This window comes from Umezawaea tangerina (genome assembly GCF_003002815.1).
Lineage (GTDB): Bacteria > Actinomycetota > Actinomycetes > Mycobacteriales > Pseudonocardiaceae > Umezawaea > Umezawaea tangerina.
On the sequence record NZ_PVTF01000015.1, the window covers coordinates 55,382 to 170,724 of the forward strand.

Sequence of the window (115,343 nt, forward strand, 5' to 3'; positions counted from 1 at the left end):
GGGGGGCTTGCGGCAAGACCGGGGGTGTACCGCACAATCTGCGGCCGAAGCCAGTACCTGCGGAAACGAGGGGGGATTCACGATCTGGCGCGGGTTGTCGACGGCGGGTTCCGGAAACGGGTCCCAGGCGTCGGCACGCGTGGTGGACGTGGAGCGGCTGGCGGGAAATGCACCTTGTCGAATGCGGGGGTCCATGTTTGACGTGATCATCGCCGGTGGCGGGCCCACCGGTGTGATGTTGGCGGGCGAGCTGCGGTTGCGCGGCGTCGGCGTGCTGGTGCTGGAGCGGGACCTGGAGCCGACGAGGATCGTGCGGTCGCTCGGGTTGCACGCGCGCAGCATCGAGGTGATGGACCAGCGCGGTCTGCTGGAGCGGTTCCTGGAGCTGGGCACGCGGTACCCGGTGGGCGGGTTCTTCGCGGGGATCGCGAAGCCCGCGCCGGAACGGCTGGACACGGCGCACGCGTACACGCTCGGCATCATGCAGCCGGTCACCGACCGGCTGCTGACCGAGCACGCGGTCGAGGTGGGGGTGGAGATCCGGCGGGGGCAGGAGGTCGTCGGGCTCGACCAGGACGACGAGGGGGTGGACGTCGAACTGGCCGACGGGACGCGGTTGCGGGCGCGGTACCTGGTCGGCTGCGACGGCGGGCGGAGCACGGTGCGCAAGCTGCTCGGGGTCGGCTTCCCCGGTGAGCCGAGCCGGGTCGACACGCTGCTGGGCGAGGTGGAGCTGACGGAGGCGCCGGACAAGGTGGCCGCCGTGATGACCGAGATCCGCAAGACGCAGCTGCGGTTCGGGATCGGGCCGATCGGGGACGGCGTGTACCGGCTCGTGGTACCCGCGGACGGGGTGGCCGACGACCGGTCGGTGCCGCCGACGCTGGAGGAGGTGAAGCGGCAGCTGGTGGCGACCGCGGGCACCGACTTCGGGGTGCACTCGCCGCGCTGGCTGTCCCGCTTCGGCGACTCCACCCGGCTGGCCGAGCGGTTCCGGGTCGGCCGGGTGCTGCTGGCGGGCGACGCGGCGCACACCCACCCGCCGGTGGGCGGGCAGGGGCTCAACCTGGGTGTCCAGGACGCGTTCAACCTGGGCTGGAAGCTCGCCGCCGAGGTCGACGGCTGGGCGCCCGACGGGCTGCTGGACAGCTACCACGACGAGCGGCACCCGGTGGCCGCCGCCGTGCTGGACAACACCCGCGCGCAGATGCACCTGATGTCGCTGGACCCCGGCGCGCGGGCGGTGCGCAGGCTGGTGTCGGACCTGATGGACTTCGACGGCGTGAGCCGGTACCTGACCGAGATGATCCACGCGATCGGGATCCGGTACGACTTCGGCGACGGCCACGAGCTGGTCGGCAAGCGGCTCAAGGACGTGGTGCTCAAGCACGGGCGCCTCTTCGAGCTGATGCGCGGCGGTCGCGGGCTGCTGCTCGACCAGACCGGCGCGCTCTCGGTGCAGGGGTGGGCGGACCGCGTGGACCACGTGGTCGACGTCAGCGAGGAGCTCGACGTCCCCGCGGTGCTGCTGCGGCCGGACGGCCACGTGGCGTGGGTCGGTGAGGACCAGCGGGACCTGGTCGAGCACCTCCCCCGGTGGTTCGGCGCCGCGAGCTGAGCGGGGTGGGGCCCGGTGCGCCGGGCCCCACCCGTCATACCGTGAAGCCCAGCTTGCTCGGGGTGCCGGTGCGGACGTTCTCGCGGTGGGCGTGGAAGTTCATCGAGTCGAACAGGCTCGTGCCCTCGGCGAGCCGCGCCAGCACGGCCTCCTCGCGCCGGTCGATCGCCTCGGCGGCGTCGAGGACGGCGGCGAGCTGGTCGGCCGTGGCGACGAGCACGCCGTCGTCGTCGCCCAGGACGAGCGCGCCGGGCGTGATGTCGACGCCGCCGCAGCGGATCGGGAGCTGGGTGCGCGGGACGGCGACGGCCGGGCCGGAGCGGGGGCAGGTGCCGCGGGCGTAGACGGTGAACCCCAACGGGCGCAACGTCTCCAGGTCGCGGACCAGGCCGTCGACGACGATCGCGGACAGTCCCCTGCGGCGGGCCTCGGTGGCGAACAGGCCGCCCGCGACGGCGACACCGGGGTTCGCCGACGCGTCGACCACGAGCACGTCACCGGGCTGGGCGATCTCCAGGCCCTCCATCACCGGCAGCAGGTCGCCGTCGGACCGGACGGTCACCGCGCGACCGGCGATCGTGCCCCCGCCCGCGAGGCGGCGGATGCCGTGGTCGAGGGTCGGGAGGCTCTTGTCCGCGTCGCTGACCACCGACACCGGCAGCAGGCGGGCGCGGGTCAGGAGGCTGTCGTGTTCCATGGCCGCACCCTAGGGCGTGTATCGAAGTCCGTGTTCGCGGTAGCCGGGCCTGAGGCGGCCCCTGGGGGCACGGCCGACTGGCCCGCATACAACAGCGGTATGCGGGCCAGTCGGCCGCACCGCCAGGAACCACCTCAGGCGCGACTCCCATCGAACGAGACTTCGACACACGCCCTAGGAGCCCCGACCGCGGCCGCGCGGCACGCGCCGTAGCCCTCGGCGCGGCGGACGACGCGGCCCGACTCGACGCGGATCGCGGCCTCGGTGTCGTCGTCCGCGGTCGGCACGCCCGCCGCGGCGGCGAGGAACCCGCGGTCGTCGCACACGACCCGCAGCCGCGGCCACGCCGACCTCGGCACGGCCTGGCGCAGGCACGCGCGCAGCTCCGCGACGGTCAGCCGGGCCAACGGCGCCAGCTCGTCGGGGTGCGCGGTGACCAGGACCGCCGTCACGTCCGAGCCCGCGCGCACGGCCTGCTCGACGGCGGCGAGCCGGTGCAGGCCGACGACGGCGACCACCCCGTCACCGGTCAGCGGCGCGGGCGCGCCGGTCAGCAGGTCGGTCGGGGTCGTCGGCGGGGCCCACGGCTCGTCGACGGACGCCGGCACGAGGTCGATCATCGACTCCGGCCAGTGGTCCCCGGTGTCCAGGTCGGCGAGCTGTTCGCACGCGCCGACCACGTGGAAGATCTCGCCGAAGCCGGGCGCGGCGGTGGCCAGCGCGGTCGCCCCGTGCAACGTGGTCAGCGCGGCCTCGGCGACCCGCACGAGTCGTCCCGCGGCCGGGTCCAGCCGTTCCAGGGCGAGTCCGAGCAGGATGGCGTCCAGCGCCATGAGCTGCGCGAACGGTCGCCTGGTCAGCTCGTCGGCGGCGACCTCGGGGATCAGGTCGACACCCAGCCCGCGCCGGTCCCCGGTGGCCATCGGGAGCCGGGCGACCCACGCGCGGGCGAACACGCCGAGCGCCTCGCGGACCGTGAGGCCGGGCTCCACCTCCGGGGTCGGCTCGTGCTCGGCGGCGTCCGCGAGGACGGTGAAGTAGAGGGCGCGCTTGCCGGGGAAGTTGGAGTACACGGCGCCGCGGGTCAGCTCGGCGCGGTCGGCGATGCGGTCGATCCTGGCCTCGCGGAACCCGTGCTCGGCGAACTCGGCCCTGGCCGCGACCAGCACCTTCGCGCGGTTGCGCTCCTGCGCCTCCGCTCTGGTGAGCCGGGCCATGGACGGTCCTCCTACCGGCGTCGGGGCGACCAAGATACCGCGACCACGCGCATGCCCACGTCATCCGGAAATTCCCCCGCGCCGGGTTGTCGATCCGGGAGGGCGGTGTTCGTGTAAGCGGTGACAAGCCGGAACGAGGAGGAGATCCCGTGAAGCAGTACCTGCTCAGCATCTACCAGCCCGACGGTCCCACCCCCAGCCCCGAGTTCCTCGCGCCGATCATGGCCGACCTCGCGGTGTGGAACGACGACCTGCGGGCGGCCGACGCGTGGGTGTTCGGCGCGGGGCTGTTCCCGCCGAGCACCGCGACCGTCGTGCGCGCCGACGCCGACGGGGTGCTGACCACCGACGGCCCGTTCGTCGAGGCCAAGGAGCACATCGGCGGGTTCACCGTGGTCCGCGCGCCCGACCTGGACGCCGCCCTGGAGTGGGGTCGGCGGCTGTCGCTGGCGACCACCCTGCCCGTCGAGGTCCGGCCCATGCAGGACAACGGCTGATGTCCGACGTCGCGCGGATCTTCACCGAGGAGTACGGCCGCGCGGTGTCCGTCCTGGTCCGGGTGTTCGGCGACATCGACGTCGCCGAGGAGGCGGTGCAGGAGGCGTTCGCCGCGGCCGTGCTCCGGTGGCCGGTCGACGGCCCGCCGCCGAGCCCGGCCGGGTGGATCATCACGACCGCCCGCAACCGGGCGGTCGACCGGCTGCGCCGGGAGGCCGCCCGTGCCGACAAGCACTCCCAGGCCGTCCTGCTGCACGCCCGCGACGACGTGGTGGAGGAGGGTCCGGTGCGCGACGACCGGTTGAGGCTGATCTTCACCTGCTGCCACCCCGCGCTCGGGCAGGCCGCACGGGTCGCGCTGACCCTGCGCCTGCTCGGCGGGCTGGGCACCGCGGAGATCGCGCGGGCGTTCCTGGTGCCCGAGGCGACCATGGCGCAACGGCTGGTGCGGGCCAAGGGGAAGATCCGCGACGCGGGCATCCCCTACCGGGTGCCCGCCGAGGCCGAGCTGCCCGAACGGCTGCGGGCCGTGCTGGCGGTGGTGTACCTGGTGTTCAACGAGGGCTACTCCGACGTGCAGCGCGACGACCTGTGCGTGGAGGCGATCCGGCTGGGGCGGCTGCTGGTCGAGCTGATGCCGGACGAGCCCGAGGCGGTGGGGCTGCTCGCGCTGATGCTGCTGGTGCGGTCGCGGCAGGGCGCTCGGGTCACGCCGTCCGGCGACCTGGTGCTGCTGGCGGACCAGGACCGCGGGCTGTGGGACGCGGGGCTGGTGGCCGAGGGGCGCGCACTGGTGCGGGAATGCCTGCGTCGGGGACGGCCGGGGGCCTACCAGATCCAGGCGGCGATCAACGCGGTGCACAGCGAGGAGCCGACCGACTGGTGGCAGGTGGTGGCGCTGTACGACCAGCTGATGCTGGTGGCGCCCAGTCCGGTGGTGGCGCTGAACCGGGCGGTGGCCGTGGCGGAGGTGGAGGGTCCCGGTGCGGCGCTCGGGCTCGTGGACGGGTTGGATCTGGGCGGGTACTACCTGTTCCACGCCGTCCGAGGCGACCTGTTGCGGCGGCTGGGGAAGGTCGAGGAGGCCGACGCGGCCTACGGGAGGGCGTCGGAGGGCGGGGCGAGTCGGGGCGAGCGGGAGCTGCTGGCGAGGAAGCGCTCAGCCCTCCGCCAGATCCAGCCCCAACGCGGCCAGGTCGCGGCGGATCGGGCCCAGGGCCTTGGGGCCGAAGCCGTGCAGGGCCAGCAGTTCGCGCCGGGTGGCCGAGGCCAGCTGTTCGACGGTGGTGTAGCCGGCGCCGACCAGGGCGCGGCGGGCAGGAGCGGAGAGGTCGGCCGGTAGGTCCATGGGAGTCCTCGGTGGGCTGGTGGGACGAAGCGGGTGTCGGGGTCCGCGTTACCGGCGAGTGCCGGAGCCACGAGGCCGGTCCCGTTCCCGGCCGGGCTGTCGCGGTCGTCGGACCGCGGCGGGTCGTGGTCGGGGCGCCGTTCTCCGGGACACGCGGCCATCGTGGCACGGCCCGTCAGCCGACCAGCGCCTCCACCCTCCGGATCAGCGCGGCGGGTGACGGCATGGCGGCCATCTCGGCTCGCACCTCGGCCGCCGCGACGCGCAACCGGTGGTCGCCGATCAGGTGCCGGACGACACCCGCGTCCACGTCGTCCGGGGAGCACGCGAGGCCGATGCCGCGGGTGACGACCGCGGCGGCGTTGATCGGCCGGTCGGTGGCGCCCTCGTTGGGCAGCAGCAGCTGGGGGATGCCCGCGTCGATGGCCGCGCACATCGTGCCGGAGCCGCCGTGGTGCACGACGGCGGCGCACGTGGGCAGCAGCGAGCTGAGCGGCAGCCAGTGCCCGCCGCGCACGTTCGGCGGCAGGTCGCCGAGCTTCGCCCGGTCGTGGGAGTCCACGGCGAGCACGAACTCGGCGTCGACCTTGCGCGCGAGCGCGATGATCCGTTCGACGACGCCCATCCCCTGGAGCTTCCCGACCAGCGTGCCGACGGTGACGGCGACGCGAGGCCGGTCGGTGGGCGCGACCAGCCAGTCCGGGAGCACCGCGCCGCCGTTGTAGGGCACGGGGCGCATGGGCCAGCCGTCGCGGTCCGCGGGCGCGAGGCTGGGCGGCACGATGTCGATCCACGGCGAGTCGTCCACCAGCCCCGGCACGCCGTGGCGGGCCAGCGCGGGGGCCATGTGCCGGAGCTGCCCGGCGAGCGCGCCGGGTTCGATGCCGAGGTCGTGGCGCACGCACGGCACGCCGAGCGCACCGGCGACGAGCCTGCCGAACGGCGCCATCCGCTCGTGCACCACGACGTCGGGCCGCCACGACCGGGCGTGGGCGACCGCGCTGTCGGCCAGCCACTCGCCCCAGATCCCGAACCGCGCGCCCTCCATGTACTCCGAGTCGTCGCCCGCCTCCATCCGCGCGACCAGGTCCGGGTGCCCGGCCACGAAGTCGACGAACAGGCTGCGCCCGGTGCGGTCCGGGGCGATGTCGACCACCGGCAGACCGGCCCGCGTCGCGTCCTTGCCCTCGCCGAACGTGGCCACCAGCACCTCGTGGCCCGCGGCTCTGGCGGCCCAGGCGATCGGGATCAGCGGGTACAGGTGGCCGATGTATGGCAGGGTCGCGAACAGCACGCGCACGCGGGGCTCCGTTCAGCGGGCCAGCAACGTCATCGTCACGCCCGGCGCGAGCTGTCGCGTCCCGGTCGGCAGGAACCCGCGGCTCCGGTACAGCTCCATGGCGGGCAGGTTCGCGGTGCCGGTGGAGACGACGGTCCGGTCGGACGGTTCGAGCGTATCGAGGGCGTCGAGCAGAGCGCGCGCGATCCCGGACCGGTGGTGGGCCGGGTGCACGACCAGTCGGCAGATGTCGAGCACGCCGTCGTCCAGCCGCACCCACGACACCGCGCCGGTCAGCCCCTCGGTGCCCAGGAACGACTCCCCGCACGCGCGCAGCTCGTCGGGGGTCTCGTGCAGCGGCGGGATCGCGTCGAACCCGATCAGCCGCGCCTCCACCGCGTAGGCCGCGCGTTGCAGCTCCCACAGGCCGCGCAGGGTGTCGTCGTCGGACAGGTCGAGCCGGTGGATCGGAGGTGTCGCCACGGGGCGAACCTAGTGCGGCGCGCCCGGTTCCCGCCGGGATTCTCCGCTCGGGACAAGGGAACCACCCGCCGTTCGGCCCAAGCGGCTCGACGACCTTGGTGATTGCCGCCCACCGGGGCCGCCGATACGCTCCGGGATGCCGGTGGCGGACCCGTCCCGCCACCGTCGACCTGGGGGGATCCACTCGTGAAAGCCTTTTCCCGGCTCAGCCGCGCCCTTTTCGCCCTCACCCTCGGCCTGTCGTTCACGGCGGTCGCCACGGGGACCGCGGGCGCCGACCCCGAGCTGTCCACCGCCGAGGGCGACAACGCGCCGCTGCGGGCCGCCGCCGTGTGCCCGCGGCCGGGGCAGCGGGTGAAGACGTCCACCGCGCCGAACGTCTACCTCGTCAACCCGGAGCGCAGGCTCCTCCTGCTCCCGGACGAGGCGACGTACTTCGCGCTGTGGGACAGCTGGGAGGGGATCGTCGTCGACGACCGGGTCGCCGACTGCTACTCGCACTACGACATCTTCGACGGCCCGCACCTGGTCCGGCAGAACGGCGGCGTGAACGTCTACATCTGGGACAACTCCCCCGGCTCCTACCGGCTGATCCCGTCGCTCGAGGTGTTCGAGCAGTACGGCTTCGCCTGGAGCCGGGTCAAGGCGACGCCGTACAACGAGATCCACCCCGTCTCCTACCGCGACTGGGCGAACTACCCGTAGCTCACGCGGGCGTCCCGACGTCGGAGACGTGGTCGAAGCCGAGCCCGCGGTTGAGCCTGCCGACCAGTGAGGTCGTGGTGCGCCGCGGGAGCAGCCTGGGCACCAGGGTGCCGACGCGGTTGACCACCCGACCGGGGTAGGAGACGTGCCTGCCGCGGGCGAAGTCGTCCAGCGTCCGCGCGGCGACCCGCTCCGGGGTGTCGGCGGCGCGCGGGTCGATGGTGGCGGTCGTGCCGTCGAAGAACCCGGTGGCGACGGCACCGGGGTGGGCGGCCATCACGGTGACCCCGGACCCGCGCAGCTCCGCGGCCAGCGCCTCGCTGAAGGACAGCACGAACGCCTTCGAGGCCGCGTAGGACGACTGGTAGGGCATGGGCTGGAACGCGGCCGTCGAGGCCACGTTGACGATCCCGCCGCTGCCGCGGGTGAGCATCCGGCCGCCGAGCAGGTGGGTGAGCGCGAGCAGCCCGTTCACGTTGACGTCCACCGAGAGCAGGTGCCCCGCCAGCGGCCGGTCGAAGAACGGGCCCACGCTGCCCAGGCCCGCGTTGTTGAGCAGCAGGTCGATCGCGATCCCGCGCTCGTCCAGCCCGGCCACGACGTGCGCCGGGCCGTCGGCGGCGCCGAGGTCGGCCGGGATCACGGCCACCTCGACCCCGTGCGCCTCCCGGAGCCGCACGGCCAGGTCCTCCAACGCATCGCGGGAGCGGGCGACCAGGACGAGGTTCGCTCCCCTGCGGGCCAGTTCGGTGGCGTAGGCGACGCCGAGGCCTTTCGACGCGCCGGTGACGAGCGCGGTGCTTCCCTGGAACGACTTCACGGTCGGACCGGCCTTCCCTCAGTGGATACTTCGACCCTCGAAGCACATCGCCTACCCTAAACAGCTTCGACCCTCGAAGCAACCTGGTCGCATCGTTCTTAATAAGTACCTGTTTAACGTTCATATGAGGTAGTTTGCGGAATATGTCAGGGGAGTTGTTGTCCGTCGAACAGGTCGCCGACCAGCTCGGTCTGCACGTCCGCACGGTGCGCGGGTACGTGCGCGACGGCCGGTTGAAGGCCGTCCGGATCGGCAAGCAGTACCGGATCGCCCGCGAGGACCTCGCGGCGCTGACCGGGCGGCCGTCCGCGCCACCGCGGCCGCGGCACGTGGAGGTGTCGAGCATCGTGCAGGTCGACGGCATCGACGCCACCGACGCCGGGAGGCTCAGCAACCTGCTGATGACCGCAACGGCGGGCCCCCGCGAGGGCGACGGCCCGTTGCGCGTGGAGACGGTGCACGACGCCGACCGGGCCACCATGAAGATCATCCTGCTGGGCAGCGTCGAGACCACGGCCGAACTGCTCGGGCTCATCGCCGTGATCACCGAGGAGGAAGGCCGATGACCACCGTCTACCGGTCGGAGGCGGGCGGGCGGACCGTCCGCGAGCAGTACCGCGCCCTGCTGGAGCACTGGCCGGTCGAGGCGGAGCGGCGGACCGTGCCGACCCGTGCGGGAGACACGTTCGTCGTGGTCAGCGGCCCCGTCGACGCACCACCGGTGGTCGCGCTGCACGGCTCCGGCGGCAACTCCGCCACGTGGCTGGCCGACATCGCCACCTGGGCCCCGCACCTGCGGGTGCACGCGGTGGACGTGATCGGCGAACCCGGTCTGAGCGCTCCCGCCCGGCCGCCGCTGGGGTCGCCGGAGTACGCGGAATGGCTCGACGACGTCCTGGACGGGCTCGGTCTGACGTCGGCCGCGGTGGTCGGCATGTCGCTGGGTGGGTGGCTCGCGCTCGACTACGCCTCCCGCAGGCCCGAGCGGGTCACCGGGCTGGTCCTGCTCGGTCCCAGCGGGATCGGCCGCCGCAAGGTCGGCTGGCTGCTGCGGGCGCTGCCGTTCTTCGCGCTGGGCCAGTGGGGGCGGCGGCGGATCGTCCGGATCGTCGCGGGCGCCGACGTCGGCGAGTACCGCGAGGTCGTCGCCTCGACGTTCCGGCACTTCAAGCCGAGGGTGGAGTTCCCGGTGTTCGACGACGCGGTGCTGCGCGGGCTGGAGATGCCGATGCTGGTCGTCGTGGGCGGCCGGGACGCGATGCTGGACTCGCGCGGGACCGCGCGGCGGCTGGCGGCGACCGCGCCGCACGCCGACGTGCGGGTGCTGCCCGCCGCGGGCCACTTCATCCCCGGCCAGGCCGACGCGGTGCTGGACTTCCTCCGATGACCGGCGTGCTGGTGCTCCCCGCGGACGGGCCGAGGCTGCGCACCGAACAGGACGCCCTGGACGTCATCGGCGAGGTGTGGTCGCAGGACGCGCACACCGCCGTCGTCCCGGTCGACCGGCTCGACGAGGGGTTCTGGACGCTGAGCACCCGGATCGCGGGCGGCATCATCGGCAGGTTCACCGTCTACCGGGTGCGGCTGGTGGTCGTGGGCGACATCTCCGCGCGGCTCGCGGCCAGCGAGACGCTGAGCGCGTTCGTGCGCGAGCTCAACCGCGGCCACGAGGTGTCATTCGTGACCGCGCTCGACTGAGCCGGGGGCGCGGGTCGTGCCCGCGCCCCCGGACGTCACACCCGGAACAGGTCGCCCGTGATGGCCCTGGTCCGCCCGTGGTGGTCCTTCACCACCGGCGGCACCGGGGGCGCGACCGGCACCGCGGGAGACGCGACGAAGGCAACCTGCGGCGGAACCGCCGCGGGAGCCGCAACCACCGGGACCACAGGCGCCGGAACCACAGGCGCCGGGGCCGCTGCCGCCGGAACCGCCGCTAGCGGGACCGCTGCCGCTGGCGATGCCAGCGCGGTGAGCAGGGCGGTGCGGTCGACCTCCTTGGTCCGCTCCGGCCACGCGGTCCGGTCCGACTCGACCACCGTGATGCCGTGCGCGGCGGCGAAGGCGTCGATCCGCGCCCGCACGGCCGGGTCGAGCCCCGTGCGGGGCACCGACACCTCCGCCACGTCGCGGCCGAACACCACACCGCCGTAGACGTGCGTCTCCAGCAGCAGGTTCGTCTGCGGGACCATCCCCGGCAGCCCCATGGCGTTCTGCACGATGCCGTTGACGTAGTCCGTGCGCCCCTGCTCGAACATGTCGTGCATCAGGTCCACGACGTTGCCGCGCTCGGGCCCCTTGGCGCCGAAGGTGTAGTAGGACCGCTGCCGCACCCGCGGGTCGAGCAGCAGGTGGGTCTCGCCGTAGTAGTCGCTGCCCTCGAAGCCCTTCGTCCGGTCGTAGTTCACGTTGACCGCGCCGAACACCGCCGCCTCGTGCGGGCCGAAACCGCGCCTGCCGGACTCGATGTCGTCCTTCTCCCGGCGCCACCGCGTGTAGTTGTCGCCACGCGCGGCGTTGACCTCGTTGGACAGCGTCCAGAAGGCGAAGTCCGGGTCCTCGGCGAGCAGCCCCTCCAGGTAGCGGACCTGCCTCGGCATCCTGGCCGCGTCCAGCTCGGCGGCCGCCAGCATCGTCTTGGCGCGCTGGTGCTGGGACTGGAGCTCCCGGAACTCCTGGCTGCGGTCGAACGGGTTCTCCGTCCTGCCCCGCGTCTCCAGCTCGCCCAGCAGCCGCTGGACCTCGGCGCGGCGCGCGTTGACGTCGGCCTGCTTGGTCCGCAGCATCCCCAGCGTCGACGAGTCGACGACCCGCAGGCCGATCTCCGCGGCCGTCAGGTAGTGCGCGTCCGCCTGCGCCAGCGCGGCGGCGCCCTGGTCGGTGCCGAAGACGGTCCCGCCCTTGAGCGAGATCGTGATCGGCGCGGTGGCGAACCAGGTCTCGGCCTCCGCGAGCACCCGCTCGGCGGCGGCGGCGTCGGGCACCCCGAGCTTCTCGACGAGGTTCTGCCGCACCGACTCCCGGCGGGCCGCCGCCGCCGGGTCGACCCGACCGCCCTCGACCCGGTTGGTCCGGATGTCGCGCAGGTGCTCGTACTGGCGCTGGGTCAACGACCCCGCGTGGTCCGAGCCCGGCAGCGGCACCGACGTGGTGGCCGTGGACGGGGTCAGCCCGGTGCGGCCGGTGGCCAGGTCGGCGGCCGTGAACGGCAGCGGCCCCGGCGCGTCCGGGTGCCCGACCACCGGCGCGGCGACGGACGTCGGGGGCACCCAGGCGGCCTGCGGCGCCGACACCGGTGCCAGCGCCGCCCGCAGGCTGTCCAGGTGGTCGGACGCGGACTTGGTGAGGACCAGGTCCTTGTTGTTCCACTCGGGCGCGCCCGGCTTGTCCCGCTTGAAGGCGTCGAAGACGCGCTGCGAGGTGGTCTTGCGCAGCTCGACCGCGCGCCGGTAGTAGCCGGGGGCGATCTCGCCCGGCAGGTCGGCCAGGACGAAGTTGCCGTTCGCGTCCGCGTCGCGGTCCAGCTCGCCCTCGTGGATCTCGGACAGCGTGTAGGACAGCATCTCGGCCTCGTAGCGCCTGCGCAGCAGGTCGAACGTCGTCCGCGGGTCCAGCCCGGCCCGCTCGGCGATCGCCTCGACCCTGGCCGCCACGGCGGGCAGCTCGACGTCCCCGCGCATGAACGAGGTCAGCGGGTCGTCGGAGACCAGCGCGCTCGCGAGCCGCACCGCCTCCGGGGACATCGACGAGGACGCCTCGCCGTCCCAGCGGAGCCGGTCGGCCTGCGACTCGATGACCTTCCGGGCGAACACCGGCTTGAGCAGCGGGTCGTTGAACGCCTCGGACATGTCCCTGGCCACGTTGTCCACGACGGAGGCCAACGCGATGGCGTCGTTCCTCGTCGCGGCCTCCGGCCCCTGCGCGGTCACCTCGGTGATCATGGGCAGGACCCGGACGAGGCCCGGCAGCGAACGCGGCGTCGGGCGGCCGAGGACCTCCAGCACCCGCCGCACGTGCTCGTGCGTGCTCTGGCCCTGGCGGATCCTGGCCTCGGGGTCGGTCATCGCCAGGTCGACCAGCGGCATCCGGCGGGCCCAGTCGAGGACGTCGGCCGGACGGCCGGGCGTCGCGGCGGGCTGTGCCGGGGCGGCGGACGCCGTCGCCACGGCGGGCTGCGGGGTACCCGCGGCCGCCTGCTGCTCGGCGAGCACCTCGGCGGCCTCCCGGACCGCGTCCGCCTGCCGCTGGGCGTGCTCGACGACGGTGGCGCGGTCCTCGATCGCCGTCTGGAACTCCTCCGCCAGCTTCAGCCGGCGCTGGTCGTCCTGGCTGGTGAACAGCGCCTCCGCGCGGTGGTCGACCTCGCGGTCGGCCCGCACGGTCGCCTGGCGCGCCCGCGCCTCCGCCCGCCGTGCGTCGGCCAGCAGCGCCTCCGCGTCCGCGACCGACGTGACGGCCGGGGCGTTCGGCGGTGCGACGTCCGACTCGAAGGCGGTCGGCGGCAGCAGGTTCGGCGAGGCCAGCGCGTGAGACCTGGTCTCGATCAGCCAGAGGTTGCGCGGCTTGATCTCCATGGTCGGCGAGTCGATCCCCGCGGTCATCGGGCCGTTGTCGGCGACGACCCGGCCCTTGCCGTCCTGGTGCTGGAAGACCGGCTTGGCGTGGCCGGGCTCCACGTACTCGTCCTGGAGCCCGAGGAAGTGCCCGACCTCGTGCGCGAGCCGCCGCGAGTCGGTGTCGACCGGCCAGCTGAGCTGGTTCGCCCGACCGTTCGCCCCGGTGACCGCGATGTGGCCGTGCGCCTCGGCCGGGTTGTCGGTGAACTCCACCGTGACGTGCAGCTGCTCGCCGCTGGGCAGGCGGTGGCCCCGGTTGAACAGCGCCTCCACCCCCTCCAGCGTGCGGGCCTTCAGCGCGTCCACGTCGGGACCGGTCGCGTCCAGGTGCACCTTGACGGTGTAGTCCTGCACCTTGACGCCGTCGACGTCGAGCGTGCGCTTGTCGTAGGCGATCGGACCGCGCCACGCCTTGAGGTCCACGCTGCCGGGGGCGACGGTGCTGGTGGTCAGCACTCCCCCGTCCTCGGACCGCACGGTGCTGATCGGCGCGGTGGCTCGGGCCGCCCGGATGTCCTGCGAGGACACCGGGTTGCTCGGCCGCGACCACTCCGCGCTGGACGCGTCGCTGTGCCGCCACGACTCGTCCGACAGGATCGGATGCGGAGCCTGCGGAGCCTCCGACGTGATCACCGTGTCGGTCACCTTCACCGACTTCGGCGCCTCCGGCGGCAGGAAACCCTCGGGGCGCTTGAGGTCCCAGTCGACGGTCACGTCGGCACCGTCGGGACGGCCGCCCTCGGCGATCGTCACGTCGAGGACGCCGTCGAGCCTGGCGTCCAGCGCGGCCTTGACCTCCGGGGCGTTCACGCCCGAGACCTCGACCACCGGCGGCAGGAAGCCGCGGTCGGCGCGCTTGGCGACCGACTCGACCAGGTCCGCGGCCAGCACGTCGACCTCGGCGGACTGCGCGTCGGTCAACGACGTGCTGCCCGGCTCGAAGGCGAACGACCGCTCCGGCGCGGGACCCCGTGGCACCGCGGGTCGCGGCGCGGCGGGCGCCGACTCCGCGTCCGCGGTGACCGCCGTGCCGGGCACGGGCGGCGCGGCGGGCGGGAGCGGAACCGACCGGGTGGGCGCGGGCGGAGGCGGAACGGGACGGGTCGGGGCGGGCGGGGGCGGGACGGGCCTGGTGGGCGCGGGCGGGGCCGCGTTCACCGAGTTGTAGGTCGCGATCCCGTGGTCGACGGCGGTCTTCGCCCGCCACCACGCCTGCTGGCTGGTGTCGACGGCGGTCCGCGCCTGTTCGAGATCGGCCTCGGCGGCGGCCATCTCGTCCACCACCGCCTGGTGCCGGGCCGCCGCGGCCTCGTGGCGCTCGACGGCGGCTTCCCGCGCCTCGGCCAGCCGGGCGGCGTTGCGCCGGGCGGTCTCCAGGTCGGTGTCCGCCTTCGCCGCGGCGGCCTCGGCCGCGGCCAGCCTGGCCTCGGCGTCGGCGTGCGCGGTCGTCGCCTCGGCGAGGCGGTCGGCGGCGGTGCGGCGCCCGGCCTCCGTGGCCGTCTGGTCAGCGTCGGCCGCCTGCGCGTCCCGCTGCCGCTGCTCGACCGCGGCCGCCAGGTCGCCGACCTCGGCGCGCACGGCCGCCTCGGTGTCGACGGCGGTGTCGCGCAGGCCGGTCAGGGTGGTGACCCTGGTGTCGGCGGTGGTCGCGACCCTCGTCGCGACGGCCAGCTCGCCCTGGCGGACCGCGGCGGCCTTGGCCAGCCCCGCCGCCACCGGCGCGAGCCGGTTGAGCGTCACCTCGGTGGCGTGCCGGACGGTGTCGGAGTCGACCTCCGCGTCGCGCCAGGCCTTGGCCGCGTCCTTCACCTGCGTCTGCGCGGTGTCGAGGGTGGCGGGCAGCGCCGTGCCGAGCGCCGTCTCGGCCTCGGCCACCGGCATCCGGACCTGCGCCGAGCCGGGCGCGTCCAGCCTGACCACCGAGGTCCGGCCGCCGCCGAGGTCGGCGACGACCCGGTACTCGACGTCGTAGGACACCAGGCCCGACCGGCCGACCGGCTTGAGGTTGTTGACCTTGTTGTTCGTCGCGCCGCCGGAGGTCGCGGCGCTGTCCTCGGCGGCGTGCCGGAGCTCGACGCCGCCGGTGGAGAAGCCGACGTCGGGCTTCTTGGAGGACACGCCACCGCTGGCCGCGCCGAGGGAGGCGTCGCCGGTCTCGGTGCGCTTGGACTCGCTGGACGTGGTGGTGACGGTGGTCTTCGGGTTCTCCAGGTTGACCCCGTCGCTCAAGCCCTCGAGCCGCGGGTTGACCAGCTTCGCGTACACCTTCACGTTCGCGTGCTGGCTCACCGTCAGCGCGGCCTCGTGCAGACCGGGAACGTCCAGCGCGCCCTTGAGCATGCCGGGCAGGTTGGGCTGCAACGACTCCGAGCTCAACCCCGACTGCAGGGCGTTCATCGACCCGGTGCCCTTGCCCGTGATGCCCTGGTTCGCACCGGCCGTGGTCAGCGCGAGCACCGCGGCCTGCCGCAGCTGCGCGGCACCCCGGAAGCTCTCGACCGACGCGGTGGGCGGCAGGTCCACGCGGCCGTTCCGCTGCCAGGCCTCCGCGGTCGCCGGCGTAGCGCCGTCGTCCACCGCGGGTGCCGGTGCGAACGCCGTCGGCGCCGCCGCGGTACCCGTGGCGACCTTGTGGTTGTCGGCGAGCAGCCGCACGTCCACGTCCTGCGCCGGGCCGCTGGTGACGGCGCCGACGACCCTGTTCCCCTTCTCCACCACCAGCTCGAACACGACCGGGACGCTGTACTTCACGGCGGGACCGCTGCCCGCGCGCAGGTGGCCGACCTGCTCGGTGGTCGAGGTCGTCGTGGAGTGCGACTCCGCCTGGCCGACGGAGGTGCTGGCGACGACACCGGCGGACCCGGAGATGTTCGGGTTGCCGGTCGCGGGCAGACCGGTGCCGGGGACCTTGAGGCCGAGACCCCAGGCCGTGCCCCTGCCCTCACCGCGGCTGATCTTGCCGGTGCCCGAGGTGGTGTGCTCCATGTCGACGCCGTCGTTGACGACGCCGGTGAACTTCGGCGCGCCCGCGACCGTGGCCCGCAGGGTCACCTGGTAGGTGTCCTTGCCGAACACACCGGGGTCGTGCACCAGCAGCGGCACGCCGCCGTCGAGCGCGCTGTCCATGAGCGCCTTGACGCCGGCGTTCGACGTGAGGTCGGTGAGGCGCTGGAGGTTGTTCATCGAGTCGTTGAGCACCGACGTGGGCATGAGGTCCGTCCCCAGCCCGCCGAGCTCGGTCCGCAGTCGCGGCACCAGGTCCGACAGGTCCGGGGCGTTCTCCACCAGGCCGAGGCCCAGCGAGCCCGAGTCGTCCTGGGTCAGCGTCGCGGGCGGGGCCATCGTGCCCATCGCGGGCGTGACGTGCTTGTCCGCCAGCGGGGGCAGCGCGCCGATGCCACGGGCGACGTCCTCGGTCACCCGGACGAACACGCCGCCCGGCAGCGTGACGGTCTTGCCCGCCACCACGGGCGTGCCCTTGTAGAGCGTGTTGCCCGAACGGCTCTCCGCGACGATCGTGGCCTGGGCGTCGTACCGCACGAGCACGGTGCGGCCGCCCGCCGGGGTGACCCGGTTGCGGTCGACGCTGCCGCCGATCTCGGTGCCCTCGGTCGTGGACTTCGACCACGGCGTCCACTTCGCCGTGGCGCCGATCGCGCCCGACCCGGTGGCGTCCTTGTCGGTGGGCTTCATCGGCGTGTTCAGACCGGCGGTGACGTCCACCGACCGCGAGCCGGTGACGCTCTCCCCCGCCTTGAACCCGCCGGTGCTGCCGTTCTCGGTGGCCGTGTCGTCGGAGATGGACACCAGCGTCGGCGTGGTCAGCGAGATCGACATGCCGAGCGCGCCGGTCCGGTCGGTGACCCGGCGGCCGTACCTCAGGCCGCCCTCGGTCATGCCCTTGTCGACCAGGGTGCGCAGGTTGGCCTTGATGCTCTCCGGGGCGAACAGCTTGTCCACCCGGTTGCGCGAGTCGGTGCCCGCCAGGCCGAGCGATGTGTCGCCGTGCGCCGCGTCGTCCAGCGCGGCGATGGCCGCGTCGCGCAGCGCCTCGGCGCCGGTGAACGCCTCGACGTGCAGCCACGGGTCGACGGCGGGCTTCGGCGTGGTGAGCAGCCCCTGGATGGAGGGCGGGCTCACCGCGTCGGCGGTGGTCGTGGCGCCCGGCAGGAACGGTGTCGGGTCGGCCGTCATGGCCGAGCTGTCGGACACCCACAGGTTCACCTTGCCGTTGATCTCCGGCAGGATCGTCGTGTTCGCGGGCGCGGGCGCCGTCGCGTCCTCCGTCCTCGCGACCGTGCGGACCTCGGGCACCTGGAGGAACGGCGAGCCGGGCGTGACCCGCTTGACCCACGACCTGTTGCGGGTGAAGGTCTCGATCTTCACCTCGAAGGCCACGTCGTGCTCGAACAGCTGGGCGTTCGGGCTGCCCACGTTCAGCGCGGTGCTGCTGACGGTGGGCCCGGCGGCGGTCTTGGTCGACGTCGAGCTGGTGTACCTCGCGCCCAGCGTCGGGGTCGGGGTGGCCTTCGTGCCCCCGGACGTGCTGGGGATGACGACCTTGCCCTCGACGCCCGCGTTCCAGCCCTTCTGGGTGGTCGTCGCGCTGTCCAGCTTGGGCGCGGTGGAGGACGCGCCGCGCACGTTGCGGGCGTCGGCCTGGCCCTGGTGCACCGGGTTGGTCACCTTGGCCGTGACGGTGATGTTGACGTACTCGTTGGTCGCCAGGCCCTGCTTCTTGAGCTGGATCTGCACACCGGCGCCCAGCAGGCTGTCCATCTGGGACTTGAGCGCGGTCGGCGACAGCTCCGTCGCGAGCTTGCGCTGGTTGGCCATCCGGTCGGCCAGGTCCGCGGCGTTGCGGCCGATGCCCTGGGCGTCGCTGGTGGGGTCGGCGAAGGTCGGCAGGAAGCCCGCGAAGCCCGGCAGGCCGCGCAGGGCGTCCTCGACCTGGCCCTGCACCCGGTTGGCGGGCTCGAACGCGCCGACCTTGACGTTGCCCGCGGCCGCCGCCGAGGCGAGGTACGGCGGGACGAAGCGCGGGGCGAGCGTCGGGGTGGCCAGGGTGGTCCTGGTGCCGGGCGGCACCGGCAGGCCCGCGCTCGCGGCCTCGGGCAGACCGACCCGCAGGTAGCCGGTGGCGGGCACGGTGATCGTCGTCCCGTGCGGGGTCTCGATCTCCAGGTTCATCGTGACCTTGTAGAGGCCCGTGTCGCCCTTGACCTGGATGCCCGCCTTGGACGTGGTGCTGGTGCCGGACGCGGAGGACTCGGCCGTCCTGGCGGAGTAGCCCGCGACGACACCGGCGGTGCCGCCGACCTCGTTGGGCGTGACCGCGCCGCCGCCGACGCCCACGTTGACGTCGAAGCCGCTCTTCGTGGTCGACGACAGGCCGGTGGTGGTGGCGGTGGACTCGTGCAGGCGCAGGACCGTGGACGCGTTGGTGCTGACCAGCTCCGCGGTGACCGGCGTGGCCTTCATCCGGACCACGCCCGCGCGGCTGCCGTGCGGGCTGAGCAGGTCCGGCGACACGACCCAGCCGTGGAGCGCCGCGCCGAGGTTGTCGCGCACGGTGGTGGGGTCGAGGAACGTCCGCAGGGCCTCCCGGCCGGGCGCGCCCAGCTTGGTGATGGAGGTGTGCAGATCACTGGCGACCGCGGCGAACGCCGCGTCGGTGTCGATGTCGACGACCGCTTCCGGGGCGGGGTGCTCCAGCGCGGCGCCCCACCCGTCCGGCGGCGTCTTCTCGGTCAGGCCGGGGTGCGGCACGCCTGCCTGCTGGAAGTCCTCCGCGATGTGCAGCGTGACGTCCACGGCGCCGTCGTCGTCGGTGCGGACCGCGGTCGGTGCGCCGACCACGTGGCCGCGGGCGTCGGTGAGCGTGACGGTGTAGGTCACCGGGACGACGGCCTCGACCGAGCCCTCGCCGGAGCGGATGGCCCGCTGGTCGGTGGTCGACGTGCCGGAGTTGGCCGACACCGCGGGCCTGGCCAGCGGTGCCTTGACCGACGCCGAGCCGTAGGCGCCGACGCCCGCGGAGATCACGCCGCCGAGGCCGACGTCGCCCGAGGTGGCGATGGTGGTCGTGCCCGAGGTGGCGTTGCCGCTCTGCGCGGTCATGTCGACCTTGGTCTTGGGCGACGTCGTGCTGACGGCGGCGTCCCCGTCCACCGGGGTGGTCATGGTGGCCTTGACGGTCGCCTCGAACCAGTCGCCGCCGACCTTGACCTGGAACTTGCGCCCCGTGTCCAGGAACGACTCGAAGTTCTGCGCCAGCGCGGTCCCGATCTTGTCGAGGCCGACCGGGGTGACCCCGGCGCGGGCGGGCAGCAGGTCGTTCACCGCGGCGGTGACCTTGGCGCCGCCGTTGACGTCGGTCGCCGCGACCGTGCCGAGCGCCTTGCTCTCCTGGAAGAACGCCGGGAGGGTCCGGTTGGGCAGCACGTCCGCGGGCGCGGGGGTCACGTCCGCCAACTGGTGGCCGTTCGCGTTCGGGTCCGCCGCCGGGGCGGGCGTCGACCGGAACAAGTTGCGGAACACCTCGCGCATCGGCGCGGACGGCGGGAGCGCCGAGGACTCGAAGACCGCGGGCGGCGCGGCGTGCGGTGACGCCAGCGCGTTGGCGCGGTTCTCGATCAGCCACAGGTTGCGCGGCTTGATCTCGACGGTCGGCGAGTCGATCCCGGCGGTCATCGGACCGTTGTCCGCCACCACGCGGCCCTTGCCGGGCTGGTGCTGGAAGACCGGCTTGGCCGCGCTCCGCTCGAAGTACTCGTCCTGCAGCCCCAGGAAGTGCCCGACCTCGTGCGCGAGGCGCCGCGAGTCGGTGTCGACCGGCCAGGTGAGCTGGTTCGCCCGACCGCCCTCGGCCTTGAGGGTGATGTGGCCGTGGGCGTCGGCGGGGTTGTCGGTGAACTCGACCGTGACGTGCAGCTGGTCACCGCCGGGCAGCCGGTGGCCCTGGTTGAACATGGCCTCGACGCCCTCGGCCGTGCGCGCCTTGACCGCGTCGACCTCGGCGGCCGAGGCGGTGCCCGCGGGGTCGAGGAACACCTTGACGGTGTAGTCCTGCACGCCCTTGCCGTCGACGTCGAGAGTGCGCTTGTCGTAGGCGATCGGGCCGCGCCACGCCTTCAGGTCCACGCTGCCGGGGCTGACCGTGCTGCTGGTCAGCACTCCACCGTCCTCCGACCGGACCGTGCTGACCGGGGCGCCCTCGCGGGCGGCCCGGATGTCCTGCGAGGACACCGGGTTGCTCGGCCGCGACCACTCCGCGCTCGGCACGTCGCTGTGCCGCCACGACTCGTCCGACAGGATCGGATGCGGAGCCTGCGGAGCCTCCGACGTGATCACCGTGTCGGTCACCTTCACCGACTTCGGCGCCTCCGGCGGCACGAAACCCTCAGGACGCTTGAGCTCCCAGTCGACCTTCACGTCGGCACCGTCGGGACGGCCGCCCTCGGCGATGCCGACCTCGACCGAACCACCCAGCTCAGCCGTGAGGACGTCCTTGACGGCCTGGGCGTTCGCGCCCGAGACCTCGACCACGGGCGGGAGGTAGCCGAGGCGGGCGCGCGTGGCGACAGCCTCGTTCAGCTCGCCGACCAGGGAGTCCACCGCGGCGGAGTGCTCGGCGCCCAGCGCGGTGCTGCCCGGCGCGAAGGCGAACGACCGCTCCGGTGCCGGTCCCCGGCGGACGGGGGCGTCGGACGGGGGTGCCGTCCACGGCGACGGCGTGCCCGCGGAGGGTGCCGGGGCATTGGGCGGCTCGACGGTCGGGTCGGCGGAGCCGCCGGGCTTCCAGCCCGCCACGAGGCCGTCGAGGAACGCGAACCGCTGCGGCGCCTGCGCCCGCAACCGGTCGGGGTCGAGGAAGTAGACCATCGCGGCCTCGGACAGGTCCTCGTCCGGGTTGGTCGCGCCGTAGTTGGTGATGGGCGGCTCGGCGGCGAAGTTGGGCTTGCCGTCGGGCGCCCAGGCGCCGACCTCGGCGCTGAACGCGGGCAGGTCCGCGGCGAGGGCCTTGGCGATGCGCTTGGCCCTCACCTCGGCCAGCTCGACGCCCTGCCGCTGGAAGACGTTCGGGTTCCGGGCCTCCAGGTCGGCGATGGCGGCGGCGTGCTTGGGCGCCGTCTCGGCGAAGCTCGCGGTGCCCAGGAGGTGCGACTTGATGGACTCCTTGAAGTCCTCGGCCGCGTCCTTGGTGTTCTTGTACGGCGGCTCGGCGCCGTCGGCGAGCACCGGCTTGCCCTCGGCGTCCCAGGTGCCGAACTTCGTCGTGTACTCCGGGAGAGCGTACTTGAGCAGGCCGTGCGCCAGCTCGTGGGTCGCCGTGGCCTCGACCTCCTTGGCACCGCCGCCGAAGGCGTTGCCGACCATGGCCATCGGGTAGATGTTGAACGTGTTGTGCGAGGCGATGTACTCGCCGGTGGCCAGCAGGAACGGCGACGTGCCCTTGATGGCGCGGCTGACCGCGCCGACGTTGGTCAGCTCCTGCGGGTGGCCCGCGCGGGTCGAGCCCTCCCGCGCCGCGCCGAGGATCGGCTCGTAGTGGGTGAGGGCGTCCTGGAGCCCCTTGAGCTCCTTGGGGTCCCACTTGCGGGCGGCGACCTTGTCCAGGTTGGCCTGGGTGGCACCGGGGTGGCTCTCCTTGACGGCGGTGGCGCTCGCGGTGGAGTCGACCTCGATGCCGTACTTCCCGGTGATGTCCGCCATCACCTGGCGGGCCTCGGTCGTCACCACCTCCGGGTCGGCGTCCTTGGGGACGGCGACCTGCTCGGTGGCGGGCGCGCTGGGCGGCTGCGGGTAGGAGTCGACGTCCGCGCGGGCGGGCGCGTTCGGCTGGGTCACCTCGTGGCCGGTGATGCGCGCGTAGTGCTCGGCCACGGTGGCCGGGTCGGCGAACATCGCGGCCAGGTCGCGCATCTTCTGCGCCACCTCGTGGTTCCCGGAGTACTCGAAGTGCCGCTTGTCGCCGGTCAGCCCGATGCCGTCGGGCCCCTTGTGGAACCGGTCGGTGAAGGCGTTCGGGCCGTTCCTGGTGACGCCCTCCCGGTCGACGTAGGTGCTGTCGGGCGTGTAGGACGAGAAGTCCGCCTGGTAGTACTGGTGGAACTCGTCGAACAGCTTCCCCGGGTTGTCCGGGTTGGTGTTGTCGATCTTGCCCGCGAGGTCGTGGATAAACGTGAACGCCTCGTCCGCGGTGATCTTGTTGCGCAGGTAGAAGCCGAACGGGTCGGAGTCCACGATCGCCCTGGCGGCGGCGAACTCCTTGGCTCCCGCGTCCGGGTTCCGCTGGTCGCCCCACAGGCCGCGGTAGCGGTCCATCATCTCGACGGCGAGCTTGTGCTCGGGCTCGCGGTCGTGCCTGCCCTGGCCGTCGCCGAACTGGTTCTTGGCGTTGTTCTTCTCGATGTCGTGGAACAGGATCGCCTTGGCCAGCGCGTCGACCGGGATGAGCCGGGTGTCCGCGTTCTCGTTGGCGGTGAGCTTGAAGTACTGCCCCAGCACCATCTGCGAGTGCTCGTAGAAGGTGAACGGGGTGGTCGCGCCGGGCGCGCGGCCGGGCTTGAGCTGCGGAGCGGTGGCGACCTCGTCGAACTTCGGGTTCAGCTCGGCGAACCGGGTGATCAGCTGGTCGACGACGGCGTGCGGGTCCCGGTCGGGCGAGTTGATGCTCTCGCTGAGCTCGGCACCCGCCACCTGCTGGTCGGCGAAGACCTGGCCGCGCTCGGCGTTCCACTGGTGGTAGGAGTTGAGGAACGGGTCGGCGCCCTCGGTCCTGGTGTTGAAGTCCATCGCGACGCGGTCGGAGTCGGCGGAGATGAGCGCGCCGATCTCCGCCTGCGTGGCGATCTCCGGCACCTTGGCCATGAGCGCGTCGACGTCGGCCGGGTCGACCCGCTGGAACGTGAACCTGGCCAGTTCCATGTCCGCGCGGGCGTGGGCGTTGCCCGCCACCTTGTCGGCCATGGTGTCGCGGAAGGACTGGTCGGCCAGCGCCAGCGCCGGGTTCTCGCGCAGCGCGGTCCTGATGTCGTCGGACAGCTTGGGCAGCACCCCGTTGGACACCACCGCCTTCAGGGCGTCGGGGCTGGTGTTGACTAGGTCCTGGGAGGTGAAGGCGTCCAGCGCGCCGGTGACGACGGGGGCGAGGACCTTGTTCGCCGCCACGTCCGACAGCAGGGCGCGGTCGATGGCGGGCGGTGGTGACGTCACGAACGGCGTGGGTGTGCGGGTGGCCAGGTTCGCGGTCACCCGGTCGGCGAACGCGATGGCACGGGGACCGCTGAGCCAGCCGCCCTTCTTGCCGCCCTTGTCCTTCCCGTCCAGCTCAGGGGCGAGGTTGCGGAGCTCCGCCTCGACGGCCGCCTTCATGTCGGCCTTCAGGCCGTCGGCGATCCGCTCGCGGCTGGCGACGTCGAGCAGGGCGAGGCTCGGGTGCGCCTTGACCTTGTCGGCGAAGTTGTCCGCGATCTCGGTGGAGACCTCGTCGGTGAAGCCCCGCACGGGTCCGGACTTCGGCTTGAACCCGTCGCGGACCAGCTTCTCCAGGTCCTGCTTCGACGCGACCGGCCCCTTGATCTGCTTGATCGCGGCGTCGATGGCCTTCGCCGCGTCCTTCGCGGCGCCAGGGATGGCCTGGTTGTGCAGGGCGTCCTGGAGGGCGGCGGCGTCGACGGGCGGCGGGGTGCTGATGCCCGCGAGGTGGACGTCCAGAGCGGCGGGGGCGGTGGACAGGACCTCGTTCGTGATCCTCTCGACGTTGACCGCCGCGGGCCCGACCTCGTTGAGGAACTGGTTGAGGCGCTGGACGCGGGCGTCGAAACCGAGGTCCTTCGGCCCGGTGGCCTGCGTGCCGGGGCGGGGGTTGGGGAGGGACTCGTGGTCGGGCTCGATCCGCGCGTCCTCGACGCGGTTCGCGGGGTCCTGCTTGAGCTGCTGCCAGGTGACGTCGTGCTCGCGCAGCCGGGTGGCGATGTCGTGCAGCCCGTGCGCGTCGTTGCGGAAGCCGTCGAACTTCCACGTGCCGTCGGCCTGCTTCTCCCAGGTGAACCAGGGGTCGTACGCCTTGCCCGCGGCGTCGCTGCGGAAGTCCGGGCTCAGGCCGATCTTGCCGTTCATCTCGGTGAGGGGCGTGACGCGGCCAGCCTGGTCCTGGTGGGCGAACCCGGCCGTCGGGTTGGCCGGGTAGCTGGTCAGCGAGCCGGGCTCGGCGCTCTTGACCAGCTCGGTGAGGTGGTCGCCGCCGATGCCGAACTGGTTGGGCTCACCGCGCTGGTCGACGTTCGCGGTCGCTCCGGGGACGCCCTCGATCTTCGACTCGGTGGTGATCTTGTTGAACGTGTCCAGCGGGACCAGGAACGACCGGAGCACGGGACGCTTGATGTCCGCGTTCGGCTTGTTCTTGTCGAGCGGCTTGCCGCCGTCGGTGTGCTCGTACTTCGTCAGCCACTGCAACGCCCGCTGCGGACGTCCCGCGCCCGCCCACAGCGGACCGTCGCCCTTGCCGGTGGAGAAGGTCAGGTCGCCGGTGGCGGGGTCCTGCTGGATGTCCTTGTACTGCGACGTCGGCTTGCCGGTGGCGTCCGGGGTGATCGTCTGGGGGTTGACGATCGCCGTGTAGATCCGGACGTGGTGGCGGCCCGCGATCGTCTCGATCTCGAACTCGCCGCGGTTGACCGTCTTGAGCACGCCGTCGTGCCTGATCGTGGTCGGGCCGGGGTAGGACACACCTGGCCGTCCGATGTGGACGTTCTCCTTGGTCGCGTGGTAGCGCGCGCCGTCGCCGGGGACGCCGTTCTCGACCACGTGCACCGGGACACCGGTGACGGGTCCGTGCGAGGTGAACTTGCCGTCCGCGCCCAGCACGTGTACCCGCACGTCGGCGGCCGCGGCCACCTCGGCGAGCGTCGCTGACGACGTCGCCGCGGCGTTGACCTTGTCCACCGTCGCCCGCTGCTTGTCCGGGGAGTCCGGGTTCAGCGTGGCCGCGATCGAGTTGACCAGGCTGGTGTGCGTGTCGACGGCCGGGACGGCGTCGGCGTAGGCGCCCTGCACGTCGAGCGCCGTCTGCTGGTCGGAGGTGACCGGCGGCTGCGTGGCGGGCGGCGGCGCGTTGGGCGGCGACAAGGGCGACACCGGCGCCGACGGCGGCGCGGCGTTGGGCGAGGCCAGCGCGTCGGCGCGGGTCTCGATCAGCCAGAGGTTGCGCGGCTTGAGCTCCATGGTCGGCGAGTCGATGCCCGCGGTCATGGGGCCGTTGTCAGCGACGACGCGGCCCTTGCCGTCCTGGTGCTGGAAGATCGGCTTGGCGGTGCCGGTCTCGTGGTACTCGTCCTGCAGACCAAGGAAGTGACCGACCTCGTGCGCGAGCCGCCGCGAGTCGGTGTCCACGGGCCAGTTGAGCTGGTTGGCCCGGCCGTCGGGCTCGGTGATGGCGATGTGGCCGTGGGCGTCCGCGGGGTTGGCCGTGAACTCGACCGTGACGTGCAGCTGGTCACCGCTGGGCAGCCGGTGGCCCTGGTTGAACATGCCCTCGACGCCCTCGACCGTGCGCGCCTTGACCGCGTCCACCTGGGCGGGCGTCGCCTTGGTCGACGGGTCCAGGAACACCTTGACGGTGTAGTCCTGCACCTTGACGCCGTCGACGTCGAGCGTGCGCTTGTCGTAGGCGATCGGACCGCGCCAGGCCTTCAGGTCCACCTTGCCGGGGGCGACCGTGCTGGTGCTCAGCAGGCCGCCGTCCTCGGACCGCACGGTGCTGACCGGTGCGGTATCGCGGGCGGCGCGGATGTCCTGCGAGGACACCGGGTTGTTCGGTCGCGACCACTCCGCGCTGGGCGCGTCGCTGTGCCGCCACGACTGGTCGGACAGGATCGGGTGCGGGGCCTGGGGACCACTCGCGGTGATGACCGTGTCGGTGACCTTGACCGACTTCGGCGCCTCCGGCGGCACGTAGCCCTCGGGGCGCTTGAGCTCCCAGTCGACGTTCACGTCGGCACCGTCGGGGCGGCCGCCCTCGGCGATCTTCACGTCGACCGCACCGTCGAGCTTGGCGTCCAGCGCGGCCTTGACCTCCGGGGCGTTCACGCCCGAGACCTCGACCACCGGCGGCAGGAAGCCGCGGTCGGCTCGCTTGCCGACGGACTCGCTCAGCTCGGCGGCGAGCGCGTCGACCTCGGCGGACTGCGGACCGGTCAGCGACGTGCTGCCCGGTTCGAAGGCGAACGACCGCTCCGGCGAAGGGCCGCGCGGGGCGGGTGCCGGAGCCGTGGACGGCGACGGGGTCGTGGTGGACGCGGGCGGCACGTCACCCGACGGCGGCGCGGGCGGCGCCGTCGAGGAGGTGGCCACCGGTGGCGTCGCGACGGCGGGCGCGGGCGGGGCGTTGAAGGCGTCGACCTGCTGGTCGACGGCGGTCTTCGCGTTCCACCACGCCTGCTGCCGGGCGTCGGCGGCGTTCCTGGCCTGCTCCAGGTCCTGCTCGGCACGGGTGATCTCGTCGGCGATGGCCCGCTGGTCGTCGACCGCCGTGTCGAGGTCGGTGTTGGCCTGGTCGAGCAGGCCCTGCAGCCGCTGGGCCTCGTTGCGCGCGGCGTCCAGCCTGCCGTTGCTGGCGTCGAGCTCGCGCTGCGCGGTGTCGAGGTCCGCCACGGCCTTGGCGTGGTCGGTGTCGGCCTTCGCGACGGCGTCGGCCGCGGCGTTCACCTCGGCGACGGCGAGGCCCTGGTCGATCATGGCCTGGTCCAGCTTGCCCTGCGCCTCGGTCAACCGGGTGTCGAGGCCGTCGAGCCGTCCCTGCTCGGTGGTCAGGTCGCTCTTGGCGTCCGCGAGGTCGTCGGCCAGCTTCGGGCCGACGACGTCGGGCTGGGCGGTCTGCCCCTCCACCGGGGCGGGCGGCGGGGTCGCCCGGTGCACGTCGAGCGCGGCCTGGGCGGCGTCGACCTTGGCGTTCGCCGCGTCCACCTTGGCACGCGCGTCGTCGACCTCGGCGGTGAGGTCGTTCACCGCGGTGGTGTTCGTGGCCACGGCCTGGTCCGCGGCGGCCTTGGCGTCGGCGGCGAGGTCCGCGCGGACGGCCGCGTCGTTCTGCGCCTTGACCTGGTTGTCGATCTCGGTGTTGGCGTCCGCGACGCCCCGCGCCGCGGTGTCCACGTCGTTCCGCAGGCCGGGGAGCGTGTCGGTGACGGCGGTGACGTTGTCGTCGGCCGTGGTGACGTCGCCCTGCCGGTCGGCGACGGCGGTGTTGGCCGCCGCCAGGTCGGGAGCGAGCCGGTTGATCGTGTCGTCGGTGGTGTGCCGGACGGTGTCGGAGGCGACCTCCGCGTCGCGCCAGGCCTTGGCCGCGTCCTTGACGCCGGTCTGCGCGGCGCCCAGCTCGGGCGTCAGCGGCTTGCCGAGCGCGGTCTCCACCTCGGGCGCGGGCATGCGCACCTGGGCGGCGCCGGGCACCTCGAGGTCGACCACGCCGACCCGGCCGCCGCCGAGATCGGCGACCACCCGGTACTCGACGTCGTAGGTGACCAGGCCGGAGCGGCCCTGCGGCTTGAGGTTGTCGACCTTGTTGTTCGTCGCGCCACCGGAGGTGGCCGCGCTGTCCTCGCTGGCGTGCTTGCCCTCGATGCCGCCGGTGGAGAAGCCGACGTCGGGGTTCTTCGACGTCACGCCACCGGTGGCCGCGCCGATCGAGAAGTCGCCGGTCTCGGTGTGCTTGGACTCGCTGGACGTGGTGGTGACGGTGGTCTTGGGGTTCTCCAGGTTCACGCCGTCGCTCAGGCCTTCGAGCCTGGGGTTGACCAGCTTCGCGTACACCTTCACGTTCGCGTGCTGGCTCACCGTCAGCGCGGCCTCGTGCAGACCGGGAACGTCCAGCGCGCCCTTGAGCATGCCGGGCAGGTTGGGCTGCAACGACTCCGAGCTCAACCCCGACTGCAGGGCGTTCATCGACCCGGTGCCCTTGCCCGTGATGCCCTGGTTGGCGCCCGCGGCGGCCAGCGCGGCGACCGCGGCGTCCTGCAACGCCTGCGCGCCGCGCAGGTTCTCCACCGACGCGGTCGGCGGCAGCACGGCGGGCGCGGCCGTCGGGTTGGCCGGGCTGGGGTTGGCCTGCCAGAAGTTCGCGGCGGCCGGGTTGCCCTGCGTGGGCAGGCGCGGGGAGGCGGTCGGGGCGAACGCCGTGGTGTTCGCGGGCGTGGCACCCGCGATCTTCTGGTTGTCCGCCAGCACCCGCACGGACATGTCCTGCGGCGGGCCGCTGGTGGCCCGGCCGACGACCTGGTCGCCCTTCTCCACCACCAGCTCGAAGGTGACCGGCACGTTGTACTTCACGGCGGGGCCGCTGCCCGCGTGCAGGTGGCCGACCTGCTCGGTGGTCGAGTCGGTGGTCGAGTTCGAGTGCGCCTGGCCGATGTTCGCGGCGACGGCGGCACCCGCGGAACCGGAGATGTTCGGGTTGCCGGTCGCGGGCAGACCGGTGCCGGGGACCTTGACCCCGACGCCCCAGGCGGTGCCCTTGCCCTGGCCCTGGGAGATCTTGGCGGTGCCCGTGGTCGTGTGCTCCATGTCGACGCCGTCGTTGACGACGCCGTCGAACTTGGGCGTGCCCAGGGTGGCCTTGAGGGTCACCTGGTAGGTGTCCTTGCCGAACACACCGGGGTCGTGCACCAGCAGCGGCACACCACCGTCGAGCGCGCTGTCCACCAACGCCTTGACGCTGGCCTCCGACGTGAGGTCGGTCAGGCGCTGGAGGTTGTTCATCGAGTCCTTGAGGACCGACGGCGGCATCAGGTCGGCGCCCAGGGCACCGAGGTTGGTCCGCAGCTCGGGCACCAGGCCCGAGAGGTTCGGCACCTTCTCGACCAGGCCGAGGCCCAGCGCGCCGGGCTCACCGGGCTTGAGCGTCGAGGGCGGGTTCATGGCGCCCATCGGGGGCGTGGTGTGGGCGGGCAGCGGGGGCAGCAGGCCCATGCCGCGCGCGGTGTCCTCGCTGACCCGGACGAACACACCGCCCGGCAGCGTGACGACGGAGGCGGCGCTGCGTGGCGTGCCGCCGTAGAGGGTGTTGCCCGAGCGGCTCTCCCCCACCACGGTGATGTCGGCGTCGAGCTGCACGAGCACGGTGCGGCCACCAGCCGGGGTGACCCGGTTGCGGTCGACGCTGCCGCCGATCTCGTTCGCCTCGGTCGAGGACTTCGACCACGGCGTCCACTTCGCGCTGGCGCCGATCGCGCCCGACCCGGTGGCGCCGCTGGAGGGCTTCATGGGCGTGTTGATGCCCACCGTGAGGTCCACGGACTGGGCGCCGGTCTTGCTGTCGCCCGCCTTGAAGCCGCCGGTGCTGGCGTTCTCCGTGGCGGTGTCGTCCGAGATGGACACCAGCTTCGGGCTGTTCAGCGCCACCGACATGCCGACGGCACCGGTGCGGTCGGTCACGCGGCGGCCGTACTTCATGCCGCCCTCGGTCACGCCCTTGTCGACCAGGGTGCGCAGGTTGGCCTTGATGCTCTCCGGGCTGAACAGCTTGTCGATCCGGTTGCGGGCGTCGGTGCCCGGCACGCTCAGCGCCGAGTCGCCGTTGGCCGCCCGGTTGAGCGCCGCGATGGCCTCGGCCCGCACGGCCTCGGTGTTGGCGACCGCCTCGACGTGCAGCCACGGCTCGACCGCGGGCTTCGGCGAGGTGAGCATCGTGCTGATGGTGGTGTTCGGCGCCACGGCCACGGTGGCCGCGCCCGGCGCGAACACGGTCGGGTCGGACTTCATCGCCGAGCTGTCGGACACCCAGAGGTTGACCTTGCCGCTGATCTCCGGCAACCGCACCGCGGCCGCGGGGGCGGGCTGCGCGGTGGTGCCGGTCTTCGCGACGGTCGCGGGCTCGGGGACCTTGAGGAACGGCGAGCCCGGCGTGACCCGCTTGACCCACGACCGGTTCTGGGTGAACGTCGTGACCTCGATGTCGAACGCGACGTCGTGCTGGAACAGCTGGGAGTTCGGGCTGCCCACGTTCAGCGCGGTGCTGTTGACCGTCGGTCCCGCGGCGTTCTTGGTCGAGGTCGAGCTGTTGTACTTCGCGCCCGCGGTGGGCGCCGGGCTGGCGCTGGTGTTCCCGGTGGTCGACGGGATGACCACCTTGCCCTCGACGCCCGCGCTCCAGCCCTTCTGCGTGGTGGTGGAGCTGTCGAGCTTGGGGCCGGTGGACGCGGCGCCGCGGACGTTGCGGGCGTCGGCCTGGCCGAGGTGGACCGGGTTGGTGACCCTGGCCTTCACCGTGATGTTGACGTACTCGTTGGTCGCCAGGCCCTGCTTCTTCAGCTGGATCTGCACACCGGGCCCGAGCAGGCTGTCCATCTGGGACTTCAGCGCGGTCGGCGACAGCTCCGTCGTCAGCTTGCGCTGGTTGGCCATCTGGTCGGCCAGGTCGGAGGCGTTCTTGCCGATGTCGCGCGGGTTGCTGTTCGGGTCGGCGAAGCTGGGCAGGAAGTTGCCGAAGCCCGGCAGGCCGCGCAGCGCGGTCTCCACCTGGCCCTGCACCTGGTTGGCTGGCGCGAACTCGCCCACCTTGACGTTGCCCGCCGCGGCGGCCGCGGCCAGGTACGGCGGGGCGAAGCGCGGTGTGGGCGTCGGGGTGGCCAGGTTCGGCGAGGTGCCGGCCGGCACCTGCAGGCCCGCGCTGCTCGCCTCGGGCATGCCCAGGCGCATGTAGCTGGTGGCGGGCACGGTGATCGTCGCCCCGTGCGGGGTCTGGATCTCCAGGTTCATCGTGACCTTGTAGAGACCGGTGTCGCCCTTGATCTGGACACCGGTCTTCACCGACGAGCTGGTGCCCGCGTTCGACGACTCCGTCGTCTTGGCCGAGTACCCCGCGGTGACACCCGCGGTGCCGCCCGTCTGGTTGGGCGCGACCGCGCCGCCGCCGACACCGACGTTGAAGTCGAACCCGCTCTTGGTGGACGCGCCGACACCGGTGTTCGTCGCGGTCGACTCGTGCAGGCGCAGCACCGTGGACGGGTTGGTGCCGACCAGCTCGGCGCTGACCGGCGTCGCCTTCATCCGCACCACACCCGCGCGGCTGCCGTGCGGGCTGACCAGGTCCGGCGACACGACCCAGCCGTTGAGGGCGGGGCCGAGGTTGTCGCGGATGGTGGTGGGGTCGAGGAAGTTCTGCAGGGCGGTGCGACCGGGCGCGCCGAGCCGGGTGATGGACGGGTGCAGCTGCGCCGAGATGGAGGCGAACGCCGCGTTGGTGTCGAGGTCGACCACGGCCTCGGGAGCCGGGTGCTCCAGTGCCGCACCCCAGCCGTTGGCCGGGACGACCGGGGCCGGGGCCACGGCGGGGGGCGTGATGTTGGAGAGGTCGTCGGGGATGTGCAGCGTCACGTCCACGTCGGCACCGGGCGCCGAGGTGACCGTGACGGGAGCGCCGACCGGCCGGTTCTGCGCGTCGGTCAGCGACACGGTGTAGGTCACCGGGACGACGGCGTCCACCGAGCCCTCACCGGAGCGGATGGCCCGCTGGTCGGTGGTCGACGTGCCGGTGTTCGCGGTCTCGACCGGACGGCCGAGCGGGACGCTGACCGCGGCCGACCCGTACGGGCCGACACCCGCGGAGATCACGCCGCCGACGCCGACCGTGGCCGACGTGCCGACCGTGCCCGCGTGAGCGGTCGCGTTGCCGCTGTTCACGGTCATGTCGACCTTGGTCTTCGGGTCCGGCGTCGTGACCGCGGCGTTCGGGTCGACCGGCGGGTCCAGGGTCGCCTTGACCGTGGCCTCGTACCAGTTGTTGCCGACCTTGATCGGGAACTTGCGGCCGTTGTCGAGGAACGACTCGAAGTTCTGGTTGAGCGCGGTCTCGATGTTGTCCACACCGACCGGCGTCACCCCCGCGCGCGGCGGCAGCAGCCCGTTCACCGCCGCCGTCACCTGCGCCCCGCCGTTGACGTCCGAGGTCGCGATCGTGCCGAGGGCCTGGTTCTGCTGGAAGAACGCCGGGAGGTTGGCGCGCGACGGCAGCACCGGCGCCGGGCCGGGCGGCGGGACCGGGCCGGGTGCCGGGGTGGTCGTGGTCGCGTTCGGCGTCGTGTTCGGGTTCGGGTTCGGGTTCGCCGCGGGGTTCGTCGTCGCGTTGGGGTTCGGGTTGGCGTTCGGGGTCGCCGTGGGGTTGGTGGTGGTGTTCGGGGTCGGCGTCACCACCAGCATCGGGATGACCTGCGGGTTCGCGCCGGCCGCCGGGTTCGGCGCGGCGTGCGACCCCAGGAGGTTCTGGAGGAACTTCGGCGCGTTCGGCGGGGTCGCCGCGTTCGGGTCCGAGGTGCGGTGGTGCGCGGTGTCGTCGACCGCGGTCGACGGGCCGCTCAGCTTCGGCGCCGGGGCGGGCTGGGCGCCGGGGTTCGGGGACGCGGTGTTGGGGGACGCGGTGTTGGGGTTGGGCTGGGTGCCGACCGGTGGGGTGTTCGGGGACGGCTGGGTGGTGGCGGCCGCCGGGGCGTTGACCGGTGGGTTGACCGGGGTGTTGGTGGGGACGTTGGTCGCCGGGGCGGGCTGGGCGCCGACGGGGGTGGCCGGGGCCGGGGCGGGCTTCGGCGACTGGGTGTCGGGGGCGTTGGTCGCCGCGGCGGGCGCGGGCTGGGTGGCGGGCGCCGGGTTCGCGGGTGCGGGGTTGGCCGGGGCGGGGTTGGCCGGGGCCGGGGCGGGTGCTGCCGCGGGCTGGGTGCTGACCGGCGCGGCGGGTGCGGGAGCCGGGTTGGCGGGTGCCGGGGCCGGAGCTGCCGGAGGTGGCGTGGCCGCCGCGGGTGCCGGCTTCGGGGCCTGCGACTCGACCGTCGCGGCGGGCTGCGGGTTCACCGGGGCCGGGGAAGGCTGGGTGGTGACCGGAGCAGGAGCCGCCTTCGGCGCTGGGGCGTCGACGGGGGCGGGCTGGGTGTTGACCGACGCCGGGGGTGCCGCTGGTTTCGGCGACTGCGTCTCGACGGACGGCGAGGGGCTGTTGACCGCGGGTGCGGGCGACGGCGACGCGACGGCCGGAGCAGCCTTCGGCGCCGGGGTGTCGACCGGGGCGGGCGCCGCTTGGGCGCTGACCGGTGCCGGGGACGCGGGCGAGGGCGTGCTGACGGCCGGGGCGGGCTGGGCGCTGACCGGCGGGATGATCGGCTTCGGCGCGGCCGACGGCTGAGCAGCGGCCTGCGCGGCAGGCGACTGGGCGGCAGGCGCCGGGGACGGGGCGGCCTTAGGCGACTCGACGGACGGCGCCGGGGCGTTGGCCGTCGGAGCGGGCGATGGCTGGGCGCTGACCGGCGACGGTGCACTGGGCTGCGGGCCCACCGCACCACCCAAGCCACCCGGCTTCGGCGCGGCCGCAGGCTGAGCACCCGCAGGCTGGGCACCGGGCTGCGCGGCGGGGTTCTGCGCGGCCGGAGCGGGTGCGTTGGTCGCCGGGGCGGCCGACGGCTGGACGTTCACCGGAGGCGTCACACCGGGCTGCGGACCGACCGCACCACCGAGGCCACCCGGCTTCGGAGTAGCAGCGGGCTGAGCACCCGCCTGCGCGGCAGGGTTCTGCGCTGCGGGAGCCTGGGCAGCAGGAGTCTGGGCAGCCGGGGTCTGGGCGGCAGGCGCGTTGGTCGCCGGGGTGGGCGACGGTTGGGCGCTGACCGGCGGAGCCGCGGCTGGCTGCGGACCCACCGCACCACCAAGACCACCCGGCTTCGGCGCGGCAGCAGGCTGAGCACCCGCAGGCTGCGCACCAGCGGGCTGGGCACCGGGAGGCTGGGCGGCAGGCGACGAGCCGGGTGCGGTGGTCGTGGGAGTACCCGTCGGCTGGGCGCCGACCGGCGACGGTGCGCTGGGCTGCGGGCCCACCGCACCGCCGAGGCCGCCCGGCTTCGGGGCGGCCGGCTGAGCGCCGGGCTGGGCGGACGGAGACTGCGAGCCGGGTGCGGTGCCCGCCGGAGGTGCCGAGGGCTGGGAACTGGTCGATGGCGTCGCACCGGGCTGCGGACCCACCGCACCGCCGAGACCACCGGGCTTCGGCGTGGCGGCGGGCTGGTTGCCCGTAGGCGCGGTGGAGCCAGGGGTCGGGGTGGGCTGGGATCCGGCCGGGGTCTGGACGCCGGGGGCGGACACCGGTGGCGTGGCGCCGGGCTGGGGGCCGAAGGAGCCGCCGAGGCCGCCGGGCTTCGGGGCGGTCGGGGTCGGGGCGGCCGGGGCCGCGGACGAGACGGGTGGCGTGGTGCCGGGCCTGCCCGGCTGCGAGCCGGGGACGCCGGGCTTGTCGACCGGGGCCTTGGAGACGGTGCCGTCACCGGTGGGGCTGGTGGCGAGGTCGAACGCGCCCTTGGACGCGCCGGGCGTGCTGAACTTGCTGCTGCGGTCGATCGACTGGCCACCGGGCGCGGCCGCGCCGCCACCGGGGGCCATCGGGGCACCGCCGGGCTGGGCGCCCGACTGGGCACCGGTGGTGGGGGCGGCGGATCCGGGCGTGGTCACGTCGGGACGCGGGCCCGCCTGCGTTCCGGGGGCCGCCGGGGGCGCGCCGACCGGGGACGACGTGCTCGGCGGGGCTCCCACGGAGGCCGGGGGCGTGGCGGTGGGCGGGGTGAAGCCGGCCGGTCCGCCGGTCTTCGGCGCGGTCGGCGTCTGGACGCCACCCGCCGAGGCGGAGACCGGTGGCGTGGGAGTGGGCCGGGGACCGGGCACGCTGCCCGGCGTGCCGACGGGCGCCTTGGAGATGGTGCCGTCACCGGTCGGGCTCTTGGGCATGTCGAACGCACCCTTGGCCGCGCCGCCGGGCGCGCCGAACTTGCTGCTCCGGTCCGTCAACTGGCCACCGGCACCGGCCGCGCCGCCACCGGGGGCCATCGGGGCACCGCCGGGCTGGCCGCCCGCGTTCGGGGAGGCCGATCCGGGGGACGTCAGGCCGGGCGGCGACTGCACGCCCGCCGAGGCGGTCGGCACGGACGGCATGGTCGGCTTCGGTCCGGTCGGCGAGGACGCGCCGCCGAGCCCGGAGGAGACCGGTGGCGTCGTGCTCGGCTTCGGCATCGACGCGCCGCCCGGAGCGGCGGAGGTGGGCACGCTCGGGTTGGCGACGGGCGCCTTGGAGATGCTGCCGTTGCCCGTGGGGGCCTTGGGGGCCTCGAACGCGCCCTTCGACGCGCCGGGGGTGGTGAACTTGCTGCTCCGGTCGGCCGACTGGCCACCGGGCGACGCGCCGCCGCCGGGGGCCATCGGTCCGCCGCCTGCCTGGCCGGTCTGGCCGGGGTTCAGCGCGCTGGAGATGTTCTTCGGGCCCGCGCCGGTGCCGCCGGTCGGCAGGGTGGCGCTGCCGCCCTTGCCGCCGGGGACGGTGGGCGAGGTGCCGACCGGTCCCCCACCGGGAACGGCCGACTTGCCGCCGCCACCACCGGGCGTGGAGGTCGCGCCGGGGATGTTCGGGATGCCGCCGGGCTTGCCGCCCGCGACGGCCCCGCCGCCCTTGCCGCCGGGCGCGCTGTTCGCCCCACCGGGGATCGTCGGCGTCGCACCGACGCCCTTGCCGCCGAGACCGCCCGCCTTGCTGCCGGGGGTGGTGTTGGCGCCACCGGGGATCGTGGGCGTCGCACCGATCCCCTTGCCGCCCAGGCCGCCCGCCTTGCTGCCGGGCGTGGTGTTGGCACCGCCGGGGATCGTCGGCGCAGCGCCGATGTTCCCGCCGCCGAGACCGCCCGCCTTGCCACCCGGCACGGTGTTCGCGCCACCGGGGATCGTCGGCGCGGCACCGACGTTCCCGCCGCCGAGACCACCGGCCTTGCCACCGGGGGTCGTGACCCCGCCGCCGGGGATCGTGGGCGCCTTGCCGACGTTCGCACCACCGGGGCCGCCGGCGTTGGTGCGCGCACCGGTGTTCGCGCCCGCGCCGGGCACGTTCGGCCCGGTCGACACCGCGGGGCCGCCCGCCGTGCGGGAGGGCGCGGGTGCCGACGCCGAGGCGCCCGGCACGTTCGGCTTCTGCGAGACCGGCGGTCCACCCGCCGTCTTGGTGGGCGGCGGTGCCGAGGCGGCCGCACCGGGGACGTTGGGCTTCTGCGAGACCTGCGCCCCGCCCTGCTTGGGCGGCGGGGCGATGGAGTTGGCCGCCCCCGGCACGTTCTTGAAGCTGTTGTTCGGGTCGATCCCGCGGAAGGCGGAGGCGTTGTTCGTGTCGGTGGAGACGGTCACCTGCTGGGTGGCCTTCAACCCCTGCTGGACGTCGCCGAACGCCTTGGAGCCGCGCTCGGCCTGCGCCACCGCGTGGTCGTTGGAGTTGTTCAGCGCGGGCACCGCGAACAGCCCGATCGGGCCGAGCGCGGTCGGGCCGAGGTTGAGCCCGCGCAGCCCGCTGGAGATGCTGCTCAGCCGGGCCTGCATGTCGCCCGCCTTGCCCTGCAGGCCCGACATCGTCGACTCGCTCTGGGAGAAACCGGAGTTCCCCGTCGGTCCGGACCCGAACCCCGTGGGCGGAGCCGGTGGCGGCGGCGCGGGGTTCGTGTTGACCGACGGGTTGGCGTTCGGGTTGACGTTGGGACTACCCGAGTTGACAGCCATGACCGGTTCTCTCCAAGTGGTGCGCTGAGCGGCGGACTGGCTGGACTAGACCTGCACGGTGGGACCGTTCGCGGTCGTCTTCGACGGGTCGCTGGCACCGCCGAAGAAGGCGTCGCCCTTGCCCGCGTCGGTGACGCTGGTGCTCGCGTTGACGTCCCTGGCGTGCTGCAACGGGTCCGCGGGCGCCTGGGTCGGCGCGGGCGTGCCGGACGAGTAGTTCTTCTGGTACTCGTCGTAGCTCGTCTTGGCGGCCTCACCGGTGGACTTGGCCTGGTTGGCCGCGGTCTCCACCTTGTCGCCCGCCGCGCTCGCGGCGTTGCTCGCCTGCTCGGCGGCCTTGATGTCGGCCTCCGACCCGCTCTGGTACGCCTTGGCGTTCGCCTCCGCCGCGGCGGCGTTCTTGGCCGCGAAGTCGGCGTTCGCCTTCTCGTAGGACTCGTTCGCCGCCTTGGCCGCGTCGTTCTTGGTGCTGAGGTCGGTCTCCGCCGCGGTCTGCGCCGGGTTCACCTTGCTCGGGTCGGTCGGGTTGTTCGCCTTGTACTCGTCGTAGGCGGCCTTGGCGGCGTCCTCCGACGGCTTCGCGGCCTGCAGCGCGTCGTAGCTCGACTTGGCCGCGTCGCTCACGTCGCGGGCCTCCTTGGCCGCGTTGGTCGCGGCACTGGCGGCCTCGGTCCTCGCGGCGTCGGCCTCGACCTTCGCGGCGTCGTACTTGGCCTTGGCGGCGTCGTACTGGGCCTGGTCGCCGGACGCGGCCGCGGCGTTCACCGCGTCGGCCGCCGAGCTGAGCTTGTCGTTGGCCGCGGAGTACTTGTCCGAGGCGCTGCTCAGCTTGTCGTTGGCGGCCTTGGCCTCGTCGGCCTGCTTGGTCTCGTTGGCCTTGGCCTCCTCGTACTTGGCGGCGGCCTCCTTGGCCTTGTCGTTGGCCGCGGTGACCTTGTCGTTGGCCGCGTCGTCCTTGACGCCCTTGTCGATGGCGTCGTCGACGTCGTCGGAGGCCTTGTAGCCCTCGTAGCTGATCTCGGCGACGTCGGCCGCGTTGTCGAAGCGGTCCCAGCCCTTGCTGACCTTCGCCACCACGTCGTCGAGGTTGCCGATCTTGCCCACGAGCCTGCTCAGCGACGCGACCACGCGCGCGATGCGGGCCGCGATGTTGGTGCCGAGCGCGACGGCCTTGCCGACGGCGAAGCCGATGAAGGCGACGATCGAGGCGCCGAAGGTGATCCACGCCGACGCCACCGCGATGAGCGCGCCCGCGATCAGGGAGCCCAGCAGCTGGGAGATCAGGTCGCGGATGATGTCGCGCAGGACCGTGACCAGCATGCCGGTGATGCCGACGATCTTGGCCTTGGTCTCGACCGCGTTGGCCAGCTGGTCGAGCTCGGCGCCCATCTGGTCCATGCTGGCCTTGAAGTTCTCCGACGACTTGCCGGTCCACCCGTCGAAGGTCGCCAGGCCCTTGCGGTGGTCCTCGGCCAGCACGCGCAGGTCCACGGCCTTGGCCTTGGTCGCCTCGACGTTGGCCTGGATCTCCTCGGGGTTGCCCATCACCTGGTTGAGGGCGTCGCGCAGGAAGCTGACGTGCTCGATCAGCCAGCCGATCCCGGCGCCGATCAGCGACCCGAGCGGGTCCATGGCGAACATCACCATCGACGCGGCCGCGCCGATGGCGTTGAACGTGATGTCGAGGGCCTTCTCGGTCTCGGACTCGGCGTCCTTGCTGATCCCGTCGATCAGGCTGCCGAAGGCCTCGATGAACAGCGAGCCCTTGAGCTTGTTCTCCTCGGTGATGTGCATACCGGGAGGGGAGTCGATCGGCGTCTCGGCCATGTTCGGTGCCTACTTCCTGTCGAGACCGGTGCCGGTCACCACGGCTGGTTGTCGTCGTCTTCGTCGTCGGCCGCGGGGCGCGGCCTCGCGGGTGGGCGCGGCGCGGTCGGCGCCGGGGGTGCGGGCCGGTGGACCGGGGGCGGCGGCGCGACCGGCTCCTCGACCTCGTCGACCTCGTCCTCGTCCAGGTCGACGTCGTCGGCGGGGATCGCGTCGCTGACCATCGACATCGCCTCGGTGCCCTCGCCGAGCGGCTGGAAGACCTCGAGCACCTTCTCGGCGGCCTGGCGCTGGGCGAGCGCGGCCGTCTGGAGGATGGCCCCGGTCAGCTGGGCCGCGCTCATCTCCATCGCGCGGCGGCCGAGCTGGAGGTTCTGCAGGCCGCCGTTGGGGCCGACCGTGACGGTGACCGAGCCGTCCTTGCTCGTGACCGTCGCCGTCGACGCGGTGAAGTTCTCCTGGAGGTCCTCGGACTTCTTCTTCAGGTCGGCCAGCTTGGCCTCGTACTCGTCTAGCCATTGCTGGGGATTCACGAAGGCCTCCTGTAGCGGCACCGGTGCACTGTCTTGATTGGCATTGTCGGGCCGCTCCTGCCCTCGGGATATCCGGACGCGCCCACGTCACCACTCCTAGCGAATTCGCCGCTGACCACTGCTTCCGGCGGCGATGGGGATGCTAGCCGAACGATCATCCTGCTAGGTGACCCGGTGAGGTCGAACAGGTACACGTGCGGTCGCCGTGGCCGGTTCACCGCGTTCGGCACCCCAGGCCGGGTCGCGTGACCTTGTTCACTACCCGTGACCACCGGTTTGCCGACCACCGGGCCCGTCGCCCCGGCGGTGGTGGCTTTGTCCGGAATGAGGTGGATCGACGCCATGCCCACCCCCTCGTGCACGGTGGCTCCCAATGGACAGCCGAGTTCCCCGGTCGACGACGCGCCGGGTCGCCGACATCCGCAGTGGAGTCTTCGCTCGAGCGAATTTCTCGCCTTTTCCGATCCGGCATGACCGATCGGACATCGAAAGGTGCCCGAAGGCACGCCGGGGTCCGCGGAACTCCTCCAGTGGGGTGTTCCACCCACCAAGGGGTAGCTGCGGTCGCGGCGAGTGCGAAATGATCGCGGGTCGACAGGACGGGGGGACGGTGTGGAGCGCGGCGACCTGGTGGAGCTCGCACGAGCCGGGACCGGGCGGGGGCTGGCGGCGGTGACGCGGCTGCCGGGAGGCACGAGCAAGGGGGTGTACCGCCTGCACCTCGACGACGGCACGACCGCGGTGGCCTACCTCTGGCACCCGGCGGAGAACTACTGGCCCGACGGCGGGGACGGGCCCGAGGGCGTCGACGCGTTCGAGGCCGCCGTGGAGCGGTTCGCCGCCATCGGCGTGCGCACCCCGCGGGTGCTGCTGCTGGACCGGGGCCGCTCGCGGTACCCGGCGGACGCGGCCGTGGTCGAGGACGTGACCGGTGGTCCGCTGAGCGAGGTGTTCGACCGGGTGCCCCGGCGCACGCTGGAGCGGCTCGGCGAGGCCGTGCTGGCGATGGCCGGGACGACGGGACCGGCGCCGGAGCGGCCGTGCGAGGTCACCGTGCTGGAGCGGGCCTACGACGACCTCGGCGAGGCCGCGAAGCGGGTGGAGCGGATCGGGGCCGTCCGCGACGAGGTCGACGACGTGCTGCGCGAGCTGGTCGCGGCCGTGCGGCCCCGGAGGCGGCACGGTTTCGTGCACGGCGAGCTGGGCCCGGAGCACGTGCTGGTGACCGCCGAGGGCGAGCCGGTGGTGATCGACGTCGAGGGCGCGTCGTTCTTCGACGTCGAGTGGGAGCACGCCTACCTGTCGTTCCGGTTCGGACGGCACTACCGGTGGCTGGAGGTGGACGGCCTGGACGAGGCGCGGCTGCGGTTCTACCGGCTGGCGCTGCACCTGTCGCTGGTGGCCGGGCCGCTGCGGCTGCTCGAGGGGGACTTCCCCGACCGGGACGGGATGCTGGGGATCGTGGAGTCGAACATGGGGCACGTCCTGGGGGCGCTGCGATGAGGGTGCTGTTCAGCTTCGTCGGCGGCAACGGGCACTTCCAGCCGATGGTGCCGGTCGCGCAGGCCGTGCGGGCCGCCGGGCACACCGTCGCCTGCACGGGCGCGCCGTCGATGGCGCCGACGATCGAGGCCGCGGGCTTCACCCCGTTCCCGTCCGGCCCGGACATGGGCGCCTCGATGGAACGGCTGCCGCTGCTCCCCCTCGACCGCGCGCGGGAGGAGAGCGACCTGCGCGAGGGGTTCGCCCGACGGGTGGCGCCGCGGCGGGCCGACGACCTGCTCGACCTGTGCGAGCGGTGGCTGCCGGACGTGCTCGTGTGCGACGAGGTGGACTTCGGCGCGATGGTCGTCGCCGAACGGCTCGACATCCCGTACGCGTCGGTCGTGGTGATCGCCTCGGGGGCGTTCCTGCGCCCGGAGATCGTCGCCCAGCCGCTGCACCTGCTGCGCGCGGTCCACCGCCTGCGCCCGGACGTCAACCTGTCGATGCTCACCCGGCACCTGGTGCTCTCCCCGTTCCCGCCGTCCTACCGGCACCCGGAGTTCCCGCTGCCCGACACCGGGTTCTCCTTCCGGCCCGTCCCGGACGGCCCGGCACCGACGCCGATCGCCGTGCCGCAGGACGTGCCCACCGTGTACTTCACCCTCGGCACGATCTTCAACACCGAGTCCGGCGACCTGTTCGGCCGCGTCCTGGCCGGACTGCGCGAACTGCCGGTCAACCTGGTCGTCACGGTCGGCCGCCGCGTCGACCCCGCGGAGCTCGGCCCGCAGCCGTCGCACGTGCGGATCGAGCGGTACCTGCCGCAGGACACGGTCCTCCCCCGCGCCTCGGTGGTCGTCTCCCACGGCGGCTCCGGCACGGTCATGGGGTCGCTGGTGCACGGCGTGCCGTCGGTGCTGCTGCCGATGGGCGCCGACCAGCCCGACAACGCCGCCCGGTGCGTCGCCCTCGGCGTCGGCGTGCGGCTCGACGCGCTCACGGCGACCCCGGCGCAGGTCCGCGACGCCGTGGCCGGGGTGCTGGCCGACCCGACCTACCGGTACGCCGCCGAACGGCTGCGCGACGAGATCGCGGTGATGCCGGACCAGTCGCACGTGGTGCCGTTGTTGGAGAAGCTGGCCGGGGTGGTGTGACGCGGGTCCACCGGTGTGTGCGGCGGGGTGGTGGGTCAGGATCTGGGGATGACATTTCCGATCGGGCCGGTGGAGTTGACCGCCGGGGAGCTGCTGTTGAGGCCGCCTGACGAGCGGGACGCCGTCGAGGCGTTGGCGATGGTGAGGGACCCGGACTCGATGCTGTGGAACCCGGCGGCGTCGGTGGTGGACGTGGCGAGTGCGCGGGACTGGTGCAAGAGCCTGGGTGACTGGTCGCCGGGGGATCACGCGACGTTCTCGGTGGTGGACGTCGGGAGCGGGCGGCTGGTGGGGAACGTGTCGTTGCACAAGATCGACGCGGAGCAGCTGACGGCGGAGATGGGGTACCGGGTCGGGGCCTGGGCGCGGGGGCGAGGGGTGGCCACGGCGGCGGTGCGGGCGGTGACGGAGTGGGGGTTCGAGGAGCTGGGGCTGCAGAGGGTGCAGCTGTTCCACGCGGTGGGGAACGTGGCGTCGTGCCGGGTGGCGGTGAAGTGCGGGTACCGGGACGAGGGGACGTTGAGGTCGGCTTCGGTGTACGGGGATGGGGTGCGGTACGACGAGCACCTGCATGCCCGGTTGGCCGGGGATGGGGTTTAAGGGCCGGTTTGGTTGTGGGTCACCCTCGGTGAAGCCCGGCCCCCGGCGCGCGATTGTCTCAATGCTTGATCTTGCTTGTCAAGACGATAGAGCTGTCTTGACAAGCAAGATCAAGCAGGAGGGCGCTGTGGATCGGGGGCAGAGGGGGAGTCTGGCTTCGCCAGCATCGAGCTGCGCTCGACACCGCATCCTCGGCTTCGCCGTCGGACCAGGCATCCTCGCTGCGCGTCGGACAGGGCATCGGGCTTCGCCCGACAGGGCATCGGCTGGCGCCGACGAGGCCCCAGGCGCTCCGCGCCGGATGCGCGTTGGCGGGCTTCGCCCGTGGGGAGGGGATCCTCGCTCCGCGTCGGAAGGGAAGGCGTCCTCGCTGTGCGTCGGACCAAGGGGCGGTGTGGGGTTGGTGGTGCTCAAGGGGTGGAAAAAGGCGTCGTCGGAGGGGGTGGGGGCGCCATAATCGGGGGTATGGGAAAGACCTACGAGCGGATCGATGGTCGGTTGCGGGCGTTCATCGAGGAGCAGCCGGTGTTCTTCACCGGTACGGCGCCGCTGGACGGGGAGCACGTGAACATCTCTCCCAAAGGTCGGTCGGGGTCGTTGCGGGTGCTGGACGAGCGGACGGTGGCCTACCTGGATTTCGGGGGTAGTCACGCGGAGACGATCGCGCATCTGCGGGAGAACGGGCGGATCACGTTGATGTGGTGCGCGTTCAGCGGGCCGCCGAACATCGTGCGGGTGCACGGGACGGGGGTGCCGGTGTTCCGGGACGATCCGCGGTTCGCGGAGCTGGTGGGCGGGTTCGGGGACGCGGACGCGCCGGGGGTGCGGGCGGTGGTCGTGGTGACGGCGAAGCTGATCAGCGACACCTGCGGGTTCGCGGTGCCGTTCATGGACTACCGCGAGGAGCGGACGCTGCACGCGGAGTTCTTCGGGCGCAAGAGCGAGGAGGAGTTCGCGGCGTACTGCGAGAGCAAGGACCACAACGCGGTCAGCATCGACGGGTTGCCCGCGTTGCCGCTGCCGTTGCCGTCCAGGCCGGCGTGATGATCCTCGACCTGGACGCGGCCCGGCGGGCCGAGCATCGCGGGATCGCGATGGAGTTCGTGTACTTCTGGGGACCCGACCCGCACGGCGGGCTGGGGGTGGAGTGCCTGAGCCAGTGGTACCCGTCGCCGTTCACGGTGGACGGCACGACGTACGCCACGGCCGAGCACTACATGATGGCGGGCAAGGCGCGGTTGTTCGGCGACGAGCGGGCCGAGCAGCGGGCGGTCGCCGCGCGCACCCCGTTCGAGGCGAAGAACATCGGCAGGCAGGTCCGCGGGTTCGACACCGACGTGTGGGACGCGCGGCGGGTGGACATCGTGGTCGCCGGGAACGTCGGGAAGTTCACCGCCCACCCGCCGATGCGGGACTTCCTGCTCGGCACGGGCGGGAAGGTGCTGGTGGAGGCCAGTCCGATCGACCGGGTGTGGGGCATCGGGCTGGCGGCGACCGACCGGCGGGCGGCGACCCCGTCGACGTGGCGGGGGCTGAACCTGCTGGGGTTCGCGCTGATGGCGGTGCGGGAGCGGCTGAGGAGCTGACCGACGGGGTTCCCGCACCCACCGGTACGGGGATCCCTGCGTTTTCCGCCCCAACTGCCCGACCGGTATCTACGCTGGTGGCGCAAGCTTGTGGTACTGATCAGCGGCAGTGGATCAGGCGGAAGGGGTCCGGATGACGGCCGTGGTCACCGCGCCGACCCCGCACCGGGTGACCGGGCTGGTCAAGAGCACACCGGGGCGGCTGAGCCTGATCGCCCTCGTGCTCGTGGCGGTGAGCCTGATCTCCGGGGCGCTCATCGGGTTCGGCGTGCAGGCCAGGTCGGCCGCGCTGGAGGAGCTGGCCACCCGCAGCGAGCCGCTGGGCTTCGCCGCCCAGGAGGTCTACCGGGCGATGGCCGACGCGGACGCCACGGCCTCGGGGGCGTTCCTGTCCGGCGGTGTGGAGTCCCCCCAGCTGCGCACCCGCTACGAGGGCGACATCGCGAAGGCCGCCGCCGCGCTGACCACGGCGACCGGGGAGAGCACCCGCTCCCCCGAGGTCGCCGGCGCGCTGACCACCCTGTCCGGGCAGCTGCCCGTGTACACCGGGCTGATCGAGACCGCGCGCACGCACAACCGGCAGGGCAACCCGGTCGGCGCCGCCTACCTGCGCGAGGCCTCGGGCCTGATGCGCGCCGAGCTGCTGCCCGCGGCCCAGGACCTCTACCGCGCGGAGACCGCGAACGTGGTCCGCGACCAGGACCGGGCGGGCGGCGGCCCGTGGACCGAGCTGCTGCTGGGCCTGTTCTCGCTCGCCGCGCTCGGCCTGGCCCAGTGGTACCTCACCCGCCGCACCAACCGGCTGGTCAACGTCGGGCTGCTGGTCGCGACCGGGCTGACGCTGGTGTCGCTGCTGTGGGTGGTCGTCGCCAGCGCGGTCGTCGCGAGCACCGTGTCCGACAGCCGCGTGGACGGCTCCACCCAGGTCGACGTGCTGGCCCGCGCCCGCATCGACACCCTCACCGCGCGCGGCGACGAGACCCTCACGCTGGTGGCGCTGGGCAGCGGCCGCGTCTACGAGGACCGCTACGCGGTCGTCACCAAGGAGCTCGGCGAGCTGATCGCGACCGCCAAGTCACTGGCGACCGAACCGGCCGTGCGGGACGCGGTGACCTCCGCGGAGGACCAGTACCGTGCCTGGCAGGACGCCCACCAGCGGATCCGCGCGGCCGACGACACCGGCGACCCCAACGCCGCGCTGGTGATCGCGCTCGGCACCGACCCCGGCGGCGCGGCGGCGGCGTTCGACAACCTCGACCGCGACCTGGTCACCGCCATCACACGGGCCCGCGACGCGTTCACCGGGTCGGTCGCCACCGCCCGCGGCGCCCTCACCGGAACCGTCGAGGTGGTGGCGCTGCTCGCGCTGGGTGCCGCGGCCGCGGCGGTCGCGGGGCTGTGGCAGCGACTCAAGGAGTACCGATGAGACGCCTCGTGGTCGTGCTGGCGCTCCTGGTCGCCGCGTGCGCCCCGGTGCCCGGCCCGACGTCGGACATCACGGCGGGGCCGACCGGGGCGCCGCGGCCGGCGGGGGCCGCGGAGGTGAGCGCGCCGCCCAGCACGCCCGCGGCCGCGCCCTCCTGCGACGCGACGGCCAGCCTGCGCCCCACCGGACCGCCACCGGAGCCCGGCGACATGCCCGACGGGTCGACGATGGCGAAGATCGCCGCCCGCGGCAGGCTCATCGCCGGGGTGGACCAGAACACCTACCCGATGGGGTTCCGCAACCCCGCCACCGGCACCCTGGAGGGGTTCGACGTCGACATGGCCCGCGAGATCGCCAAGGCGATCTTCGGCGACCCGACCCGCATCCAGTTCAAGGTCCTCACCTCCGACGCCCGCGTGCCCGCCCTGCAGAACCGCGACGTCGACGTCGTGGTGCGCACGATGACCGTCAACTGCGAGCGCGCCGAGAAGGTCGCCTTCTCCTCGGTCTACTACCAGGCGGGCCAGCGGGTCCTGGCCTCCCGCGGCTCCGGCATCACCGGCCCCGACTCCCTGGGCGGCAAGCGGGTCTGCGCCACCAAGGGGTCCAGCTCGCTGACCAACGTCGCGAACGTCGCCTCGAAGCCGACCGTGGTGTCCGTGCCGAACTGGACCGACTGCCTGGTCATGCTGCAGCAGGGCCAGGTCGACGCGGTGTCCACCGACGACACGATCCTGGCCGGGCTGGCCGCGCAGGACCCCTACACCGAGATGGTCGGGCCCAAGTTCACCCAGGAGCCCTACGGGATGGGCATCCCGAAGGCCGACGAGGACTTCGTGCGGTTCGTCAACGCGGTGCTGGAACGGCTGCGCACCGACGGCACGTGGACGACGATCCACCAGCGGTGGCTCGGCTCGCTGGACCAGGCCGCCCAGCCGCCCGCAGCGAAGTACCGGGACTGAGCGCCGTGGACCGCGACGAGGTGGACGGGGCGCTGGCGCGGCTGGGCGCCGAGGCCGACCGGATGGCGCAGTCGCTGCTGGCCATGGACGACCACCCCGGCCACCCGCTGCTCGACGCCGCCGACCGCGAGGCCGTCGCGGCGCTGTGGGCGGCGTTCGCTGCCCACCGGCAGGTGCTGGACCGGGCCCGCGGGCTGCGCGCGGGCAGACCGGGCGCGGCCGACCTCACCGCGCTGACCGGGCTGCTGACCGGGCCGTCCGTCGAGCTGGACGGCGAGTCCGGGCCCGCTGAACGGGTCACGCCCGACGAACTGGTGGAGCGGATGCGCGCCGGGTACGCCCGCGTCGTCGACGCGCTGGCCGCCGCCGTCGCCCGGCACGCCGCCGCCGAGGCCCTGGCACGCGAGCTGGTGGGCCTGCGGGCCGAGGCCCACCGGCTGCGGGACCTGGTCGAGGCGAAGATCGCCGTGACCGCGCTGCCGCCCGTGCCCGACACCGTCGCCGGGTGCCGGGAGCTGGTGGCGAACCTCGCCGGGCTGCTGGACCGGCGCACCGAGCTGCGCGGCCGCCTGGAGGCCTACCGCGCCAAGGCGACCCGCCTCGGCCACGCCGAGGACCCGACCCTGTCCGCGTTGCACCGCGACGCGCACGACGTCCTGTTCACCGCACCGTGCGACCTGCCGGAGGCGACCCGCGCGGTGGGCCGCTACCAGCGCGCCGTGCTCGACCTGGTGGAGGCCTGATGACCACGTGTCCCCGCGCGGGCTGCGACGGGACCGTCGAACCCGACGGGTTCTGCGACACCTGCGGCATCGAGGTGCCCGCGACGCTCCCCGCACTGACGTCGGTGTCGGCGGCGTCGGTGTCCGCGTACTCGGGGTCGGCCTACACCGCGATGCACCGGACCGGTCCGGACAGCGGTCCGGCGACCGGCCCGGACACCGGCCCCGCCACGCTCGGCCAGTCCACCGGGGCGTTCAGCGGCCCGTCGACCGGCGCGTCCACGGGGCCGGGCACCGCGCCGTGGACCGGCACCGTCAGCTCCTCGGGCCGCAGCCGCCGCGCGTCCACCCGCTCCTCGGGGCGCGGCAGGCTGGGCGCCGGGCTGGTCGAGGTGCCGCGCGTGCCCTACCGCGACCCCAAGAGCGCGGTGCTGACCGACCCCGAGGTGCCCGAGGCGAAGCGGTTCTGCAGCGCGTGCGGCAAGGAGGTCGGCCGCAGCCGCGAGGGCCGTCCCGGCCGGGTCGAGGGGTTCTGCCCGCAGTGCGGCCACCACTACTCCTACACGCCGAAGCTGGAGCCCGGCGAGGTCCTGCACGGCCAGTACGAGGTGCTCGGCTGCCTCGCGCACGGCGGGCTGGGCTGGATCTACCTGGCGCTGGACCACGCGGTGAGCGACCGCTGGGTGGTGCTCAAGGGCCTGCTGGACTCCGGCGACGCCGACGCCATCGCCGCCGCGACCGCGGAGCGCCGGTTCCTGGCCGAGGTCGAGCACCCGAACATCGTCAAGATCCACAACTTCGTGCAGCACGCCGACCGGCGCACCGGCGAGACGGTCGACTACATCGTCATGGAGTACGTGGGCGGCCAGTCCGTCAAGGACATGATCAAGGACCTGCGCGGGTCCGGCGGCGGCACCGAGTCGCTGCCGCTGGCGCAGGCCATCGCCTACGCGCTGGAGATCCTGCCCGCGCTGGGCTACCTGCACGGGGTGGGGCTGCTGTACTGCGACTTCAAGCCGGACAACGTGATCCAGACCGAGGAGCAGCTCAAGCTGATCGACCTGGGCGCGGTGCGCCGCATCGGCGACAACCGCAGCGCCATCTACGGCACGATCGGCTACCAGGCCCCCGAGATCGGCACCATCGGCCCGTCGGTGGCCTCCGACCTCTACACCGTGGGCCGGGCCCTCGCGGTGATGAGCTTCTCCTTCGACTTCCGCCGCAAGTACAAGACGGGCCTGCCGACCCCGGCCGACCAGCCGCTGCTGGCCAGGTTCGAGTCCTACCAGCGGTTCCTGCGCCGGGCGACCGACCCGAACCCGGAGCTGCGGTTCACCTCGGCCGAGGAGATGGCCGAGCAGCTGACCGGCGTGCTGCGCGAGGTGCTGGCCGCCGAGGACAACAACCCCCGGCCGGGCCTGTCGCGGCAGTTCACCCCCGAACGGCGGTGCTTCGGCTCCGAGCAGGACCCCGACCTGGCCACGGCCGCCGCGGCGCTGCCGGTGCCGCAGGTGGACGCGGGCGACCCCGCGGCCGGGTTCCTGGCGACCGCGACCACCGGGGAGGCCGCCGAACGCGTCGCCGCCCTGCGCGCCGCGCCCGTGACCACGGCGGAGGTGCGGCTGCAGCTGGTGCGGGCCCTGGTGGACGCCGGGCAGGCCGAGGAGGCCACCCGCGAGCTCTACGCCCTGACGGCCACGTCGATGTTCGACCCCGACGACCCGTCGCTGGTGGACTCCGACGACTGGCGCCCGGTCTGGTACCGGGGGCTGGCCGCGCTGGTGGAGGGCAACCCGGCCGACGCGCGGGCGGCGTTCGAGACGGTGTACGACGTGCTGCCCGGCGAGGCCGCGCCCAAGCTCGCGATCGCGCTGTGCGCCGAGGCCACCGGGAACCTGGCCGAGGCGGCGCACTACTACGAGGTGGTGTGGCGCACCGACCGCTCCTACGTCAGCGCCGCGTTCGGGCTGGCCCGCGTGCTGCTGGCCGCGGGCACCCGCGACCGGGCGGTGGCGGTGCTGCACACCGTCCCGGACACCTCCAGCCACCACGTGGCCGCGCAGGTCACGGCGATCCGCGCGCAGACCGACGCCCGGCACCGCGGCACCGACGGGCAGTCCCCGCTGGTGGCGATCAGCGGGGCGGCCGACCGGCTGGAGGCCTTGGAGCTCGACGTGGCCCGGCGCGCGCGGCTCAGCGTGGAGGTGTTGCAGGCGGCGTTCGACCTGGTCGCCGGTGGCGGGGCAGCCGACCCCGCCGGGCCCGGTGAGCTGCTGGGCTGCGAGCTCAGCGACCGCGGCCTGAGACTCGGCCTGGAACGGCACTACCGGACGTTGGCGCGGTTGGCCGACACCCCGGAGGAACGGTTCGCCCTCGTCGACCGCGCGAACGCGGTCCGACCCCGGACACTGGTGTGACGATGACGAACTGCCCCGAGTGCGACGAGCCCGTCGCCGCCGAAGACCGGTTCTGCGAGAGCTGCGGCCGCAACCTGCTGGTGCGCACGACACCGGTGGGCGGCCCCGACGGCACGGCCGCGGCGCTGTGCGCGTGCGGCAGCACGGAGATCGACGAGGAGGGGTTCTGCGAGCAGTGCGGCCGGGCCCAGCCGGTCGGCCGGGACCGGATGGAGTTCGTGCTGCCCACCATCGCCGGGATCAGCGACCGGGGTCGCAGACGGGCGCGCAACGAGGACTCCATGGCGTTCGGCCACGTCCACGCCCGCGGGGTGGCCGCGATCGTCTGCGACGGCGTCGCCTCCTCCGAGCGGGCCGACGAGGCGTCGCAGGCCGCGGTGGACGCCGCGAACGCCGTGCTGGTCGACGCGCTGGTGGAGGGCACCGACCCCGAGCGCGCCACCGTGCTCGCGGTGGCCGCGGCCAACCGGGCCGCCGGTGCGCTGGCGCGCGCCGAGGCGCCGGACGTGGCGCCGTCGTGCACCTACGTGTCGGCGATGCGCACCGACGACGGCGCGGTCGTGGGCTGGGTCGGCGACAGCCGCGCCTACTGGCTGGCCGACGTCGGCAACGCCACCCCGTCGCGGCGGCTGACCAAGGACGACACGTGGGCCGCCCAGCTGGTCGCCGACGGGGTCCTCACCGAGGCCGAGGCGGTCAACGACCGCCGCTCGCACGTGCTGTCGCGCTGGCTGGGCGGTGACTCCGGGCAGGTCAGCCCGCACGTGGTGGCGCTGCGCCCGGAGGAGAGCGGGGTGGTGCTGCTGTGCAGCGACGGCCTGTGGAACTACCTGCCCGAGGTGGAGGACCTCGACGCGGCGCGCACCCGCGGGACGACACCGGTGGAGCTGGCGCGCGAGCTCACCGAGCACGCGCTGGCCGCGGGCGGGCACGACAACATCACCGTCGTCGTCATCGAAGTGGGGGGTGGGCGTGGTCGCTGAGTTCGCCGTGGAGGTCTTCCAGAACGAGTACCTGACGGAGGGGGCGCGGGAAGTCGACGCGATCGTCACGGTTGCCGCGTCGGGGATGCCCGCGGCCGGGGTGGCGCCCGTCGACATCGCGCAGGTGGTCATCGTGGACTGCTCCGGGTCGATGCGGTACCCGCCGACGAAGCTCGACGCCGCCAAGAAAGCCACCGCCACCGCCATCGACACCCTGCGCGACGGGGTGTCGTTCGCCGTGGTCGAGGGCACCGGCTCCGCCCGCATGGTCTACCCCACCCACCGCGGCCTCGCCGTGGCCAGCCCCCGGACCAAGACCGAGGCGAAGCGGGCCGTGCGCGTGCTGGTCTCCGACGGCGGCACCGCGATGGGCCGGTGGCTGGCGCTGGCCGACCAGGTGCTGGCCGGGCACGAGGGGCCGTTGAAGCACGCGATCCTGCTGACCGACGGCCAGAACCAGCACGAGACGCCCGCGCAGCTGTCGCGGACGCTGGCCTCGATCAGCGGCCGGTTCACCTGCGACTGCCGCGGGGTCGGCACCGACTGGCAGGTCGACGAGCTGCGCAAGATCGCCGAGGCGATGCTGGGGACGGTGGACATCGTCGCGGACAGCCGGGGGCTGGCCGACGACTTCCGGGCGATGACGGCCACCGCGATGGGCAAGGCGGTGGGCGGGGTGTCGCTGCGGCTGTGGACGCCGGAGGGGGCGGAGGTGCGGTTCCTCAAGCAGGTCTCCCCCACCGTGCTGGACCTGACCGACCGCCGGACCGAGGCCGGGCCGCGCACCGGCGAGTACCCGACCGGCGCGTGGGGCGCGGAGAGCCGCGACTACCACCTGTGCGTGCGGGTGCGGCCCGCGGGCGTCGGCGACCGGATGCTGGCCGGGCGGGTCAGCCTGGTCACGCCCGGCGGGGACGTGCTGGGCCAGGGCCGGGTGCTGGCTGTGTGGACGGCCGACGAGGCGCTGTCGACCCGGATCAACCGCGAGGTCGCCCACTACACCGGGCAGGCGGAGCTGGCCGAGGTCATCCAGGACGGCCTGGAGGCGCGCAAGGCCGGTGACGTGGAGACCGCGACGGCGAAGCTGGGGCGGGCGGTGGCGCTGGCGACGTCGTCGGGCAACACCGACACCGCGAAGCTGCTGGCGAAGGTCGTCGAGGTCGAGGACCCGGTCACCGGCACGGTGAGGCTGCGTCCGAGGGTTGCCGACGCCGACGAGATGACCCTGGACACCCGGTCCACGGTGACCAAGCGGGTCGGGAAGGGGGGCGGCTGATGCCGACCTGCCCCTCCGGTCACGACAGCGCCACCGACGACTACTGCGACGTCTGCGGCACCGCGCTGACCGCGGGCGGGGAAGCGCCGTCGCCGCCCGCGCCGGAGGCCCGCACCTGCCCGTCCTGCGGGACGGCGCAGGTCGGCCGGTTCTGCGAGGAGTGCGGCCACGACTCCCTGGCCACCGCGGCCACCGCGCCCCGGCAGCCCGCGGCCGCACCGGTGACGTGGCACGTCGTCGTCACCGCCGACCGCGGCCACTTCGACCGGGTCGTCGCCGCGGGCGGTCCGGACTCCGCGGCCGTGGAGTTCCCGCTCTACTGCCCGGAACGCCGCTTCGTGCTGCACGACGACCGGATCAGCATCGGCCGCCGCAGCCGCTCGCGCGGCATCCACCCCGACATCGACCTCATCGGCCCGCCGGAGGACCCCGGTGTGTCCGCGGGCCACGCCCTGCTCGTGCGGACCGGCACGACGTGGGCGGTGGTCGACCTGGCCTCCACCAACGGCACGACCCTCAACGGCACCACCGACCCGCTGCCGCCGAACACGCCCCACCCGGTGGCCGACGGCGACCGGATCCACGTGGGCGCCTGGACCACGTTGACCCTGCACCGGGTGTAGCCGCTCAGGCGGTCACGGCCCGCTGGGCGGGCATCGGGTAGTCCGGCAGCTCGATCGCCTCGGCGGGCGGGGTGGCGAACCGCGAGGCCAGCCCCGCGACCTTGCCCAGCAGCGGGGACCCGGCGGCGCGCACGGCGGTCCGGAACAGGCCGCGGCCCAGCCGTCCCCGCGGGTGGGCGATGCCGGGCGCGCCGGGCGGGAGCTTCTGCGCCTTGGTGACCAGGGGGCGCAGGATCCGCTCGTAGCGGGCGAACGCCGTTCGCGGGTCGTCGTGGCCGGTGAGCTCGCCCGCCAGCACGTAGGCGCCCGCCAGCGCCAGGGTGGTGCCCATGCCGCTGATCGGGGACGCGCAGTAGGCGGCGTCGCCGAGCAGTGCGATCCGGCCGCGGCTCCAGGTGGGCAGCTTCGCCTGCCCGACCTCCTCGAAGTACAGCGAGTCGTCGTCGAGGTGCTCGAGCACCCGCGGACCCTGCCAGCCGACGTCGGCGTAGGTCGCGCGCAGGACGGCGACCACGTCGTCGTGGCCGAGCCGGTCGAGGCCGCGCACGTCGGAGACGAAGCTCAGGGAGGCCTGCGTGGTGCCGAGGTTGTCCGGGCGCAGCCCGAGCGCGCGGCCCTGCCCGCAGGTCAGCACGCGCCACCGGTCGTTGTCGTCGGCGGTGCGCGGGATCGTGAGGTAGGCGGTGTAGAGGCCCAACTCCTCGACGCGCGCGTCGGGCATGACCAGCGAACGGGTGCGCGAGCGCAGGCCGTCGGCGACGACCACCGCGTCGAAGCGGCGGGCGGCGCCGTGGTCGAACTCCACGTCCACGCCGGAGCCGTCGTCGTGCAGACCGGTGATCCGGTCGCCGAACACGTACTCGGTGCCCGCGGCGGAGTGGTCGTGGAGCAGGCGGGCGAACTGGCCGCGCAGGATCTCCAGCTCGGCCGTGGCGCCGCCGGTGTCGTCGGCGCCCGCGGCGAAGCCGGCGAGCGGACGGCCGGTGTCGTCGACGAAGTCCGTGCCGGTCTCGCCGGTGTGGCGGTCGCGGACGGCGTCCTCCAGGCCCATCCGGCGGATCACCTGGCGGCCGACCCCGCGCACGTCGATGTTCTGGCCCTGCTCGCGCACGTGGTCGAAGCGCTCGACCACGGTCACGTCCCAGCCCGAGGCCGAGAGCCACGACGCGAGCGTCGGACCGGCGATGCCGGCCCCGGAGATCAGGATGCTGCGGCTGTCCACGTGAGCCCTTCGACCGACGACCGGACCGCCATGCGCGGCCCGTTCCCCGAGCCTAGGGAGCCGTGCGGTGGTCCGCTTGATCAGCGGACCACCGCGGTCACGCGCCGGACGCGCCGACGGTGTGGGGCTCCGGTGCCAGGTCCCGGTCGCGGATGGCCAACGCGCAGGCCGCGCCCACGACCATGAGCGCGGCGGCGACGAAGAACGCCGCGTGGTAGGCCGTGAAGTTCGGCTCGCCCGACGCCGTCGTGGTGCCCACCGCGGCCAGCACGCCGCCGAGGACCGCCACGCCCACGGCGGAGCCCACCTGCCCGCTGGTGTTGAACAGCGCGGAGGCCATCCCGGTCTTGGCGGGTGGCAGCGTGGCGAACGCCGAGGCCCGTGTCGCGCTGAGCACGTTGCCCATGCCCACACCGAGGTAGAACATGATCGCCCTGGTCGCCCACGGGTCGGTCGACCTGTTGACGAGCCCGAGCAGGACCATCCCCACCGCGACGGCGAGCAGCGCCGCGGCGATGTGCCCGCGGGCCCCGAGCCGACGGTGGACGTGCGTGGCGAACTGCGAGCCCACCATCACCCCGATCGCCTCGGGGAACCCGATGAGGCCGGTCTGGGACGCGGAGGCGCCGATGGCGTTCTGGTAGAGCAGCGGGAACACGAACAGGGAGCCGAGGAAGGCCGCGACGGCCAGCACGGTCACCACGTTGACGGTGCGGAACACGCGGTCGCCGAACAGGCGCAGGTCGAGCATCGGCTCCGGGACGCGCAGCTCGACGACGACCAGGAGCACGAGCAGCGCGGCACCCACCAGTCCGGTCGCCACGACCACCGGCGACGTCCACCCGGCGGTCGCGCCCTCGGTCAGCGCGTACACGAACAGCGCCACCCCGGAGCAGGACAGCGCGAACCCGGCGGCGTCGAAGCGACCGGCCGGGGGCTCGCGCCGCTCGGTCAGGAAGAGCAGGCCGAACACCAGCACGCCCAGGCAGATCGGCACGTTGACGAGGAACACGAACCGCCAGGACAGGTTGTCCACGAGCAGACCGCCGAGCACCGGTCCGAGGGCCGGTGCCACCGCGGCGGGCCCGACGGTGATCCGCGAGACGCGCATCCGCTCCTCGGCGGGGAAGACCCGGAACAGCATCGCCATCCCGATCGGGACGAGCATGCCGCCGCCGAGTCCCTGAAGCACCCGGAACGCGGTCAGCTGGGTGAGGTCCTGCGCCACCCCGCACAGCGCGGAGGCGACCGTGAACACGGCCAGCGCGGTCAGCAGGACCCGTTTGGCGCCGAACCGGTCGCTGAACCAGCCGCTGGGCGGGATGACCACCGCGAGCGCGACGAGGTACCCGACGACGGCGGTCCGCGCGTCCACCGGGGAGACGCCGAAGTCGACGCTGATCCTCGGCACCGCGACGTTGACGATGGTCGCGTCCAGGATGCTCACGAACATCGTCGCCACGAACACCACCGTCACGACGGACGTCGGCTTGAGCCTGCCTGTCGCCATCTCAGGAGGCCGCGAGCTCGACGATGCGCGGCACGAGCGACGCGGGCGTCGGCATGCCGTGCATCTCGTCGCGCACCTCCGCGGCCGCGGCGCGCGGCTTGTCCGCCTTGAGCAGCCACTCGACCAGGTCGGCGTCCACGGCGTCGGGTGTCGTCGAGACGCCGATGCCCCGCTCGTGCACGGCGTCGGCGTTGGCGTAGCGGTCGGCGCCGTCGGGCACCACGATCTGGGGCAGCGCGGCGTCGGCCGCGGTCAGGGTCGTGCCCGCGCCACCGTGGTGGATGACCGCCGTGCAGGTGCGCAGCAGCTCGTTGAGCGGCACCCACGGCACGGCGACGACGTTGTCCGGCAGGTCGCCGAGGTCGGTCTTGCCCACCGCGAGGACGAACTCCGCGTCCATGCCCGCGGCGACGTCGACGATCCGGCTCACGGTGCCGAACCCGCTCATCGCGGGCACCACCGTGCCGAGGGTGACGGCGACGCGCGGGCGACTCGGCGGGTGCTTGAGCCAGTCCGGGAGCACGGCCCCGCTGTTGTAGGGGATGTACCGGGCCGACCACCCCTCCGGCGGGCCGCCGAGCATGCTGGGCGGCGCGACGTCGATCCGCTCCGGCCGCACGGAGCCGACGACCCCGTGCCTGCGGTAGGCGTCGGCGAGGTGCTCGCGCATCAGCTCGTTGACCCCGTCGGTCCGGGCGAAGCCGAAGCCCTGCTGCACGGCGGGCACCCCGAGCTTGGCGGCGACGAGCGGACCCGCGCCCTGGAGCTGGGTGTACACGACGACGTCGGGGCGGTACCGGGTCGCCGCGTCGACGATCCCGTCCACCATCCGGTCGGAGACCCTGGCGAACACCGGCACGGCCTCGCGGAGGTCCCTGGTCGCCTCGGTGTTGCCCAGCCGCGCGACCAGCTCGGGCCGGTTAGCCTTGATCCACTCGAAGACGCCGCGCATGTCCTGCCCCGGCAGCACGTCCTCGACCGGCAGGCCTGCTCTCTCCGCCACCAGGGCGTCGCCCGCGGCGGTGAGGAGCACGTCGTGGCCCGCCGCGCGCAACGCCCACGCGAGCGGGACCGCGGGGAGGACGTGACCGGTGCCCAGAGCGGAGACGATCAGAACGCGCATCCGAGGTGTGCCTCTCGAGTCGAGGTTTCCTGCGTGTGGCAACGGATGATCAAGTTATCAACGACGTGCGAAACCTCCAAGGGCTTGGCTGAATCGCGCCAGACACCGGGATACGTCCGTCCGGACGCCGGGGTCGGAACGTCCTGGTACCGCGGTGGACGGCCGCTTCCGGGGCACTTGACCGACCGGCCCGGCGGGTGGTCGAATCCCGGCAGCGTCGCAGTGCACCCGGCCAGGAGACCGCCGCGGGCATGGAGGCGCGGGGCACCACGGGACCATGCGAGTGGACACACCTTCCGCGCCGACGGACCGCCTGAGGGCGTTCGGCAACCAGTTGATCGACATCCACCTCCGGCTGCGCGACGACCTCGACCGCGTCTACGACGCCCTCGACGGCGAGCCGGGAGCACCTCGGGACCTGCGGGCGCACTGCCTGGCGTTCTGCGCGGCCGTCACCTCGCACCACACCGGCGAGGACGCCGGGGCGTTCCGCGTGCTGGGCGCGCGGGTGCCGGAGCTGCGGCCGGTGCTCGCGGAGCTGGAACGCGACCACCACGTCGTGGCCGACGCGCTGCGGGCGGTGCAGGCGCTGCTCGACGACCCCTCCACCGACCCGGCGCGGCTGCGGGCCGAGCTGGACGGGGTCGCCGCGCTGCTGGAGACGCACTTCCGCTACGAGGAGAAGAAGCTCGTCACGGCGTTGGACGCGCTCACCGACGGCACCACCGAGGGGTTGTTCGGGCTGTCGCTGGAGTCATGACTGCTTGCGCACCAGCAGGTAGGCCTGCGGGGTCTTCTCCTTGCCCTCCGGTTGGCGCACCAGCGTCGAGTGGGCCGCCAGCCCGGCCTCGGCGAGCTGCGCCCCGACCGCGTCCGGGGAGCGCCGGTAGGCCTCCAGGTCGACGTCGTGCCCGTACCCCTGGGTGACGTGCACGACCTCGTCGCCGACCTGGAACGCCAGCAGGGCGTAACCACCGGGGGCCAGCACCCGGTGGAACTCGGCGAACGCGCCGGGCAGCAGGTCGGTCGGCACGTGGATGACCGAGTACCAGGCCAGCAGGCCCGCGAGGGAGGCGTCGGGCAGGTCGAGGTCGAGCATCGAGCCCACCTCGAACCGCAGGTCGGGGTGGTCGCGGCGGGCCACCTCGACCATGCCCGGCGACAGGTCGACGCCGAACGCGTCCAGGCCGAGCCCGTGCAGGTGCGCGGTGACCCGGCCCGGCCCGCACCCGATGTCGGCGACCGGCCCGTCGCCGACGAGCTCGGCGAACGCGGCGAGCATGGCGCGGTCGAACGTGCTGTCGGCCAGAGCGGTGCGCAGGATGTCGGCGTAGTCGGCCGCGACGGTGTCGTAGGACGTCCGGGTGGCGTCGAGGAAGTCGGTCACGGACGAGCACCCTAGGGCGTGTTCGAAGTCCGTGTTCGCGGTAGCCGGGCCTGACGCGGCCCCTGGCGGTGCGGCTCCCATCGAACGAGACTTCGACACACGCCCTAGTGCGGTGCGCGGGACGGGCGGAGCACGACGGGCCGAGGTCGCGGTCCGGGACTTCGACGCACTCGCGGTGACGACCGAACCGCAGGTCATGGGATAATTGTGAGCAATTGTTCGGGTAGTCGGGCTGCTCGCTTCCGAGCCGTCGTCCAGGAGGTGTCGTGGTGCCGGACCGACGAGGGCTCCACCCGCGCAAACAGCCCCGCCAGGCCAGGGCCGAGCTCACCAGGGCCCGCATCCTCGACGCGGCCGCTCGCGTTTTCGCCGAGCACGGGTACGCCGCGGGCACCACCAACCGGATCGCCGAGGAGGCCCGGATCTCGATCGGCTCGCTGTACCAGTACTACCCCGGCAAGGACGCGATCCTGGTCGAGCTGCTGTCGCGCCACCTCGACGAGGGGTCGGCCGCCACCGCGCGGCGGATGGAGCAGGAGCTGCCCGGTCCGCTCGAGGCGATCGTCCGCGTGTTCGTGCGACTGGTGATCGAGAACCACCGCGAGGACTCGCAGCTGCTGCGCGTGCTGTCCGAGCAGGTGCCGCACCCGGTGGAGGTGGCGGAGAAGATGGCGCGCAACGAACGCGAGCGGGTGGACTACGTGCGCGCCCTGCTCGACCACCACCCCGAGGTGCGGGTGCGGGACACGGCCACCGCGGCCCGGATCGCGGTGTCCACCGTCGAGTTCGTCGTGCACCACACCATCGCCTCGCCCGACCCCGTGGACCTCACCCGGTTCGAGGACGAGCTCGTGGACATGCTCACCCTCTACCTCACGGCCGGGCGCTCCTCACCCACGGAAGGGTGACTCGCGCGCGTCGCGGACGGTGACCCGCGTTCACCGACCGTGATGATGCCGATCATGAACGAGATCCACTTAGCCTCCGAACCGCCCGCGGCCGCCCTCCCCTGCGGACCCGACTCGGTCACCTGGCGGTACATCGGCCAGTGGCGGCTGCTGACCGTGCTCGCCCGCGCCCTGGTCCTGGAGACGGCCCACCCCGTCGTGGGTGCCGGGGTCACCCAGTTCTCCACCTACCGCGGTCACCCCTGGCGGCGCGCGAAGCAGACGATGCTGAGCCTGCAGCGGATCGTCTACCTCGACACCAGGGGCCGCGAGAAGGAAGCCGCCCGGCTGACCCGGCTGCACAGCCGCATCAACGGGGTCGACGCCTCGGGCTGCCCGTTCGACGCGCTGGACCCCGAGGCCGTGGCGTGGGTGCACCTCACCCTGTTCGAGGCGGTGGTCACCATGTGCCGGGCCGGTGGCGACCCGCTCAGCCCCGACGACGAGGCGCGGCTCTACGACGAGATGCGCGCCTGCGGCACCCTGCTCGGCCTCGGGGACGACGACCTGCCCGCCACCGTCGCGGACTTCTGGGTCTACTTCGAGCGGATGACCACCCAGCGCCTCACCAGGACGCAGGGCCTGACCGACCTGCTCGCCGCGCTCGCGGGCGACATCCCGCCGCCGTCCCGGCTGGCGTTCCTGCCCGCCCCGGTGTGGCGGGCGCTCAGCGGCACCGCGGCCGACGCCTACGTGCGGATGACCGCCGCCCTCCTCCCGCCGCCGCTGCGGGACCGGCTCGGCATGCACGCGGGCACCACGGCGACGACCCTGGCCACCGTCGTGTGCCAGGGCGCCCGGCTGCTCGACCGGATCACCCCGGAGCGGCTGCGGTTCATGCCCGTGGCCGCCGCCGCGATCGAGGCCGAACGCCGGCTCACCGCCACCCGACGACGAGCGGCCGCGACCCCGGCCGCGGGGCGTCCGGAGATCTTCGAGCGGATCCTGGACCAGAGCGGCGACGGGTACGTCAGCTGGTCCGACCTCGCCGCGACGGCACGGGTGATCAGCGCGAGGCTGGAGTGCGACGAGGCCACCGAGTCCGCGCTCTACGACGCCTTCCACGCGTGGTGGCTGGACCTGCGAGCTGGCGCGGACGTGGACGGCGACGGGCGGGTGGACCGCCACGAGTACGAGCGGGCCGCCCACGGCAAGGCGCTGCGCGCGGCGATGGACGCCGTGGCCGCGGCGTTGGACAGCGACGGCGACGGGTACGTCGACCAGGCCGAGTACGCCCGGCTGCTGGGCGACCGGGTCGGCGGCGACGAGGTGCTGGGCGGCTTCCGGCAGCTGGACTCCGACGGCGACGGCAGGCTCACCGTGGCGGAGTTCGCCGTCGGGCTCGGCGGGTTCTTCATGGGCCGCAACGACTCCGCGGCCGGGACGCGCCTGCTCGGCAGGGCCTGACGACCCGTGGTGGTGGTGGGACGCCCGGCGGGCGTCCCACCGCTACACCACGACCGCGTCCAGCGCCTTGAAGATCCGCTTGTCCGACACCGAGTACCGGGTGCCGATGGTCTGGGCGAAGTAGCTCAGCCGCAGCTCCTCGATCATCCACCGCACGTCGTCCAGCGCCTCGTTCGGCTCGTCGGACGGCACCTGCGCGCGCAACTCCCGGTACTCCTGGTGCACCTGGTGGACGCGGTCCATCCACTCCCGGTCGCGCGCCACGTTCTCGGTCAGCTTCTCCAGCCGCCGCTCGATGCCCCGCAGGTACCGGGTGACCTCGGGCAGCCGCGCCGCGCCGACCTGGGTGACGAACCCCTTGTGCACCAAGCCCGCGAGCTGCGCCTTCACGTCGGCCACGGCCGGGGCGAAGATCGGCGCCTTGACCGCGCCGAGCCGCAGCTCGACGTCCTGGGCGGCGACGAGGACCTTGCGGACCTCGCCGACGACGTCGAACACCGCCTGGTTGAGGTTGGCGCGCACGTGCTTGAGCAGCCGGTCGTACCCGGCGCGCGTCCACACCAGCCCGCCGGCCTCGGTCATCAGCCGGTCGACCGCCGCGGAGATGCAGTCCGCGAGCAGCGGCGCGACGCCGCCGTGCGGGTTGCGGGTCAGCGCGAGCTTCGCGGAGTTGTCCAGGGTCCGCTGGAGCACCTTCACCGGTGAGGGCACCGCGAGCAGCAGCAACCGCCGGAGCCCCCGCCACATCGCCAACCGTTGCCGACCGGGGGTGTCGACCACCCGGACGGCCACGGTCTCGCCCGCGTCGACCAGCGTCGGGTAGGCGGTCACCACGACCCCGGACTGCCGCTTCTCGATCGTCTTCGGCAGCGACGCGAAGTCCCACGACGTCAGCCCCGACCGCTCCACGTCCGCCGCCGCGGCGGTCAGCGTGGCCCGGACCTCCTTGACCAGCTGCTTCTTGAGCACCCCGAGGTCCTTGCCCAGGGCCAGCTGCCGGTTGTTCTCGTCCACCACCCGGTAGGTCAGCTTCAGGTGGTCGGGCACCTGGTCGAGCTGCCACGCGTCGCGCGGCACCACGACACCGGTCAACGTCCGCAGCTCGCGCTCCAGCGCGGTCAGCAGCGGGTCGTCGGTGGAGATCCGCGCCAGCACCGCCTTCGCCACGTCCGGCACCGGCACGAAGTTGCGCCGCAACGGCTTGGGCAGCGACCGGATCAGCGCCACCACCAGGTCCAGCCGCAGACCGGGGATCTGCCAGGAGAACGCCTCGTCGCCCAACGTCGTCAGCGCGGGCAGCGGCAGGTCCACCGTAACGCCGTCGGTCCCGGCACCGGGCTCGAAGTGGTAGGACAGCGGCAGCGTCAACCCGTTCTGCTGCCACGAGTCCGGGTAGGCCTGCTCGCTGACCTCGGCGCGCTCGTTGATCAGCATCGCCTTGTCGAAGGTCAGCAGGTCCGGCTGGGTCTGCCGGGTCTTCTTCCACCACGTGTCGAAGTGCCGCACCGAGACCACCTCGGCCCCGACGCGGGACTCGTAGAAGTCGTACAGCGTCTCGTCGTCGACCACGATGTCGCGGCGGCGGGCCCGGTTCTCCAGCTCCTCCACCTCCGCCAGCAGCGCGCGGTTGGCGTGGAAGAACTTGTGGTGCGTGGTCCACTCGCCCTGCACCAGCGCGTGCCGGATGAACAGCTCCCGCGACAGCTCGGGGTCGATGCGCCCGTAGTTGACCTTGCGGGCCGCCACGACCGGCACCCCGTAGAGGGTCACCTTCTCCAGCGCCACCACGGAACCGCGCTTGGCCTCCCAGTGCGGCTCGCTGTAGTTGCGCTTCACCAGGTGCGGCGCCAACCGCTCGGCCCACTCCGGCTCGATGCGCGCCACGATCCGACCCCACAGCCGCGAGGTCTCCACCAGCTCCGCCACCATCACCCACTGCGGCGGCTTCTTGAACAGCGCCGAACCGGGGAACACCGCGAACCGGGCGCCGCGCGCGCCGAGGTACTCCGTCGACGCCCGCTTGCCGGGGTCCTTCTTCGGCACGTCCTTCACGCCGATGTGCGACAACAGCCCCGACAGCAACGAGATGTGCACGTTCTGCGGCTCGGCCGCGTCCTCGCCGACCGTCAGCTTCAACGTCTTGGCGACCTGCCGCAGCTGCGAGTAGATGTCCTGCCACTCGCGCACCCGCAGGTAGTTCAGGAACTCGTTGCGGCACAGCTTGCGGAACTGGTTGGAGGACAGCTCCTTCTGCTTGTCCTTGAGGTAGGACCACAGGTTCACGAACGACAGGAAGTCCGACGTCGGGTCCGCGAACCTGGCGTGCTGCTCGGTGGCCGCCTGCTGCTTGTCCGCCGGGCGTTCCCGCGGGTCCTGGATCGACAGCGCCGCGGCGATGATCATGACCTCGCGCACGCACCCGTTGCGGTCGGCCTCGATCACCATCCGCGCGAGCCGCGGGTCCACCGGGAGCTGGGCGAGCTTGCGCCCCAACGGGGTCAGCCGCCTGCGCACGTCGGTCTCGGCCGGGTCGATCGCGCCGAGCTCCTGCAGCAGCTGCACGCCGTCGGCGATGTTGCGCGAGTCCGGCCCGTCGATGAACGGGAACGCGGCGATGTCCCCCAGCCCGATCGACGTCATCTGCAGGATCACCGACGCCAGGTTCGTCCGCAGGATCTCCGGGTCGGTGAACTCCGGCCGCGCCTCGAAGTCCTCCTCGGTGTACAGCCGCACGCAGATGCCCTCGGACACGCGGCCGCAGCGACCCTTGCGCTGGTTGGCCGACGCCTGCGACACCGGCTCGATCGGCAGCCGCTGCACCTTCAACCGGTGGCTGTACCGGGAGATCCGCGCCGTGCCGGGGTCGATCACGTACTTGATCCCCGGCACCGTCAGCGAGGTCTCGGCCACGTTCGTCGCCAGCACCACCCGACGCCCGGAGTGGGACTGGAAGACGCGGTGCTGCTCGGCGTAGGACAGCCTCGCGTACAGCGGCAGGATCTCCGTCCCGCGCAGCTCCGACTGCCCCAGCGCCTCCGCCGTGTCCCGGATCTCCCGTTCGCCGGACAGGAACACCAGGATGTCCCCCGGCCCCTCGGCCTGGAGCTCCTCGACGGCCTCCACGATCGCCGACGTCTGGTCGCGGTCCGGGTCCACGAACTCGTCGTCGGGGTCCACCACCGGCCGGTACCGCACCTCGACCGGGTAGGTCCGCCCCGACACCTCGATCACCGGCGCGTCGCCGAAGTGCCGGGAGAACCGCTGCGGGTCGATGGTCGCCGACGTGATGACGACCTTCAGGTCGGGCCGCCGCGGCAGCAGCTGCTTGAGGTAGCCCAGCAGGAAGTCCACGTTGAGGCTGCGCTCGTGCGCCTCGTCGATGATCAGCGTGTCGTACCGGCTCAGGTCGCGGTCCGACTGGATCTCGGCCAGCAGGATGCCGTCGGTCATCAGCTTGACCAGCGTGTCCTCACCGGACTGGTCGCTGAACCGCACCTTGTAGCCCACCGCCGACCCGAGCGGGGTCTTCATCTCCTCGGCCACGCGCTCGGCCACCGTCCGCGCCGCCAGCCGCCGCGGCTGCGTGTGCCCGATCTGGCCGCGCACACCGCGGCCCAGCTCCAGGCAGATCTTCGGCAGCTGCGTGGTCTTGCCCGACCCCGTCTCGCCCGCCACGATCACCACCTGGTGGTCGCGGATCAGCGCCAGGATCTCGTCCTTGTGCTGGGAGACCGGCAGCTCCGCCGGGTAGGTGATCTTCGGGACGCCCTCGCGGCGCACCGCCAGCCGCAGCTCGGCCTCGTCGAACTCGCCCGCGATCTCCGCGGCGATCGCGTGCTTCGACCTCTGGTCCTTCACCCTCCGGGCACCATCGAGACGGCGTTGCAGCCTGCGCTGGTCGCGAAGCATCAACTCGGGCAGACGTTTGTGCAGGTCGGCCAACGGCGACCCGGCGAGCGGCGTGTCCATACTGCGACCAGGATAGAACGACCCACCGACTACGACCATCGGGTTACCGGACGGGCGAAACCGCTAGTCACGACCGGGGTCGCCGAGGGCCGGTGATCCACGTCGACCGGTCGACGCCGCCGGGGAATGTCGTACCCCGTGCCTACCGTCACCACCATGGACGAAACGACCTTCTGGACCCTCGTCGAGCAGGACGGCGACGCCGACCCCGACGAGCGGCTCGACCGGCTGACGACCCGGCTCGCGAGCCTCCCGCCACCGGACATCACCGACTTCCAGGTCCTCCTCGACCACATCAGGGGCCGGGCCGACACCTGGGACCACTGGGCCGCCGCCCACCTCGTGCTCGGGGGCTGCTCCGACGACGGCTTCTTCTACTTCCTCGCCTGGCTCGTCGGCCTCGGCCGGGCCCGGTTCGGCGGCATCGCCGAGGACCCCGACGCGCTGGCCGACCACCCCCGCGTCCGCCACCTCGCCACCCTCGACCCCGACGCCTGGGGCACCGACGTGCCCGGCTGGGAGGCGCTGGACTACGTCGCCCGCGAGGCCTACATCCGCGCCACGGGTGAGTACGACGGCCTGGACACCGCGCTCGCCGCCCGCGGCCACGCCCCGATGGTCGCCCCCGACCCGGACGGCACCCCGTGGGACCCCGACGACGCCGACGAGCTCCTCCGCAGGCTCCCCCGCCTCAGCGCCCTGTTCGCCGACCGGATCGCCCACGGATGACGACACCGCGGCTCGGCGGCGCGCGTCCCGGTGGGGTGCCGACGTGTCGCGCGCCACGATCGGCCCCATTCCCCCATCCAGCGGCTGACACCGCCACCGCCGCACCGATGAACTCGATCATCCAAGCCCACCCACCGGGAGACCGCGTGTTCGAACGCCAGACGCTCCCACCGCTCCCGCCCAGCACGACCCTCACCGCGCTGACCGCGCTCGGTGACCACCACGCGTGGATCTCGGGCACCACCGACATCCTCACCAGCCGCCCGTCGCGGCCCGTCGTGCTGCGCTGGAACGGCACCACCTGGAGCAGGGAGCACCTTCCCGAGCTGGACGACGCCGCCAGCCTCATCGCCATCTCCGCGCACACCACCAGCGACGTCTGGGCGGTCGGCAACACCCACCGCGCCCCGCTCGTCCTGCACTACGACGGCACCGGCTGGACCCGCGTCGACACCCCCGCCACCGGCTGGCTCAAGGCCGTCACCGCCACCACCCACGTCCACGTCGTCGGCCGCGGACCGACCACCCTGCGCCGCACCGCCCCGTCGTGGACCGCGGACCCGGCCCTCACCACCACCCGCGAGACCCTCACCACCATCACCGCGGCCGCGCCCGCCGACATCTGGGCGGGCGGCAACGGCTGGTCGGGCAGCGGGCCCACCAGCTACCAGTACCCGATCCTCACCCGGTGGGACGGCACCACCTGGACCAACCACCCCCTCCCGCCGAACACCACCCCGCGCGGGTACGTCACCAGCGTCGCCGCCGGCTCGCCCGCGGACGTCTGGCTCGGCTGCGTCACCCCGCAGGGCATGGGCGTGCACCGCTGGGACGGCGACTCCTGGACCACCCTGCCGCCCCCGCCCGCCACCGGCAGGCTGACCCTGCGCGGCGTCGTCGCGGGCTGGACCTGGGGCACCAGGACCACACCCGGCACGTTCAGCACCAGACCCGTCTACTACCGGTGGACCGACGGCGGGTGGACCGAGGTCGTGCTCCCCGAGCACCTCGCCGCCAAGAGCGCCTACGACACCGGCCTGGCCACCGCTCCGGGCGGCTCCACCGTGTGGGCGTACTTCACCGCCGCCGACGGCATCCACCTGCTGCGGTACCGGACGTCGGCGTGAGGCGGCCCGTCGGCCCGGAGGTGTTCAGCTCCCCAGGACGCCGGTGATCGACTGGAGCACGCCGGGGAAGCGGCGCTCCATCTCGTCCATCCGCAGCTCGTGCGTCCGGTAGCTGCCCTGGGGCGTCACCCGCAGCACCCCGGCCTCGCGCAGGACCTTCAGGTGGTGCGACAGGGTCGACATGCTGACCGGGACGTCGAACTGCCCGCACACCACGCCGCCCGCCCGTGCCAGCTCCGCGACGATCCGCAGCCGCACCGGGTCGGCCAGCGCGCTGAGCACCGTCGTGAGTTCGACCGAGTCCACTTCCGGGTGCTGCAAGGCCCGCATGTCCGCATGCTAGCCGGCATCGACGACCGTCGAAACGGCGTGTCCGACTCCGCCACCCCGGTCGGGCCGCGCGGCGTCCCCTCCGGGCCGAGCGCCCGAACCCGCGCTCCCGGAGAGGACTCCGACACCGGCCGCCTGCCGTGAATTCCGGTCCCCCGATTGACAGGAATGGACATCGGGAGTGACCGGACGAACACCGCGGGTCATTAACTCTAAACATGTCCCAGACCAACGGACTGACCCACAAGGCCTAGCGCGAATAGTCCTTTCGCGCGCTTGCCCATTGTTGTTTCCGCACTGCTTCCAGACCGTCTGAGCAGGCTTTTCATTCGATATCCGAATAGCACTCAGCCAGCCGAGCAGCGCAGTTCCTCAGAATCTGAAGCAATCCCACATCGTGGGAATCGATTTACCCATGCGGGAGCGCCAATACGATCGATTTTCCGGTCGACTCCGACGTCGACCGGGATGTTCCCCGGTTTCCGTCCTATTCGTGGAATTCCCGGATGGGCGGACTCCCCCTGCACCGGAACAGGAGCGTCCATGAAACGCATCACCAAGGGCTGTGCCGCCCTGGTGTCCGCGGCGCTGGTGGCGGTCGGCGGTCCCACCGCCACCGCCGCACCCCAGCCCGTCGCGGACCCGCCCACGACAGCGGACCGCGCGGGCACCCTGCGCCTCGCGGCCTCGCAGGCCGCGGCGGTCGGCTCGGCACTGGGTCTGGGCAGCCGTGAGCAGCTCGTCGTCAAGGACGTCGTCACCGACCCCGACGGCACCCGGCACCTGCGCTACGACCGCACGTTCGACGGCCTGCGCGTCGTCGGCGGCGACCTCGTCGTGCGCCAGGGCAAGGACGGCGTCCTCGGCTCCGCGATCCGCGCGAACGAGGCGAAGCTCGACGTCTCCACCAAGCCCGCCATCTCCGCCCCCGACGCGACCACCTCGGTGCTCGCCGCCGAGACCGGCGCGCGGTGGACCGACGCCGAACCGAAGCTCGTCGTGTTCGCCATCGACCAGTCCCCCGCCCTCGCCTGGGAGGTCGTCCTCACCGGGACGAAACCCGACCAGTCGCCGAGCGAGCTGCACGTCTACACCGACGCCACGACCGGCAAGGTGCTGATGAGCGAGGACCGCGTCATGCACGTCGAGGGCACCGGCGTGAGCCAGTACAGCGGCACCGTGGCGCTGGAGACGACGCAGTCCGGCGACGTGTTCCAGCTCAAGGACCCGTTGCGCGGCAACCAGACCGTCAACGACGCCAAGAACGGCTCCGGCACCGGGACCTTGTTCACCGACGCCGACAACACCTGGGGCAACGGCGCCATCACCGACCGCGCGACCGCCGGCGTCGACGCCGCCTACGGTGCCGCGAGCACGTGGGACTACTACCGGACCGTCCACAACCGCAACGGGATCCGCGACGACGGCGTCGGCGCTCCGAGCCGGGTCCACTACGGCAACGCCTACAACAACGCCGGCTGGAGCGACAGCTGCTTCTGCATGATCTACGGCGACGGCGTCGGCAACGCGAAGCCGTTGACCGAGCTGGACGTCGCGGGCCACGAGATGTCGCACGGCGTCACGTCCGCCACCGGCAACATGGTCTACTCCCGCGAGCCCGGCGGCCTGAACGAGGCCACCAGCGACATCTTCGGCTCCTCCGTCGAGTTCGCCGCCGAGAACGCCGCCGACGTCGGCGACTACCTCCTCGGCGAGAAGATCGACATCCGCGGCACCGGGGCTCCCCTGCGCTACATGGACAGGCCCTCCAGGGACGGCCGTTCCCTGGACTACTGGTCCTCCAGCGCGGGCAGCGTGGACGTGCACTACTCGTCCGGCATCGCCAACCACTTCTTCTACCTGCTGTCGGAGGGCAGCGGCGCCAAGACCATCAACGGCGTCGACTACGACAGCCCCACCTTCGACGGCACCCCCGTCACCGGCATCACCCGCGCCAAGGCCGAACAGATCTGGTACCGCGCGCTCACCACCAAGTTCACCAGCAGCACCAACTACGCCACCGCCCGCACCGGCACCCTCACCGCCGCCGCCGAGCTCTACGGCACCGACAGCGAGGAGTACACCGCCGTCAACACCGCCTGGGCCGCCGTCAACGTCAAATAGACCCACCCACCCCACCACCCACCGGGGCCCGGACCGCACTCCCCTGCACGGTCCGGGCCCCGGCAACTCACCGCCACAACACCAACACCAACACCAACGGCCACCGCCATCTAATTGGCCACGATGAAATCAAGCCAAATGGCTAACCCAGCCGAAAGCGAGCGGTGCTCGTCCGCTAGTGCGGTCGGCTTGACTTGGGGTTTTTGGGCTTAGACTTGCGGCGGCGGGCAGGCTCTACCACCTGCCCTTTTTCGCCCGACGAAGCCCAAAAAAGGGGCCCCAAGTCAAGCCGACCGCACCTGGGTCCGCTGCAGCGATACCCCGTAGTCCGCTGCAGCGACACCCCCCAAGAAACCACCGCACCGACACCCCCGGAGACCGCGGACAGCGACACCCCCAAGAAACCACCGCCCCCGGACACCCTGGAAAGCGTCACCGGGCGAGCCCCACCGCCATCCCACACCCCAAAACCCCTACCCCCGACTATCCTCCGCCAACGGCGGCACCCTCCTCCCGAACCGCGTCCCCTCAAAACTCGCCCCGTCCGCGAACAACGCGTCGTTCACATCGGTCCGCCCCCGGAACCACGACCCGTCGAAAACCGCGTCCTTCCCGAACACCGTCCCCGTGAAGTACGCCCTCCCCCCGAACCTCACCCTCCGGAAGTGCGCCGCTTCCGCGAACTCCGCCCGCGGGAACGTCGCCCGTCCGGAGAACCGGGAGTGGCTGAACGTCACCTCGTCGGTGACCCGCATCGCGTCGAACGTCGCGTTCCCCGTGAACTTCGTGCCGCGGAACGACGCGGACCGGGCGAACAGGGCGTCGTCGAAGCTCACCCGGCGGCCGAACCGCGCTTCGTCGAACTCGGCGTCGCCGGTCACGGTGACCGCGTCGAACCGGGTCGTCCCGAGGAACTCCGCGCGCGAGAACTTCGCCGCGCGGATGCGGCACCCGGTGACGTCGAAGTCGACCAGCGTGGCGGACTCGAACTGCAGGCTCATCCCGGCCCAGAACTGGGTGCCGGGGCGCAGGTGGCGCACGAGGGCGTCCTGGAGGGTGCGGCGCCACTCCTCGTCCACGCCGAGGTCGACGCCGCCGCGCAGGCCCGCGCAGATGGAGGTGACGATGTCCTGGCGCAGCCGGGACTTCTCCTGGCCTATGCGTTCGAGGGTGCGCAGGCCTTCGACGTCGCCGTCGCGCAGCCTGCGGTGGGCTTCGCGCCATTCCGAGAGGTGCCGGTCGGCTTCGCCGTTGGTGCGTCTGCGGGCGTGGTCGTCGAGCAGGGTGTCTGCTTGGCCCTGGCGGTAGTGGCGGACTGCGATCACGAGGGCCACGACACCGAAGAACAGCGCCGTGAGCCAGGTCGAGGACATGCTCGCATCATCCACGATCGCGCGGTGTACGTCGCCAGGCGTACGCGCGATGTCAGCTTCCTGCCGGACGCGGTGACGCGGCGGCGCGGCGAGGATGGGCGGCACCGAAGTCCTAGGAGGTCACCATGAGCGTCGAGCCGAACCCGGTGCGCGCGTCCGACGCCGACCGGGAGGCGGTCGCGGGGGTGCTCAACGCCGCGGTCGGGGCGGGCACGCTCACCCTCGCCGAGGTCGAGGAGCGCCTGACCGCCGTCTACGCCGCGAAGTACCGCCACGACCTGCTGCCGTTGACCGCGGACCTGCCCGTCCCCGTGCCGAGGGAACGCCGTCGGCCGCCGGTGCGGGCGTTCGTGCCGGTCGCGGCGCTGCTGCTGGTGCTGCTGTGGGTCGTCTCGCCGGTGCCGTTCTTCTGGCCGGTGTTCCCGCTGGCGTTCATCGCGGTGCGGGTGTCCGCAGCGAGCCGACACCGGAGATGGCGCACGGGCACCTAGTGTTCGGGGCATGGACCTGACCGAGGTGTGCTTCGCCGGCGCGGCACGCCAAGCCGAACTGCTGCGCTCGGGTGAGCTGACCTCGCGCGAGCTCGTCACCGAGTGCCTGCGTCGTGTGCACGCCCACGACCGGGAGCTCAACGCGTTCCGGGTCGTGTTCGACGACCGGGCGCTGGCCGAGGCCGACGCGGCGGACGCCAGGCGGGCCCGCGGCGAGGACGCGCCGTTGCTGGGGGTGCCGATCGCGGTCAAGGAGGACCTGGCGATCGCGGGGCTGCCGACCACCAGGGGGACCGACGCCGTGGTGCGGGTCGCCGAGGCGGACTCCGAGGTCGTCCGGCTGCTGCGCGCGGCCGGTGCGGTGGTCCTGGGGCGCACGCGGATGCCGGAGCTGGGGCTGTGGCCCTACACGGAGAGCTCGTGGGCGGGGGTGACGCGGAACCCGTGGTCCCGCGAGCACTCGCCCGGCGGGTCCAGCGGCGGGTCCGCGGCCGCGGTGGCGGCCGGGTTCGTCGGTGGGGCGATCGGGACCGACGGGGCCGGGTCGATCCGGATCCCGGCCGCCAGCACCGGGCTGTTCGGGTTGAAGCCGCAGCGGGGTCGGGTGTCGTTGCTGCCCGACGAGCAGGTGTGGACCGGGCTGGTGGCGGCGGGACCGATCACGCGGCACGTGGCCGACTGGGCGTTGATCGCGGACCAGATCAAGGACGCGAACGGGGCCGCGCGGCCGCCGCGGAGCAGTTTCACGGCGGCGACGACCGCGGACGCGGGCCGGTTGCGGATCGCGGTGTCGTTGCGGCCGTGGGGGCCGGGGATCCCGTTGTCCCAGGAGGTGCGGGACGTCGTGCTCGACACGGCGAGCCTGCTCGGGGACCTGGGGCACGACGTGGTGCGGCTGGACCCGGAGATGAACGACATCGCGGGGTCGACGGGCTTCGCCGCGCGGTACCTGCACTGCGCCGACATCGGGCGCTCGGCGGTGGACCGGCCCACGCGGCTGGACCGCCGCACCCAGCAGATCGCGGCGCTGGGCAGGCGGCTGCCCGCGGGCCTGGTGCGCAAGGTGGTCGAGCAGGGCGACCGGGTCGGGGCGCACGCCAACCGGATCTTCTCCGGGTTCGACCTGCTGCTCACGCCGGTGCTGACCCGGCCGCCGCTGCGGGTCGGCGAGTGGTCGCGGTGGTCGACGGTGCGGGCGCTGCTGGCGGCGGCGCGGATGACGACCTTCCTGCCGTTGTGGAACATCGCGGGCAACCCGGCCGCGTCGGTGCCCGCCGGGTACACCCGCGACGGGCTGCCGCTGGCGGTGCAGCTCGTGGGACGCCCGCACGACGAGTGCACGATCCTGTCCGTCGCGGGACAGCTGGAGCGGGCACGACCGTGGGCCGACCGGCGGCCGCCCGCGTTCGCCTGACCCGAGGACGTCGGGGCCGGGTCCGCAGGAAGTGCTTCACGCAGACGCCGCTCAGCCAACGCGCCTGCATAAGGCTCATGTCCAGTGCGACGGCGGCGTCGACCTCACGCCGGCGCACGAGGTCGGAGCGCCACGGGAAGTGCCGGCACCGTCCTGACACCGGCCGGGTCCGCGCTCCCTCGTGCGCCCACGCCCGAGGCCGCGAGCACCGCCTCGACCTCGCGTGGTGCAGGCGAGGTCCGTCCCGCCTCCGAAGTCCTCGATGCGCGGTGGGTGGCCGAGCGGCACGGTCCGGAGCGCTTCCACACCGAGCAGCCGACCCACTCGATCCCCACCCGCGGCATCGAGGCCGAGCCGCTGCCCGTCGCCGCTCGACAAGCGCGGCCGCATAACCGGTTGCCCACCGCCCCCGCACTGCCCGAGGCTGGCCCCCGCCGACGACGAGGGAGCCGCGGATGCGGATGCACGACGACGAGGTGGACATCGACCTCGCGCTGGTCCGCGCGCTGCTCGCCGAGCGGTTCCCGCGGTGGGCCGACCTGCCGGTGCGGGCGGTGCCCTCCACCGGCACCGACAACGCGATGTTCCGCGTCGGCGACGACCTCGCGGTGCGGCTCCCCCGCGTCGAGTGGGCGGTGAAGGGGGTGGAGCTGGAGCGGCGGTGGCTGCCGCGGCTCGCCCCGCACCTGCCCGTGGCGATCCCCGAACCCGTCGGGCTCGGCGCCCCGGCGTGCGGCTACCCGTGGCCGTGGTCGGTCTACCGGTGGCTGCCCGGCACCAATCCCGCGGTCGGCGCGCTCGCCGACCCGCACGCCCTGGCCCGCGCGGTCGCCGGGTTCGTCGCGGCGCTGCGGGCCGTCGACACGGCAGGAGCGCCCGCCGCCGGGCGGGGTGTGCCGCTGGCGCGGCGCGACACCGGTACCCGCGAGGCGATCGCCGAGCTGGAGGGCGTGATCGACACCGACGCGGTCACCGACGCGTGGGAGAAGGCCCTGCGCGCGCCGCAGTGGACCGGGGACCCGGTGTGGCTGCACGGCGACCTGTCACCGGGCAACCTGCTGCTCTCCGGCGACGACGAGCTGACGGCGGTCATCGACTTCGGCGCGCTCGGCGTCGGCGAACCGGCGTGCGACCTGATCAGCGCCTGGAACCTGCTCCCCGCGGACGCCCGCGACACCTTCCGCGGCGCGCTCGACGTGGACGACGCCACCTGGGCCCGCGGGCGGGGCTGGGCGCTGTCGATCGCGCTGCTCCAGCTCCCCTACTACCGGGACAGCAACCCCGGTCTGGCCGCCAACGCCCGCCACGTGATCGACCAGGTGGTCGCCGACCACATCACTTTCGGGTGTCGTTGACGACGGAACGTGTGACCACCACGTGCGTCCTGGGTAGTCAGGGGACGAACACAGGGAGGACACCGATGCGCACACGCGTTCTGATCACCACCGCCGTCGCCGCCAGTGCCGGAATGGCACTGCTCGCGGGATGCACCGGCGGAGGGCAGGAGACCTCCGGGGCCGCGGCGACGGGCAGCTCGCCGTCCGTCCGCACGATCAGCCCGGCCCCCGGCAGCTCGTCCACCGCACCACCCCCGCCGCCGCCGTCGACCTCGCCCGGCGCCCCGGCGACCAACGCCTCCTCGGGGACGTGCACCTCGGCCGAGCTGGGCGTCACCGCGGGCCCGAGCCAGGGGCAGAGCGGGATGCAGAAGTCCGACGCCACGTTCACCCTCACCAACAAGGGCACCCGTTCCTGCACCCTGGAGGGTTTCCCGGGGGTGTCGTTCGTGACCGGTGACAACGGCACCCAGGTCGGGGCGCCCGCGCGGCGCAACGACGCGGTGGCCCCGCAGCTGGTGACGCTCGCGCCCGGAGCGGGCGCGGCGACCGTGCTGCTGATCACGGCACCGGAGGCCTACGACCCGGCCGAGTGCAAGGCGGTCGACGTGCGGGGCCTGCGGATCTACCCGCCGGGCGAGACTGCGGCGCTGTTCCTGGACATGCAGACCCACACGTGCAGCGGCGAGCCGCAGGGGTCCACGCTGCTGTCGGTGAACCCGGTCGGCGTCCTGCAGTAGCCACCGCGGACGGTGGGCGGGTCGAGGTTGTCGAGGGACCTCGCGTCGTCACCGCGGCGGTGCTCGTGCCCGTCTCCTCGCGTCGAGGGGGCGGGCACGTCGCCGTTCAGCGACCGTCCTGCCGGGGCGGGTCCTGTTTTCGCAGCCGGGCCGCCTCCTCGGGCATGCCGAGGCGGGTGTACTCGGTGACGGCGAGGTCGACCAGCCGCCCGGCGGCACCGCGACCACCGGTCGCGGCCAGCCCGCGGTGCACCCACTCCAGCGCCTCCTGCGACCGGCCCGCCTCCTGGAGCACGGTCGCGACCTGGAGGTAGTGCCACCCCGAGGACAGGTCCTTGCCCAGCACGAGCACCTGGAGGTCGACCTCCTCGGTGAACTCCGCGAGCTCCTCCATGATCCGCAGCAGCGCCCAGCGCGCCCGGTCGTAGCGGCCGGTCTGCCCGAACCCGATCACCGGGAGCGCGGAGAACCGGGTGACCGCCCACTCCCGGTACAGCCCCACCCCGTCCTCGCCGAGGAGGTCGGCGTAGCGGGCCAACCGCACCTCGGGCGCGGCGGGGAAGTCCAGCTGGAGGCGCAGCAGCCACGTCGCCAGCGCCGCGGGGTCGGGCGGCACCGCCGCGCAGGCGAAGGCGTGGGTGTCGAGCACCCGGTCGGCCAGGTCGGTGTGGGTCGCCGACGACAGCGCCTCCACGAGCCGCTCGCACGCCGCGACGTGCTCGGCGGTGGGAGCGGCCCGGACCTCCTTGTCGAAGGCGGCCACCGCCGCCACCAGGTCGTCCCACCGCGGGGGTGCGGCCAGTGCCGAGGCCAGGGCGGCCGGGAGGATGTCCATGCAGGACATCCTCCCGCAGAATCCCGCCCGTGGGCCGCGTGCTGATGATCACCCGCACGGTGACCACCGGCCCGGTAGGGCGGCCTACTCCTCCGGCTGCTGCAGTGACCTGGGCGTGACCGGCGACTCGCCGCCGATCTCCGCGCGCGCCTCGGCAGCGGACACCGCGGCGGCCGACCGGCTCGTGCTCAGCGGGCCCGGCACCTCCTGGCGCGCCACGGCCTCGGCCGCCCGCACCGCCTCGAGCACGTGCGGGTCGGGGGCGGTGTCGAACCACTCGGCGATCGACGAGTCGTCGTCCTCGGGCTTGGTCTGCGAGGTGTCCTCGGCGGGCGGCTCGTAGCGGAACACGCCGTCGTCGCCCTGCTTGCCGAGCGTCCGCGCGAAGCCCTCCAAGGCCTTGCCGAAGTCCGACGGGATCATCCACACCTTGTTGGCGTCGCCCTGCGCCATCTGCGGCAGCGTCTGCAGGTACTGGTAGGCCAGCACCTCCGGGGTGGGCTTCCCGGCCTTGATCGCGGCGAACACCTTCTCGATCGCCTTGGCCTGGCCCTGCGCCTGGAGGTACCGCGCGGCCCGTTCACCCTGGGCCCGCAGGATCGCGGACTGCCGCTCGGCCTCGGCGTTGAGGATCGCGGCCTGCTTGCCGCCCTCCGCGGACAGGATCGCCGCCTGCTTCTGGCCCTCGGCGGACTTGATCGCCGCCTCCCGCTGGCCCTCAGCGGTGAGGATCATGGCGCGCTTCTCCCGGTCGGCGCGCATCTGCTTCTCCATCGAGTCCTGGATGGAGGGCGGCGGGTCGATCGCCTTGAGCTCGACGCGGGCGACCCGGATGCCCCACCGGCCGGTCGCCTCGTCCAGGACGCCGCGCAGCTGGTTGTTGATGGAGTCGCGGGAGGTCAGCGTCTCCTCCAGGCTCATGCCGCCGACCACGTTGCGCAGGGTCGTCGTGGCCAGCTGCTCGACACCGACGATGTAGTTGGAGATCTCGTACACCGCGGCGCGCGGCTCGGTGACCTGGAAGTACACGACGGTGTCGATGGACACGGTCAGGTTGTCCTGGGTGATCACCGGCTGCGGCGGGAACGACACGACCTGCTCGCGCAGGTCGATGCGGGCGCGGACCCGGTCGATGAACGGGACCAGGATGTTCAGGCCGGGAGCGGCGGTGTTGCGGTAGCGGCCGAGTCGCTCGATGACCGCCGCGGTCGCCTGGGGGATCACCAGGACGGACTTGGCGGCGACGATCAGCACGAACAACACGACTACGGCGATGACGATTAGCGTGGTCAACTCTCCAGCCTCCACTCAGGACTCGGCGAGTACCACAGCGGTCGCGCCCGAGATCTCGAAAACAGTGACTTCAGTGCCCGGTTCGAGCACGCGGTGGTCGAGCGACCGCGCGGACCAGATCTCACCGTGGAGCTTCACCCGGCCCTCGTGGCCGTCCACCCGCGACACCACGACCGCCTTGACGCCGATCAGCGCCTCCACGTTGCTCTTGAGCCCGTGCCCGATCTCCAGCCGCCTCTTGAGCACCGGCCGGGCGCCGAGGACCAAGAGGATCGAGGCGACAGTGAACACCACGACGCTGATGACCGTGCCGGCACCCAGTGCCGCGACCCCCGCACCGCCGAGCGCCGCCAGACCCAGCATGAGCAGCACGAAGTCACCCGAGACGATTTCCGCGCCGACCAGCAGGGCACCGATGATCAGCCAGATGAGGGCGGCCATGCGCACATGCTTACACCAAAGAGCGAACGGGGACCGATCGGTCGGTGCGGATTCACCGTGCCGCAGCAGCCGCCGGTCACCCCTCCGGCTCGGTGACGAAGTCGATCAGCCGCTCCACGGCGCCGATCAGCGGCGTCTCCAGGTCGCGGAACCCGTGGACCCCGGCCAGCACGCGCGCCCAGCCCTCGTAGGACTCGCCCCACCCGAGCGCCTCGCACACGCCCTCCTTCCACGGCACGCCGCGCGGCACCACCGGCCACGCCCCGATGCCGACGGAGGAGGGCTTGACCGCCTGCCACACGTCCACGTACGGGTGACCGGTGACCAGCACGTTCTCGTCCCGCACCGCCGCGACCAGGCGGGTCTCCTTGCTGCCGGGCACGAGGTGGTCGACCAGCACCCCCAGCCGCCGGTGCGGGGCCGTGCCGAACTCCGCGACCCGCTCGGACAGCACGTCCACGCCGTCCAGCGGTTCCACCACGACGCCCTCGACGCGCAGGTCGTGCCCCCACACCCGTTCGACCAGCTCGGCGTCGTGGACGCCCTCGACCCAGATGCGGCTGTCGCGGGCGGTGCGCGCCCGCAGCCCCTGCACCTTCACCGACCCGGACGCCGACCGCACCGGCGCGGCGGGCTGCCGGGAGGGCAGCGGCTTGACCAGGGTGACCGGCTTGCCGTCGACCAGGAACGCCGCCGGGCGCAGCGCGAACAGCTTCTGCCGCCCGTGCCGGTCCTCCAGGACCACCTGCCCGTACTCGAACCGCACCACCGCCCCGCAGAACCCCGTCACGGGGTCCTCCACGACCACGCCGACGTCGGCGGCCAGCTCGGGGACGGTCTTGCGCCTGCGGTTGGCCAGCACGTCGCGGCCGTAGTCCTCGGATCGCACGGGCCGCGACGTTAGCGGCCACCCGGATGGATGAGGCGGTGCCACGCCGGGGAGAACACCGACAGGGCCCGGCACCACGCGAGCAGCCGGTCGCCGTCCACCGCGTCGGACAGCTCCCGCACGCGGGCGTGCAGGTCCTCGCCCTCGAAGGCGAAGTCGACCGCGTCGAACGCCGGGTCGCCCGCGCACGGCCGCGGGTCGATCACGACCAGGCCGCGCGGCCCGGCGTCCAGGACGTTGCCGGGGTGCAGGTCGCCGTGCAGCAGCACCGGCCGCACGTCGTCCTCGGCCAGCTCCAGCGCCGCGGCGTGGGCGCGGTCGTAGTAGCCGGGGACGCGGCGGCGCAGCAGCGCGAACATGAGGTCGATCCGGTCGGCCAGCGGCCGGAACCCGTCCGGCGCGGGCCGGTGCAGCACGTCGAGCAGCTCCACGACCTCGGGCGCCGTCACCGTCCGGGCCGGTCCGCCGGGCAGCAGCCCCTCCAGGAGCAGCGCCCCCTCGGACAGGTCGGCGTCCACCACGTCCACCACCCGGCGGGTGTCGGACCACCGGGTGAGCGCCGCGTGCTCCTGCACGGCGATGTCGGGGTCGGGCGTCACCTTCAGCACCACGGGTGTGGTACCACCGCGGTGGCAGAACAGGGAGTGCGAGGTGCCTCCGGGCAGGGGGCGCACCACGGTCAGGTCCCAGCGTCGGGTCAGCCTGTCCACCCGCTCCGGCAGGGCGTCCACCCAGGTCAGGACGCCGGAGCCGAAGCGGGAGACCAGGCGGTCGGTGCTCAGCGGACCACCTTCACGCCGAACGACACCGTGCCGAGGGTGCCCGACAGGCGCAGCCACAGCGGCAGGTGCATCTCCATGGCCCGCGCCCCGGTCAGGTCGCCCAGGTCCAGGACGTCCTCCCAGCCGAAGTCGTCCAGCAGCCCCACCACGACCGCCTTGGCGTCCGCGTCGTCACCGGCGACGAACATCGTGGTCGCGCCACCGGCCGCGGCGGGGGCGACCATCACCTCCGCCGACACGGTGTTGAGGGACTTCACGACCAACGCGGCGGGGAACGTCCGCTGGATCCGCTCGGCCAGCGAGTCGGTGTCCTTGACGAACAGCGACGGCGGGAACCCGCCGGAGAAGTCCAGCGGGTTGGACACGTCCAGCAGCACCTTGCCCGCCAGGTTCTCCGCCCCGGCCGCGACCAGCACGTCCAGCGCCGACGACCCGCCGCAGGCGTGCACGACCAGCTCCGCACCCGCGGCGGCCTCCGCGAACCCCGCCAGAGCCGGTGTCCCCGCGCCCCACTCGGGCCGCGCCCGCGTGGTGTCCACGTCCCGCGTCCCCGCGGTCACGTCGTGCCCCAGCTCCACCAGCCGCCCGGCCAACGCGCGCCCCACGGCACCCGTCCCCAGGATCGCGATCCTCATGCCGCCCAGGATGGCACCTGATCAGTCCAGCCGGAGGATGTACTCCTCGACCTCTTCGCCACGACCTTCGGCAAACCCCTGGTCCTCGCCGACCACCAGGAACCCGCACTTCTCCAGCACCCGCAGCGACCCGTAGTTGTCCTTGACCGCCCGCGCGTACAGCGGCCGCGTCAACACCTCGTCGAGGAACCTCGACAGCGCGGCGCTGGCCAGCCCCATGCCCCAGTAGCGCGGGTCGATCCAGTACGACACCTCGGGCGCGCCGAACTCCACGAACGCGAGCACGTGCCCCACCACGTACCCGTTGAACAGGACCGTGCGCGCGACGCTGGTGTTGTCGGTCAGGATCCGCGTCCACTTCAGCAGGAACGCCACCCGATCGGTGGGATCCTCGGCCGTGAACGCGGCCATCCAGGTCGACTCGGGGTCACGTTGGTGCTCGAAGAACGCGAGTACGTCCGACTCGGTCACCTCGCGCAGCTCGACGACGTCGTTCACGGCGCAAGTAGACCGCGAGAAGGGCCGCCAAGGCCACCGGAAGATCGCAACGCCTGCGTTAACGACACGTCAGAAAGCAGGCCAGGGGATCGACGGCCACTCCGACGACGGCGCCGGGAAAGTGCCCGCGACCAGCAGTTTCTCCGTGCGCTCGACCAGTGCGCGGACTTCGCCGCGGGTGAGGTGCTCGTGCAGCCGCTCCCCCAGCGCGCCGTCGAGCTCCGAGCGCAGACGTCGCAGACCATCGATCGCCTCCGAGGGGAGTTCTTCACCCAGCCACCCCCACAGGACCGTCCTGAGCTTGTCGTCGGTGTGCAGGCAGATCCCGTGGTCCACCCCGTACACCGCGCCGTCCGCCGCGTGCAGCACGTGCCCGCCCTTGCGGTCGGCGTTGTTCACGGCCACGTCGAACGCGGCCATCACCCTCATCCGCTCGTGGTCGGCGTGCACCAGCACCGCCGGGTCCCCGTAGCGGTCGTGCGCGTGCAACACCGTGCGCCACCCCGGCGGCACCTCGGCCTCCGCCACCACGTCCACCAGGTCACCGCCCTCGAGGGTGTCCACCCACAGCTGCACCATCCCGCTGCCGAACGGACCCGGCCGCAGCACCGTCGGCGGCACCACGCCCAGGCCGGACGCCTCCGAGATCAGGTACGTCGACACCTCGCGGCCCGCCAGGGTCCCGTTCGGGAAGTCCCACAGCGGCCGCTCGCCGCGCACCGGCTTGTACACGCACTGGGCCGCCACGCCGTCCAGCGAGATCGCGCAGAACAGCGTCGCGTTGGACGCGTCCACCAGTCGGCCCTCGACCTCGATCCGCCCGCGCGCCAGCAGGTCCAGCACGCCCTCGTCACCGGGCAGCACGACGGCGCTCAGCTCTCCTCGGTACGCCGGTAGCCGTTCTGCCGCGGACAGACGTGCCCGTCCGGGTCCAACGGCTCCGAGCACAGCGGGCAGGGCTTGCGCCCCGCGTTCACCACCCGGTCGGCCCGCTCGGCGAACGCCCGCGCCTCCGAGGGCGACAGGAACACCCGGACCGCGTCCGGACCCTCCTCGGTGTCGTCGAGCACCACCGCCTCGTCGACCTCTTCCTCGGTGATCGCGAGCAGCTCGATGACGACCGCGCTGGACTCGGCGTCCCAGCCCAGGCCCATCGTGCCGACCTTGAACTCCTCCTCCACCGGCGCCGTGAGCGGTTCGGTGTCCCGAAGATCCGGCGGGGTGTCGTCGGGGACGTCCGCGCCGAACCGGCGGTGCACCTCCTCCAGCAGCGACGAGATGCGCTCGGCGAGGACCGAGACCTGTTGCTTCTCCAGCGCGACGCTCACCATCCGGGCCTCCTCCGAGGCCTGGAGGTAGAACATGCGGTCGCCTGGCTGCCCGACTGTTCCGGCGACGAACCGGTCGGGCTGGCGGAATACGTGAATGACCCGTGACATGACCTCCCAACCCTAAGCCACGACCCGACCCCCGGCAGAGGCTCCCCCACAGATGTCGTCATCCCTGCGAACGGCATTCCGCGTATAGGGTCCCAGCCGTGGGGAAGATCGCATCGTGCGGAACGTGGACATCGCCCATCGGCTCGGCCGACGTAGCCGAGGCCGGGGGTGGGCTGCAGTGGATCGACGTGCACCGGGGCACACCCTGGTGGGCCACCAGCCGTCCCGAGGAGGGCGGCCGGGTCGGTCTCGTCCGCGACGGCGTCGACCTGCTCCCGGCCCCGTGGAACGTCCGCAACCGGGTGCACGAGTACGGCGGCCGCCCGTTCGTGGTCCTGGACACACCCGCCGGTGAGCGCGTCGCCTTCACCAACTGGGCCGACCAGCGCGTCTACCTCGCGGACCCGGCGAACCCCGATCCCGTGCCGCTCACCCCCGAGCCCGAGCGCCACCACGGCCTGCGCTACTCCGACCTGACCGCCGGGCCCGACGACACCGAGGTGTGGTGCGTCCGCGAGACCGTCACCGGCGACGCCCGCACCGACGTGCGCCGCGACCTCGTCGCGATCCCCCTCGACGGCGGCCACGTAAGAGTCCTCGCGGCCAGCCACCACTTCATGACCGGTCCGCAGCTCAGCCCCGACGGGCGCCGGTTCGCCTGGCTCGGCTGGAACCACCCCGCCATGCCGTGGGACGGCACCGAGCTGTGCGTCGCCGAGGTCGGCTCGACCGACCACCAGGTCGTCGCGGGCGGTCCGACCGAGGCCGTCTGCCAGATCCAGTGGGAGACCGACAACGCGCTGCTGGCCGTCACCGACCCCGACGGCTGGTGGAACCTGCACCGCATCGGCGTCGACGGCAGCCGCAAGAACCTCGCCCCCGTCCAGGACGAGCTCGGCGGCCCCATGTGGCGCCTGGGCCACCGCTACTTCGCCGTGATCGCGCCCGGCCGCTACCTCGTCCTGCGCGGTACCCGGCTCGCGGTGCTCGACGAGCGCACCGCCACCGTGACCGACGTCGACACCGACCTGCCCGTCTGGACCTCGCAGCTGCACGTCCACGACGGGATCGTCCACGCCGCGGCGGCGGGCCCGCTCGAGGAGGCGGCCCTCGTCCGGCTCGACCTGTCCAACGGCGAGCTCACCCGCCTGACCGAGCACGGCGGCCCGACCGTCGACGAGGCGTACCTGCCCGTCCCGGTCGAACGCGTCTTCACCGGAGCGGACGGCCAGGACATCCCGGCCTACGTCTACGCGCCCCGCAACCCGGACCACACCGTCCCCGAGGGCGAGCGACCGCCGTACCTCGTGCACGTCCACGGCGGCCCCACCAGCCGCGCCACCCCCGTGCTGGACACCGACTTCGCCTACTTCACCAGCCGCGGCATCGGCGTGGTCTCGGTCAACTACGGCGGTTCCACCGGTTACGGCCGGGCCTTCCGCGAACGGCTCCGCGAGCAGTGGGGCGTGGTGGACGTCAACGACTGCGCCACCGTCGCCCAGGCGCTCGCCGACGAGGGCACCGCCGACCCCGACCGGCTGGCCATCCGCGGCGGCAGCGCCGGGGGCTGGACCGCGGCCGCCTCGATGACCAGCGTGAAGACCTACCGGTGCGCCATGATCGCGTTCCCGATCCTGGACCTCGGCGGCTGGACCGGCGACGGCGGCGAGACCCACGACTTCGAGTCCCGCTACGTCGAGGGCCTGGTCGGCGCGCTCCCCGAGGCGGCCCGGCGCTACACCGACCGGTCGCCCAGCCACCGCGTGGAGCACCTCGCCGGACCCGTCCTGCTCCTGCAGGGGCTGGAGGACGAGATCTGCCCGCCCGACCAGGCCGACCGCTTCGTCGCGGCGCTGGACGGCACCGGCGTCCCGCACGCGTACCTCACCTTCGAGGGCGAGCAGCACGGGTTCCGCAAGGCGGAGACCATCACCGCCGCCATCGAGGCGGAGCTCTCCTTCTACGGCCAGGTCTTCGGCTTCACCCCGCCCGACGTCCCCGTCCTGGAGCTGCGTAGGTGACCCGCGGCCCGCGTCGCCCCGCACCGCTGCGCACGGGCGACCGGGTCACCGTCATCGCCCCCGCCGGCCCCACTCCCGAGGGCCTGCTCACCGCGGGCGTCGCCGTCCTCAGGACGTGGGGGCTCGACGTCCGCGTCGCGCCCCACGTGCTGGACCGGCATCCGACGCTGCCCCACCTGGCGGGCCTCGACACCGACCGCGCGGGCGACCTGCGCGACGCCTGGCACGACCCCGAGGTCAAGGCCGTAATCTGCGCGCGGGGCGGCTACGGCAGCCAGCGGACCCAGGACCACGTCGACTGGGCCGCCGTCGCCGCCGCGCCGCCCAAGATCTTCGCCGGGTCCAGCGACACCACCGCGCTGCACACGGCGTTCACCACCGCGGGCGACACCGCGACCCTGTTCGCGCCCATGATCGCCACGCAGGCATTCGTCCACGACGTCCAGGCCCAGGAGCACCTGCGCCGCTCGCTGTTCACCCCCGCCGCCGAACGCGTCCTCACCCGCCCCGCGGCACGCGCGCTCGTCCCCGGCACGGCACGGGGGACCACCACCGGCGGCAACGCCACTCTCGTCGCGTTCGACCCCGGCACCCCGCCGCCCGGCTCGATCGCGCTCCTGGAGGACGTCGACGAGGACCTCTACGCCCTCGACCGGATCTTCACCAACCTCCTGCGCAGGCGCTGGTTCGACACCGTGGCGGGCATCGCGCTCGGCAGCTGGACCGGCTGCGGCGACGTCAACGACCTCGCCCACGAACGCCTCGGCCCGCTCGGCGTCCCGATCATCGCCGACCTCGGCTTCGGCCACTGCGGGGGCCAGCTCACCATCCCCCTCGGCGTCCCGGTGGAGCTGGATGCCAACCGGGCGACCCTCACCGTGCTCGGCGACGGCTGGGCGTGACCACCCGCTCGGGGAGGCCGGTGCCCGGAGCAGGTGACCCGCGGGAACAGGCGACCACATCGGGGGTACGCCCCGCACCCCGACCAGGTCACCATGGGACGGGTGGACAACGACAACCCGCCGCCGCTGCGCATCGACGCCGAGACCGCCACCGTCCTGCGCGAGGCCTACCACAAGATCAGGGCCATCCCCCGCACCGACCACCACGCCCTCTACGACTACGTCCGCGCGGTCGCGACCAAGATCGCCCCGGTCGACACCTTCTACATCGGCTTCCTGCACGGCTCCAACCGCGTCCGCTACCCCTACGGCTACGAGTCCGGCACCTACGACGACCCGGCGTCGCACACCTACGGCCCGCACGGCCAGACCGCGTGGCTGCTCAAGCACCGCGTCACCTACCGGTTCGCCTACGACAACGGCGCCACCCTCCACGCGGGCGTGATGTGCGGCGACACCGGCAGGCGGTCCGCCGACGCGGCGACCGTGCCCCTGTTCCGCTCCGACGGCCGCGGCGGCACCCGCGTGTTCGGGATGCTGTCCATCCAGAGCTACTCGCCGGGCGCGTTCGACGACAACGCCGTGCGCGCCGTCGAGTGGCTGGCCGAGCTCCTCGCCCGCGTCCTGGGCCGTGACCACGACGACCGCGAGGCACTGCAACGATTACCCGCGGGCGACCAGCCCACCTACCCGGTCACCTCCGACCACATCGTCGAGTACCTCTCCTCCCGCGTGGCCCGCATCCGCGGCATCGCCGAGCACGCCCGCACCGACCCGCACAGCGACTACCTCGCCGCCATCGTCCGCGCCTGCGAGCAGATCCAGTCCGAGCTGATGGAGATGGCGCTCGACGTCGACGACGGCCCCGAGCACCGGTTCCTGTCGCTGACGCCGGTCGAGCAGGAGATCGCCGTGCACCTCGCGAACGGCCTGGACAACGAGCGCCTGGCCGCCGAGCTGGGCCGCAGCCCGCACACCGTCAAGACCCACCTGCGCAGCATCTTCCGCAAGTACGGGATGGGCACCCGCCAGCAGGTAGCCGACGACGTCCGCAGGCACCTGGCGCGGTGACCCCGTGACGGCGGCCCGGCGTCGGCGAGGACGCGGGGCCGCGTCAGCCGGTCGGCTGGACGGCGACCACGGTGTCGTCCGGGTCGACGCGGAGGCGTCCGCCTCGCACCCCGAACTCCACGGCGGCGTCCAGCCGCGACCCCACCCCGGCTGTGACCCGGCGGCCGCCGAAGATCCCCAGCACCTCGCGGCGCAGCTCGGCCAGGGGCATCCCGCCCGACCCGCGCGCCACCGACACCAGCGCGTTCACCACCTCCCGCACCGGCACGTGCTCGAACGGCCGCTCCACACCCTCGGGGGTGCGCCGGAAGCCGCTCCACTCCCCCGGCCGCATCCCGGCGGGCCACACCACGTCGTGCTCGACGACCAGGTCGCCGACGACCTCCAGGATCGCCGCGCGCCGCGGCCCGGCCACGCGGGTCAGCCCGAACGCGCCCGCCACCAGCCGGACCAGCCGGTCGACGTGCACGGGCCCCTCGACCCGGACCACCTCGCCCACCACGGCCGCCACCGAGGCCGCGGCGGCGGGCGCGGGCAGCGCGTCCAGGACGCCCACCGGGCCCGCGACCCGCTCGGCCCACGGCACGAACACCGAGGCGTGGTCGGGCACGGCCACGCCGACCCCGACCGGCACCGGGACGGTCGCGGGGACCGGTGGTTCCCGGACCGGCTCCGGCGCGACCACCGGCTCCCGGACGGCCGCGACCAGGCGCGCCACCACGGCGGCGGGCTCGTCCAGCCAGTCCGGCAGCCACACCCGGCGCACCGCGGGCCAGCCGAGCCGACCCCGCAGGACCTCCACCGGCAGCCCGTCGCGGTCGCGGACGGTCAGCCGCGAGGCCCACCCCGGCCCGTCCAGCAGCACCGCCACGACGGGCGCGTCGGGCGTGGCCGGGTCGGCGAGGGCGAGGTCCACCCGGAACTCCGACAAGCCGACGTCGGTGGTCACGACCAGGCCTGCCGCGCGCAGCGCCGAGGCGACCTCGTCGCGGTGCCGGTCCACCACCGCGCGCCACCGCGACGACGCGGGCAGCGCGACCCCGGCGGCCATGTCGAGGTAGGTCCGCAGGTGGCGCACCCCGACCGAGGACGTCTCCTCGGCGCGCAGCTGCTCGGGGGCGAAGCTGGAGAACACCACGACCTGCCGCCGGGCGCGGGTGACGGCCACGTTGAGCCGCCGTTCCCCGCCGACCCGGTTGAGCGGGCCGAAGTTCAGCGGCAGCACACCCCGCTTGTCCACGCTGAACGCCGTGGAGAACAGCACCACGTCGCGCTCGTCGCCCTGGACGTTCTCCAGGTTCTTCACGAACAGGCCCTCGACGTCGGACTCCAGCGCCTCCGCGATCCGCGGGTCGCCGCTGTCGCGCAGCAGCGCCTCCACGCAGGTCCGCTGCTGCTGGTTGAACGTGACGACGCCGATCGACGGCACCGCGTCGGGCGAGGCGTCGAAGCGCCGCCTGATCTCGGCGACCACCGCCTCGGCCTCGACCGGGTTCGTCCGCAGCGGCCCGCCCTCGCCGGACCGGTGGAACGTCCCGTCGACCCGCACCAGCGACACCCCGCGGTCCGGCCGCGTGCCGGGCGCGGGGAAGGAGGCCAGCGCGCCGTCGTAGTAGTGGTGGTTGCTGAAGGCGATCAAGGACTCGTCCTGGCTGCGGTAGTGCCACGCCAGCCGTTGCCTGGGCACCCTGGCCTGCACGCACTCGGTGAGGATCGACTCCTCGTCCTCCACCGCGTCGCCCAGCGCCTCCGGGTCGAACGCGCTCTCCATGAACGACGTGGGCGGCATCTGCCTGCTGTCCCCGACGACCACGACGGACCTCGCCCGCCCCATGGCGCCGACCGCGTCCGCCACCCGCACCTGGGAGGCCTCGTCGAACACCACGATGTCGAACTGGCCCGACGTGGCCGGGAAGAACCTCGCCACCGAGTCCGGGCTGACCAGCACGCAGGGCATGGCGGCGGTGACCAGGTCCCCGAACTGGATCATCAGCTCGCGCACCCGGAGACCGCCGCGCTGCCGGTTGAGCTGCCGCCGCAGCAACCCCACCCGACCGCCGGTGGCCGCCGGGTCGAACTCCCGTCCCCGCACGACCTGCTGCGGCACCGCCGTCCGCAGGTGCTCGCGCACCATCCCGGACACCGACACGAACCGCGCGATGCCCCGTTCGTGCGCCGCGGGGTCGAACGACCGCAGCCCGGTGGCCCGCCCGCGTTCCCGCACCGACGCCTCGGCCAGGCCCAGCTCGAAGGACCGCACCGCCCCGTCCGGGTCGACCTCGCCCCGCAGCACCAGCGAGCGCGCGTCGTCCAGGTGCTCGTCGCGCAGCGGCTCCAGGTGCACCAGCAGCGCGAGCCACCGGTGCAGCGACCCGAGCCGGTCGTCACCCAGCTGCCGCTCCACCGCGCCCGCGACCCAGGTGGCCACCAGCCCCGGCTCCGCGGCCCACTCCGCGATGGCCCCGACGGTGATCCGGCAGGCCTTCGCGAGGTCGTCCACGGCCGCCGCGGCGGCGACCAGCGGTGCCGGGTCCAGCACCGCCCCCGTGACCAGGAACGCCCGCGCCGGTCCGGCGAACCGGCCGCGCACCGGGTCGGCCGGGTCCACCACGGAGGCCGCCCACCGCAGCCACTCCACCCTCCGCACCAGGTGCTCGCGGCCCTCGGCGGTCAGCGGGTTCCACCCGGCGGGCAGCACCAGACCGGGCACCTGCCGCACCGACGCGGCCAGCCGGTCGACGCCCTCGCGCAGCGCCACCAGCTCACCGGTCAGCTCGACCACCCGCTTCGGCGCGACACCGGCTCCCGGCCGCAGCACCGGCTCCAGCCGGTCCCGGACCGCGACCAGCCGCTTGCGCCGACCCCAGAACCGCGACGCCGCGGCGGCACGGGCGGCGGCGTGCACGTCGGCGACCGGGAGGTCCAGCACCGCGGGCGTCACCACGTCCAGCCCCGGATGGGCCAGCACCGCGAACTCCGCGACCTGCCGCCGCACCCCGTCCACGGCCTGGGCCCAGCGGGTCGTGCGCACCTCGTCCAGCACGCCCAGCGGTGTCCGGTCGGCCAACAGCGCCGCCAACGAGCGCAGGTCCTCCGGTTCGCGCACCGCCCTGACCACCTCGTGCCGCGTCAGCGCCCGCAGGGCCGCGTCCGCCCGACGCGCGGCGGGCAGCACCTCGGCCACGACCGGTCCGCGGAAGTCGTCCAGGAACGCCCACGGGTGGTCCGGCCGCGGCCGGACCGGGTAGGCCACGTCCGGCAGGTCGGTGAGCACCTTCCGCATCCGGTTCGCCGTGTCCGACGACGCCGTCGCCAGGAACGCCGACGACACCGGCATCGCCTCGACGCCCTCGCCGATCGCCAGGACCGCGTCGCGCGCCGAGTACAGCGACAGCCCGACCGGGTTGCGGTCGTGCAGCTCGTAGGCGTACCTGGTCAGCGCGCGCCGGGCCGACCGCAGCTCGTCCAGCCGCGCCGCCAGCCCCGGCGGGTCGGAGGCGACCACGTGCTCCAACGCGCGCCGCACCTGCTCCCGCACCGCGACCGGGCTGCTGCCCTTGTCGTGCAGGTCCAGGCACAGCGGCCCCATTCCCACCGCGTCCAGCCGCCGCCGCACGACGTCCAGCGCGGCCCGCTTCTCGGCGACGAACAGCACCTTCTTGCCCTCGGCCACCGCGTGGACCAGCAGGTTCGTGATCGTCTGCGACTTGCCGGTGCCCGGTGGCCCCTCCAGCACGAACGTCCGCCCCGCCACGGCCTCCGCGACCGCCTTGAGCTGGGAGGCGTCCGCGGGGACCGGGCACTTCTCGGCCAGCTCCTCCAGGTCGTGCACCGCCGAGGTGGCCACCGGGTCGACGAAGGCGTCCGCGGGCGTCCGGACCAGGTGGTCCACCAGGGGGTTCGCCGTGAACGCGGACCAGTTCTCGTCCAGGTCCTTCCACAGCCGGAACTTCGCGAACTGGAGCACCGCGAGGTCCGCCGTGGGCTCCACCCGGAACGGCAGGCCGCGCTCCGCGACCGCCTCGCGGGTCGCCCGGAACGCCGCGTCCAGGTCGATGCCCGCGTCGTCGAGGGCGGGCTCGGCCAGGCCCGGCACCTCCAGGCCGTGCACCTGCCGCAGCTTCTCCACCAGGCAGTAGTTCGGCGTGGACGACCCGGACTCGTCGAGCCGCAGCTGGTAGCGGCCGCCGCGACCGGACGGCGTCAGCGTCACCGGGACCAGCACCAGAGGCGACCGCAGGGCACGCCCGTCGAACTCCCACACCAGCGACCCCAGCGCCAGGTACAGGTTGTTCGCGCCGGTCTCCTCCAGCACCGTCCTGGCCTTGTGCGCGACCCCGCGCAGCCTCGTCCTGTACGCCGCCTCGGTCACGTCCGCGTACACCGTGCGGCGGTTCACCAGCAGGTCGACCAGCTGGTCCGGCGGCAGGTCGCGCCCGGCCCGGACACCCCTTTCCCGGTCGACGGCCGACATCTCGTCCGACGCGCGCAGCGCCACCGCGGCGCCCTCGTGCAGGACGTCCTCCAACGCGCCCAGCCGGTCGCCGGGCACCACCAGCGGCAGTCCCGCCCGCGCGCTGAAGTTCACCAGGCGGTTGCGCAGGCTCAGGTCCAGCAGGGCGTTCTTCCACTGCGCCACCCGCGGGGGCGGTGGCGCCGCGTGCCGCGGTCCCGCACCCGGCCGGGCCACGGCCGCCACCTCTGGCCAGAACCTCGCGGTGGGCGTGTAGAAGCTGACCACGGCGTTGCCCTGGTCGTCCGTGGTGCGCGCGGGCAGCGGCACCACCCGGTCCCGCCGGGCCTGGTGCACGTCCACCACCCCGAGCACCCGGTCCAGGCCGCCGGTCAGGTACGCGTCGTAGGGCGGGCGGTGGCTGTCCGCGAACGACGGCGCGTCCGCCCGGACGGTCGCCAGCACCGTCTCCACCAGCCGAATCCGCCCGAGGTCGACGAGGTTGACCACGTCGCCCACGTCGGTCTGCGCGGCACCGTCCAGCGCCGAGTCCTCGCGCCAGTACCCGAGGAACGCGTGCCCCTCGACCAGCCACAGCAGCGGGCTGACCCCGGCCTGCTCCAGCGCCGCCGCCATCACGACCACCAGGTCGAGGCAGGTGCCGACGCGGTCCTCCAGCACCTCGCCCGGCGTGCGGACCTTCTGGCCCTCGTCGGCCCAGCTCGCGGGCGGCTCGCTGTAGCGGATCGCCCGCGTCCGCAGCACGTCGAACACCGCGCGCACGATGTCGTCGACCCGCTCCGGCCCGGCCTGGTAGCCCTGCAGCGACGGGCTGCCGGTCGTGACCAGCAACCGGTCGGCCACGTGCCCCATCAGCTCCACGACGGCAGGGTGGTTCGGCATCACGTGCGCCGCCAGCATCTCCAGGCCCAGCGCGAGCGGGTTGGCCGACCACTGCCGAGCCGCCAGCACGCGCACCCGGACCGACGCCTCGGCCAGCCGGACGCCGTCGACCTCCAGCCACACCCGGATGACCCCCGGCCGCTGCTCCTCGACCCGCGCCATCGCCAGCGGGTCGAGCGCGAGCCGCAGGTCCGTGAGCACCACGGGTCGGCCGCCGGGCAGGTCGAGCGTCCGGCTGTGCGGCTCCGCCAGCGGTCCGTTCGCGTCCACGACGTCGAAGCGCACGACGGCGCCCACGACGTCGTCGTCCACGCCGTCGACCACCAGCCGGTTGATCACCGAGACCTCGTTGTGGGCCATCGCGTAGCTGATCACCGACGTGGTCTCCAGGGTCATGGACACCGACGCGCGCTCCGACTGCACCAGCGACTCCCTGCTCGGACCGTTCAGCCGACCGACCTCCCCCGGTGACGAGCCGATCGACTCGGATTCGACCGGGACGGCGTCATCGTTACAGCGGTACCCACCCGTGTTCGTCCCGAACGTCGACGTCGGTTCGCCCCGGCGGGCACCGACCGTCCCGACTCGGCCGCCCCTCCCCGCTCCGACGCCGCCGAGGGCCGTGCGGCTCCCACGAGTTCGGACGGGCTCGCCGACCCCGACGGACGCCACCCGGAAGCGTGATTTCCACCCGTTGCGGCCGGTCGGGCACGAGGCGCGACTTCAGTCGGCACTGACGCTGCGGAACCCATCAGGTTTACGATTCGCCCCGACCGGGGATCTTGTGGCGGTGATCCTTGACCGGGCTGATCTGCTGGCAGGCAGGTACAGGCTGCTCGACCGAATCGGGTCGGGCGGCATGGGTGTCGTGTGGTCGGCGGAGGACCACCTGCTGCGCAGACAGGTGGCCATCAAGGAGGTCCACCCCGACCACGAGGACCGGATGCGGCGCGAGGCGCAGGTCGGCGCGAAGGTGTGCCACCCCAACGTCGTGACCGTGTACGACCTGGTCTACGAGGACGACAAGCCGTGGCTGGTGATGCGACTGGTGCCGTCGCGGTCGCTCTCCGCGGTGCTCGCCGACGACGGGACCATGTCCCCACAGCAGGCCGCCGCCATGGGCCGCCAGGTCCTCGCCGGGCTGGCCGCGGTCCACGCCCAGGGTGTCCTGCACTGCGACGTGAAGCCCGGCAACGTTCTGCTCGACGAACGCGACGACGCCCACCTGACCGACTTCGGCATCGCCGCCGACACCGGGACGCGGATGGTCGGCACGCTGTTCGGCGCGCCCTCCTACATCGCCCCGGAACGAGCCCGCGGGCTGCCGATGGGCCCCGCGTCGGACCTGTGGTCGCTGGGCGCGACCCTCTACGCGGCGGTCGAGGGCAGGCCGCCGCTGGACAGGGGCGACCCGCTCGCCACCGTGACGGCGATCGTGACCGAGCGGCCCGAGCCCCCGACCCACGCCGCCGAGCTGCGCCCGGTGATCGACCGGCTGCTGGCCGCCGACCCGGCGGACCGCCCCGAGGTGGACGAGCTCGACCGGCTCCTGCGCCGGGTCTCCGACGGTTCCAGGCCCGCGGTGATCACCAGGCCCTCCCTCGTGCCCGCCGACCTCTCCAGCGACCTCCTGGACCCCACCTCGGCCGACATCCCGAGCCCGCGCCCGCCCGACGCCATGCCGACCCGCCAGGTCCCGCTGCCCACCCCGGCCCGCCGCCACGCCCGCCGGGCCTCGCTCGCGCTGCTCGGCCTGTCGGTGAGCGCGGCCGCCGCGGTGTTCTGGTTCGTCGGCGGCTCCCCCGCCGACCCGGTCGTCACCCCCGACTCGCCGGCGTCGGCGGTCAACGCGCCCGCCGCGGTGCCCGAGGCCGCCGCCGTGTCGCCGTCCGAAGGTCAGCCCGCGGGTCAGCCGGCGGCGCCCGTCGCACAGGCATCTGCACAGGCGCCTGCACGCGCACCGGAGGCGTTCAGCGCCCCGAACACCACCCCCGAGTCGTCGGCACCCCAGGTGACCAGCAGCGAAGCGCCTCCCGTCGCCACCACGACGGAGGCTCCCCCGACCTCCGAGGCACCGACCACGACGGTCGAGACGCCGCCCAGCGAGCCCGTGACAACCCCGCCGAACGGACCGTCCGAGGTCGAACCACTAGGGTGACCCGCCGTGGAAGCGCCCCCGTCATCCCAAGACCCCACCGATGCCCTGTCCGCGGTCCCCGTAGCCGGTTCACGCGGCTCCGCGCCCGTGGTCGGGCACCTGAAGTTCTACTTCGGGCCGATGGACTGCGGGAAGTCGACACTGGCGCTGCAGATCGACCACAACAACTCCCGCCAGGGCCGCCGAGGCCTCCTGCTGGTGCGCCACGACCGCTCCGGCAAGCCGCAGATCTCCAGCCGCATAGGGATCGCCCACGAGGCCGTCGAGGTCTCCGACGACGACCTGAGGCTGCTGGTGCGGGCGCAGTGGGCGCTCGGGCAGCGGGTGGACTACCTCATCGTGGACGAGGCCCAGTTCCTGTCACCCGTTCAGGTGGAACAGTTGGCGGAGCTGGCGGACGAGGTCCAGGTCGACATCTACTGCTTCGGGCTCGCCACGGACTTCCGCGGCGAGATGTTCCCCGGCTCGCGCAGGCTGTTCGAGCTGGCAGACGACCTGCAGGCCATCCAGGTGGAGGTCCTGTGCTGGTGCGGCCTGCCAGGGCGGTTCAACGCCAGGGTGCGGGCCGGGCGAGTCATCCGAGCGGGTGACACGGTGATGGTCGCGGACACGGAGCAGATGCGGCCTGACACGGAGCGTGGCAGTGTGCCGGAACACACTGAAACTACTGTCCGCTATCAAGTCCTCTGCAGGCGTCACTTCCGACTAGGCGACCTAGGGCCGAACGTAGCCCAAAGTGGTCAGCTTAGGCTGGCGTAAGCGCACGCCTTCATCGGGGACTGCTCCATTCGTGTGACGAACTCACACGGTAGCTTGCTAACGCGTCACGATCCTGGCGCGATTGCATCCCTTAGTAGGACGCCTTCGTTGACGGGTGAAAGACGTCACTGTGGGCGACCATGACCGTATACCGGGGAACGAACGGACCAATCCGTTCGTTGCACTCGGTGAGCAAGAAGCCTGGGCCCCGGCCCTGAGCCGAGCGAAAGGACAGCGCCATGGCCGACCGCGTTCTACGTGGCAGCCGGCTCGGAGCAGTCAGCTACGAGACGGACCGCAACCACGACCTAGCCCCGCGCCGTGTCGCGCGGTTCGCCTGCCCCAAGGGGCATGACTTCGAGGTCCCGTTCTCCGACGACGCCGAACTGCCTCCGACCTGGGAATGCCGCCTCCACGGCACCGAGTCGAAGATCATCGACGGAGTCGAGCCGGAGGCCAAGAAGATCAAGCCGCCGCGCACCCACTGGGACATGCTGCTGGAGCGTCGGACCATCCCGGAGCTCGAGGAGCTGCTCGACGAGCGGCTCGAAGAGCTGCGCGGACGGCGCACCCGGACCGCCTGACCCCAGGCACGCCGAACCACAAGGGGCCGCCCACCGGATTCCGGTGGGCGGCCCCTTGTGCCGTGCGGGTGCTACTTGGCGGTGCCGCTGGGCGTCTTGGCCTTGGGGGCGAACACGGAGCGCAGCTGGTTGCCGCGGCGGCGCAGGCCCCACTTGGTGACCCGGATCAGGGCCTCGCGCACGACGTTGCCGCTCATCTTCGACTCGCCGATCACGCGGTCGGTGAAGGTGATGGGCACCTCGACGATGCGGAAGCCGAGCTCGTGGGTGCGCCACGACAGGTCGATCTGGAAGCAGTAGCCCGACGAGGCCACGTTGTGCAGCTTGAGCTTGCGCAGCACCTCGGCCCGGTACACCCGGAAGCCCGCGGTGATGTCCTTGATCGGGGCGCCGAGCGCGATCCGCGAGTACAGGTTCGCGCCGCGGGAGAACACCTCGCGGGACTTGGGCCAGTTCACGACGCTGCCGCCGGTCACGTAGCGCGAGCCGATCACCAGGTCCGCGTTCGCGGCGGCGTCGAGCATCCTGGGCAGGTCCTCGGGGGCGTGCGAGCCGTCCGCGTCCATCTCGACGAGGAACTCGTACCCGCGCTCGAGGCCCCAGCCGAAGCCCGCGACGTACGCCGCGCCGAGTCCCGCCTTCTCCGTGCGGTGCAGCACGTGGACGCGGTCGTCCGCGGCCACCATCCCGTCCACGACCTGTCCGGTCCCGTCCGGGCTGCCGTCGTCGACCACGAGCGCGTGCACCTGCGGCAGAGCCGCGTGCAGCCGCTTCACGATCTTCCCGATGTTGTCCCGCTCGTTGTAGGTCGGGATCACCACCAGCACCGGCCCGAGCTCGCGGTCAGGCTGCGCCTGCTGGTCCGTCATCCGTTTCCTCCTCGCCGGGGCCCCGCTCGGGCTCCGGACGCGCTCCTCGTCGTTTCTGGGTAAGGCTGAACGCCACGGCCAGCAGCCCGAGTGCGGACATCACCCACTCGGGCCAAGCACCAAGCCGAGTCGCCAGCGTAGTCTGCCCGCGCAGCGGCAACCTCTCGACCAGTGCCGCCGGGGTGAACATGCCCGTGCTCTGGCTCACCGAGCCGTCCGGGTGCACGATCGCGCTGACCCCGCTCGTGGCCGCCACGACCACGGCCCGACCGTGCTCGACGGCGCGGATCCGCGACATCGAAAGCTGCTGGTAGGTCATCTCGGTGTACCCGAAAGTGGCGTTGTTCGTCGGGATCGCGATCAGGTTCGCCCCGGTCCTGACGTTCTCCCGGACGATCTCGTCGAACGCGACCTCGTAGCACGTGTCCAGCGACACCTTGGCCGGTCCCATGGTGAACCCGCTGGGGTCGGTGCCGGGCTGGAAGTTGTTCGCCCGGTCGACCAGCTTGGTGAAGATCCGGAAGAACGACCGGTAGGGCATCGTCTCGCCGAACGGCTGGAGCTTGCGCTTCGTGTACTGGTCGGTCGGCCCCTTCTCCGGGTCCCAGAGGATCACCGTGTTGCGCGGCAGCCCGTCGTCGCCCAGCACGACCGCGCCGACCGCGATCGGCGCCTTGATCGCCTGGGCCGCCTGCTGGATGCGCAGGGCGGCGTCGGGGTTGCGGAACGGGTCGATGTCCGAGGAGTTCTCCGGCCAGATCACCACGTCCGGCTGCTCCTGCTTGCCGTCCGCCACGTCCCGCGCCAGCTCCTCCGTGCGCTTCACGTGGTTGTCCAGCACCGCCCGCCGCTGCGAGTTGAAGTCCAGCCCCGCGCGCGGCACGTTGCCCTGGATCGCCGCCACCACGGCCGTGCCCTCGCTCGCGTCGGTCCCCACCACCCCGTTCGCCGCCAGTCCCGCCGCCAACGGCACGACCACCAGCAGCCCCGACGGCCAGTCCCGGACGTTCCGCACCAGCCCGGCCACCCCGAACCCGGTCAGCACCACCGCGAACCCGATCAGCGGCGCCCCGCCCAACGCCGCCAACGGCAGGTACCAGCCCTCCGGCTGCCCGAACGCGATCTTCCCCCACGGGAAGCCGCCGAACGGGAAGACGCCGCGCAGCGCCTCGTCCGCCACCCACAGCAACGCCCCCCACAGCGGTGCCAGCGGCAGTTTCGACACCACCGCCATGGCGGCGGTACCCAGCCCGATCAGCGCCGCGCAGGCCAAGCTCAGGGGCAACCACGCGATCGCCCCCACGAACTCCCCGGTCCACGCCAACAACGGCACCAGGAACCCCAACCCGAACAACACCCCGAACCCGAACCCCGCCCGCGCCCGCCGCCCGTGCAGCACCCACCCCAGGAAGGCGAAGCCGATCGGCGCGAGCCACCAGAGGGTGCGCGGCGGGAAGCTCAGGTAGACGAGCACACCGCCCGCCGCGGACAGGGCGGCACGAAGGAGAAGACCACGCACGTCACGCTCACGACGGCTGGGCGGGATATCGGCGACGGGAACATCCGCCACCACAGGGTTTGCGACCACCCGATGAGGGTACGAGCCCAAGGTCACGCCCCGGTGTGGTCGTCCCCCGCACACCCACCAGAACAGGACTCACCCGACAAAGCCCCCACGAAAAGCACTGACAAGAACGGATCGCACCACCACAAACAGACAACGAAGGCCTTCACCCGACGCGCAGCGAGGCATCCCGACCCGGCGCAGCCGCCACCTCGCATCCGGCGCGGAGCGCCCGCCCGCTTCGTCCGACGCGCAGCGAGGATGCCCCGTCCAACGGCGAAGCCGAGGATCCCCACGACGGGCGCAGCCCGGCCCCGCGCACCCGGCGCGGAGCGCCCCACCGCCTTGTCCGCCGCGAAGCAAGGATGCCCAGTCGGCGACAGCCGATGCCTGAGTCGGACGCAGTCCGATACTGGCGAAGCCAGATCCCCCTCCGCCCCCGATACACAGCGCCCTCCTGTCGCACCCCTTCTTGTCAAGATAGCTTTATCGTCTTGACAAGAAGGGGTGCGACATTGAGACAATTGCGCTGCGGGGTCTGGGCTTCGCTACGCGGTCAGGCCTTGGCTACTCGGTCAGGACTTCACTACGCGGCCAGGCCTTCGCCACGAGGCCAGACCAAAGGTTGCCTCCCCACCCCCATGACAACTCCCACACTCCCCTGACCCCCCACTTCAGGGTCTTCACCGATGCGCGGGGGGTTTGGCCGCGGGCACTCTTGTGTCATGACTTCCACGTTGACGAGGCCCCAGCACAAGAAGGTCATCGCCGGTGTCTGCGCCGGCCTGGCCGACCGTTTCGGCATGAAGCCCAACACGATGAGGTTGATCTTCGTGTTGTCGTGCCTGCTCCCCGGACCCCAGTTCGTCGTCTACCTCGTCCTGTGGGTGATGATGCCCAAGGCCGGCTACTGACCCCTCCGAGCGGCCCCCGATAAGATCGTCGCAACGACTACGGGGGTGGCGGTGCGGCGCTGGGAATTCCTGGTGCTCGGACCGCTCGAGGTTCGGGACGGCGGGCGGGTGGTGGCCATCCGCTCCGCCAAGCAGCGCGTGCTGTTGTCCGCGTTGCTGGCCAGGCCGAACGAGCCCGTGCACGTCGACGAGCTCATCGACCACCTGTGGGGTGCCGGCGCGCCGGGTGCGGCGCGCGGCACCCTGCAGACGTACGTGATGCGCCTTCGGCAGTTCCTGGACGACGGGTCGGCGCGGGAGGTCGTGCGCACCACCGCGACCGGGTACTCGATCCACGTCGACTCCGACCGGCTCGACCTGACCAGGTTCCGGGAGCTGCGAGCACGGGCGCGGGCGGCCGAGGAGGCCGGGGACCTGGACGCGGAGTCCGCGTTCCTGGACGAGGCCGTGCGGCTGTGGCGGGGGCCCGCGTTCGACCAGGTCCCGTCCAGGCGGGACGGGAGCGCGGACTCCGACCGGTTGGACGAGCAGCGGTGGGAGGCGGTCGAGCGCCGCAACGAGGTGGAGCTGCTGCTCGGCAGGCACGAGAGCCTGGTCGACGACCTGTTGGCGCTGGTCGCGCTGCACCCGTTGCGGGAGCGCTTCTGGGCGCAGCTGATGTCCGCGCAGCACCGCGGCGGCCGCCAGGCGCAGGCCCTCGACACCTACCGGCGGGCCCGCGAGGTGCTCGCCGAGGAGCTGGGCATCGAGCCCAACGCCGAGCTGCGCAGGCTCCACCAGGCCGTGCTCGCGGGGCGGACCGGTCCCGCGTGGCTGCCGCCCGCGGTGCCCGACTTCACCGGGCGGGCCGCCGAGGTCGAGGCGATCACGACCGGGCTGCGGGGCGTGTGGACGATCACCGGGCCCGGCGGTGTCGGCAAGACGACGCTGGCCGTGCACGTGGCGCACCTGGTGCGCGCCGACTACCCCGACGGCCAGCTGTACCTGAACCTGCGCGGCACCGGGGTCGACCCGACCGAGGCGCTGGACCGGCTGCTGCGCGGCCTCGGGGTGCCCGGCAGCGCGATCCCGGCGTCGCTGGACGACCGGATCGGCCTCTACCGCGACCGGCTGGCCGACCGGCGGGTGCTGGTCGTGCTGGACAACGCCGCCGAGGAGGCCCAGGTCCGCCCCCTGCTGCCCGGAACGCCGACAGCGGCCGTGCTGGTCACCAGCCGGGCCGCGCTGGCGGGGCTGGAGGGGGCGCGGGTCGTCCCGCTGGGCGTGTTCCCGGCCGAGGACGCGCTGGGCCTGCTCCGCGGTGCGCTGGGCGCGCGGCGGGTGGACGCCGAGCCCGAGGCGGCGCGCGAGATCACCGGGTACTGCGGCAGCCTGCCGCTGGCGCTGCGCATCGCCGCCGGTCGGCTGGTGGCACGCCCGCACTGGCGCCTCTCGCAGCTCGCCGGCAGGTTGGAGGACCAGCGCGGCAGGCTCGACGAGCTGCGGGTGGGCGACCTGGACGTGCGGGCCAGCCTGGCGCTGAGCCACGACGGCCTGACCCCCGCGCGGCGGCGGCTGTTCGGGCTGCTGGCGCGGCTCGACGCGGTGGACTTCTCCGCGAGCACGGCCGCTCCCCTGCTGGACGTCGGGCTGGACGAGGCCGAGGAGCACGTCGAGGCGCTGGTGGACGCGCGGCTGGTCGACCTGGCCGGGCGCGACGTGCTGGGGCGGCAGCGGTACCGGCTGCACGACCTGGTGCGGGTGTTCGGCCGCGAGGTCGCCGACGACGACCCCGCTCCCCTGCGCAGGCTGTTCGACACGTGGTGCGACCTGGCCGAACGGGTCGACGCCGACCTGCCGCAGGAGGCGCTGCGGCTGCCGGTGCGGCCGCGGCCGGACTCCGAGCTCGCCGACCGGCTGCTGGCCGACCCGGTGGCGTGGCTGGACGCGGAATGGCTCGGCATCCGGGCCGCGGTGGCGCAGGCGGCCGCGCTGGGGATGGCCGAGCAGGTGTGCGGGCTGGTGATCGCGACGGGGGCGTTCTGCGACCTGCGGGCCCGGTTCGACGACTGGGCGTGGCTGATCGAGGTGGCGCTGCCGTTCGCGACCTGGCGCACCGAGGCGGTGCTGGTGCAGCAGCGCGGGATCCTGCGGGTGCGGCAGCACCGGTTCGACGAGGCCGAGGCGGACTTCGACCGCGCGCGGCTGGGCTTCGAGTCGGTCGGCGACGACTGGGGCTCCGCGTACGCCTGGTACGCGTCGGGGTGGATGCACGAGTGGCGCGGGCGGCCGGAGCGGGCGCGCGAGTGCCACCGGCAGGCGACGGCGCGGTTCCGGACGTCGGGCAACGCGCTCGGCGAGGTCGAGGTGCTGGCGTCGTTGGGGGCGATCGCGCGGCGCGCGGGCGACTTCGACGAGGCGCGCGGGCACCTGACCCGCTGCCACGACCTGGCCACGGTCCTGGACGACGAGCGCGGGACGTTCGGCGCCGTGCTGGAGCTGGGGCGGCTGCTGCGGTTCACCGGCGAGCTGGAGGCCTCCGCCCACCGCCTGGCCACCGCGCTCACCATGGCCGAGCGGATGGGCGACCCGGACATGGCGGCGATCATCCGGCTGTTCCTGGCGGACGCGCTGCTGCGCGCCGGGCACGTGGAGGCCGTCGACGAGCTGGTGCGGCAGGCGCACGAGTACCTGGAGGAGCACGACGACCGGGTCGGCCTGGTGTGGTCGTGGCGGCTGCTCAGCGCGCGTTCCGCCGACCCCGTGACCGCGCTGGGGTGGGCGGGACGCGCGCTGGACGGGGCCGAGGAGCTGGACCTCCCGCCCGAGGTGGCGCGGTCGCTGTGCACGCTCGGGTACGCGCTCGCCGGCGTCGGGCGGCACGACGAGGCGGTGCGGGCCTGGGAGCGGGCCGCGGCGCTGTTCGTCGAGGCCGGTTTCCACGCCGAGGCGGCCGAGGTGCCGGTTCAGGCCAGGTAGAGCACGGTGGTCAGCACCAGCCCGCCGATGGCGACGAGCCAGGTGTAGGGCAGGGTCGAGGCCATCACCCGCTCCGGGCGGACGCCCGCGTACTGGGCGCTCCACACGGTCTGGGTGCTGGTCGGGTCGGAGACGCCGAGCACCTGCCCGTAAGACGCCATCAGGCCGAGCACCGCCGTGGCCGGGTAGACGCCGCCGGACACCAGCACGCCCGCGACGCCCGCGCCGAGGCCGTAGACGTTGAACGGCCCCCGGTACAGGCACAGCGGCACCAGCGCGGCGAACACGAGCACGAACGGCAGCGTCCCGGACGGGCTGAGCGCCGAGACGATCGGCGTCAGCGCGTCGACCGCGCCGGGCAGCCGCACGGCCGAGAGCAGCATCCCGATCGCCACGAACAGCACGATCGGCGGCGCGGCCACGTCGAACGCCCGGTACAGCGAGCGCAGCGCCCGTTCGCCGAGCTTGCCCGGCCGGGTCGTCGTCACCAGCGCGAACACCACGCCCGCCAGCAGGGACGGCACGATCGGCACGTGGAGGCCGAGCGCCAGCACGATCGGCACCAGCGGGGAGACCAGCGCGTACCAGGGCGCGTCGCCGCGGCGGACCCGCGTGGACGGCTTAGGGTCGAGCCGGACGGCCCAGGCGTGCCGGGCGCCGCGGCGGCGGGTCTCGACCAGGATGTAGAGCAGGCTGCCGACCAGCACGACCGGGAACAGCTTGAGCTGGAACGACCGGACCTGGTCGATCGGCAGCTTGATCGCGTCGGACAGGAACTGCCAGCCGATCAGGTCCAGCGGCAGACCGGTCGCGATGCCCATCAGCACGGTGCCGCCCGCGACCACGGGCCGGACGCCGACGGCGATCATGGCCGGGATGCCGACCACACCAGCGAGCATCGCGGCGGGCGCGGAGCCGGTGATGCTGCCGCACAGGACGGCCACGACGTACACGCCGAGCGCGACGACCACCGGGCGTTCGCCGCCGAACTCGACGATCTTGCGGACGAGCGTGGCGGCGATGCCGGTGTCCTCCATCAGCGTGCCCAGCCACGAGCCGAGCAGCACCGCGACCATCGTCGCGGCCAGCAGGGTAGAGCCGGTCTGCAGGACGGTCGTGCCGACGCTGTTCTTGTCCCCCAGCACGGAGGCGCCCGCGAGCAGGGCGATCACGACCGACATGAGGCCGAGCGCGAACGCGGTGGGCAGCACGCGGGTGAGCATCAGGACGACCCCGACGGCCATCACGGCCAGGATTGCGTATCCCACGGGTCAACCTCCGAGTTCGGCCAGGGCGGCGGACAGCTGCAGGGGGCTGCGCCGCAGGCCGCTGGCGCGGTGGGCGTAGCGGTGGGCGACGACCTCGTCGGCGCCCACGACGTGGCCGCGGACCCGGAGCGGGCCGACGCGGCAGACGACGTGGTCGAGGCGGCGGCGCAGGTCGCGCGCCAGCCCGCCGTGCAGCCGGTGGTGCACGACCTCGTGCGCCACGGCGGCCGCGCGCAGCGCCTCGGGCGTGACGTCGGTCCAGCCCTTGCGGGTGGCGACCTCGGCGAGCAGCGCGAGGCTGTCGGTGCGCACGGTGACGGTGCGCGTGCGGGTGTCGTACTCGGCGAGCGTCACCAGGTGGTCGGTGACACCGCCGGACTCCTCGACCACGCGGACGTCCGGCGGCTCCACGGGGAGCTCGTCGGCGAACGCCAGCGCGGTGGCGGCCCAACCGCGGAGCTGCTCGTCGGAGCGGTCCTCGTGCGTCGGCGTGGCCCTGAGCAGTGCCACGGCCAGGTCCTCGTCGGTCATCCCCGGTCCTCCAGGATCGCCACGAGCGGCTCGTCCGGCGTGCGGGACTCCAGCTCGGCGCCGATGAGCGCGACGAGCTGGTCGCGGTCGAGCACACCGGACAGGTCGGCGATCTTGGGGCCGACCAGCAGCCACACGGCGGGGGCGCGGCTGCCGCCGTCGCCGACGCGGGTGTGCTCGTCGACGAGCCGGGCGAGCGTGCCGGACGCCTCCCTGACGCTCGTGCGCTCCACGTGGGCGTTCGCGCTGTGCAGCCGGACCACGCCGTCGGTGTCGACCACCCGCACGTGCTGCGAGACGGGGCGGAACCGGCCGAGGAACCCCTTCGGCCTGGCGCGGGCGCCGAGTGCGCGGTGGTGGCCGGTGCGGGCCAGCTCGCTGACCTCCCCGCCGGGCACGCCGAGCGTACGGGCCACCTCGGCGAGCACCTGCTCCTCGTCGGCCACGGCGGCGCGGTCCTTGGCGCGCAGCTCGGTCGCGCCGGTGGCGACGGCGAGGATCAGGTTGCGCTGGGGGTCGACCGTGACGTCGACCTCGACACCGGCCGGGTCGGCGCCCTGGGCGATCACCGCCTGCTCGGCCTGCGCGCGCACAGCCAGCACGTCGGTGTGCGACGGGTTGGGCACGATCCTCTCGACCGACTCTCGGACCAGGGCCAGGGCGGCGCCCAGCGGGCTGATGACCTCGCTGTGCGCGGCGATCCGCCAGTCCAGTCCGGTCTCCTCGCCCAGGAACGGCGTGACCGCGGCCGCTCCTCCCCCGCCGCCGACCAGGCCGAGCGACGACCGGTCGAGGCCGTAGCCGTCGACCAGCTCGTCCACGACCGCCCGCACCGGCTTGACCGCCTGGTGCAGCACGGCTTCCGCGGCGTCCTGGATGGACAGTCCGAGCACCTTCGCCAGGTGCTCCAACGCCCTTCGCGCCGCCTCGGGGTCGCAGTGCGCGTAGCTGTCCTCGGGCACGACGCCCAGCGCGTTGGCCGCGCACGTCAGGGTGAGCGCGTAGCGCGTGCCGTCGGGGGTCTCCAGCGCCGCGTAGTCCGCCGGGTCGCCCTGCTTCGGCGCGATGGTCACGAGCTTCGCTCCCGCCAGGGCCTCGGCGGGCGCGAAGCAGGCGTAGGCGAGTCCGGCGATGTGGGCGCTGCGCGGGCCGACGGCGCGGACGGACGTCCCGTCGAGCCGCACCAGGGACCCGCCGCCGACCCCGACCGTGCGCACGTCCAGCGCGGGCAGGTAGGTCTCGCGGCCGCCGAGCCGGGCGTGCCGCACCTGCACCCGGCCGCGGCGCACGACGCTGATGTCGGTCGACGTGCCACCGGTCTCCAGGAACACGCCCTCGCTGAGCCGTTCCCCCATCAGCGCCCCGGCCACCCCGGCCGCCGGACCGCTCAAAGCCGTGAGCAGCGGCCGTTTCCGCATCTCCGGCAACGACATCACGCCGCCGTCGCCGCGCATCACCATCAGCGGCGCGGTGATGCCCGCCGCCGCGACGCTGCGCTCGACCAGGTCGGCGGTCTCCACCATCCGCGGCATGATCCCGGCGTTCAGCACCGCCGTGCGGGCCCGTTTCGCCAACCCGTACAGGCCGGTGATCTCATGGGTCGCGGTGGCGAGCAGCCCCTGCGACCGGGCCTGGGCCACAACCTCCTGCTCCCCCACCGGGTCGTCGACGCTGAACGGCTGCACCGCCACGACGACCTCCGCGCCCTCGTCGACGACCTTCGCCACCGCGGCCTTCACCGCGACCGGGTCGTCGGCGTCGCGCAGCCCCGCGTACCGGACGGGCAGCCCCTTGCCGGGCGTCAGCCGGAGCTTCGCCAGCCCCCTGAGCCGCCCGGTCGCCCACGACTCGAAGCCGCGCCCGATCCCGACCACGCCCACGGTCGCGACGTCGCCCTCCAGCAGCGCGTTCGTCGCCTGGGTCGTGCCGTGCGCCAGGAACGACACCACCGAAGCGTCGATCCCGGTCCGCTCCTGGAGCTCGCGCAACGCGGCCAGGATGCCGTGCGCGACCCCGTCGGGGTGGTCGTGGCTGGTGGGGACCTTCACCTGGCCGAGCAGGGCGAACGTCGTCGCGTCCACGGCCACGGCGTCGGTGAACGTGCCACCGACGTCGACGCCGATCCGGACGGGGTGTGGCATCATCGCGAACACCTCCGGGTTCTGGGGGATCTCAGTAGCCGCGCACGTCGGGCCAGTGGCGTTCGACGCCCGCCTGGTCCAGGACCTGGGCGAACTCGTCGTGCAGCTTGGCGTCGGCGCGGATCTGCCGCGGGGACCTGCCGCGGCGCAGGGCGAAGCCCGCGAGGTGGCCCGCGACCTCGCCGACGTTCCACTCCACGGGGTGCAGGCGGTAGCAGCCGTTGGTGATGTGGGTGGTGCCGATGTTCTTGCCCGCGGGCAGCAGGTTGTCGACCCGCAGCGGCAGGAGTGCGCCGAGCGGGATCTCGAAGGGGACGCTGGCGATGTCGATGTAGCCGTCACCGGCGGTGGACGGGTGCAGGTCGATGCGGTAGCTGCCGACGCCGACGGAATCGGCGTACCTGGTGCGCTTGCCGGGGCCGAGCAGGTCGAGGGACACGTCGTGCTCGGTGACCGTGGTGACGGCCTTGATGCGGCGGGACTCGCGGACGTACGCCGACTTGGCCAGGCCGTCGGACGTGCCCATGACGTCGGGGCGCAGCCGCAGACCGGGGAAGCCGGTGCCGCCGTCGACGCGCGGGGCCTCGGTCTGCAACCAGTGCAGGACCGACAGGGAGAGCTGCTTGGCCTCGTCGTGCGCCCTCGCCACGGCTACCTCGTCGACGTGGCCGTCGACCTCCAGCGCCGGGGAGAGCCAGTAGTCGTTGAGCGGCCAGTTGACCAGTGTGATGTCGGAGTCGAACGCGCCGGGCTGGTGGATCCCGCGGGCGAGGATGCGGCGGAACGCCCACAGCTCCTTGTCGCCCGCGTCGGCGCTCTGGTCGGCGGTGACGGCCAGCGGGTCGGCGTCGGGGTTCGGCACGAACGTGCGCGCGACCGGTTCGAGCGTGCGCGGGTCGGGGGCGGTGAAGCCGAGCAGCGGACCGGGCCAGAACTCCGGGGTGTAGGCCCGCCAGAAGTCGTACATCCGGGGGCGGTCGATCGTGTGGTCCTCGCCCGCGTGGTGCGAGAGGGCGAAGCAGTAGGTGATGCCCTGGAGGTTCGTCGGGTCGGCGACGTCCGGGGCGTGCGGCTCGTCGTGCTCGGCCCGCGACTCCGCGCCCACGACGTGCTCGACGCCCGCCATCGGCAGCAGGTCGCCGTTCTCGGTGGCGTCCAGCACGTAGTCCGCCCGCACCGTGACGGTGTCGCCGTCGTCGTCCACCAGGTCCACCGCGTCGACCACGTCGCCGGTCGTGTGCACGCCGGTCGGCCGGTGCCGGGTCAGCAGGGTGATCCGGCCCGCGCTGCGGTGCGGCGCGAGGGCGGCCTCCAGCACGGCCAGTGCCACGCGCGGCTCGTGGCAGAGCTTGCTGACCCGGCCCGCGCCGGGGTTCAGCTCCGCCAGCCGCATCGCCTCCGCGCGCAGCGGGTAGTGCCTGCGGTAGTAGTCGCGGACGCCCTCGCGGACCCGCCGGTAGGACGCGGTGGCGCCGAACCGCTCGATCCACGGGTTCTCGTCCGGCGGCACGCCCTGCGCGGTGAGCTGGCCGCCGACCCAGTCGGTCTCCTCGGTCAGCACCACCCGGTGCCCGGCGCCCGCGGCGGCGAGCGCCGCGGCCACACCGCCTAGCCCGCCGCCGACCACGAGGATCTCGGTGTCCAGTTCGGTCATCGCACGTCCTTCACGGTGGTGCCGGGCACGGGCGTGCAGGGCAGGAGCTGGTGGAGGTCGCCGGGGTCGCCGGTGATGAGCTCGACGAGCAGTTCGACGGCGCGGCGGCCCATCTCGCGGCGGGGCACCTCGAAGCCGGTCACGTCGGTGCCCCCCTCCGGTGGCCTGCCGAGCACGGCGAAGGAGAGGTCGGTGCCGTCGACGGCGGCGCGCACGGCGCGGTAGGCGGCGTGGGTGTCGGTCTCCTCGACCACGACCGCGGTGACGCCATCGCGCCGCCACTCGTCCACGGGGGCCTCGTCGCGCACGACCCGGCACTCGACGCCCGCTCTTGCCGCCGCCTCGACCACCCCGCGCTCGCGGTCCGTGGACGAGGGCGCGTCGTCGTTCTCGCGCACGTACCGGACGTTCCGGTGGCCGAGCGACACGAGCCGGTCGACGACGGCGGCCGACGCGGAGACGTAATCCGCGCCCACGAAGGGGATCCGGCCTTCCAGCTCGTCGCGGCGTCCTATGTAGACCAACGGGAAGCCGGTCTCGACGAGCTTCTCGATCGAGGCGACGGGCACGTGCCGCCCGAAGAACAGGCACCCGTCGGCGATCTTCGTCCGCCGGATCGCGGCCTCGTCGTGGGTGCGCTCGCCCCGGCCGTCGGCCCCGGTGAACAGGATCAGGTCCTGCCCCAGCGCCGCGGCCTGCTCCTCGACGCCGACCAGGATCGGGTAGTAGGAGTCGGCGACGTCGGTCGGGAAGGTCGCCTTGAACGTGTACAGGCCGAGCATGTGGTTGCGCCTGGACGCGAGTCGCGTGGCGACCGGGTCCGGCACGTACCCCAGCTTCTCGGCGGCCGCCAGCACCCGCAGCCGGGTGTCCTCGGACATCCGCACACCGCCTTGGTTGCCGCCCAGGACGACGGAGACGGTGGCTTGCGAGACACCCGCCAGCGCGGCGATGTCCGCCTGCCGTGGTGCGCGGCGCGTCATGGGCCCTCCCGGTGCCAATGCGGATAGGCAGCGAGAGTGGTGGTGCCGCCCGGACATGTCAAGGGTTTGTCCGATTTTCCGTTTCCCCAGCACTAATACGTATTAGCACCTTGACCTGCTCATTGTCGGGCCTCCACACTCGGCCACCCCCAACGGCGAGAGGGAGAACCACGATGACCATCGACCGCAGGACCCTGTTCCGCGCGGGAGCGGGCCTCGGCCTCGGCCTGGCCGCGACGTCACTGGCACCGGGAGTCGCCTCGGCCGGACCCGCCGGGTTCCCGACCTACCGGTACGTGCGGACGGCGTTCGACAAGAGCGCGCTGAGGTACAACCCGACCAACGAACTGATCTTCCCGACCATCCGCGGCACGGTCGGCCGGGTGAGCGGCGCGCTCGGGCGGTTCTACCTCTACTACGCACCCCACGACGCACCCGGCGGCATCTGCCTCGCCTACGGCGACTCGCTGGAGGGACCGTTCACCGAGTACCCGGCCAACCCGATCGTCTCGCGCGACTGGGCCCCGCACTACTCGGTCTCGCACGTGTCGTCCGCCCACGTCCTGTGGAACACCGCGGCCAAGGAGATGTGGCTGTACTTCCACGGCGAGAACACGACCACCCGTCTTGCGCGCTCGAAGGACGGCATCCACTTCACCTACGACAAGGTCGTGCTGTCCACGTCGATGCTGCCCGCCGGCACCACGGAGACCTCCTACGCCAGGGTGTTCGAGCACAAGATCGCCTCGCGCGGCGCGAACTACGTCATGGTGTTCATGACGAACACCACGGCGAACAAGCGCAACATCGGCTGGGGCTGGTCGGCCGACGGCCGCGACTGGACGTTCTCCCAGACACCCCTCGTCAAGGCGTCCGAGGTCGGCGCCACCGACGCCGCCGCCCCCTCGTTGGCCTACCGCAACGGGACCACGTACGTCGTGTTCCACACGAACCTGGGGACGATGCACCTGACCGAGGTGGGCAACGACTTCACCCGCAAGGTGCACCTCGGGGTGTTCCACACGCCGTTGAGCGGAGCACCGGACCGCGGCCGGTCGGCGGCGCCGTCGTTCGGGACGGAGAACGGGGTCGAGTACATGTTCTACGAGGCAGGCGCACGGCTCGAAGGGGCGATCGCCATCGCCCGAGCCGTGTGACGTCGATGTGGTCGGTGCCGCCGGACCGACCACACCCGCTCAGGTGATGTCCCTGTTCAGCTGCAACGACGACGGCACGTACCCGTGGGCCTCGTAGAAGCGGATCGCGGACGTGTTGGACGCGAACGCGTGCACGGACACCTCGGTCACCCCGCGCCCTCGTGCCCACTCGACGAAGGCCGCGTCCAACTCCGCGCCGATGCCCGAACCGCGGTGGGCCGGGTCGACGCGGACGCTTTCGAGTTCGGCACCCACGACCGTGGGGCGGGTGGGGTTGGGGCGTTTGAGCCTGCCGATCAGGTGGCCGATCACCTGGTCGCCCGACACGGCGACCAGGCACAGCACGTCGGGGTCGGTGATGGCTGACCCGTAGTACTCGTGCCCCTCGCGGACGGGCCACGAAACGTCCATGAGGGGGTCGCGGGTGCCGGCGTCCTCGGCGAACAGGCCGACCGCCGAGGCGACGACGGCGTCCAGGTCGTCGGGGACGGCGGGTCGGACGGTCATGGGGTCCCCTCGTGGTACTGGTCGGCCAGGGCGGCGCGGACGATCTCGCCCGCTTCCTCCACCGACAAGCCGATCTCGCGTGCGGTCAGGGCGTAGGAACGGGCCGCGCGCAGTGCTCGTTCGCGGGATCGCTCGCCCGCCGCGGACACGACGGTCCCCGCGCGGCCGCGGGTCTCGATCAGGCCGGCTTCCTCCAGTTCGCGGTAGGCGCGGGCGACCGTGTTGACCGCCAGGCCCAGGTCCGCGGCCAGGGCGCGGACCGTGGGCAGGCGGGCGCCGACGGCCAGTTCGCGGTTCGCGATGCGCAGCGCGAATCCCGCCCTCACCTGCTCGAAGGGCGGGATCGGCGAGTCCGGGTCGATGCTGATCACCCGGTGAAGCTACCCCAGCAGCTTCGCCACGTTGGCCTTGTCCGCGCCGAGGTCGACGTAGACGGCGGCCCAGGCCTTGTCGGCGGCGTTGGGGCCCGCGCCGTCGCAGTAGGCCTTCTTGCCGTGGGCGGTGTAGTACCGCAGCACGGGCAGCACCTCGTCGGTCGGGCCGCCGTCCTCGTTGGTGTAGTTCGCGCTCGGAGGGGCGGGCTGGTGCTTCATGCACGCCACGTCGGCCAGGCCCTCGTCGTCGAACTTGACGCCCGCGGCGGTCGCGCCCGAGGTGCAGCCTGCGAGCACGAAGAGGGCCGTGGCGATCAAGAACAGCTTCACGGTGGTTTTCTCCTTAACCGATTTAACCGATCAGTGCGCGGGTGGTGAGACCGAGTCCGACGACCAGCACCAGTGCTGCGGTGCTGAACGGCGTGAAGTCGGCCAGCTTGCGGAGCCTCGCGGTGACCGCGAGGTTCTCCAGGCGGTCGCGGACCTTGATGAGCAGCAGGCCCGCGGCCGTGAGCATGGCGGCCATGCCCGCGCCGTAGGCGAAGACGAGGACCACGCCGAACCAGGTGCGGCCCAGCGCGACCGCGCCGAGCAGCACGATCAGGGCGGACGGGCTGGGGACGAGACCGCCCGCGACGCCCATCCCGATCAGGCTGGCCCGGCCGTAGCGCGGGCCGTGCGAATGCCCGTGGCCATGACCATGCCCGTGGCCATGGCCGTGCCCATGTCCATGGCCTGTCTCCGCGAGAGCAGGTTCCCGACGACGGCGCAGCGCGGAGAACAGCAGGGTGCCGCCGATGACGACGACCAGCAGCCCGCTGGCCAGCCCCAGCCAGCGCAGCACGACGTCGCCCGCCAAGGCGCTGGACACGCTGAGCAGCAGCCCCAGCACCAGCACGCCCGCGGTGTGGGTGAACGTCACGGTCGCACCCACCAGCACGGCGTCGCGGCTGGTGCCGCGGCGGCCCGCCAGGTAGGCCGCCATCAGCGTCTTGCCGTGGCCGGGCAGGGCCGCGTGGGACGCGCCGAGCACCAGCGCGAGCAGCACCGCGAGGAACCCGACCATCGGGGTCAGGTCGCGCGAGCCGATCATGCTGTTGAACGCGGAGGTGGTGGCGTCGATGAAGCCGATGCCGGTCTGCACGGGCGTCGTGCCGCCGGCCGCCGCGGTGCCCTCGCCGGGCCGGGCGGTCAGGGTCACCGCGCGGACGTCCATCGGCGTGGCGAGCAGGTCCTCGGGGTACTTGCGCAGCTCGTCGGTGGGGCTGGCGCTCGGGGTGTCACCGGTCACCGCCACGCCGGTCCCGGTGGCGACGATCTCGCGCCAGCCCATCCGGTCGCCGAGGTAGGTGTCGCCGAACGTCAGCCCGACGTCGCCACCGACCCGCAGCGGCGCGGTGAACTCGCACACCAGCCGCGTGGTCGGCAGGTCGGCCTGCCCCGGCGGGTGGGTGACGGCGGACGACCTCGTCGTGAGCGCCAGCCGGTCGCCGTCGGCACGGGCGTCGAGCGCGGCCAGCACGTCGGCGCACTTGGCCGCCGCGTCGACCGGCTTGGCCTCCTGGAGGGTGGGGATCTCCGCGAGGTCCACGACGGACCGCACGTCGAGCCGGTCGGGGTGCACCTGGAGGACGTCGGAGTGGTTGACGCTGAAGTTGCCCAGCGGGTGGGCGGCCGACACCCCGGACCCGAGCAGCAGCCCGAGTCCGCACAGGACGGTCACGACCGCCGCGCGCCTCATCGGGTGGTCTCCAGCTCGGCGAGCTTGGCCCGCGCCGCGGGGGCGTGCAGCGGGGAGAAGTAGGGGTTGACCGACAGCGCCTGGGTGAGCGCGGCCACGGCCTCGGGGCCGCGGTCGAGCGAGGCGAGGATCATGCCGCGGTGGAAGGAGAACGCGGCGTTGTGCCAACCGAGCACGGAGGCCTTGTCGGAGAACTCCAGCGCTTCGGCGTGACGCCCGTTGACCTGCAGCGCCCACGCCATCGCGTCGGCGGCGAGCACGCTCTGCCTGCGCCCCCACTCCTCCTGCGCCAGCCGCAGCGCCTCGGCGGGGTCGCCGTGGTCGGCCGCGACGGTCGTCAGGGTCAGGTCGTCGTTGGCGCCCTGCGCGGCGAGCAGCTTCTTCTGCTCGGCGAGGATCGCGTACTGGGCGGCCGCCTCGGCGGGCTTGCCCGCCAGGTCGAGCAGCTCGGCGTACTCCAGCAGGAACTGCGGTACCGGGACCCGGCTGACGACCTGTTTGTAGCCCGCGATGGCCTCGTCGAACCTGCCCAGCGCCCCGGCGACCTTCGCCTTGCCCTGCAACGAGGTCACGTCGTGCGGGCTCAGCCCGAGCCCCTGGTCGTACTGGTGGGCGGCCTCGGTGAGGTCGCCGCGGTTGAACGCGAGCTCGCCGAGGTAGTAGTGGCAGAACACCTGCTCGTCGGCCGACGACGCGGCGGTGAGCGCGCGGTCGAGCGCCTGCTTCGCCTCCTCGTCACGACCGTGCAGCTCGAAGTGGTAGGAGGCGCGGGTGAACGACGCGACGCCGGGACGCAGGTCCAGCATGCGCTGCAACGCCGTGGTGGCGGCCGCGTCGTCGCCGAGCTGGGTGTAGGCGTCGACCAGGACGCCCTGCACCTCGGCGGAGTCCGGCCGGACCGCCTGCGCCTTGAGTCCCCAGTCGCGCGCGGCGCCGAAGTCGTGCCGGGCGTTGGCGAGCGCGCCCTGGCCGAGCATGGCGTCGCCGTTGTCGTCGGGCTTGATCCTCAGCGATTCCTCCAGTGCGCCTTGGGCTTTGACGTAGTACGAGGGATCGGCACCGGCACGGGCGAGCTCGGTGTAGGTGGCGCCGAGCTCGGCCCACGTCCCGGCGTCGGTCGGCCTGGCGTGCAGCTTGTCCTGCAGTGCGACCGTCCTGGTCTGCAAGGCGTTCGCCCTGTTCGGCTCGGGGGCCGACGCGGGGGTGCCGCCCGAGCGGGCGGCGAACGAGACGGCCGTCACCGCTACGGCGACGACGGCGGCGGACCACAGCCAGTACTGGCGCTTCATGGCGATTCCTCGGTCACTCCACACCCGACACCCCACGCCGGACGCGGACGGCCGCGGCCGGCGTGGAGTGGTTCGGGTCCGAAAGCGGTCAGGGGGTGTTGACGGCCTTGTTGCGCGGCAGCCCGACGTACGGGAAGTTCGGGGCGAAGGTCACGTCGTTGTGGTGGACCTTGTCCCCGGCCGCGAGGGCCTTCACCAGGTGGCCGCTCTGCGCCGCACCCTCCAGGGCCTGGATCTCGATGTCGACGACGTCGTCGAACAGGCGCCTGCCGTTCGGGAAGCCCTGCGTGTCACCGGCCAGCACACCCAGGCGGTTGGGCTGGGGGTTCGGCGCGATCGACATGTTGAGCCGCAGCTGCTCGGACGGCACGAACTTCTTCGGGTCGACGTCCATGTTGTTCAGCTGCGAGTTCAGGTCCGTCTTGATCGGACCGCCCGCCTTGGTGGTGACGCCGGTCAGGAAGATCTCCAGCAGGTCGTTGCGCGGGGCCGCGGGCGCCTTGATCCCGTAGATCGACTCCACCAGCGCGGGCAGCTCCGGGGTGAGGACCCGGTCGAGCAGCGCCTGCACCTTGCCGTCGTTGACCGGCTCCAGGCCGTTGAACGCGTCCTTGATCCCGGCCGAGGAGACGACCTCGTTCACCAGCGGGTTGCCCAGTCGGGACACCTGCACGAACGGGCCTTCCGGGTTGGCCTGGCCCGGCGACAGCTTCAGGGTCTGCCGCTCGGTGTCGGCCCAGATGCCGATGACCGGGTTGCGCTGCGCGTCGCCCTTGAGCGCCAGCATGTGCTTGGGGATCTGCAGCGCGATGGTGTTGACGTTGTAGCCCTTGAGCGTGTCCTGGCCGACCTCGGACAGGTTCGCGCCGTAGAGCAGGTCGAACACCCGCAGGTCGGCGAAGAACGGGTCGTCGGCCGGGCCCGCGTAGATCTGGCCGCCACCGGGCAGCTTGCTGATCGCCTGGTCGCGCAGCGGCTGGAAGTACGGCATGGACGCCGGTCCGACGATGGACGGGGCGACCGGACCGTCCTTGATCAGCATCTTGCGGCCGCCCGCGTCGTCGAGCTGTTCGAGGCTGTAGGTCTGGCGGAACAACAGGTTCTCGTCGTCCAAAGAGGACACGACCCCGTTGTTGTAGAGGAACGTGTCCGCGCCGCGCTTGTCCTCGGTCTTGAACGTCAGCCGGTAGGTGAGGTCCGGGACCGAGTTGCCGTCGTTGTCGATGTTGATGTCGTAGTGGGCGTCGGTCGCCCACGGGTAGAAGTTGGGGCCACCGTTGGGTTCCTGGAACCCGTAGTAGTTGGCGATCACCGTCACGAAGTCCGGCTGGTCACCGGCGACGAACGCGTACAGGTCGGTGTTGTCGACCGACGGGTCCGCCGAGATCAACGGCGCTTCGCGGTGGCTCGACGCCACCGAGGAGCCGGGCACCAGGACGTCGACCGCGGCGATCAACAAGGTGGCGCCCGCGGCGGCCAGCACGCCCCTCGTGCGTCGCCGCCGTGTCAGTGGTGGTGCTTCTGCCATGCCCGCTCCTTTCCCTCTCGCCCACGCACGCGGGCTTCAGGGAGGGATTCGCAGGAATCGGCAGTGGCGTTCAACGCTCAGCCATCACACAGGTGATATTGGTCCGAACAGCCCACTGTTTGGGGCTGTTCGGACCAGTTCTGCGACGCGCACAAGATCGTTGGGTCTAGTCCCGCTCGAAGATGGTGCGTCCGTTCAGGACGGTCCGCAGGCACACGGGCAGCGCCGCGCCCGGCTCCAGCGACGGCAGACCCGGCACCCCGGAACGGGGGTCGAGCGACCACCGCTGGACCCGCGAGTCCGACCCGGCGACGACGAGCTCGCCCGCCTCCCACACGGCGTAGGTGGCGGGCGCGCCGGGCTGGAGCGTGCCGGTGATGCCGTCGTCCACGCCCGCGGCCCGCCAGCCGCCCCTGGTGTGCGCGGTGAAGGCCGCGCGCGGCGACAGGCCGGACCCCGGCGTGCGGTGGTGCACGGCCGCGCGGACGGCGGCCCACGGGTCCAGGCTGGTCACCGGGGTGTCCGAGCCGAAGGCGAGCAGCATCCCGGCGGAGGCGAGCTGGGCGAAGGGGTTCAGGCGGGTGCCGCGCTCGGTGCCGAGGCGCTGCGAGTACATGCCGTCCGGTCCGCCCCACTCGGCGTCGAACATCGGCTGCACGGAGGCGACGACGCCGAACGCGCCGAGGCGAGCGGCCTGGTCGGCGGTGATCATCTCGACGTGCTCGAGGCGGTGCCGCCGGGCGGCCAGTGCCGGGGCGCCGACCTTCGCGGCGGCGAGCTCGAAGCCGTCGACGACCGCGGCCATGCCCGCGTCGCCGATGACGTGGAACCCCGCCTGCAGACCGGCTTCGGTGCAGGAGACCAGGTGGGCGGCGATGGCGGCGGCGTCGCGGTAGAGGGCGCCCGAGGTGTCCGGCCGGTCGGCGTAGGGGGCGACCAGGGCGGCGGTGCGGGACCCGATGGCGCCGTCGACGAACAGGTCGCCCGCCAGGCCGTGGACCGGGAGGTCGACCGGGTCCACGTCACCCCAGTAGCCGACGACCTGCGGGCCGTCGGTCATCGCGAGGAGGTCGGCGAGGTCGTCCGCGCTGGAGATCACAGGGCCCGCGCACTCGTGCACGGCGGCGACGCCGCGGCTGGCGGCGTGGCGCAGGAAGGCCCTTTGCGCGGCGCGCCGCCGCTCGACCGGGATGGCCGCCTGGGCGACGGAGCGCACGTGGTGGTGGGCGTCGCGCGACAGCGGGCCGTCCTCGGACCAGCCGTCGGCGGTGCGCGCCCCGTGGGCGAGGTCGACCAGCGCGGAGGAGGCCAGCGCGGAGTGCACGTCGATCCGCGAGAGGTAGACCACCGCTCCCCCGGCGACCTCGTCCAGCTCGGCGCGGGTGGGCGTGCGGCCCTCGGGCCACCGGGTCTCGTCCCAGCCGTGACCCCAGATCAACGGGCCGTCGGCCGCGCGGACGGCGTCGAGGCACTCGGCCAGCGAGGCGCACCCGGTGAGGTCGAGGCCGGTTAGCTGGAGTCCGGCGGCGGTGGCGTGCACGTGCGCGTCCACGAACGCGGGCGCGACGAACGCCCCGTCGAGCTCCACGACCTCGGCGTCCGGGTGCAGCGTGCGCCCGACGGTGTCCTGCCCCACCCACACGATCGTGCCGTCGGTGATGGCCATCGCCGTCGCCGCCGACGAGGAGTAGATGCGGCCGCCGACCAGGAGGCGCGTCGAAGTGCTTTTCCCCGCTGAGGCGCCGGGCGTTGTTGTCGTCACGACTGTGCAGTCTGCCCGTGGTCCTCGGCCAGCCGGTCACGGAGGCGGGCGTGGCGGAACTGGTGGACCGGACCGGCCTGCCGCAGCACACCCCGCCGGTGGGCATCGCGGAGGAACGCCATCAGCCGCCAGGGCAGCCTGCCGGTCGCCGCCAGGTAAGCGCGGGCCAGTCCGAGTCGGCCCCACGCCTGGTAGGCGGCCGTCTGGACCGCACCGACGCAGAGCCCCACCACGAGCACCTCCCGGCCGAGGCCGCCGGGCACCACGCCCACGACGAGGGCCACGGGCAACGCCCACTTGGCGAGGTTCACCGCGGCGGCCGCCCGGTCGACGCGCAGCAGCCGGTCGGGGTCGCTCACGACGTGCCGCACCGCGCCCTCCCCCACCGCCGTGGCCAGCGCGGGCGCCGCGAAGGCCAGGGCGGCCACCGCGGCCCGGAGTGGACCAAGGCCGAGCAGCAGTCCCGCGCCCAGGCCGCACAGCGCACCGACCAGAGCCGCCCGCGGCACTCCGGTCCAGCGGTCGGGACGCAGGCGCACCGGTGGCCGGGAGGCGGTCGAGCCGACGCTCACCGCGACCACCAGCACGGCCACCGCGAGGGCCGCCGCGGGTGATCCGAGGAGCGCCGCGGCGGCGATCAGCGGGATCCCGGCGGCCACCAGGACCAGCCGCGGGTAGTTCGGCACCAGGTCGGGCAGCTCCCACCAGGCCAGGTCGTGGGTGCCCCGGCCCACCAGGAACCGGGCTAACTCACCGAAGTACCGCGCGTGCGCCTCGTC

General features: G+C 73.1%; 78 protein-coding genes and 1 pseudogene (1 of these 79 cut by a window edge). 38 read left to right on the forward strand and 41 right to left on the reverse strand.

What is annotated here, in order from left to right:
• Positions 1-193: 193 nt before the first annotated feature.
• Complete coding sequence (gene rox, locus CLV43_RS38920; RefSeq protein WP_106194545.1) at positions 194-1,618, forward strand: rifampin monooxygenase; 1,425 nt, start codon at positions 194-196, stop codon at positions 1,616-1,618.
• 34 nt (positions 1,619-1,652) lie between these two features.
• On the opposite strand, the gene CLV43_RS38925 is transcribed toward rox, so the two are convergent.
• Together CLV43_RS38925 and CLV43_RS38930 are read right to left on the reverse strand one after the other, a co-directional pair.
• Positions 1,653-2,315, reverse strand: a complete 663-nt coding sequence (locus CLV43_RS38925; RefSeq protein ID WP_106194180.1) for an RraA family protein — start codon at positions 2,313-2,315, stop codon at positions 1,653-1,655.
• A gap of 134 nt (positions 2,316-2,449) precedes the next feature.
• Complete coding sequence (locus tag CLV43_RS38930) at positions 2,450-3,532, reverse strand: TetR/AcrR family transcriptional regulator (protein ID WP_106194183.1); 1,083 nt, start codon at positions 3,530-3,532, stop codon at positions 2,450-2,452.
• Positions 3,533-3,681: 149 nt separating this feature from the next.
• On the opposite strand from CLV43_RS38930, the gene CLV43_RS38935 reads away from it, so the two are divergent.
• Together CLV43_RS38935 and CLV43_RS38940 are read left to right on the forward strand one after the other, a co-directional pair.
• Complete coding sequence (locus tag CLV43_RS38935; protein ID WP_106194185.1) at positions 3,682-4,029, forward strand: YciI family protein; 348 nt, start codon at positions 3,682-3,684, stop codon at positions 4,027-4,029.
• Positions 4,029-5,192 (forward strand): annotated as a pseudogene (locus CLV43_RS38940) (RNA polymerase sigma factor); the annotation flags it as partial. The gene CLV43_RS38935 and the pseudogene CLV43_RS38940, both read left to right, overlap by 1 nt.
• On the opposite strand, the gene CLV43_RS48745 reads toward CLV43_RS38940, so the two are convergent.
• From CLV43_RS48745 to CLV43_RS38950, 3 genes are all read right to left on the reverse strand, one after another.
• Positions 5,190-5,378 (reverse strand): helix-hairpin-helix domain-containing protein, encoded by a 189-nt coding sequence (locus CLV43_RS48745; protein WP_211304765.1) that lies wholly within the window; start codon positions 5,376-5,378, stop codon positions 5,190-5,192. The pseudogene CLV43_RS38940 and the gene CLV43_RS48745 sit on opposite strands and share 3 nt — an antisense overlap.
• A gap of 175 nt (positions 5,379-5,553) precedes the next feature.
• The gene (locus CLV43_RS38945; RefSeq protein ID WP_106194191.1) at positions 5,554-6,678 is read right to left on the reverse strand and encodes a nucleotide disphospho-sugar-binding domain-containing protein; all 1,125 of its coding nucleotides are present in this window, start codon (positions 6,676-6,678) and stop codon (positions 5,554-5,556) included.
• A gap of 12 nt (positions 6,679-6,690) precedes the next feature.
• A complete protein-coding gene (locus CLV43_RS38950; RefSeq protein WP_106194194.1) occupies positions 6,691-7,140 on the reverse strand; it encodes a GNAT family N-acetyltransferase in 450 nt (149 codons plus the stop codon).
• Between the two features lie 186 nt (positions 7,141-7,326).
• Between CLV43_RS38950 and CLV43_RS38955 the strand changes: the two genes are divergently transcribed.
• Complete coding sequence (locus tag CLV43_RS38955) at positions 7,327-7,845, forward strand: hypothetical protein (protein WP_106194196.1); 519 nt, start codon at positions 7,327-7,329, stop codon at positions 7,843-7,845.
• A gap of 1 nt (position 7,846) precedes the next feature.
• Here the strand turns inward: CLV43_RS38955 and CLV43_RS38960 are convergent, their stop codons facing one another.
• On the reverse strand, positions 7,847-8,665 hold the full coding sequence (locus tag CLV43_RS38960) for an SDR family NAD(P)-dependent oxidoreductase (protein ID WP_106194199.1): 819 nt from the start codon (positions 8,663-8,665) through the stop codon (positions 7,847-7,849).
• Positions 8,666-8,808: 143 nt separating this feature from the next.
• On the opposite strand from CLV43_RS38960, the gene CLV43_RS38965 reads away from it, so the two are divergent.
• From CLV43_RS38965 to CLV43_RS38975, 3 genes are read left to right on the forward strand one after another with little or no spacing between them, the layout of a single operon-like run.
• On the forward strand, positions 8,809-9,231 hold the full coding sequence (locus CLV43_RS38965; RefSeq protein ID WP_106194202.1) for a helix-turn-helix domain-containing protein: 423 nt from the start codon (positions 8,809-8,811) through the stop codon (positions 9,229-9,231).
• Positions 9,228-10,052 carry an alpha/beta fold hydrolase gene (locus CLV43_RS38970; protein WP_106194204.1) on the forward strand — a complete coding sequence of 275 codons (825 nt, stop codon included), beginning with the start codon at positions 9,228-9,230 and terminating at the stop codon, positions 10,050-10,052. The genes CLV43_RS38965 and CLV43_RS38970 overlap by 4 nt, the downstream gene beginning before the upstream one ends.
• The gene (locus tag CLV43_RS38975; RefSeq protein ID WP_106194207.1) at positions 10,049-10,363 is read left to right on the forward strand and encodes a DUF4180 domain-containing protein; all 315 of its coding nucleotides are present in this window, start codon (positions 10,049-10,051) and stop codon (positions 10,361-10,363) included. Before CLV43_RS38970 ends, CLV43_RS38975 begins: the two co-directional genes overlap by 4 nt.
• A gap of 35 nt (positions 10,364-10,398) precedes the next feature.
• Here the strand turns inward: CLV43_RS38975 and CLV43_RS38980 are convergent, their stop codons facing one another.
• From CLV43_RS38980 to CLV43_RS39000, 3 genes are read right to left on the reverse strand one after another with little or no spacing between them, the layout of a single operon-like run.
• Entirely contained in the window at positions 10,399-36,837 is a 26,439-nt protein-coding gene (locus CLV43_RS38980; RefSeq protein WP_146175089.1) for a hypothetical protein, read from the reverse strand.
• 45 nt (positions 36,838-36,882) lie between these two features.
• Positions 36,883-38,664 (reverse strand): hypothetical protein, encoded by a 1,782-nt coding sequence (locus CLV43_RS38995; RefSeq protein ID WP_106194218.1) that lies wholly within the window; start codon positions 38,662-38,664, stop codon positions 36,883-36,885.
• 35 nt (positions 38,665-38,699) lie between these two features.
• Entirely contained in the window at positions 38,700-39,197 is a 498-nt protein-coding gene (locus tag CLV43_RS39000) for a YbaB/EbfC family nucleoid-associated protein (protein ID WP_106194221.1), read from the reverse strand.
• A 612-nt stretch (positions 39,198-39,809) separates the two neighbouring features.
• On the opposite strand from CLV43_RS39000, the gene CLV43_RS39005 reads away from it, so the two are divergent.
• From CLV43_RS39005 to CLV43_RS39060, 12 genes are all read left to right on the forward strand, one after another.
• Positions 39,810-40,700: a phosphotransferase family protein gene (locus CLV43_RS39005; RefSeq protein WP_211304766.1), complete on the forward strand. Its 891-nt coding sequence runs from the start codon at positions 39,810-39,812 to the stop codon at positions 40,698-40,700.
• Positions 40,697-41,836, forward strand: a complete 1,140-nt coding sequence (locus tag CLV43_RS39010) for a glycosyltransferase (RefSeq protein WP_106194223.1) — start codon at positions 40,697-40,699, stop codon at positions 41,834-41,836. Before CLV43_RS39005 ends, CLV43_RS39010 begins: the two co-directional genes overlap by 4 nt.
• A 48-nt stretch (positions 41,837-41,884) precedes the next feature.
• Positions 41,885-42,436: a GNAT family N-acetyltransferase gene (locus CLV43_RS39015; RefSeq protein WP_106194551.1), complete on the forward strand. Its 552-nt coding sequence runs from the start codon at positions 41,885-41,887 to the stop codon at positions 42,434-42,436.
• A 465-nt stretch (positions 42,437-42,901) separates the two neighbouring features.
• Positions 42,902-43,480, forward strand: coding sequence for a pyridoxamine 5'-phosphate oxidase family protein (locus CLV43_RS39020; protein WP_106194226.1), 579 nt, complete (start codon positions 42,902-42,904; stop codon positions 43,478-43,480).
• Positions 43,480-44,022: a riboflavin biosynthesis intermediates N-glycosidase gene (locus CLV43_RS39025; RefSeq protein ID WP_106194229.1), complete on the forward strand. Its 543-nt coding sequence runs from the start codon at positions 43,480-43,482 to the stop codon at positions 44,020-44,022. The genes CLV43_RS39020 and CLV43_RS39025 overlap by 1 nt, the downstream gene beginning before the upstream one ends.
• A gap of 133 nt (positions 44,023-44,155) precedes the next feature.
• Positions 44,156-45,448, forward strand: coding sequence for a hypothetical protein (locus tag CLV43_RS39030; protein WP_106194232.1), 1,293 nt, complete (start codon positions 44,156-44,158; stop codon positions 45,446-45,448).
• Positions 45,445-46,410 carry a glutamate ABC transporter substrate-binding protein gene (locus CLV43_RS39035; protein WP_106194235.1) on the forward strand — a complete coding sequence of 322 codons (966 nt, stop codon included), beginning with the start codon at positions 45,445-45,447 and terminating at the stop codon, positions 46,408-46,410. The genes CLV43_RS39030 and CLV43_RS39035 overlap by 4 nt, the downstream gene beginning before the upstream one ends.
• A gap of 5 nt (positions 46,411-46,415) precedes the next feature.
• The gene (locus CLV43_RS39040; protein WP_106194238.1) at positions 46,416-47,153 is read left to right on the forward strand and encodes a hypothetical protein; all 738 of its coding nucleotides are present in this window, start codon (positions 46,416-46,418) and stop codon (positions 47,151-47,153) included.
• Positions 47,153-49,549: a serine/threonine-protein kinase gene (locus CLV43_RS39045; RefSeq protein ID WP_106194241.1), complete on the forward strand. Its 2,397-nt coding sequence runs from the start codon at positions 47,153-47,155 to the stop codon at positions 49,547-49,549. Before CLV43_RS39040 ends, CLV43_RS39045 begins: the two co-directional genes overlap by 1 nt.
• A 2-nt stretch (positions 49,550-49,551) precedes the next feature.
• Positions 49,552-50,532: a PP2C family protein-serine/threonine phosphatase gene (locus CLV43_RS39050; RefSeq protein ID WP_106194244.1), complete on the forward strand. Its 981-nt coding sequence runs from the start codon at positions 49,552-49,554 to the stop codon at positions 50,530-50,532.
• Positions 50,522-51,808: a vWA domain-containing protein gene (locus tag CLV43_RS39055; protein ID WP_170156207.1), complete on the forward strand. Its 1,287-nt coding sequence runs from the start codon at positions 50,522-50,524 to the stop codon at positions 51,806-51,808. Before CLV43_RS39050 ends, CLV43_RS39055 begins: the two co-directional genes overlap by 11 nt.
• On the forward strand, positions 51,808-52,431 hold the full coding sequence (locus tag CLV43_RS39060; protein WP_106194247.1) for an FHA domain-containing protein: 624 nt from the start codon (positions 51,808-51,810) through the stop codon (positions 52,429-52,431). The genes CLV43_RS39055 and CLV43_RS39060 overlap by 1 nt, the downstream gene beginning before the upstream one ends.
• Before the next feature lie 4 nt (positions 52,432-52,435).
• On the opposite strand, the gene CLV43_RS39065 is transcribed toward CLV43_RS39060, so the two are convergent.
• The 3 genes from CLV43_RS39065 to CLV43_RS39075 form a co-directional block, all read right to left on the reverse strand.
• A complete protein-coding gene (locus tag CLV43_RS39065; protein WP_106194250.1) occupies positions 52,436-53,653 on the reverse strand; it encodes an FAD-dependent monooxygenase in 1,218 nt (405 codons plus the stop codon).
• Positions 53,654-53,750: 97 nt separating this feature from the next.
• Complete coding sequence (locus tag CLV43_RS39070; RefSeq protein WP_106194253.1) at positions 53,751-55,163, reverse strand: MDR family MFS transporter; 1,413 nt, start codon at positions 55,161-55,163, stop codon at positions 53,751-53,753.
• A 1-nt stretch (position 55,164) separates the two neighbouring features.
• A complete protein-coding gene (locus tag CLV43_RS39075; RefSeq protein WP_106194255.1) occupies positions 55,165-56,286 on the reverse strand; it encodes a nucleotide disphospho-sugar-binding domain-containing protein in 1,122 nt (373 codons plus the stop codon).
• Positions 56,287-56,569: 283 nt separating this feature from the next.
• On the opposite strand from CLV43_RS39075, the gene CLV43_RS39080 reads away from it, so the two are divergent.
• A complete protein-coding gene (locus tag CLV43_RS39080) occupies positions 56,570-57,046 on the forward strand; it encodes a hemerythrin domain-containing protein (protein WP_211304767.1) in 477 nt (158 codons plus the stop codon).
• On the opposite strand, the gene CLV43_RS39085 is transcribed toward CLV43_RS39080, so the two are convergent.
• A complete protein-coding gene (locus CLV43_RS39085; protein ID WP_106194260.1) occupies positions 57,041-57,673 on the reverse strand; it encodes a class I SAM-dependent methyltransferase in 633 nt (210 codons plus the stop codon). The genes CLV43_RS39080 and CLV43_RS39085 overlap by 6 nt on opposite strands.
• Before the next feature lie 266 nt (positions 57,674-57,939).
• On the opposite strand from CLV43_RS39085, the gene CLV43_RS39090 reads away from it, so the two are divergent.
• Both CLV43_RS39090 and CLV43_RS39095 read left to right on the forward strand, forming a co-directional pair.
• Positions 57,940-58,581, forward strand: a complete 642-nt coding sequence (locus CLV43_RS39090) for a TetR/AcrR family transcriptional regulator (RefSeq protein WP_106194263.1) — start codon at positions 57,940-57,942, stop codon at positions 58,579-58,581.
• Between the two features lie 54 nt (positions 58,582-58,635).
• Positions 58,636-60,027: an EF-hand domain-containing protein gene (locus CLV43_RS39095; RefSeq protein WP_170156208.1), complete on the forward strand. Its 1,392-nt coding sequence runs from the start codon at positions 58,636-58,638 to the stop codon at positions 60,025-60,027.
• A gap of 42 nt (positions 60,028-60,069) precedes the next feature.
• Here the strand turns inward: CLV43_RS39095 and hrpA are convergent, their stop codons facing one another.
• Entirely contained in the window at positions 60,070-63,996 is a 3,927-nt protein-coding gene (gene hrpA, locus CLV43_RS39100) for an ATP-dependent RNA helicase HrpA (protein WP_106194269.1), read from the reverse strand.
• A 156-nt stretch (positions 63,997-64,152) separates the two neighbouring features.
• Between hrpA and CLV43_RS39105 the strand changes: the two genes are divergently transcribed.
• Together CLV43_RS39105 and CLV43_RS39110 are read left to right on the forward strand one after the other, a co-directional pair.
• Positions 64,153-64,725 carry a DUF4240 domain-containing protein gene (locus CLV43_RS39105; RefSeq protein WP_170156209.1) on the forward strand — a complete coding sequence of 191 codons (573 nt, stop codon included), beginning with the start codon at positions 64,153-64,155 and terminating at the stop codon, positions 64,723-64,725.
• A 146-nt stretch (positions 64,726-64,871) separates the two neighbouring features.
• On the forward strand, positions 64,872-65,852 hold the full coding sequence (locus CLV43_RS39110; protein WP_106194274.1) for a hypothetical protein: 981 nt from the start codon (positions 64,872-64,874) through the stop codon (positions 65,850-65,852).
• Positions 65,853-65,876: 24 nt separating this feature from the next.
• On the opposite strand, the gene CLV43_RS39115 is transcribed toward CLV43_RS39110, so the two are convergent.
• Positions 65,877-66,182: an ArsR/SmtB family transcription factor gene (locus CLV43_RS39115; RefSeq protein WP_106194277.1), complete on the reverse strand. Its 306-nt coding sequence runs from the start codon at positions 66,180-66,182 to the stop codon at positions 65,877-65,879.
• A 543-nt stretch (positions 66,183-66,725) separates the two neighbouring features.
• On the opposite strand from CLV43_RS39115, the gene CLV43_RS39120 reads away from it, so the two are divergent.
• Complete coding sequence (locus tag CLV43_RS39120; protein ID WP_106194280.1) at positions 66,726-68,306, forward strand: M4 family metallopeptidase; 1,581 nt, start codon at positions 66,726-66,728, stop codon at positions 68,304-68,306.
• Positions 68,307-68,779: 473 nt separating this feature from the next.
• Here the strand turns inward: CLV43_RS39120 and CLV43_RS39125 are convergent, their stop codons facing one another.
• The gene (locus tag CLV43_RS39125; protein ID WP_106194282.1) at positions 68,780-69,679 is read right to left on the reverse strand and encodes a pentapeptide repeat-containing protein; all 900 of its coding nucleotides are present in this window, start codon (positions 69,677-69,679) and stop codon (positions 68,780-68,782) included.
• Between the two features lie 125 nt (positions 69,680-69,804).
• Here CLV43_RS39125 and CLV43_RS39130 point away from each other — a divergent pair, with 125 nt between their 5' ends.
• From CLV43_RS39130 to CLV43_RS39145, 4 genes are all read left to right on the forward strand, one after another.
• On the forward strand, positions 69,805-70,170 hold the full coding sequence (locus CLV43_RS39130) for a DUF1707 SHOCT-like domain-containing protein (RefSeq protein WP_106194285.1): 366 nt from the start codon (positions 69,805-69,807) through the stop codon (positions 70,168-70,170).
• A 10-nt stretch (positions 70,171-70,180) separates the two neighbouring features.
• Positions 70,181-71,584: an amidase gene (locus tag CLV43_RS39135; RefSeq protein WP_106194288.1), complete on the forward strand. Its 1,404-nt coding sequence runs from the start codon at positions 70,181-70,183 to the stop codon at positions 71,582-71,584.
• 455 nt (positions 71,585-72,039) lie between these two features.
• Positions 72,040-72,939 carry an aminoglycoside phosphotransferase family protein gene (locus CLV43_RS39140; protein WP_106194291.1) on the forward strand — a complete coding sequence of 300 codons (900 nt, stop codon included), beginning with the start codon at positions 72,040-72,042 and terminating at the stop codon, positions 72,937-72,939.
• 65 nt (positions 72,940-73,004) lie between these two features.
• Complete coding sequence (locus CLV43_RS39145) at positions 73,005-73,661, forward strand: DUF4232 domain-containing protein (protein ID WP_106194294.1); 657 nt, start codon at positions 73,005-73,007, stop codon at positions 73,659-73,661.
• Positions 73,662-73,767: 106 nt separating this feature from the next.
• On the opposite strand, the gene CLV43_RS39150 is transcribed toward CLV43_RS39145, so the two are convergent.
• The 9 genes from CLV43_RS39150 to CLV43_RS39190 all read right to left on the reverse strand — a co-directional run bounded on the left by CLV43_RS39150 (position 73,768) and on the right by CLV43_RS39190 (position 80,473).
• Positions 73,768-74,496, reverse strand: coding sequence for a hypothetical protein (locus CLV43_RS39150; RefSeq protein ID WP_106194297.1), 729 nt, complete (start codon positions 74,494-74,496; stop codon positions 73,768-73,770).
• Positions 74,497-74,580: 84 nt separating this feature from the next.
• A complete protein-coding gene (locus tag CLV43_RS39155) occupies positions 74,581-75,789 on the reverse strand; it encodes an SPFH domain-containing protein (RefSeq protein ID WP_211304768.1) in 1,209 nt (402 codons plus the stop codon).
• 15 nt (positions 75,790-75,804) lie between these two features.
• The gene (locus tag CLV43_RS39160) at positions 75,805-76,230 is read right to left on the reverse strand and encodes an NfeD family protein (protein WP_106194557.1); all 426 of its coding nucleotides are present in this window, start codon (positions 76,228-76,230) and stop codon (positions 75,805-75,807) included.
• Between the two features lie 76 nt (positions 76,231-76,306).
• Positions 76,307-77,119: a DUF3097 domain-containing protein gene (locus CLV43_RS39165; RefSeq protein WP_106194303.1), complete on the reverse strand. Its 813-nt coding sequence runs from the start codon at positions 77,117-77,119 to the stop codon at positions 76,307-76,309.
• Positions 77,120-77,130: 11 nt separating this feature from the next.
• The gene (locus tag CLV43_RS39170) at positions 77,131-77,850 is read right to left on the reverse strand and encodes an aminoglycoside phosphotransferase family protein (protein ID WP_170156210.1); all 720 of its coding nucleotides are present in this window, start codon (positions 77,848-77,850) and stop codon (positions 77,131-77,133) included.
• A gap of 47 nt (positions 77,851-77,897) precedes the next feature.
• Positions 77,898-78,536, reverse strand: a complete 639-nt coding sequence (locus CLV43_RS39175; protein WP_106194308.1) for an NADPH-dependent F420 reductase — start codon at positions 78,534-78,536, stop codon at positions 77,898-77,900.
• Between the two features lie 21 nt (positions 78,537-78,557).
• The gene (locus CLV43_RS39180; protein WP_106194311.1) at positions 78,558-79,034 is read right to left on the reverse strand and encodes a GNAT family N-acetyltransferase; all 477 of its coding nucleotides are present in this window, start codon (positions 79,032-79,034) and stop codon (positions 78,558-78,560) included.
• 69 nt (positions 79,035-79,103) lie between these two features.
• Positions 79,104-79,898 (reverse strand): SCO1664 family protein, encoded by a 795-nt coding sequence (locus CLV43_RS39185; RefSeq protein ID WP_106194314.1) that lies wholly within the window; start codon positions 79,896-79,898, stop codon positions 79,104-79,106.
• Positions 79,899-79,906: 8 nt separating this feature from the next.
• The gene (locus CLV43_RS39190; protein WP_106194317.1) at positions 79,907-80,473 is read right to left on the reverse strand and encodes a DUF3090 domain-containing protein; all 567 of its coding nucleotides are present in this window, start codon (positions 80,471-80,473) and stop codon (positions 79,907-79,909) included.
• A gap of 98 nt (positions 80,474-80,571) precedes the next feature.
• Here CLV43_RS39190 and CLV43_RS39195 point away from each other — a divergent pair, with 98 nt between their 5' ends.
• The 3 genes from CLV43_RS39195 to CLV43_RS39205 all read left to right on the forward strand — a co-directional run bounded on the left by CLV43_RS39195 (position 80,572) and on the right by CLV43_RS39205 (position 84,467).
• On the forward strand, positions 80,572-82,494 hold the full coding sequence (locus tag CLV43_RS39195) for a prolyl oligopeptidase family serine peptidase (protein ID WP_106194320.1): 1,923 nt from the start codon (positions 80,572-80,574) through the stop codon (positions 82,492-82,494).
• Positions 82,491-83,396, forward strand: a complete 906-nt coding sequence (locus tag CLV43_RS39200; protein ID WP_211304769.1) for a S66 peptidase family protein — start codon at positions 82,491-82,493, stop codon at positions 83,394-83,396. The genes CLV43_RS39195 and CLV43_RS39200 overlap by 4 nt, the downstream gene beginning before the upstream one ends.
• Before the next feature lie 93 nt (positions 83,397-83,489).
• The gene (locus CLV43_RS39205) at positions 83,490-84,467 is read left to right on the forward strand and encodes a LuxR C-terminal-related transcriptional regulator (protein ID WP_106194323.1); all 978 of its coding nucleotides are present in this window, start codon (positions 83,490-83,492) and stop codon (positions 84,465-84,467) included.
• A 43-nt stretch (positions 84,468-84,510) separates the two neighbouring features.
• On the opposite strand, the gene CLV43_RS39210 is transcribed toward CLV43_RS39205, so the two are convergent.
• A complete protein-coding gene (locus CLV43_RS39210; RefSeq protein WP_211304770.1) occupies positions 84,511-90,246 on the reverse strand; it encodes a DUF3320 domain-containing protein in 5,736 nt (1,911 codons plus the stop codon).
• Positions 90,247-90,613: 367 nt separating this feature from the next.
• Between CLV43_RS39210 and CLV43_RS39215 the strand changes: the two genes are divergently transcribed.
• The 3 genes from CLV43_RS39215 (at position 90,614) to CLV43_RS39225 (ending at position 93,324) form a co-directional block, all read left to right on the forward strand.
• Positions 90,614-91,981, forward strand: a complete 1,368-nt coding sequence (locus tag CLV43_RS39215) for a serine/threonine-protein kinase (protein WP_170156211.1) — start codon at positions 90,614-90,616, stop codon at positions 91,979-91,981.
• A 6-nt stretch (positions 91,982-91,987) separates the two neighbouring features.
• The gene (locus CLV43_RS39220) at positions 91,988-92,740 is read left to right on the forward strand and encodes a thymidine kinase (RefSeq protein ID WP_106194332.1); all 753 of its coding nucleotides are present in this window, start codon (positions 91,988-91,990) and stop codon (positions 92,738-92,740) included.
• A 239-nt stretch (positions 92,741-92,979) separates the two neighbouring features.
• Positions 92,980-93,324, forward strand: a complete 345-nt coding sequence (locus CLV43_RS39225) for an RNA polymerase-binding protein RbpA (protein WP_106194336.1) — start codon at positions 92,980-92,982, stop codon at positions 93,322-93,324.
• A gap of 71 nt (positions 93,325-93,395) precedes the next feature.
• On the opposite strand, the gene CLV43_RS39230 is transcribed toward CLV43_RS39225, so the two are convergent.
• Both CLV43_RS39230 and lnt read right to left on the reverse strand, forming a co-directional pair.
• A complete protein-coding gene (locus CLV43_RS39230; protein WP_106194339.1) occupies positions 93,396-94,193 on the reverse strand; it encodes a polyprenol monophosphomannose synthase in 798 nt (265 codons plus the stop codon).
• Positions 94,168-95,712, reverse strand: coding sequence for an apolipoprotein N-acyltransferase (lnt, locus tag CLV43_RS39235; protein WP_106194343.1), 1,545 nt, complete (start codon positions 95,710-95,712; stop codon positions 94,168-94,170). The genes CLV43_RS39230 and lnt overlap by 26 nt, the downstream gene beginning before the upstream one ends.
• Positions 95,713-96,482: 770 nt before the next feature.
• On the opposite strand from lnt, the gene CLV43_RS39240 reads away from it, so the two are divergent.
• Together CLV43_RS39240 and CLV43_RS39245 are read left to right on the forward strand one after the other, a co-directional pair.
• Positions 96,483-96,671 carry a PspC domain-containing protein gene (locus CLV43_RS39240; protein ID WP_106194347.1) on the forward strand — a complete coding sequence of 63 codons (189 nt, stop codon included), beginning with the start codon at positions 96,483-96,485 and terminating at the stop codon, positions 96,669-96,671.
• A 51-nt stretch (positions 96,672-96,722) separates the two neighbouring features.
• Positions 96,723-99,629 (forward strand): AfsR/SARP family transcriptional regulator, encoded by a 2,907-nt coding sequence (locus tag CLV43_RS39245; protein ID WP_146175090.1) that lies wholly within the window; start codon positions 96,723-96,725, stop codon positions 99,627-99,629.
• Here CLV43_RS39245 and CLV43_RS39250 read toward each other — a convergent pair.
• The 5 genes from CLV43_RS39250 to CLV43_RS39270 are packed head-to-tail and all read right to left on the reverse strand — an operon-like array spanning position 99,617 to position 106,206.
• On the reverse strand, positions 99,617-100,897 hold the full coding sequence (locus tag CLV43_RS39250; protein ID WP_170156212.1) for a transporter: 1,281 nt from the start codon (positions 100,895-100,897) through the stop codon (positions 99,617-99,619). The two genes, CLV43_RS39245 and CLV43_RS39250, sit on opposite strands and share 13 nt — an antisense overlap.
• A 3-nt stretch (positions 100,898-100,900) precedes the next feature.
• Complete coding sequence (locus CLV43_RS39255; RefSeq protein ID WP_106194356.1) at positions 100,901-101,428, reverse strand: hypothetical protein; 528 nt, start codon at positions 101,426-101,428, stop codon at positions 100,901-100,903.
• Positions 101,425-103,572: a hydantoinase/oxoprolinase family protein gene (locus CLV43_RS39260; RefSeq protein ID WP_106194563.1), complete on the reverse strand. Its 2,148-nt coding sequence runs from the start codon at positions 103,570-103,572 to the stop codon at positions 101,425-101,427. Before CLV43_RS39260 ends, CLV43_RS39255 begins: the two co-directional genes overlap by 4 nt.
• 28 nt (positions 103,573-103,600) lie before the next feature.
• On the reverse strand, positions 103,601-105,223 hold the full coding sequence (locus tag CLV43_RS39265) for an FAD-dependent oxidoreductase (protein WP_106194359.1): 1,623 nt from the start codon (positions 105,221-105,223) through the stop codon (positions 103,601-103,603).
• Positions 105,220-106,206, reverse strand: a complete 987-nt coding sequence (locus CLV43_RS39270) for a LacI family DNA-binding transcriptional regulator (protein WP_106194362.1) — start codon at positions 106,204-106,206, stop codon at positions 105,220-105,222. Before CLV43_RS39270 ends, CLV43_RS39265 begins: the two co-directional genes overlap by 4 nt.
• Before the next feature lie 173 nt (positions 106,207-106,379).
• Here CLV43_RS39270 and CLV43_RS39275 point away from each other — a divergent pair, with 173 nt between their 5' ends.
• Positions 106,380-107,363 carry a glycoside hydrolase family protein gene (locus tag CLV43_RS39275; RefSeq protein WP_106194365.1) on the forward strand — a complete coding sequence of 328 codons (984 nt, stop codon included), beginning with the start codon at positions 106,380-106,382 and terminating at the stop codon, positions 107,361-107,363.
• Between the two features lie 39 nt (positions 107,364-107,402).
• Here the strand turns inward: CLV43_RS39275 and CLV43_RS39280 are convergent, their stop codons facing one another.
• The 8 genes from CLV43_RS39280 to CLV43_RS39315 all read right to left on the reverse strand — a co-directional run.
• Positions 107,403-107,870, reverse strand: a complete 468-nt coding sequence (locus CLV43_RS39280) for a GNAT family N-acetyltransferase (RefSeq protein WP_106194368.1) — start codon at positions 107,868-107,870, stop codon at positions 107,403-107,405.
• Positions 107,867-108,241, reverse strand: a complete 375-nt coding sequence (locus tag CLV43_RS39285; protein ID WP_106194371.1) for a GntR family transcriptional regulator — start codon at positions 108,239-108,241, stop codon at positions 107,867-107,869. Before CLV43_RS39285 ends, CLV43_RS39280 begins: the two co-directional genes overlap by 4 nt.
• 9 nt (positions 108,242-108,250) lie before the next feature.
• Positions 108,251-108,574 (reverse strand): hypothetical protein, encoded by a 324-nt coding sequence (locus CLV43_RS39290; RefSeq protein WP_106194374.1) that lies wholly within the window; start codon positions 108,572-108,574, stop codon positions 108,251-108,253.
• 22 nt (positions 108,575-108,596) lie between these two features.
• Positions 108,597-109,985 carry a nickel/cobalt transporter gene (locus CLV43_RS39295; RefSeq protein ID WP_106194377.1) on the reverse strand — a complete coding sequence of 463 codons (1,389 nt, stop codon included), beginning with the start codon at positions 109,983-109,985 and terminating at the stop codon, positions 108,597-108,599.
• Positions 109,982-111,274: a tetratricopeptide repeat protein gene (locus tag CLV43_RS39300; protein ID WP_106194380.1), complete on the reverse strand. Its 1,293-nt coding sequence runs from the start codon at positions 111,272-111,274 to the stop codon at positions 109,982-109,984. The genes CLV43_RS39295 and CLV43_RS39300 overlap by 4 nt, the downstream gene beginning before the upstream one ends.
• An 88-nt stretch (positions 111,275-111,362) precedes the next feature.
• The gene (locus CLV43_RS39305) at positions 111,363-112,802 is read right to left on the reverse strand and encodes a DUF4331 domain-containing protein (protein WP_106194383.1); all 1,440 of its coding nucleotides are present in this window, start codon (positions 112,800-112,802) and stop codon (positions 111,363-111,365) included.
• A 166-nt stretch (positions 112,803-112,968) separates the two neighbouring features.
• On the reverse strand, positions 112,969-114,468 hold the full coding sequence (locus tag CLV43_RS39310; protein WP_106194386.1) for an amidohydrolase: 1,500 nt from the start codon (positions 114,466-114,468) through the stop codon (positions 112,969-112,971).
• Between the two features lie 92 nt (positions 114,469-114,560).
• Positions 114,561-115,343, reverse strand: the 3' end of a protein-coding gene (locus CLV43_RS39315; protein ID WP_146175091.1) for an NACHT domain-containing protein. The gene runs 1,014 nt beyond the window's last position; the window shows 783 of its 1,797 coding nt (coding positions 1,015-1,797); the start codon falls outside the window, past its right edge; the stop codon is at positions 114,561-114,563.

Excerpts from the sequence above, each read along its gene's own strand:
- rox (WP_106194545.1), top strand. The coding sequence starts at position 194 with ATGTTTGACGTGATCATCGCCGGTGGCGGGCCCACCGGTGTGATGTTG.
- CLV43_RS38925 (WP_106194180.1), bottom strand. The coding sequence starts at position 2,315 with ATGGAACACGACAGCCTCCTGACCCGCGCCCGCCTGCTGCCGGTGTCG.
- CLV43_RS38930 (WP_106194183.1), bottom strand. The coding sequence starts at position 3,532 with ATGGCCCGGCTCACCAGAGCGGAGGCGCAGGAGCGCAACCGCGCGAAG.
- CLV43_RS48745 (WP_211304765.1), bottom strand. The coding sequence starts at position 5,378 with ATGGACCTACCGGCCGACCTCTCCGCTCCTGCCCGCCGCGCCCTGGTC.
- CLV43_RS38965 (WP_106194202.1), top strand. The coding sequence starts at position 8,809 with ATGTCAGGGGAGTTGTTGTCCGTCGAACAGGTCGCCGACCAGCTCGGT.
- CLV43_RS38970 (WP_106194204.1), top strand. The coding sequence starts at position 9,228 with ATGACCACCGTCTACCGGTCGGAGGCGGGCGGGCGGACCGTCCGCGAG.
- CLV43_RS38975 (WP_106194207.1), top strand. The coding sequence starts at position 10,049 with ATGACCGGCGTGCTGGTGCTCCCCGCGGACGGGCCGAGGCTGCGCACC.
- CLV43_RS38980 (WP_146175089.1), bottom strand. The coding sequence starts at position 36,837 with ATGGCTGTCAACTCGGGTAGTCCCAACGTCAACCCGAACGCCAACCCG.
- CLV43_RS38995 (WP_106194218.1), bottom strand. The coding sequence starts at position 38,664 with ATGGCCGAGACGCCGATCGACTCCCCTCCCGGTATGCACATCACCGAG.
- CLV43_RS39010 (WP_106194223.1), top strand. The coding sequence starts at position 40,697 with ATGAGGGTGCTGTTCAGCTTCGTCGGCGGCAACGGGCACTTCCAGCCG.
- CLV43_RS39015 (WP_106194551.1), top strand. The coding sequence starts at position 41,885 with ATGACATTTCCGATCGGGCCGGTGGAGTTGACCGCCGGGGAGCTGCTG.
- CLV43_RS39020 (WP_106194226.1), top strand. The coding sequence starts at position 42,902 with ATGGGAAAGACCTACGAGCGGATCGATGGTCGGTTGCGGGCGTTCATC.
- CLV43_RS39025 (WP_106194229.1), top strand. The coding sequence starts at position 43,480 with ATGATCCTCGACCTGGACGCGGCCCGGCGGGCCGAGCATCGCGGGATC.
- CLV43_RS39030 (WP_106194232.1), top strand. The coding sequence starts at position 44,156 with ATGACGGCCGTGGTCACCGCGCCGACCCCGCACCGGGTGACCGGGCTG.
- CLV43_RS39035 (WP_106194235.1), top strand. The coding sequence starts at position 45,445 with ATGAGACGCCTCGTGGTCGTGCTGGCGCTCCTGGTCGCCGCGTGCGCC.
- CLV43_RS39045 (WP_106194241.1), top strand. The coding sequence starts at position 47,153 with ATGACCACGTGTCCCCGCGCGGGCTGCGACGGGACCGTCGAACCCGAC.
- CLV43_RS39050 (WP_106194244.1), top strand. The coding sequence starts at position 49,552 with ATGACGAACTGCCCCGAGTGCGACGAGCCCGTCGCCGCCGAAGACCGG.
- CLV43_RS39060 (WP_106194247.1), top strand. The coding sequence starts at position 51,808 with ATGCCGACCTGCCCCTCCGGTCACGACAGCGCCACCGACGACTACTGC.
- CLV43_RS39070 (WP_106194253.1), bottom strand. The coding sequence starts at position 55,163 with ATGGCGACAGGCAGGCTCAAGCCGACGTCCGTCGTGACGGTGGTGTTC.
- CLV43_RS39075 (WP_106194255.1), bottom strand. The coding sequence starts at position 56,286 with ATGCGCGTTCTGATCGTCTCCGCTCTGGGCACCGGTCACGTCCTCCCC.
- CLV43_RS39095 (WP_170156208.1), top strand. The coding sequence starts at position 58,636 with ATGAACGAGATCCACTTAGCCTCCGAACCGCCCGCGGCCGCCCTCCCC.
- hrpA (WP_106194269.1), bottom strand. The coding sequence starts at position 63,996 with ATGGACACGCCGCTCGCCGGGTCGCCGTTGGCCGACCTGCACAAACGT.
- CLV43_RS39105 (WP_170156209.1), top strand. The coding sequence starts at position 64,153 with ATGGACGAAACGACCTTCTGGACCCTCGTCGAGCAGGACGGCGACGCC.
- CLV43_RS39115 (WP_106194277.1), bottom strand. The coding sequence starts at position 66,182 with ATGCGGGCCTTGCAGCACCCGGAAGTGGACTCGGTCGAACTCACGACG.
- CLV43_RS39120 (WP_106194280.1), top strand. The coding sequence starts at position 66,726 with ATGAAACGCATCACCAAGGGCTGTGCCGCCCTGGTGTCCGCGGCGCTG.
- CLV43_RS39125 (WP_106194282.1), bottom strand. The coding sequence starts at position 69,679 with ATGTCCTCGACCTGGCTCACGGCGCTGTTCTTCGGTGTCGTGGCCCTC.
- CLV43_RS39130 (WP_106194285.1), top strand. The coding sequence starts at position 69,805 with ATGAGCGTCGAGCCGAACCCGGTGCGCGCGTCCGACGCCGACCGGGAG.
- CLV43_RS39135 (WP_106194288.1), top strand. The coding sequence starts at position 70,181 with ATGGACCTGACCGAGGTGTGCTTCGCCGGCGCGGCACGCCAAGCCGAA.
- CLV43_RS39140 (WP_106194291.1), top strand. The coding sequence starts at position 72,040 with ATGCGGATGCACGACGACGAGGTGGACATCGACCTCGCGCTGGTCCGC.
- CLV43_RS39145 (WP_106194294.1), top strand. The coding sequence starts at position 73,005 with ATGCGCACACGCGTTCTGATCACCACCGCCGTCGCCGCCAGTGCCGGA.
- CLV43_RS39150 (WP_106194297.1), bottom strand. The coding sequence starts at position 74,496 with ATGGACATCCTCCCGGCCGCCCTGGCCTCGGCACTGGCCGCACCCCCG.
- CLV43_RS39160 (WP_106194557.1), bottom strand. The coding sequence starts at position 76,230 with ATGGCCGCCCTCATCTGGCTGATCATCGGTGCCCTGCTGGTCGGCGCG.
- CLV43_RS39175 (WP_106194308.1), bottom strand. The coding sequence starts at position 78,536 with ATGAGGATCGCGATCCTGGGGACGGGTGCCGTGGGGCGCGCGTTGGCC.
- CLV43_RS39190 (WP_106194317.1), bottom strand. The coding sequence starts at position 80,473 with ATGTCACGGGTCATTCACGTATTCCGCCAGCCCGACCGGTTCGTCGCC.
- CLV43_RS39205 (WP_106194323.1), top strand. The coding sequence starts at position 83,490 with ATGGGACGGGTGGACAACGACAACCCGCCGCCGCTGCGCATCGACGCC.
- CLV43_RS39225 (WP_106194336.1), top strand. The coding sequence starts at position 92,980 with ATGGCCGACCGCGTTCTACGTGGCAGCCGGCTCGGAGCAGTCAGCTAC.
- CLV43_RS39230 (WP_106194339.1), bottom strand. The coding sequence starts at position 94,193 with ATGACGGACCAGCAGGCGCAGCCTGACCGCGAGCTCGGGCCGGTGCTG.
- CLV43_RS39240 (WP_106194347.1), top strand. The coding sequence starts at position 96,483 with ATGACTTCCACGTTGACGAGGCCCCAGCACAAGAAGGTCATCGCCGGT.
- CLV43_RS39255 (WP_106194356.1), bottom strand. The coding sequence starts at position 101,428 with ATGACCGACGAGGACCTGGCCGTGGCACTGCTCAGGGCCACGCCGACG.
- CLV43_RS39260 (WP_106194563.1), bottom strand. The coding sequence starts at position 103,572 with ATGATGCCACACCCCGTCCGGATCGGCGTCGACGTCGGTGGCACGTTC.
- CLV43_RS39265 (WP_106194359.1), bottom strand. The coding sequence starts at position 105,223 with ATGACCGAACTGGACACCGAGATCCTCGTGGTCGGCGGCGGGCTAGGC.
- CLV43_RS39270 (WP_106194362.1), bottom strand. The coding sequence starts at position 106,206 with ATGACGCGCCGCGCACCACGGCAGGCGGACATCGCCGCGCTGGCGGGT.
- CLV43_RS39275 (WP_106194365.1), top strand. The coding sequence starts at position 106,380 with ATGACCATCGACCGCAGGACCCTGTTCCGCGCGGGAGCGGGCCTCGGC.
- CLV43_RS39280 (WP_106194368.1), bottom strand. The coding sequence starts at position 107,870 with ATGACCGTCCGACCCGCCGTCCCCGACGACCTGGACGCCGTCGTCGCC.
- CLV43_RS39295 (WP_106194377.1), bottom strand. The coding sequence starts at position 109,985 with ATGAGGCGCGCGGCGGTCGTGACCGTCCTGTGCGGACTCGGGCTGCTG.
- CLV43_RS39300 (WP_106194380.1), bottom strand. The coding sequence starts at position 111,274 with ATGAAGCGCCAGTACTGGCTGTGGTCCGCCGCCGTCGTCGCCGTAGCG.
- CLV43_RS39305 (WP_106194383.1), bottom strand. The coding sequence starts at position 112,802 with ATGGCAGAAGCACCACCACTGACACGGCGGCGACGCACGAGGGGCGTG.
- CLV43_RS39310 (WP_106194386.1), bottom strand. The coding sequence starts at position 114,468 with ATGGCCATCACCGACGGCACGATCGTGTGGGTGGGGCAGGACACCGTC.